The organism is Clostridium sp. DL1XJH146 (assembly GCF_054819755.1).
In genome coordinates this window covers 1-90046 of sequence record NZ_JBTVVN010000013.1, presented here as the reverse complement: position 1 = coordinate 90046, position 90046 = coordinate 1, and the positions used below count along the sequence as shown (strand labels likewise).

Genomic DNA, 90046 nt, shown 5'->3' with positions numbered 1-90046 from the left:
GTTAGAATTTTCTGAAATTTAAAACGATAAATTTAAGCTTACTACAGCTATAAAATAAATTTGCTCGTTAGAGCTGTGGTAAATGGGTTAGTATTGACACTAATTCAGTTGTAATCTATACTTGATTATGAAGAAAAATGGGAATAAAGAATTGCTATAATAAGTATCTAAGGGAGGTATTTGGATGGTAAATACATTAATTAAAGCTCTATATAGAGAAACAGATAAATACATTGACACAAACATTAAAATCTCTGGATGGGTAAGAACTTTAAGAGCATCAAATAAGTTTGGATTTATTGAAATTAATGATGGTTCTTTCTTTAAAAATATTCAAGTTGTAATTGATGGAGAATTAGATAATTTCAAAGAAATCTCTAAGTTACCAATAAACTCTTCAGTAGAGATAGAAGGTAAACTTGTAAAAACTGAATCAGCAAAACAACCTTTTGAAATTCAAGCAGCAAAAGTTATAGTGGTGGGAACTTCAGATTCATCTTATCCACTTCAAAAGAAAAGACATAGTTTAGAATATTTAAGAGAGATTGCTCACTTAAGACCTAGAAGTAATACTTTTTCAGCTGTATTTAGAGTTCGTTCTGTAGCTGCCTATGCAATACATAAATTTTTCCAAGAACAAGGATTTGTTTATGTAAATACTCCGATTATTACTGGAAGTGACTGTGAAGGTGCAGGAGAAATGTTTAGAGTTACTACTTTGGATTTGAATGATGTTCCTAAAAATGAAGAAGGTAAAATAGATACTGAGAAAGATTTCTTTGGAAAAGAATCAAATCTTACAGTAAGTGGTCAGCTTGAGGCAGAAATTTTTGCCCTGTCACATAGGAATGTATATACATTTGGACCGACTTTCAGAGCAGAGAATTCAAATACAACTAGACACGCTTCAGAATTTTGGATGATAGAACCTGAAATGGCATTTGCTGAATTATCAGATTACCTTGATAATGCAGAAGATATGATTAAATTTGTAATAAAATATGTGTTAGAAAACGCAAAAGAGGAAATGGAATTTTTTAATAAATTTATTGATAAAGGATTATTTGATAGATTAGACAATGTTGTTAACTCTGAATTTGGAAGAGTAACTTATACAGAAGCAGTAGAAATATTAGAAAAATGTGGCGAGAAGTTTGATTACCCTGTTAAATGGGGAATAGACCTTCAAACAGAGCATGAAAGATATCTAACAGAAAAAGTATATAAAAGACCATTATTTGTTACTGATTATCCAAAAGAAATTAAGGCTTTTTATATGAGGCTTAATGAAGAGGAAAAAACAGTAGCTGCTGCTGATTTACTAGTGCCAGGTGTTGGAGAACTTATTGGTGGAAGCCAAAGAGAAGAAAGATTGGACGTTTTAGAAAGAAGAATAGAAGAAGTAGGACTTAATAAAGAAGATTACTGGTGGTATCTAGAACTAAGAAAATTTGGGGGTACAAAACACGCAGGCTATGGTCTTGGCTTTGAAAGATTGATAATGTACTTAACAGGAATGGCTAATATTAGAGACGTAATTCCTTTCCCAAGAACTCCAGGAAACGCTGAATTTTAAAACTAAACAAATTTGCAATTAGCAATGTTCAATTAGCAATTAAAGATTAAAAGATTAAAAGATTAAAAGATTAAAAGATTAAAAGATTAAAAGATTAAAACATTAAAAGATTAAAAGATTAAAACATAAAAGAATAATGAACAGTGCATAAATAAGAAAGATTCTTGACCAATGGTTGAGAATCTTTTGTTTTTTATTGAACAGTAAATGATTTTTTTCTATCCAATAAAAAATGATGGGGTATAGGGGAAGTATTCGCCACTTCGTTAATTGCAAATTGAACATTGCACATTTAAAATAAAAAGGTGTTAGTATATAATAGAAATAAATAACAATTTGGGTTAGAGGTGTTTTTAGAGAAGTGTTTGTAAATTAGATAGTTGATTTTGCGAAGCAAAATTTTCATTATTTTAAAATAAAACAATATAGAGGGTTGGTGATAGTTTGAGTTTAAGATTTATATACGGAAGAGCAGGTTACGGAAAGACTTATTTTACAATTGAAAGCATTAAAAAAAGAATTGAAAAAGGAGAGGAAGCAGATCAATTACTTCTTGTGCCAGAACAATTTTCATATACAGCAGAAAAAACTTTAGTTAGAGAATTAAAAGGAACAGGTATTATAAATGCGGATGTTATAACCTTTAGACGTTTATTTCATAAGGTTGTAGATGAAGTAGGGGGGGATTTTCGGGGACACTTAAACGCTGCAGGTAAGAATATGCTTATTTTTAGTATTATGGATAGAATGAAAGAGGAATTTAATGTTTTTGAGCTTGCAGCTAAGCAAGAGGGATTTGTAGATTCAATTTCAGCAATAATTTCTGAAATGAAAAAGTATAACATAACTCCTTTAGAACTAGTGGAAAAGGCTGAAAGATTTAAAGATGAGGATATGATAAAAAACAAGCTTATAGATATTAGTAAAATATACGAAGAATTTGAGAATAAATTACATGAAAACTATTTAGACGATGATGATGACTTAACATTATTAGCAGATATTTTGGATAAATCAACTATATTTAATAATAGTGAAGTATGGATTGATGAGTTTAATTCTTTTACTCCACAACAATACATAATAATTGAAAAGATTATAAAAAAGGCAAAAAGAGTTAATATTTCTTTATGCACTGATTATAACAATAAAATTAATAATAGTATGTTGTTTGATATGACTAAAAGAACAGAGAATAAGCTGTTAGAAATTGTAGCTGAAAATAATGTTTCAATAGATAAACCAATAGTATTAGAAAATTCTAATAAAAGTAGATTTTCTAAAAGTAAGGATTTATTATTTCTAGAAGAGAATTTTCATAAGTATCCTGCAATAAAATTTGAATACGATGTAGACAATATTTCGATTTATCGAGGGGATAATCCCTATAGTGAAATAGAAGAAGTAACTAAGGATATTTTAAGGCTCTGCAGAGATGAGAATTTTAGATTTAGAGATATTGCTGTAGTTTCAAGAGATTTGAATTCATATGAGCGAATAATAAAAACTACCTTTGAAGAGTATGGAATACCTGTTTTTATTGATAAGAAAAAAGAGATTGATGACAATCCACTTATAGTAATAATACTTTCAGTTATAGAGATATTTATAAAGAATTGGTCTTATGATTCTGTTTTTAGATATTTAAAAAGTGGGCTTGTAGATATTGAGATTGAAGAAATAGATATGCTTGAAAACTATGTATTGGAAAAAGGAATTAGAGGGAAAAATAGATGGTCAAAAGAATGGGATGTCATTATCGAAGATAGTCAATATTCACATGAAGGAAATATCTCTCAAGAGGTAGTATCTGATAAAGATATATTAACAAAAGAAGATATGGAATCAGAACATGGAAATATAAATAGCACAAGAAAATTGGTAGTAGAGCCACTTTTAATTCTTCATGAAAAGATTAAAGGCAAAAATGTATCTAAGGATATTTGTAGGGCTTTATACGAGTTTCTAATAGATATAAAAGCATATGAAAAAATAGAATTACTTATTGAAGAATTTGAGGCCCTTGGAGAAGAAGAGCTAGCTATAGAATATAGTCAGATTTGGAATTTAGTTATGGAATTATTAGATCAAGTCGTAGATATATTTGGAGAAGAAAAAACAAATCTTAAGGATTTTGTAAAAAAATTAAAAATAGGATTTAATAAACACAAAATGGGGGTAATACCACCTGCTTTAGATGTTGTTCTTGCAAGTTCAGTTGATAGAATAAAAAATCATCAAATCAAAGCCTTGTATATAGTAGGAGTAAATGATGGTGTGTTTCCTGCTTCGGTAAAAGAAGATAGCATACTAACGGATGGAGATAGAGAAAAACTTAGAGAGCTGGAAATAAATCTTGCAGAGGATTCTAAAATAAAGACTTTTGGAGAACAATTTTTAGTATATACAACGTTATCTCTTCCTTCGGAATATTTGAGCATAAGTTATTCAGCGTCAGATTTTGAAGGTAAATCTATGAGAGCTTCAGCAATAATAGGTAGATTAAAATCTCTTTTTCCTAAAATTAATGAAAAGAAAATTGGCGATAAAGATAATTTTGATGAACTTATGCATAATGTTTGCGCACCTATTCCTACATTTAATCAAATGGTAAGTACTTTAAATAAAGAGGATGAAGAAAAACAAAATAAATATTTTTGGGAAATTGTTTATAAGTGGTTTTGTAGTGATGAATTATGGAATACTAAATGCAGTGAAATCGAATCAATTGCAGCCCAAAAAAATACAGCACTAAATATAGATTATGAGAGAACAAAAAAAATTTACGGTAATGAACCTTATTTAAGTGTATCGAGACTTGAAAAATATGTGCAGTGTCCTTATGCATATTTTGTAGAGTATGCACTTAAAGCTAAGGATAGAAAAATATTTAAATTAAATCCACCAGACATAGGAAGCTTTATGCATGGAATAATTGATGATTTTTCTAATTTAGTGAGAGAGAAGGAATTGGATTGGGCAGATTTAGAAGAAAATTGGTGTAGAGAAAAAATTCATCTTCTTGTAGAAAGGAAAATAAACGAGATTTCAGGTAGTATATTTAATAGTTCTTCTAGGTATAGGTATTTTACAGAAAGATTAGAAAAAATTATAATAAGAACTATTTTAGTGGTTATTAATCATATGAAGCAAAGTGGCTTTAGACCTGTTGGATATGAGATATCTTTTGGCGGAGAAAACGGATATTCTGCTATTCAAGTTACTTTACAGAGTGGAGAAAAAGTAAAACTTAGAGGAAGAATTGATAGAGTTGATAAAGCGACTTTAGAAGAAGGGGATTATTATAGAATAATTGATTATAAATCGGGAACTAAAGATTTTAGTTTAAATGATTTATATTATGGCCTTCAAATTCAGCTATTAACCTATTTAGATGCTATATTATCACAGGATAATAATAATGGGAATAATATAATGCCTGCAGGGATGTTTTATTTTAAAATGGATGACCCTATTATTGCAGGCAATAGAGAAATGAATGATGAAAAAATAGAAAAAGAGATATTAAAAAGCTTAAAAATGAAGGGATTATTATTAAATGATGAAAAAGTTGTAAGAGAGATGGATAAAAATATAGAGGGGTATTCTTTGATTATTCCAGCTAGGATGAATAAAGATGGTAAACTAGGTAAATCCTCTGCTATATCTCTCCAGCAATTTGATTTGCTTAGAGAATTTGTTAGAGATAAAATTGAAAAAACTTGTGAATTAATGATGCGGGGTGAAATAGAAATAGCTCCTTATAAAAATAAAGATGGATTTGCATGTAAGTATTGTTTATACTCATCTGTATGTAAATTTGATAGTTCATTGGAGGAAAACAAATTTAATATATTAAGAGAGAAAAAGGAAGAAGAAATTTGGAATGAAATCAAAGGGGAGGTTGAGGAATAATGGCTGAAGTAAAATGGACTGAAGATCAAGAAGCAGCCATTAATACTAGAGGATGCAATTTGCTAGTGGCAGCAGCTGCTGGGTCTGGTAAAACCGCTGTTCTTGTTGAGAGAATTATTACAATGATTACAGATGAAAAAAATCCAGTTGATATCGATAAATTATTAATTGTTACATTTACTAATGCAGCAGCTTCAGAAATGAAAGAGAGAATAGGAAGAGCTATAAATAAAAAATTAGTAGAAAATCCTAAGTTGACTAGACTACAGAGACAATTGACTTTGATAAATAAAGCTAGTATTACTACAATACATTCCTTTTGCCTGCAAGTGATAAGAAACAATTTTCACTTGATAGAAATAGACCCTAATTTTAGAATTGGAGATAGTACAGAAACTCTTTTGCTTCAATGGGAGGCTTTGGATGAATTATTTGAAGAGTTATATACTGAAGAAAATATAACAGAAGAATTTAAAGGATTGATTGAGGCCTATAGTAGAGGAAAAGATGATGCTAGTTTGAAAAATATTGTAATGGATTTATATAAATTTGCAATAGCATCACCTGACCCAGAGGAAAAATTAATTTCTATGGCAGAGCAATTTAATGTGGATGAAAATTATGATTTTGGAGAAACTGATTGGGCTAAAGTTATTTTACAGGATGCATATTTTGAGCTTTGCAATATGGAAAATAATTATATAAAAAGTGTTAATTTATTAAATACATGTGAAGATTTACAAGGATATTATGAGCAGTATTGTAATGAGCTAAATATTATTCAAGATGTTAAAAAGGCATCAGAAATTTCCTGGGAAAAATTAATTAATTATTATAAAGAAGATATTTTTGAACGATTAAAACCAGTACGTAATGTAGAAAATAAAGATATTCAAGAAAAAGTTAAGAAGTTGAGGAATAAAGTTAAGGACCAATATAAAGCTATAGGGAAAATAATTTCTTTATATCAAGTTAATAGTGATGGAAAAGAGTTTAGAAAAATTTATCCTTTAATGAATGAACTTTCAGAAATAGTTATTAAGTTTATGTTAAAGTATAAAGAAAAGAAAAAAGATAGAGGTATAATTGATTTTAGTGATTTTGAGCATTACTGTCTTCAAATTTTGAGAGATAAAAACGAAGATGGTGAAATAAGACCATCTCAGGCGGCTATTGCTTTAAGAGAAAGGTATGAAGAAATATTAGTTGATGAATACCAAGATAGTAATGATGTTCAAGAGCAAATTGTAAATATGATAGGAAGAAAAGATGTGGAAACTGGTGTTTCTAATAATATATTTATGGTTGGAGACGTAAAGCAAAGTATATATAGATTTAGAGAAGCAAAACCAGAATTATTTTTAGATAAGTATAGTAAATATCCTCATTATAAAGAAAATAAAGATGATTCTCCTCAAAAGAAAATAACTTTATATAAAAATTTCAGAAGCAGAAAAGAAATTTTACAAGGGATTAATTTTATTTTTGAGCAAATTATGTCTCAAAAGGTAGGAGAACTTCAGTATACAGATGAAGAGGCATTAAATTTGGGAGCGAGTTTTCCAGAATTTAATGATGATAATGGGTATGTAGGTGGAGAAATAGAGCTTCATTTGATTGATAGAAAAGATGAAGAGGATATAATTTCAGAAGAGGTTATTGAAGCAGAAGATAGTATACTTGATGATGAAGAAAGAGAAGAGTTAGATAATATACAATTAGAAGCTAGATTAGTGGCCCATAGAATTAAACAACTTATACATGGGGATGAAGGAAAGAAATTTAAAGTATATGATAAACATATAAATTTATATAGAGATGTTGAATATAAAGATATAGTTATTCTAATGAGAAGTGTTTCAAGATTTGCTCCTGTTTTTGTAGAGGAGTTTAGAAATCTAGATATACCAGCTTATAGTGATACTGATGCAGGATATTTTGAAACAACTGAAATAAAGACAATGTTAGCCTTGTTAAAGGTAATAGATAACCCAAGACAAGATATTCCACTTATAGCACTCTTAAGGTCTCCAATTGGTTTATTTAATGAAGAGGAACTTGTAGATATACGCTATCAGGATGATAATGGAGTTTTTTATGATGCATTAATAAAGGCAGCGTCACATGCAGAGGAAATGAATGATAAAAAGAAATTATGGGTTAAATGCCATGATATTGTGCAAAGAATTAAGAACTGGAGAAAAAAAGCTAAACATATGTCAGTAGATGAATTTATATGGTATCTTTATAAGCAAACTGGTTATTATGGATATGTTGGTTCCATGGCAGGTGGAAATCAGAGGCAAGCAAATTTGAAAATTTTATTTCAAAGAGCAAGTCAATATGAAAAAACTAGTTATAAAGGTTTATTTAATTTTATTAGTTTTATAAATAAGCTTATAGACAACAAAGGTGATATGGGGAAGGCAAAGGTACTTGGAGAAAATGATAATGTTGTTAGGATAATGACAATACATAAAAGTAAAGGACTTGAATTTCCTATAGTTATTTTATCCTCTTTAGGAAAACAGTTTAATTTGATGGATTTAAATAAAAAAATTCTTTTCCACAACGAATATGGATATGGACCAGAATTTGTTGATATTGAAAGGAGACTTTCTTATTCAACTATTATAAAAGATGCTGTTAAGAAGAAAATTAAAATTGAAACATTATCTGAAGAAATGAGAATACTTTATGTTGCGTTAACAAGAGCCAAAGAAAAATTAATATTGACAGGGTCTTTGAAGGATTTAGATAAGGCTATAGAAAAATGGGCTTATGCTGTTGAAATAGAAGAAGATAAATTACCGGAATATGAAATGTTAAAAAGCATGAATTATTTAGATTGGATTTGTCCATCACTTATGAGAAAAAAAGAATGTGAATTACATAAATTACTGGATAATGAAAATATGAAATTATTTCATAATATTGAGGATACTTCACATTGGGATATTAAAATGTGGAAAAGAAATGATATAATAGAAAATGACTATATAATTCAAGAAGTAAAAATTGAAGAAAAAAATAGTCTATTAGAAGTAGACACCAAAATACAAACAGAAGTGGATAGAAGACTTTCCTGGAAGTATAAATATATTAAAGCTTCGAAAATGCCTACAAATATTACAGTAACAGAACTGAAGAAAATGCAAAATAGGGAGGATTTTATTGAGTATTCCCAAAATTTATTTAAAGCACCTTTAATTTCTAAACCTAAGTTTTTGAAAGAAGAGGAAGAATTAACTCCAGCTGAAAAAGGAACATTAATGCATCTCGTTATGCAAAAAATTGATTTTCTGAGAGGAAATAATTTAGAAGAGATCAAAGAGCAAATAAATGAGCTTAAAGAAAAAGGTTTTATTTCTGAAAAAGAAGCACAAATTATTAGCCCTAATAGAATACTAAGGTTTTTTAATTCAAATATTGGTACTAGACTAGTCAATAGCAATGAAATATATAGAGAAGTACCGTTTTTAACAGACTTAGAAGTAAGCGAAATTTATAGTGATTTATCATTGGAAGAATATAAGGATGAAAAAATTCTTCTGCAAGGGGTTATAGATTGTTATTTCATTGAAGATAATAAAATAGTTATATTGGATTATAAAACAGATTATGTATTAGAAAATAATACTCAATTAATTGTAGACAGGTATAAAGAACAACTCAATTATTATGCAAAAGCAGTCGAAAAAATAACAGGCATTGAGGTTAAAGAAAAATACTTATATTTGTTTTCTATAGACAAAGAAGTACTTATTTGAAGAGATAATTAGCAATTTGCAATTTGCAATTTTTTAAAACATAGGCGCAGTTTGCAGAGTGCTTGAAGGATGAATATTTTTTAGTGGGGGAGAATTTATTAATTAAAGATTTTCTGACCAAAGGGAAGAAAATCATCCATAATTGTGCATTGTGCATTGTATTTTAGATCTATATTTTGTATTAAGTTTTTGACTTTTTATTTAAATTTAATTGTGCATCGTGCATTGTGCATTGTGCATTGTAATTAATATGGAGGTATTAGATGGACGTAAATATTAAAAAAATTGGTGAGTTTGAATTAAATGAGAGAGTTGATGGTTATTTTGTTATAAAGCAAGCAGAGTGTAGAACATCAACTAATAATAAGAAATATTTAGATTTTACTATCGGTGATAAAACAGGTGAAGTTAATGCTAAATACTGGAATTATCAAGAGGGCGATGAATTATTATACAAGTCTAATATACTAGTCAAAGTTAGAGGGTTAGTTACCAGTTGGCAAAATAATATGCAATTTAAAATAGAGAAATTAAGAATTGTAAACGAGGGAGATGAAGTCAATATAGAAGATTATGTTGCAAGTGCTCCTATTCCTGCCGATGAAATGTATCTTAAAATTTTAGAATATTTATCAAAAATTAATAATAATGATATAAGAAACATTGTGGAACTTATACTAGATGGATATTCAGATAAAATAATGCATTATCCTGCTGCCAAAAAGAATCATCATGCTATAAGATCAGGATTGCTTTATCATACATTAACAATGCTACAAGGAGGAGAAAAGTTATCAGAAATTTATACTTTTTTGAATAAAGATTTGCTATACGCGGGCATAATTCTTCATGACCTTGCTAAAATTGAAGAAATGAATTCATCAGAAATGGGTATTGTATCAGAGTATACAGTTGAAGGACAATTATTGGGTCACATAGTGCAAGGAATTAAAAATATTGAAGTTGCTGCAAAAAAAGTAGAAGCAGATGATGAAATAAAAATGCTTCTTCAGCACATGGTATTATCACATCATTATGAGGCTGAATATGGAAGTCCTAAGAAACCAATGATTCCAGAAGCACAGATGCTTCATTTTTTAGATATAATAGATGCAAGTATGTATGACATGAAAAAAGCTTTATTAGAAACTAAGCAGGGGGAATTATCAGAGAGTATTTTTTCTTTAGATAGAAGAAGAGTTTATAATGCAAAATTAGATTAATTTTATAAGGAGGCAGTGGATTATGAAAATTTTATTTGCGTCAGGAGAATCACATCCATTTTTGAAGACAGGAGGATTAGGTGATGTAGCATATGCATTACCAAAGGCATTAAGAAAATTAGGGGTAGATGCAAGGGTGATTATGCCTAAATATAGTAAGATTAATTCTAAATATAAAGATCAAATGACAAAATTATATGAGTTTTATGTACCTGTTGGATGGAGATATGAATATTGTGGCATATATAAGTTAGTTTATGATGATGTACCTTTTTATTTTTTAGATAATGAATATTATTTTGATAGAGCACAAGCATATGGAGAGTTTGATGATGGAGAAAGATTTGCATATTTTTCGAAAGCCATTTTAGATGCTATAGTACACTTGGATGATTTTATTCCTGATATACTTCATTGTAATGATTGGCATACTGCAATGGCAATACCGTTATTACAAGAGCATTTTCAAAAAAATGGTGTTTATGAAGACATGAGAACTATATTTACAATACATAATTTGAAATTTCAAGGTGTATTTGGTCCAGAAATGCTTACTGAACTTTTGGATCTTGATGAAAGTTGGTATGCTGAAGAGAAAATTAAATTCTATGATGGCATTTCCTATATGAAAGGTGGGATTATGTTTGCTAACGCAGTATCTACAGTAAGTCCTACATACGCTCAAGAAATACAAAGTGAATATTTTGGCGAAGGTCTCCAAGGATTATTACAAAGTAAAAAGGATAACTTGTTTGGTATTACAAACGGTATAGATGTAGATTTGTTCAATCCTAGTCAAGATGAAAGTATTTTTTATAAATTTGATGTAAATTCTATCGATAGAAAAGCTCTTAATAAAGAAGAATTGCAGAGAGTGCTCGGATTACCGGTTAATAAAGATATACCAATAATAACTATGGTTACAAGGTTAACTGAGCAAAAAGGTTTAGATTTAGTAGCTTATATGTTAGAAGAGTTATTACAAGAAAACATACAAATTGTTATATTAGGAACAGGAGATAAGGAGTATGAAGATGTGTTTAAGTATTTTGCATGGAAATATCCCAATAAGATGTCTTCTAATATATACTTTGATGCAAATTTAGCAAACAAGATATATGCATCATCAGACATGTTTTTAATGCCATCAAGGTTTGAACCTTGTGGATTAGGTCAATTAATATCACTAAGATATGGCACTATACCAGTGGTAAGAGAGACAGGAGGATTAAATGATACAGTTCAAGCATATAATGAATTCATAGATGAAGGAAATGGATTTTCATTTACTAGTTATAATGCACATGATTTATTGTATTCAATTAGAAGAGCTATAGGATTTTATTGGAATAAGAATATTTGGGATAACTTAGTTAAAAGAGCTATGGAGGGAGATTATAGCTGGGAAAAATCAGCAAAAGAATATATTGATATGTACCATTGGGTACAAACACATTAATAACTATTTTAAAGGAGGAACTTATGAAGTTTAATAAAAATTCGTTTAAAAATGATTTTAAGAAAAAATTGATTAATTTATTTTCCGTAGAAATTGATAAGGCATCAAATTTACAAAAATATTTAGCATTAGGTAGTTTAATAAAAGATTACAGTGCTGAGAATTGGATGAAGACAAATAAGACTTATAGAGAAAAAGGCGATAAACAAGTTTATTATTTCTCTATGGAATTTTTAATAGGACGTCTACTAAAAAGTAATTTAATTAACTTAGGTATTGAAAAAGAATGTAGAGAAGCACTAGAAGAAATAGGTATAAATTTTAATGAATTAGAAGAAGCAGAGTCAGATGCAGGACTAGGCAATGGTGGACTTGGTAGACTAGCAGCTTGTTTTTTAGATTCAATGGCGTCTATTGGTATACCTGGACATGGTTGTGGTATAAGATATAGATATGGGTTATTTGAACAGAAAATTGTAAATGGATATCAAGCTGAAATTCCAGATAATTGGCTAAGAGAAGGTAATGTTTGGGAGACTAGGAAAGATGGTAAAGCAGTAATAGTAAAATTGGGAGGAAATATTACATCTTCTATGGTCAATGGGAGATTAAATTTTATTCATGAGAATTATACTGCGGTTAAAGCTGTTCCTTATGATACACCTGTCATTGGATTTGAAAATAATACGGTAAATACATTGAGACTTTGGAGTGCGGAGCTTCCTGATGATAATGAGCAAATTGATTTATGCGAGTTTAGTAAGGGGGATTACACTCAGGCTCAGAAAAGTAGAAGTGCAATTGAATCAATTTCTTCAGTTTTATATCCAAATGATTCACATACTGATGGAAAGATATTGAGATTAAAACAACAGTATTTTATGGTAAGTGCTGGAATACAAAGTATTATTAGAAGTTATAAAGATGGGGATAGAAGAATCAATGATTTTGATAAACATATAAGCATTCATGTAAATGATACACATCCTTCAATGGCAGTTCCAGAACTTATGAGAATATTAGTTGATGATGAGGAATTAACATGGGATGAAGCATGGAGAATTACCACAAATACTATTTCATATACTAATCATACAATATTATCAGAAGCTTTAGAAAAATGGGATGAAAATATCTTCAAAAAGCTTTTACCAAGGATATATACAATTATAAAAGAAATTGATAATAGATTTAAAGGTGAGATATTAGCTCAACATGATAATGACTATGGAAAAGTAGATAATATGGCTATTATACATGGCGGTAAAATTAGAATGGCAAATTTAGCTATAGTTGGAGGTCACTCTGTAAATGGAGTTGCTAAACTTCATACTGAAATACTTAAAAATAGAGAATTAGTGGATTTTAATAGATTCTATCCTAATAAATTTAACAATAAGACTAATGGAATAACTCATAGAAGATGGCTTATTCAGTCTAATCCAGAGTTAGAAAAATTGATAAACAAAACTATAGGTAATAGTTGGATAAATGATCCTAAAAAACTAATTTCTCTTTTGAAGTTTTCTAAAGATCCTTCTTTTAAAGACAAAATATATGAAATCAAACAAGAGAATAAGAAACAATTTGCTGATCATGTTTTCAATAAATATGGTGTAAAAATAAATCCAAATTCAATTTATGATGTTCAAGTAAAAAGATTGCATGCTTATAAAAGACAAGTTTTAAATGTGTTAAACATTATGAATTTATATAATAGGCTTAAAGAAGACCCCAATTTAGATATTGAGCCAAGAACATTTTTCTTTGGAGCCAAAGCTTCTCCTAGTTACTATTTAGCAAAAGAAACTATAAAACTTATAAATACTGTTGCAAATAAAATAAATAATGATAAAACAATAAATGATAAAATTAAGATAGTTTTTCTTGAAAATTACAGAGTTTCCTTGGCAGAAAAAATTATTCCATGTGCAGATGTTAGTGAGCAAATATCAACGGCTTCAAAAGAAGCATCAGGAACAGGTAATATGAAATTCATGATGAATGGAGCAATAACACTAGCTACATTAGATGGCGCGAATATTGAGATTAGAGATGCTGTGGGAGACGATAATATTGTAACCTTTGGTATGTTAGCCGATGAAGTTATGAATTATGAGAAACATGGTGGATATTGTTCAAGAGATTATTACAACAATGATAATCGAGTAAAGAGAGTAATTGATCAAATGATGGATGGATATTATGGAGTTTCCCATGAAGAGTTTAAATCAATATATAATGCTTTACTTAATTCAAATGATGAATACTTTGTTTTAAAAGATTTTGATTCTTATGTTAAAGCACAAGATACAATAGATCAATTATATAGGAATAGAGATAAATGGTTAGAAATGTCTATAACTAATATTGCACATTCAGGTATTTTTTCCTCAGATAATACAATTAGAGCTTATGCAAATGAGATTTGGAATACTAAACCTGTTTTTATTAAATAGTATTATCAATTCACAATTAAGGATGATTTTGCTACTCAAAATCAACAATAATTGCAAATTGATTATAAATAAAACTATTAATAGAAACAAGGCTTTATAAACCAACAATTCTTTAAAATAGAGCCCAATTATTATAAAGTGGATATAAGTTAGTAAAAAAAAGAGATGTTTTAGCAAAGCTAAAACATCTCTTTTTTTAATCGATAGTATCAGTAACATTATTAGTAGTGGAATTAGCTGTGCAAGCAGTGTCGCTAGTATTAGATGAAGCTACTTCACTAGCATCTGGAAGGAAAATTTGTCTACCAGCTGTTAGCTCTTTTGGGTCGTAAATATTGTTTTTATCCATTAGAGATTGAACACTATATTCAGGTTCTATATTTGAATAAAAATCCGAAGCTATACCGTATAAGGTGTCGCCTTCTTTTATAGTATAAGAAGTACAATTTGAAGTATCAATATCATTTATTGGAATAATAAGGACTTCTCCAATGTGAAGTGAATCTGTTTCAATTAAATTATTCATCTCAGTTATCATTTTTAAAGCATTGGAATATGAAGTCCATGATATTTGTTGAGTTGAGATAGAATAAAGACTATCTCCTTCTTTTACAGTATAATTGTAATACTCATCTTCAACAGTAGTTTCTTTAATATTTTCTTCTTTTGTTAAATCACTACTACTAGGTGTATTTTCAATTTCATTCTGAGAAGTATTTTCTACTTGAACAGCTTCGTTTGAATGAACCTTATTATTTGTATTAGTGAGAGTAATAATTAATATTAGACTGCCAGCTATTACTACAATGGTAGTGATTAAAAACAATGGTTTTTTGAGAAATTTCATCCATACCACCTCCTCTTTCTGTAATTATTTCCATATTAAAAAAAAGTAAACATAAAATTTGAAATTTTATTACATAAATTTTGATTGATTAGCAATACTAATAGCATAGTAAGTGGAAGTGGGTATAAAATATCTAAGGGGGCGTTAAATATGCAACTTAATAAATTAGAAGAAATTATTCAATCAAATCAAAAGCATAATATTCTTTATAATGGTCATCCAGTATGGATAGAAGGATACGATAAAATAGCTAGGATAGCTCAAATAAGATTACTAGATACTCAAGCAATTGAATGTGCATATGTTAAAGAATTGGTTGATCCAGGAGAAATTAGATAATAGGAGATTTATAGAGTTATAGGAGGGAGAAGATGTTTGTTAATAGAGAGGTATATGAATATAGAATAGGAAATTTGATTTTTAAATCGAATTCCACAAAAGGGATTACAGAGGTTTATGATGAAAGTGGTAGAATAATTAAATTTATAAAAAAAACACCTCAAAGTTATAGTGATTTTCAAACTATGGCTTTTAGTATTTCTAGTAATATGGAAGAAGATAAATAAAATAAACTAAAATTCTGGTAAAGAGAGAAATAAATAGTTAGAATTTTTATAATAAAAAATGAATAATTATAAATGAGGGAAAGCTTATGGGAATGTAATTTTTAGTAAGTTTTTCCTTTTTGGTATATAAATTTACTATTTAACAACCAAAGAATGCTATAAATATAGTAATTTCACAAAGATTACATTATTAATTTTAAGTATATTAATTATTAATGTTGAAAAAAAGTATGAATAAATATATAATATTTAGTAATCTAATTTTTGTTTTTATAGTAGGGGGCACAATTTATATGAGGCATAATTCATATTTTGTATAGGAGGAATTATAATGGATGTTAAAAGGGGATTTCCTGTAAAGCAGGGATTATATGACCCACAATTTGAAAAAGATAATTGTGGAGTTGGGTTTATCGCCAATATCAAAGGGGAAAAAACTCACGGTATAGTTAAGGATGGCTTGAAAATATTATGGAAATTAGAACATAGAGGTGCAGTAGGATCTGACCCTAAAACTGGTGATGGAGCTGGAATAATGGTTCAAATACCAGACGAATTTTTCCGTATTACTTGTGATAATATTGGAATAGAATTGTCAGCTTATGGAGATTACGCAGTAGGGATGACATTTTTACCTAAAGAACCGGCGCTTAGATATCAATGTGAAGGTATTTTTGAAAGGGCAGTAGAAGAAGAAGGTTTAAAATTATTAGGTTGGAGAACTGTTCCTGTTGATAATAGAGGGATAGGAGAGTCAGCAAAAGGAACTCAGCCAATTATTAGACAACTATTTATTGATAAAAACAATAAAAGTTATGAAGAATTTGAAAAGAAACTATATATTATAAGAAAAAGAACAGAGAAAGAAGTTAACAGACTTTTAGAAAGAGGAACTGAGTATTTTTATATTTGTAGTTTATCAAATAAAAATATTGTATATAAAGGTTTGCTTTTAGCAGATCAAATAAGTGGATTTTATCTAGATTTAAATGATATAAATTTTAAGAGTGCTTTGGCATTGGTACATCAAAGATTTAGTACTAATACATTTCCAACTTGGGATTTAGCACAACCTTTTAGATATTTAGCTCATAATGGTGAAATAAATACAATTAGAGGAAACAGAAACTGGATGAATGCCCGTGAGGGAGTTTTGAATACTAAAAAATTCGGGAAAGATTTGAAAAAATTATTTCCAATTATAACTCCGAATTGCAGTGATTCTGCTTCTTTAGACAATGCATTTGAATTATTAGTAAAAGATGATAGACAAATAGAGCATGCTATGATGATGTTAATCCCAGAAGCTTGGGAAAATGATGAAAAAATGTCTCCACATAAAAAGGCTTTTTATGAATACCATGGCTCTTTTATTGAACCTTGGGATGGACCAGCTGCTGTATTTTTTACAGATGGTGATAGAATAGGAGCTACCTTAGATAGAAATGGTCTTAGACCAGCAAAGTATGTAATTACAGACAGTGGTCAGATTGTTATGGCTTCAGAATATGGTGTTATTAATTTTAATCCAGAAGAAATTATTGCAAAAGGCAAACTAGATCCGGGTAAGATGATGATTGTTGATACTATAAAGGGACAAGTTTTTTATGATGAAGAAATAAAAACAAACATTATATTAAAGAAACCTTATGAAGAAATAATTAAACAATCTAAGTATTCATTAAATGATATTAAAATAGAAGAAAGAATTTCAGATGTAAGAAAAGAAAGTTTAAAGGAAAGACAACAAGCCTTTGGATATACATTAGAGGATTTAACTAAAGTAGTTAAGTATATGGCAGAAGAAAGTAAAGAGCCTTTAGGCTCTATGGGAAATGATACACCTTTAGCGGTTTTATCAAATAGACCACAATTATTATTTAATTATTTTAGACAACTCTTTGCACAGGTTACAAATCCTGCTATAGATCCAATAAGAGAAGGCGTAGTTATGTCTCTTCAAAATTATATTGGTGCTCAGGATAATATATTGTATAAGGAAGTTGACTATCATCCGTATTATTTACTTGAAACTCCAGTTTTATCTGATTTAGATATGAAGAAAATAAAATCACTTCGGAATGAAGAATTTAAAACAACAACAATACCAACTACATTTAAAACTGATAGTGGAATAGATGGATTTAAGAATGCACTTGATTTAATTTGTAGTAGAGCATCTAGAAGAGTTAAAGAAGGGTATAATATTTTAGTTTTATCAGATAAAAAAGTAGATGGGTATGAAGCTGCTATACCTAGTTTGCTTGCAGTTTCTGCTATACAACATCATTTGATAAAAGAAAAAACAAGAACAAAAATATCATTGATTGTTGAGACTGGGGAAGCAAGGGAAACTACTCATTTTGCTCAGTTAATAGCATATGGAGCAACAGCAGTAAATCCATATTTAGCATATGAAACTATAAAAGATTTATATCGTGGAAATAAATTAAAAGTAGATTCAGAAGAAAAAGCAGTAGAAAATTATATTGAAGCTATAAACAAGGGTTTGATGAAAATATTATCCAAAATGGGTATTTGTACAATACAAAGTTATCATGGTGCACAAATATTTGAAGCATTAGGGCTATCTGATGAGTTTGTTGATAAATATTTTTGTGGAACTCCTACTAGAATTGGTGGTATTGGACTTGACACAGTAGGTGAAGAAGTCCTTATCAGACATGAAAAAGCTTTTGATAGACTTAGAAAACCTAATGATGAATTAGAAGTTGGTGGATTATATTCTTGGAGAAAAAATGGTGAATTCCATTTATTTAATCCAGATTCAATTTATAAATTACAACTTTCATCTAGAAGAAATGATTATGACTTATATAAAGAATATGCAAGTTTAATTAATAATCAAAGTAAAAATTTATGCACTCTTAGAGGATTATTAGATATAAAAAAAGGAAATTCAATACCAATAAATGAAGTAGAGCCAGTTAGTGAAATACTTAAAAGATTTTGTACAGGAGCTATGTCAATGGGTTCTTTAAGTAAAGAAGCCCATGAAACTATAGCTATGGCAATGAATAAAATTGGAGCAAGGTCAAACTCGGGCGAAGGTGGAGAAGACGAAGCAAGATTTAAAGTAGACAAGTATGGAAATGATAAAAGAAGTGCGGTTAAGCAGGTTGCCTCAGGGAGATTTGGAGTTACAGCGAATTACTTAGTAAATGCTGATGAACTACAAATTAAAGTATCGCAAGGAGCAAAACCTGGTGAAGGTGGACATCTTCCTGGTAAAAAAGTAGACAAATTTATTGCTAAAATTAGACATGCTACACCTGGTATTGATTTGATTTCACCACCACCTCATCATGATATTTACTCAATAGAAGACTTGTCTCAATTAATATATGATTTGAAATGTGTAAATCCAGATGCGAGAATTAGTGTGAAGCTTGTATCAGAAGTTGGGGTTGGAACTGTTGCAGCAGGAGTTGCAAAGGCTCACGCAGATATGATACTAATTAGTGGACATGATGGTGGAACAGGAGCAGCACCACTTTCTTCAATAAGATATGCAGGTGTTCCTTGGGAAATTGGTTTATCAGAAGCTCATCAAGTACTTCTCTTAAATAATTTAAGAAGTAGAGTTAGACTTCAAACTGATGGACAATTAAAAACAGGAAGAGATGTTGTTGTAGCTGCTTTATTAGGAGCGGAAGAATATGGTTTTGCAACAGCTCCATTAGTTATAATGGGTTGTGTCTTATTAAGGGATTGCCATAGTAATAATTGTAGTATGGGCATTGCGACTCAAGACCCTGATTTGAGAAAATGTTTTAAAGGTAAGCCAGAATATTTAATCAATTATTTTAAATTTGTAGCTCAAGAAGTAAGAGAATACATGGCCTTATTAGGATTTAGAACTATGAATGAGATGATAGGAAGAGTAGATAAGCTTGAGTCAAAAAAAGCAATAAATCACTACAAGGCTAAAGGACTTGATTTAGCAAGTATACTTTATAAGCCAGATATGCCAATGAGAATAAAGCCATACTGCGTAATAGCACAAGATCATGGAATAAGTAAATCTATGGATTATGATTTAATTCAAGTAGCTCAGCCAGCGTTGAATGACAATAAGCAAGTAAGAGGAAGTTTTGAGATTAATAATGTAGATAGAACTGTTGGTGCTATGCTTAGTGGAAAAATTGCTAAATTATATGGTTCAGAAGGACTTCCAGAAGATACTATAAAATTGAATTTCTATGGCTCAGCAGGTCAAAGTTTCGGTGCTTTTGGTATGAAAGGTTTAACTATGATCCTTGAAGGTGATGCAAATGATTATGTTTGCAAATCATTATCAGGTGCAAAAGTTGCATTAAAAACGCCTAAAAATGCAGGATTTAAAGCAGAAGAAAATTATATAGCTGGTAATACAATACTCTATGGTGCAACTTCAGGTAAACTATTTGTAAATGGCATGGTTGGAGAAAGATTTGCTGTTAGAAATAGTGGAGCATCAGCAGTAGTTGAGGGTGTAGGAGAGCATTGTTGTGAATATATGACAGGTGGAACAGTAGTTGTATTGGGCAAGACTAATAGAAACTTTGGTGCTGGTATGAGTGGTGGAATAGCATATGTTCTTAATGAAGATGATAGTATAAAAGAGAATTGTAAGCAGGATAATTTAGAGCTTTATGAAAAGATTGATAAACAAGAAGCGGAAATAGTTTATGATTTAATTAAAGAGCATTTTGAATATACAGAAAGTAAAAAGGCAGAGAGAATATTGAATGATTGGGAACAATATGTTGATAAATTTGTGAAAATTATTCCAAGTGCTTTCAGAAAGATTCTTGAGAAAAATAAAAATGAAGAAAAAGCTTCATAAGGAGGTGTGAATGATGGGTAAAAAAGGTGCATTTAAAGAAATTGATAGGAAAAATTTTAATAAAAGAATAGTAGAAGAAAGAGTAAAAGATTATAAAGAAATTTATGTCCCATTAGAAGAAGAAGAAATAAAGGATCAAGCTGCTAGGTGTATGAATTGTGGTACTCCATTTTGTAACTGGGGATGTCCACTTGGGAATTTAGCTCCTGATTTTAATGATATGGCATATAAAGGAGAATGGGAAGCTGCTTATAAAAGATTAATAATGACAAATAATTTTCCGGAATTCACAGGTAGGATATGTCCTGCTTTATGTGAAGCTTCATGCACACTTGGGTATAATTCTAAAGCAGTATCTATCAGAGAACTGGAATATACAATTGTTGAAAAAGCCTTTGAAGAAGGATTAGTTAAACCAAATCCACCAAAAGTAAGAACAGGTAAGAAAGTTGCGATAATAGGTTCAGGTCCAGCAGGCTTAGCTACTGCAGCAGAATTGAATTTAGTAGGTCATGAAGTAACAGTTTTCGAAAGAGAGGATGAAGTTGGCGGATTATTAAGATATGGAATTCCTGATTTTAAACTCGACAAAAAGGTTGTAGATAGACGAATTGACCTTATGGCAAAAGAAGGCATAATATTTAAAGTTAATGTAAATGTAGGAGTAGATGTAGGGGTAGAGGAATTAGAAGAAGAGTTTGATGCTGTTGTATTGACTGGCGGCTCAACTGTACCTAGAGATTTAGCTGTAGAAGGAAGAGAATTTGAAGGAACATATTTTGCCGTTGATTTCCTTAAACAACAAAACAAAAGAGTTTCTAAAGTGAAATTTGAGGATAAAGATATTTCAGCAAAGAATAAAGTTGTACTAGTTATTGGGGGGGGAGATACAGGTTCAGATTGTGTTGGTACTTCAATAAGGCAAGGTGCAAAACAAGTTTATCAATTTGAAATATTACCTAAGCCACCAGAAGAAAGAGATGAAACAATGCCTTGGCCATTATTCCCCAAAACATTAAAGACTACAACATCTCATGAAGAGGGTTGTGAAAGAAGATGGAATGTTTCTACAAAAGAAATTGTTGGAGAAAAAGGTAAGGTTAAGGCTATTAAAGGTGTACAAGTAGAATGGTCCAAAGATGATAATGGAAGATGGAATATGAATGAAAAAGAAAATAGTGACTTTGAATTAAAAGTAGATTTAATTTTGATTTCTATGGGATTTATTCATCCAGAGCATAATGGATTACTTGATGAATTAGGAGTTAATTATGATAAAAGAGGAAACATATTGACAGATGAAAATAATATGACTAATGTTAAAGGGGTTTTCTCAGCAGGAGATATGAAAAATGGACAGTCACTTGTTGTAAGAGCTATAGCAGATGGAAGAGCAACTGCTAAATCTGTAGATGAATTTTTAATGGGATATAGTTATTTAAATGGATAAAAAAGTTCGCCGTGATGGCGAACTTTTTTTATCCATAGAGTGCAGTACTTTTTAAATAAAGAGTGCAAATTGCAATTAGCAATTAACGATGATTTTGCTACGAAAAATCTTTGAATTAATTTAATAATTAAAGATTTTCTGACCATAGGGCAGAAAACCAACAACAATTACAAATTGAACATTGCAAATTTTTCATAAAGAAAAGTTATAAATAGGAACAAAACTTTATAAAACAATAATTCTTTAAAAAAGACATTAAATTAAAGGGAGCATTTGTCATTGAGCATATTAAAAATTTTTTCAACGCTAATATACCAATTTTGATCTTCAGCATATTTTTTGTTTATCCATTGAAATGCGTTATAACCATCGGGCCTTCCTTTACTTAATTTTAATATAACACCTGCAGCTATTTCAGAAGAATCTCTTATATCTGTATTATATTTTACCCAACTGCCATGGACGTTAAATGGATTGTTTGCTATGGTTCTGGAATAATTTTTGTCGTCGGGAACAAAAGATTGTTCTTGTCCTGTTATAGCAAACATAAGTAAAGGATTAATATTATATTCCATTGAAACATCTACTATAGTTTCAAAATATGGTGATTGAGAAAGTATTGAATTCCTCCCTTCAAGATAAGATTGTAATTTGTCTACATTAATTTCTTGATATCTTAAGTATATTGGCAATGAATTTATTATAATTTGTTTATTTTCAGATTTTAGGTCAGAGCTCATAAGTTTGGACAAATTATTTGTGTTAAGTGTATTATTATTTAGTTTATATAGATCATTTGTAAAATTAGCATCATCATAAATTTTTTCTTCTATTGCGGCTTCTACTTCTTTTTTAGATAAAAGAGGATTGTAACTTAAATACAGTAGAGAAGAGAGTAAAGTTATATATAAAGCGGCATATCTCTTATTAAAGTATTTTTTATCTTTATTGTTTTTCTCGTAATTTATCTTATTTGGTAATATTCTGATGCATTCTTTTTCTTGATAGCAATACATATGAACGCTCCTTCCAAATTTATACAATTAATTATACCAAATTATGGAATAAGTGTCACTTGTTTTATTTATATTAATAAAAAAATAATAATAATTTAATGGAGGATAGGTATATAACCAGTGGAAATTGACAAAAACCTAGTAAAGGAATATAATTATATTGTTGTGTTTATGAATGAATTTGCATCTAGTATTTTTAAATGGATTGAATAAGATGATATTTCCTATATACCAAGTAGTTACAATTCTGATTTACATTTCTTATTATCATTCTACAATATATAATTCAATAAAACTTTGGGTTAATATAATTTTACTACTGTAGTGAATAAAAATAATATATTTGAAGAAATATGCCAATACAAAAATAGTAAGATTTTATAAGTTTTAATGTTATGATTATAATTATATGTGTTACGTATTCAGTAAAAACTACTGTATAAATTCGTTCGTTGATATTTTGATAAAATATACGTAGAATATCCAGTAAATGCGTATATAAATATCATTAAACATGATATTTTAATAAAACATTATAATGGAGGAGAAAAATATGAATTTTAATACTACGGTCATTGCTATGTTTGTTATTTATTTAGCAATCATGATGGCGATTGGACTAATTTTTTATTTTAGAACTAAAAGTTTATCAGATTACGTTTTAGGTGGAAGGTCTTTAAATGGGTGGGTAGCTTCACTTAGTGCTCAAGCTTCAGATATGAGTGGATGGCTGCTTATGGGATTGCCAGGGTATGCATATTTAGCTGGATTAGAAGCTATTTGGATTGCATTAGGTTTAGCAATAGGTACATATTTTAATTGGAAGATAGTAGCTAAAAGGTTAAGAGTTTATACTGAAGTTGCAGGAGATTCATTAACTTTACCTGATTTCTTTCAAAATAGATTTAAAGATGGATCTAATATATTAAGAATTATTTCAGCTATATTAATTTTAGTGTTCTTCTCAATTTACACAGCATCAGGTTTTGTAGCTGGTGGGACATTGTTTAGCACAGTATTTGATATATCTTATATCAATGCACTTATAATAGGCGTTTTGGTTATTGTTTCATATACATTTTTAGGCGGATTTATGGCAGTATGCTGGACAGACTTTTTCCAAGGGGCAATGATGTTTCTTGCAGTTTTAGTTGTTCCTATCATTGGATTTTTTAAATTAGGTGGTGTTGGAGAAACATTTTCAGCAATAAGTAATTTTAATCCTGAATTAATGAATCCGTTTACATCAGTTGATGGATCAGCAATGTCATTTATTGCAATTATATCATTAGCAGCTTGGGGGCTTGGATATTTTGGTCAACCTCATATATTAGTAAGATTTATGGCAATAAAATCAAAAGAAGAAATTAAGAAAGCTAGATGGGTAGCTATGGTATGGGTTGCTATTTCATTAGCAGCAGCTGTTATTATAGGAATGGTTGGGGTACCTTATCTTACTCAAACATTAGTACTAAATGAATCAGAAACTGTATTTATGTTATTGGTAAGTGATATGTTTCCACCAGTTATTGCAGGATTTTTATTAGCAGCAGTTTTAGCAGCAGTTATGAGTACAGCAGACTCACAATTATTAGTTACAGCTTCATCTATAACAGAAGACTTTTACAAGGTTTTAATTAAGAAGGATGCATCAGAGAAAGAACTTGTTTGGGTAAGTAGAATAGCTGTTGTTGTAGTTGCTACAATTGCATTTATTATAGCATACAACCCTAATAGTTCAATATTAGGTATGGTTGGATACGCTTGGGCAGGATTTGGGGCAACATTTGGACCTGCGATTATTCTTTCTCTTTTCTGGGATAGAATGACAAGAAATGGTGCGTTAGCTGGATTTATAAGTGGAGCGATAACAGTTATAGTATGGAAAAATTTAAGTGGTGGAATTTTTGATTTATATGAAATAGTTCCAGGCTTTATTGTTTCAATGCTCTTTATTGTAGTATTTACATTGATAGATAAAGAACCTTCAGAGGAAATTAAGAAGGAATTTGCAAAAGTTAATGAAGAGGTTAGTAGAATTTAAAATAAATAAATGAAACCTCTGTTTTATAATAAACAGAGGTTTTAATTTTTCTAGGAAAAGATAAGTCATAATGAACAGTTAGCAATTGGGATATAATTATTCAGGTGGATGAACTTAAAATAGATCTATGGGTGAGTAAGTTTATTATTTTGTTCAATATTAGTATAAGATAGTCTCGGTTAAAATTATAAATTTAAAAATTCAATTACTTTATTTTTAGAAAACTTTTCTCGCACTGCTTTAAGAATTTTTGTTGAGTTAGCTATATTGCCTAAAAGGTAGCCACCAATTATACTATTTTTTTCAAAGAATAACTTTCCGTAATTAAAATCTTCTAATTGCCCAAATGAAAAACTTTCAAACTTTTCATTGATTATGCCACAAGAGAAAACTCTTATATTAGCAGCATTGAATATAGTTGAACCAACAAAACCAGTGAATTCTGAGGTGCCTCCAGCTGCGTTTATTCCTGCTATTTTACCCATTTCAATTGAAGCAGGCCAATTACCATAAACTATACCACTAAATTCTGCTACATCGCCACAAGCGTATATATTAGGATGAGATGTTTCCATTTTAGAATTAACGATAATTCCCCTATCTGTTTTAATAGAGCAATCATCAGCGATTTTTTTATTAGTCCGTATTCCTATAGAAAATATTACAGCATCTGTTTCGATGATTTCACCGTTTTTTAATTTGATAGCTGTGACTCTATCTTCGCCAATAATCTCTTCACAAACTGTATTTAGATATATATTTAATCCAGAGTTCTTTAATTTAGGTTCTATTACTAAGCTTGCTTCATTATCAATTTGTTTACATAACACTTTAGTATCAAACTCTACAATAGAAATATCTTTATTTAATTGTTTTAGTTCAAAAGCCGCTTCTAATCCCAGCAGGCCTCCACCAATTACTACAGCTTTGTTTAAGTCTTTTATATAAGATTTAAGGTTTTCGGCGTCTGTAATATCTCTAAGAGTAAATATACCTTTTTTTGTAATACCTTTAGTAGGTGGCATAAAGTTTTTAGCTCCACTTGCAATTATTAATTTATCATAGTGTAGTTCTTCACCAGTAATAAGGATAATCTTATTATTTTCTGGGCATATTTTTTCTACAGAAGTTGATAATTTTAGTTGAATATTGTTTTCTTCATACCATTCCTTTGGTGCTAAATAAAATCTTTTATCTGGAACTTTTTTGACCATAGATTTAGAAACTAGAGGCCTAAAATATGGTAAGTGTTCTTCTTTAGAAAACATAATTATTTCGGCAGTTTTATCTAAGTTTCTAATTTCTTTAGCAGCATTAAAACCCGCGGCGCTTCCGCCAATTATTAAGTATTTCATATTGTTCCTCCTTTAAATATAGGTTATTAATTAATAATCTATATGGTAAGTATTATACATTAAATTTCCGGTGTTATCAATCTTGAGGATTTTGCATTAGCTATTATTTTATAAATATTTGAATGTTGGCATATTTGGATAGGTTTTTATTTAATCCATAATAAATGGGCTATAGTTGGCCACATTATCTTTCATATGATATAATTTCTAATTAGATAATAAAGTTTTTTATTGGATTTTTGAGTAGTATTTAAAGAGGAGGCTGTTATGTTAAAAAGATTTATTAGTTATTATAAACCACATATGAAATTATTCACATTAGATTTATTGTGTGCTTCTTTAATAGCAATTATTGATTTGTTTTATCCTATGATCACAAGAAAAATAATTAATGAGGTTATTCCAGCACGAGAATTGAATATACTTATTTTATTAGTGGTAGGTATGCTTTTCTTATATATAGTAAAATTATCGTGTGATTATTTTGTTAATTATTGGGGACACATAATAGGGGTAAGAATGCAGTATGATATGAGAAAGGACGTATTTGGACATCTTCAAACCCTTCCTTTTAAATATTTTGATGACAATAAGACCGGAAGTATTATGTCTAGAATAGTTAATGATTTGATGGAGATTTCTGAATTAGCACATCACGGACCGGAAGATTTATTAATTTCTATTGTTATGTTTATTGGATCTTTTATTGTTCTATCGTTTGTAAATTTACCATTAACTTTGATACTTTTTGCTTTTATTCCAGTAGTAATTTGGTTTGCTATATCCAGGAGAAAAAAGATGTCGCTAGCTTTTAAAGAAGTTAGGAAGAAGATTTCTACTGTAAATGCTCAATTAGAAAATAGTATATCTGGTGTAAGGGTAGCAAAATCTTTTACAAATGAGGAATATGAAATAGAAAAATTTAATGAAGGCAATAACCAATTCAAAGTAGCTAGAACTGATGCATATAAATATATGGCGCAGTTTCTATCAGGCATTCATTTTATGTTGAATTTTTTAAATGTAGTTATGATGCTAGCAGGTGGACTGTTTTTCTATTATGGAAAAATTAATGCAGGAGATTTATTTGCTTTTTTCTTGTATATATCATTATTTATGAATCCAGTAAGGAGATTAAGTCAGTTTATTGAAATATATCAATCTGGTATGGCTGGGTTTGAGAGATTCTGCGAATTGATGGATATTGAACCAGAAGTAAAAGATGAAGAGGACGCAATTAATTTAGAGAAGGTAGATGGAAATATATATTTTGAGAATGTTACATTTAAATACGATGAGAATAAAACTATATTATCCAATATTGACTTGAATTTAGATGCAGGGAAAACTCTTGCTTTAGTGGGACCAAGTGGTGGAGGTAAAACAACACTTTGTCATTTATTGCCAAGATTCTATGAGATAACAGAAGGTAATATTAAAATAGATGGGAATAATATTAATAACATTAAAATAAAATCATTAAGAAAAAATATTGGAATCGTACAGCAAGAGGTTTTCTTATTTACAGGGACAATAAAAGAAAATATTTTATATGGAGATCCTGAAGCAAATGAAGATCAAATCATTCAAGCTGCTAAAAACGCTAATATTCATGAATTTATAAGTACTTTACCTGAAGGGTATGATACTTTTATAGGTGAAAGAGGAGTTAAGCTTTCAGGAGGACAAAAACAAAGGATTTCTATAGCAAGGGTGTTTTTGAAGAATCCACCTATTTTGATTCTTGATGAAGCAACATCAGCACTAGATAATGCTAGTGAATTAATTATTCAGAAATCACTTCAAAAATTGTCGGAGGGAAGGACAACTATAGTGGTTGCTCATAGATTATCTACAATTAAAAATGCTGACGAAATTGTTGTACTTACTGAAAAAGGGGTACAAGAAAAAGGGACACACGAAGAATTACTCCAACAGGATGGAATTTATGAGAAACTATATAATGCTCAATTTAGAGGATATATACCGGACTCTATTTAAAAGGAAATGTGCAATTTGCAATGTGCAATGTGCAATGTAAAATTTGCAATTTGCAATTTGCAATTGTGGATGATTTTGCTGGTGCAAAATTTTTGAATGAAATCAAAACTAGAATAAAAAGATTCTCGGCATAAGCTGAGAATCTTTGATTTTACTGTAAAATTATATTATGTTTGCTGTTTAACGTAGAGGTTTTTAATTTTGTATTTTAGTCTTTTAATTGCAAATTGAAAATTGAACATTGCAAATTAAGTGTTAAAGGTTGTTCTTTTCAATATTAATGGTTTGATTAGGAGCTAAAGTATATTCTTCTTCATAAATTTTGATATTTGCTTTTAGAGCACTCTCATTACTTATAGATGTATTTTCTTTAGATACTGAAATTTTTAAAAGTGAGCCTCTAAACATAATTTTGAAGGAAAATTCATCCCAATGCTTAGGGATAAAGGGATTTAAAACTAATCTATCATTTTTAACTCTAAGACCGCCGAATCCGTGAACTATTGACATCCAAGTTCCAGCCATACTTGTAGTATGACATCCATCTTCGGTGTCATTATTGTAGTTATCTAAATCTAATCTAGAAGTCCTTAGATACATTTCATAAGCTTTATCATAATCCCCTATTGATGATGCTAAAATAGCATGTATACACGGAGATAATGATGATTCATGAACAGTTCTTGGTTCATAGAAATAGAAATTTCGCTTTATAGTTTCGATATCATATTTATCTTCTAGTAGGTAAATACCTTGAAGTACATCTGCTTGTTTTATAAAGCAAGATCTTAGAATTCTATCCCATGACCAGTTTTGATTGATTGGTAGATGTTTTTTATCCAAGTCTTTTACTAATATTTGTTCTTTATCAAGATAATTGTCTTGTTGAAGGAAAATATTTAATTCATTATCCATTGGGTAGTACATATTATTGATTATAATATTCCATTTAACAAATTCATCTTCACTTATGTTTAATTTAGTATATAGATTATTATATTCTTCAGGATAATTTTCTATTAAGTAGTTCTTAACTTCCAAGGTATATTCAAGAGTCCATACAGCAATTCTGTTTGTATACCAATTATTATTTACATTGTTGTCATACTCATTTGGGCCAGTAACCCCAAGCATAACAAATTTATTTTTCTTAGTTGAATAATTAATTCTTTGAGCCCAAAATCTTGATATACCTACTAGAACATCAAATCCATATTCTGCAAGATAATTTTTTTCACCGGTATAATTAACATAATTATAGATAGCATGTGCGATAGCACCATTCCTGTGGATTTCTTCAAAAGTTATTTCCCATTCGTTGTGGCATTCTTCACCATTCATAGTTACCATAGGGTATAAAGCAGCACCATTATTAAAGCCTAATTTTTTGGCGTTTTCTATAGCTTTATCTAAATGCTTGTGCCTATATAACAATAAGTTTTTTGCTACTGATTCTTCAGAAGTACTTAAATAAAAAGGTAGGCAATAAGCTTCAGTGTCCCAGTAAGTACTTCCACCATATTTCTCACCAGTAAAACCTTTTGGACCTATATTAAGTCTAGAATCTTCACCGTTATAGGTTTGATTTAGTTGGAATATATTAAATCTAATTCCTTGTTGAGCTTTTTTATCTCCTTTTATGATAATATCGCTTTCCTGCCAATTAAGTGCCCAGGCTTTAGATTGCTCAAGAAGAAGTTTATTAAAACCTATTTCTTTTGCTTCTAATGAAAGATTTTCAGTTATTGTAACTAATTCATCATTTTTATAGTATCTATTTGAGGTGGTTGAAACATATTTTATAAGGGTTACTTCATCACCGGCAATAGCATCGACATCAATTGTATTAGATACATATTTTTCTTTTTCAAAAAAAGAAGGTTTTGAGTTGAAATTTTCATTGTTTTTTAAAATTTCGTACTGCATATATGAGCAAATATGAAAATCAAGTTTTTTTGTTTTTAGCATTAAAAAGCCACAATGTGAAGCAGAGCTTTTATTTACTTCATCCCAAAATTTTTCATCATAATTAGAGTCTTCATTTTTCACATCGCCGTCAAGATAGGGTGTTAACTGGATTTTAGCTTTGAAATTAATTGGTTTTATAGTATATTTTATAGCTCCTAGTTCTTTTCTTTTTAAGCTAATGAAACGAATAACTTCACCCTGAAGCTCTTTTCCATCCTCAATTTCAACAGTAAAAGATCTTTTTAAGTAGCCCTCTTTCATGTTTAATTCTCTACAAAAATTTTTTATCTTGCATTTTGCAAAATCTAAATCTATTCCATTTATCTTTATATTAATACCAATCCAATTAGTTGAATTAAGTACCTTAGCAAAATATTCAGGATAACCATTTTTCCACCAACCAACCCTTGTTTTATCAGGATAATATACACCAGCAATGTAACTTCCTTGAAGCGATTTACCACTATATTTTTCTTCAAAGTTTGCTCTTTGGCCAATATAGCCATTTCCAATACTGAAAATGCTTTCTGATAGTTCTTGGTTAGCGGGGTTAAAATTATCTTCAATTATGCTCCATTCATTTATTTTCAAAAATTCTTTCATAAATAATTAACCCTCCAATCCATATCTAAATACAAACGTTTGCGCAAATAGCCAAATATTAAAGGTCAGAATTAACTAACCCCAAATAAATACAAAGCTATAATTACATTATATTATAAAATATAGAATTTATCTAGTGTCATTTTATGAAGACCGTCAATTATTATGTCTGCTTTTGACAATAAGTCTTTTGATCCAATACCAACGCAGTACATTTTTGCGTTTTTAGCAGCCTCTACACCAGCTTGTGCATCTTCAAAAACTAAACAAAATTCTGGTTTTGTATCTAATTCTTTGGCACCCTTTAAGAAAACTTCTGGGTCTGGTTTTGCATTAGAGACTTTGGTTCCATCAATAATAGCATCAAAATAATCTACTAAGTTTAATTTTTTTAGTATTAACATAGAATTTTTACTTGCTGACCCTAAGGCGGTTTTTATACCATTATCTTTACATACCTGCAAAAATTCTTTTGCACCTGGTAAGATTTCATTAGGTGTCATTTTTGTAATATATTCTTTATACCATTCGTTTTTTTTAGCAGCGTATTTTAACATATCTTCTTTGCTTAAATATTTCTTTCCAATCTCTAAAATAATCTCTAGTGACCTCATTCTGCTGACGCCCTTTAATCTTTCATTATCTTCAAGAGTAAAGTTTATACCTAATTCATCTGATAATTTTTCCCAAGCAAGAAAATGATATTTTGCGGTATCTACAATAACTCCATCTAAATCAAAAATACATGCTTTTATATTAGCCATGACAGCCTCCTTTTGTTGTTTTGCTATGTTTGAGAATGTTGTTGATATTTAAGATGCTTAGTTTGCATAATGGACAGTTCACAGTTCACAGTTCACAGTTCAATGAGGCAATTATTCAAAACTGTTTGTGACCTTGTGAGCTGTAAACTTTCAAGCTGGTTAAATGTAAATCTACAGCAACATTTTTTTAAAACATAACTTATTATTTAAATTTGATAATAAGTATAACATAGAAAAATATTATTATGGGTATAAAAAAACATTTTTTTGAATTTTGTAAGAAAATCCAAAAATAAATTAAAGTTATATATATAATTTATTTTTGTAATATATAAAAAATAAAAAAATCTTAACTATTAATAAATTTAATGATAATATAGATAGTGTATAATACGCACAAATAATGGAGGGCTTTTTATGCATAATTTTACATATAATATCTTGAAGGTAATGGTAATGTCAGTTACACCTTTAATAGAACAAAGAGGTGCTATTCCCTTTGGAATTATTGTTTATGGAATTAATCCATATCTAGTTTTTGTTATTAGTTTTCTTTCTAGTTTAATACCTGTTCCGTTTATATTATTACTATTTAATAAGATATTTGACTGGATGAAACAATACAGAGTGTTCTATTCTTTTAGTAATTTCATACAAAGAAAAATTGATAAGAATAAAGGTAAAATGGAGAAATATGAAGAGATTGGATTAACTGCATTTATTGCGGTACCATTACCGACTACAGGTATTTGGACAGGTACAGTTGTAGCTGCTTTTTTAAAATTAGATTTTAAAAAATCAGTTCTATGTGCTGCTATCGGAGGATTAATTTCTGCTACTATTATTACAATGTTGTCAGTAATGATTCCATCTTTCTTTGGATACTAGAAGGACAATGAACAATGCACAATGCACAATCAAAAGACTATTAAGTAATTGCAATTTGCAATTAAAAGATAAAAGATAAAAGATAAAAGATAAAATAAAGAAAAATATAAAGGCAATACGTAAAGCATAATGAAAGAATAGAGAATAATAAAGAGTAAATACATAATAAAAAGTAAACAACAATAGGGAGAAAATGAAAAGTATATGTTTTATTATTTTTCTCTGAAAGATTTTTATCAAATAAAGATTTTCAGAAGCACGATGAAAATCATCCGCAATTGTACATTAGGTTTTAAACAGATGGAGTGATAGATTTGATAGAATTATTGAGGACTCTGATTAATAACTTAGGGTATGTTATTCTAATAGTTTTTATATTGACAAGGCTTAATAGATTTAAAAAAATTATACAGTCAGATAAATTTACTAAAAAAGACACTATCATCCTTTCACTTTTGTTTGGTGGTTTTGGTATTATTTCTACGCATATAGGAACTGATGTCAATGGTGCTATTGCTAATACTAGATTAATTGGGGTTATGGCAGGAGGAATTCTATGTGGTCCTTTTGTAGGCATTGTATCAGGGATAATAGCTGGCATTTATAGGTTGTTATATGATATTCATGGTATTACATCAATTCCTTGTTCTATTGCAACAATAATAGCGGGTATTCTTTCGGGTATGATTTTTAAATTTACTAAGGACGATAGAAAATCTATTTATGGGTTTGTAGCTGGTATAACAATGGAGAGTATAGAAATGCTTTTAATACTAATTATTTCTAGGCCTTTTAATCAAGCCGTTGAAATAGTTAAAAGCATATATTTCCCTATGAGTTTTACTAATGCAATAGGAATTTGGATTATGATTAAATTAATTCAAATGACTTTTTACGAGAAAGAATCAATAGCTGCCAATCAAGCACAATTGGCTCTTGAAATTGCAAATAAAACACTTCCTTATTTTAGAAATGTAAATGATGAATCATATGAAAAAGTTTGTGAAATTATTAAAGATTCTGTTGGAGCTGATGCTGTAGCTATTACAGACAAAGAAAAAGTATTGGCGCATGTTGGTATAGGTGATGACCACCACAGAAAGGGAAAATATATTCAAACTAAATCTACATTTAAAGCATTAGAAAGTGGAAAAATACTTAAACTGACAGACAAAAAAGAAATAAATTGTCCTAATAGAAGCTGCCCTATTAAATCAGGTATCATTGCACCACTAAGAGATGGAAATGAGGTTGTTGGGGCTTTAAAAATATACTATGGCAAAAAAGGGGTTGTATCTTTTAGAGATTTGAATTTGGCGGTGGGTTTGTCTCAATTGATTTCTACTCAACTTGAAATAAGTAAAGTAGGGGAACTAGAAAAAATGGCTACTAGGGCAGAGATTAAAGCACTTCAAAATCAAATAAATCCTCATTTTTTATTTAATGCATTAAATACAATTGCTTCGTTTGTAAGAAACAAGCCTTATAAAGCAAGGGAATTAATAATAAACCTATCAACTTATTTGAGGTATAATCTTGAATTAGGCAATAGGCTAGTATCTGTTTATAAGGAACTAGAACAAGTAAAGGCATATATTGAAATTGAGAAAGCTAGATTTGGTGATAAAATTAATCTTATTACTATCGTAGATGAAAATATTGATATACAAATTCCTAGTTTAATTATTCAACCACTTGTAGAGAATTCAGTTAAACATGGATTTAAAGATAAAAATGTAAAGGACGCAATTATATTAGAAGTTTTAAAAATAGATAGTGATCATTTAAGAATTACTATAGAAGATAATGGTATTGGAATAGACGAAGATATTATAAAAAAAGTACATGAAGGAAAAATGAAGGAATCAAATATTGGTTTATCGAATGTTAATAATCGGCTTAAACATTTATATAGTAAAGGGCTTAATATTGTAAGAATAGATAGAGGAACAAAAATAAGTTTTGTTGTAGAAAGGTTAAGAGGTGATGATAATGAATTGTATAATAGTAGATGATGAGTATCCAGCTAGAGAAGAGTTAAAATACTTTATCAATAATTTTTCATCAATTAAAAAAATAGGGGAATTTGATAATTCAGTAAAAGCTTTGGCTTTTATTGAAAAAGAAAAACCTGATATTGTTTTCCTAGATATAAATATGCCATCAATGGATGGAATAACATTAGGAAGAATACTGAATAGTTTTGAAAAGGATATAAAAATAATTTTTATAACAGCATATAAAGAACATGCTGTTGATGCTTTTGAAATAAAAGCTTTTGATTATATTTTAAAACCTTACTCGGAAGATAGAATAATAAAAACATTAAAAAGACTAGAGACAAATTCAAAGAAAATTGGGTCGGCCAATAATTATAACTACAATTATAGTAATGACAAAATAACTCTTTGGAAAGACAATAAAATGATTGTAATTAATGTTCAAAATATTCTTTATTGTGAAGTGCATGATAGAGAAACATATATTTACACTAAAGAAGGCAGATATTCTGAGAATTGTAGTATATCAGAGTTTTATAATAAATTACCTCAAAATATATTTTTCAGGAATCATAGATCTTATATAATTAATATTGATAGAATAAAAGAAATCATACCTTGGTTTAATAATACATATATGATCAAATTTGAAGGTATAGAAGAAGATATACCTGTAAGTAGAAGTAATATATGTGATTTTAAGAGAATAATGGGGATATAAAAGCAACTTTGTTGCTTTTTTTATTTTGTATAAATTTTAAATAATTTGGCATAATTATATATATGAACGGTTTATATTTGGCAATAAATAAAATTTATATAAAAAGGAGATATTTATGGACAATACGGGTAGTGCAATATTGAAAGAAGCGAATTTTATAGACTATTATTCACAAATTTGTTCTAATGAGATTAAATATTTTGTTACGGAAGCTAAGTATACAACATTTTTTAATAATAGTATTTTAAAATTAATTAATGAATTGAAAAAAGAAGACAAAAAAGATATTGACTTGTTTATAAATTTTAATAATGAAAAAGAAGTAGTAGCACTGGATACTGATATAATAGGAGAGTTTATAGGAGATTTGTTTTTAGCTAAATTTTGTAAGTCTTGTTCTAAAACTGAAATGGGAAAATTAATACAAAATGTTAAAGATGGGGATCATGAAACAAAAAAACAATTTTGTGATAAAACCTTTCTAATAACATATTCTGCATTAAGAGAGATATATGAGTATGTTGTTTTTAAGAAAGAGGTTTTTCAAAACAAGTGCAATGAATTCAATATAAAAAATTATAATAAATCGGATAAAGCTATATATATATTAGCTATATCAATTGTCAATAGCGTAATGAGTTATTTGAAAATAAAAAAGGATGAAATGGCATGCATAAATGCTAAATTACAGAAGGGCTATAAGTTTTTAACTACAATATAGGATATGATATTACAGTAGTTTACCAAATCAGCACAAAAATGTGTATTAGATAAGTTGAAATTTGTAGAAAATAATTATTTTATATATTTTCATAGAGTATTATAGGGATAAAAAAAATTAATGATAATTATAAAATGACAAAATATTTGATTAAAAAGTGATAATATTCTTTATAAGAAGATTAAACGGGGGGATATTATGTTGATTGTAGATAATAAAGAGAAGTTATTGATACTGGACAATAAAGAAATTAAATACATATACAGAGTAATAAAGAGTAACTTTTATATTGAGGACCAAGAGGAGATAATTCAATCTTATGGTATTGAAATTGAGAGACAAGATATAGTGGATGGGAGTATAAAAAATATTGAAAGAGAAAATATTAAGCATATAAGTCCTCAAAGGCATAAAGTTGGTTTGCTAATGGAGCAATTTTATAACAGCGCATTATCACCTCTACATTTAATTGAGGCGGTTGATGAAAAAATTGAATTTTACATATGTGATTATGATAATATTGAAAAAAATAAGTTATCGTGTTAGGAGGTGGATACCTCCTTTTTTTATTCTGTGGAAAATGTACCCACTATATTAAAGAAATTTAATGTATATGGTACTTTTCTATTGTTATATACTTGTAATATAATTAAAATATACATAGTTTTAGAATAAATGTTCATGGGGGACGAAATTTATGAGAGTGGCAGATGCAAAAACAATTAAAACTATAGATAATTATTGCATTGATAATATTGGGATTCCTGGTATAGTATTGATGGAAAATGCAGCAATTAAAATTTTAGAGAATATTGATAAAGAAAAGTTTCATAAATTTGTAATAGTATGTGGAGTAGGTAATAATGGAGGTGATGGATTAGTTTTAGCGAGACATTTAGAATTATTAAATAAAAAAATAGATGTTTTTATAGTTGGAAATTTGGTGAAAATGAGTGATGATTGCAATATTAATTACCAGATTATAAGGAATTTAAACGTGGAAATTCAGTATTTAAATAATAATACTGATTTAGATATATTTAGGGAAGCTATAAAAGATTCTCAGTGTGTTATTGATTCGATATTTGGGACTGGACTATCTAGAGAACTACAAGGAATTTATGATAAGATTGTTTCCGTTATAAATATAAATAGTAAGTATACAATTTCTGTAGATATTCCAAGTGGTCTAGACAGTGATACTGGGGAAGTGCAAGGAAATTGTATAGAAGCAGATAAGACTATAACATTTCAATTATATAAAAAAGGATTTTTGAAATATGGTGTGGAGAAATATACAGGTAAAGTCATAGTGGAAAATATAGGTATACCTGATTTTGTTTTTGATAAATTTCATAAAGATGAATTTTTAGTGGATACTGGATATATAAAAGATAAAATCAAAGTAAGAAAAAAATATTATCATAAAGGTAAATTTGGTAAGGTGGCTATCTTTGCAGGAATGCAAGGGTATACAGGAGCCGCTTATATTTGTACTCATGCAGCAGTTAGAACAGGGTCAGGACTAGTAACATTATGCTGCCCATCAAACATTAGAGATATTTTAAGCAGTAAATTTTTAGAAGCAATGACGTTATCATATGAGCAAAAAAATGAAATTGAAAATTTATTAAATGGTATAGATGCAGTAGCAATAGGACCAGGAATGGGCAATAGTGACTTTACTAAGCAATTGCTTTCAAAAATAGTAAAAAAATTAAATTGTCCTCTTGTTATTGATGCTGATGCTTTGAATGTACTTGAAAATGATACAGACTTGCTTAGAAATAATAAAAGTCAGATGATTATAACACCTCATCCAGGAGAAATGGCAAGATTAACTGGAAAAACAATTAATGATATAAATAATAATAGGATAGAAATAGCTAAAGATTTTTCCAAAGAATATGGCACAATTGTAGTATTGAAAGGATACAATACAATAATTACTGATGGCAATAAGGTATTTGTAAATACAACAGGCAATAGCTCTATGGCTTCAGGAGGAATGGGAGATTGCTTGACAGGTATAATAACATCTTTAGTTGGTCAAGGGTATGAGCCATTTCAGGCTGCAATTATTGCAGTTTATTTACATGGATATTGTGGAGAGAAGCTCTCAAAAACGATGCATAGTGTAAATGCTAAGCATATTTTAGAGGAAATTCCTTTTGCTATGAAAGATTTAGAAAAATAAATTAGAGGCAAGAATAAATATAAGAGTAAAAGAATAGTATTAATAATGAGTTAGCAGTAGAGAATTTATTTGGAGGAAGTTATGTTAAAGAAATTATTATTACTATTGATAATTGTTACTAGTTTATTTACAATAAGCTCATGCCAAAAAATTGAAGAAAATCCAGAAAAAACTATAGAAAATTTAAAAAAAATTGATAAATATATTTGTGACGTGATTATAACTACTAGTAATGATTGTGCTGATACTACATATGATTGCAGACAATATTATGACAGGGAATATGGTCAAAGACTTGATTTAAATGATGAAAGAATTATTGTTTACGGGCTAAATGATATCAGGATTGGTGACCTAAATAATGGAGTGGTTTATTCAGGGAATCCTGACTATGATCAAGTGTTTAAACTAAGTTTTTTAGAGGAGTATATTGGACTTTTATATACAAATGAAGAAATAGAATATTCGTTTATTGAGGAAAATGATACGAAATACCAATTGATAAAAATGGACTTGCCTGGAAACAATAGAAACTTAGCTAGTGCAGTAATGTATGTCAATCTTGATGATACGATTCCAGCAAAAATTATAGTATATGATTATAAAGGTAATAAAAGAATATTATATACTTTCTTAAAGTTTGATACTGAAGTGGAATTAGAAGAGGAAATATTCAAGGTGGAATCTACAATGCAATAAGGCTAAGGGGATTGGGAAAATAGGTATATTAAAACAACAATAAGATGATTAGGAGGAGGAACATGTTTAAGCATATTAGACCAGTATGGGAAGAAATAAATTTGGATAATTTGGCTCACAACATGAGAGAAATTAGAAGAATTTCCAATGCACAAGAGATTTTTCCAGCTATAAAAGCAGATGCATATGGACATGGGGCTATAGAATCAGCTAATATTTTACTGGAAAATGGAGCAGATGGTTTTTCGGTAGCAGTGATAAGTGAAGCTGTTGAATTGAGAAAAGCAGGAATAGGAGCTCCGATTTTGATTTTGGGTTTTACCTCACCTACTTTAATAAATGAGGTTATAAAGTATGATATTCAGCAAACTGTATATTCATTAGATTATGCAAAAATTTTAGCGGAAGTTGCTAAAGAAAAAGATAAAATAGTGAAAATCCACATTTGTATTGATACGGGAATGGGTAGGATAGGCTTTCTTCCTGATGATAAAAGCATAGAAGATGTATATAAAATAAGTAAATTGCCCAATATAAGTATTGAAGGCATATTTTCTCATTTTTCTTCTGCAGATGAATTTGATAAGGAATATACATATAATCAATTAAATGAATTTAATGAATTCTATGATAAGCTTGTTAAAAAAGGCTTAGTTATCAGTAGAAGACATATTAGTAATAGTGCAAGTATTATAGATTTATCTAACCTTAATTTTGAAGTTGTAAGGCCGGGTATAATTTTATATGGATATTATCCTTCCTTTGAGGTTAATAAAGATAAAATAGATATAAAACCTGTAATGGAGTTAAAAACGAATGTAGTTCATATAAAAGAAGTTCAAAAGGATAGTTATATCGGGTATGGTAGAAAATACAAAACTAAAAAAAGGAGTTTGATTGCAACTTTACCAGTTGGGTATGCAGATGGGTACACTAGAATGTTATTTAACAAGGGGAAAGTGATATTGAAGGAAGAGTATGCCCCTGTAGTTGGTAACATATGTATGGATCAGTGTATGATAGATGTTACGCATATAAATAATGTGAAAGTTGGAGATGAAGTAGTATTAATAGGAAGAAAGAATGATAAAAAGATTGATGCAGATGATATTGCGGAATGGATAGGTACAATAAACTATGAAGTTTTATGTATGATAAGTAAGAGAGTTCCTAGAATATACTATAGAAATAGTGAAATTATAAAGGTTAGGAATTACATATAAATCCTTAATTTACATTTTAGAATATGTACAAAAATGGAGTAATACTTTGACAAAACGACAAATTTTGAATTATAATAAGATATATGTACAGATTCGCTTTCATTATTAGGAGGTATAGTAATAAATGTCTAACTATAAAAAAGTGAAATTAAAATTTCCCTATAGTATCAAGAGTGTTTTTTATAAAAAAACAGAAAAAAGTAGTAAATATATTAGACAGACTTTAGTATTATATATAGAGAAGAATAAAGATGTAGTAAAAATTGAAGAATTAAAGCAAGGCTACTTAGAAATGGCTAAAATTAATTTAGACTTTTGCGAAGAAGGTTTTGCAGAAGAAATAGGTGAATTTATGAAGTATGAAGCTGAGCTTGCGGAGAGTGATAAACCTGATGACTATGATGGTGAAAAGAGGAGATATATTTTATGCTGATTTAAGTCCCGTTGTTGGCTCAGAACAAGGGGGGATTAGGCCTGTACTTATTATTCAGAATGATGTAGGGAATAAATATAGTCCAACGGCAATAGTTGCGGCTATAACATCTCAGATTAATAAAGCGAAACTACCAACTCATGTTGAAATATCATCTGAAGAGTATGGTCTTAATAAAGATTCGGTGGTATTATTAGAACAAATAAGAACTTTGGATAAAAGAAGGATGAAAGAAAAAATTGGGCATATGCTAGAGTCAGATATGAGAAAAGTTGATGAAGCACTTTTAATAAGCGTAGGATTATAGAAATAATAATATTTAAAAGCACACTAGGTGTGCTTTTGTTAATGCATTTAGTAAATAATGATATACAAATGTGTTATTTGAGCTTATTTAATAATTAAACCTTTACATATTCAAAAAAATGTAAAAGATACAAATAAAGCACTGTTATTCTTTAAGATTATTGATATAATAATTATGGTGTGTAAATTTGATATTAAACTAAAAAACTTAGGAGGGGCTACAATGAAGTACGATATTTCTCAAATGGGAAAAGTAGCAAAAGAAATCAGAAAAGATATCGTAAGAATGTTAACAGAATCAGCATCGGGACATCCGGGTGGTTCACTATCAGCAGTTGAAATTTTGACAACGTTGTATTTTAATGAAATGAATATAGACCCAGAAAACCCAAAAGACCCAAATAGAGATAGATTTGTTTTATCTAAAGGGCATGCAGCCCCAGTTTTATACAGTACATTAGCTAGAAGAGGATATTTTTCTGTTGATGAACTAATGACATTAAGAAAACTAGGTTCTATATTACAAGGACATCCAAATATGAATTATGTACCTGGTATAGATATGTCAACAGGATCATTAGGTCAAGGGATATCAACAGCTGTAGGGATGGCTTTAGCTGGCAAAATAGATAATAAAGATTATAGAGTATATTCGCTACTTGGTGACGGTGAGTTAGAAGAAGGTCAAGTATGGGAAGCAGCAATGGCTGCAGCTCATTATAAGTTAAATAATTTAACTGCTTTCATTGATTTTAATGGATTACAAATTGATGGTGATACATGTAAAGTAATGAATCCGAATCCAATAGATGAAAAATTCAAAGCTTTTGGATGGAATGTGGTTACAATAGATGGGCATGATTATGATGCTATAATGGAGGCTATTGCTGAAGCTAAGTCTGTAGAAGATAAACCAACTGCTATTGTTTGTAAAACAGTTAAAGGTAAAGGTGTTTCTTTTATGGAAAATCAGGCAGGATGGCATGGATCAGCTCCTAATAAAGAACAATGTGAGCAAGCGATAAAGGAAATTGGAGGGGAAGAATAATGGCGAAAAAAATAGCTACAAGACAAGCATATGGTGAAACATTAGCTGAATTAGTTAAAGAAAATGATAGAGTTATTGTTTTAGATGCTGACCTTTCAAAATCTACAAAAACTGTTGATGCAAAAAAAGCATGTCCAGAAAAGCATTTTAATATGGGTATTGCAGAATCAAATATGATGTGCGTAGCTGGTGGATTGGCATCTTGTGGTAAAATACCATTTGCAAGTACTTTTGCAATGTTTGCTGCAGGAAGGGCATTTGAGCAGGTTAGAAATACAATATGTTATCCGAAATTAAATGTAAAGATATGTGCTACTCATGCAGGATTAACTGTTGGAGAAGATGGTGCATCTCATCAAGCAATAGAAGATATTTCATTAATGAGAAGTATACCTAATATGACAGTAATTAACCCAAGTGATGCAGTAGAAGCAGCGGCGGTAATAAGAGCTGTTGCTGAATATGAAGGTCCTTGTTATGTAAGATTAGGTAGAGCTGCGGTACCAGTTATTAATGACAATGAAGAATATAAATTTGAAATTGGTAAGGCTGTAACTTTGAGAGAAGGAACAGAAGCAGTAATATTTGCTACAGGAATAATGGTTGATGCTGCACTTCAAGCATATAATATCCTAGCAGAAGAAGGAATAAAAGTTAAAGTTGTTAATATACACACAATTAAACCTATTGATGTGGAAGCTATTGTTAATGCAGCAAGAGAAACTGGTGTAGCTATAACAGCTGAAGAGCATAGTATAATTGGTGGCTTAGGATCTGCTGTTTGTGAGGTATTAAGTGAAAATCATCCTGTTCCAGTAATACGAATAGGAGTTAAAGATAAATTTGGTGAGAGTGGAAAACCGGATGAATTATTAAAGGCTTATGGATTAACAGCGGAAGATATAGTTGAAGGGGTAAAAAAGGGTTTACAGTTAAAGTAAAAGAATATAACATATAGTTATAGGATAAAAGGAGGACTAATAGTCCTCCTTTTATTATGCAATAAATTCGATTAAGGTTGGTGAACAAAATGAATCAAAGAGTTAAAGAATATTTTTTTATTACTATAGGAACTATAATAGCTGCGTTAGGAATTAAATTTTTTATTGCGCCAAATAATATAGCTGGTGGCGGAGTTACGGGGATTTCTATTATTCTTTTTAGATTTGTACCAAGTATATCAGTAGCAATATGGATGTTAATATTAAATGTATTTTTATTTATAATAGCTTTTATATTCATAGGCGGTAAATTTGGAGGAAAGACTTTATATGCTACAATAGCTTTATCAGGTGTCCTTTATATATTAGACTTGATTTTTCCAGTAGGAGTTGCATATACAAATGATTTGTTTTTAGCAACGGTATTTGGATCTCTTTTATCTGGAATTGGATTAGGAATGGTGTTTAATCAGAATGCTTCAACTGGTGGAACTGATATACTTGCTAAAATATTAAATAAATTTTTCCACATAAATATCGGTAAGGCACTCCTGATGGTTGATCTTATTGTTGCTTTAACAGCAGGAGTTACGTTTAGTAAAGAAGTAGGAATGTACGCTGTATTGGCAGCTATTACAAATGGAATGATAATAGATAATTTTATAGAAGGCTTAAATGTAAGAAAATCAATTTTTATAATTAGCAAGGAAAATAAGAAGGTAAAGAATTTTATTATACAAGAACTTGATAGAGGATGTACTGTTTTCGAAGGAAAGGGAGCTTATAGTGATAAAGTAAGTGAAGTTATATATACTGTTCTTGATAGAAAGCAGTTTATAAAATTGAGAAACTATATAAAAGAAATAGATAATAAAGCATTTATTACAGTAAGTGAAGCCCATGAGGTTTTAGGAGAAGGTTTTAAAAATATAGTTGATATTTAGAGAATTATTTATGAGAATTATTACCATAATCTATGAATAAATTGAGAATTATTTTTGAAATCTCCTTTAATTTCAGATATTACTTGTTAAAACAAATTAATAATATGGTATAATAAATTTGAGTGTATTTAAGATGATGAGTTAAATAATGTCGAATTTATTGAGATATTAATTGAATATATAGGACGATATATTGGGTAAAAGGAGAAAAAATATGATTATATTTAGAGGTGTTTCTAAAGTCTACGATAATAATGTATTTGCATTAAAAAATATTAACTTAGAAATTGAAAGAGGAGAGTTTGTTTTCTTGGTGGGGACTAGTGGTGCCGGAAAGTCAACTTTTATAAGATTGTTATTGAGAGAAATTGAATTATCAAAAGGTAAAATTATTGTTAACGGAACTGATATTACTGAACTAAAAAGAAAACAAATACCTTATTATAGAAGAAGAATAGGAATGGTATTTCAAGATTTTAGATTGATTTCTTCTTTAAATGTATATGAAAATGTAGAGTTTGCAATGAGAGTTGTAGAAGCAAACAAGAAAGATATTAAGAAAAGAGTACCTTTGGTCCTTTCGATGGTAGGATTATCTTCAAAAGTTAAATGTTTTCCTAATGAATTATCTGGAGGAGAGCAACAAAGAGTTGCTATTGCTAGAGCTATAGTAAATAACCCAACGATGTTAATTGCTGATGAACCAACAGGGAATCTTGATCCAGATACATCTATTGAAATAATGGAAGTTCTTCAAGACATTAATAGAGCTGGAACTACTGTAATTATGGCAACACATGCTAAAGATATAGTTGATAGTATGAAAAAAAGAGTAATAGCTATTGAAAAGGGTGTTATTGTTAGGGACGAATTGAAAGGAAGGTATGGATATGAAGAGTAGTTCTGTAAAGCATTTTGTAAAAAGTGCATGGAAAAGTATAGTAAGAAACAGTACGCTTAGTATTGCATCTATAGTGACAGTATCTTTAACTTTGTTTTTGTTTAGTATGTTGCTATTAACGCTACTAAATACAAATAATATAGTAAAAGATGTAGAATCAAAGGTAGAACTTGAAATATTTTTAGAAGATGATGCGACTAGTGAGCAAAAGGTTAATATAGATAAAATATTAAAAGAGGATATTCATATAGTATCTATTGAATTTATTGATAAGAGTAAGGCTCTTGAAAAATTTCAAGAACAGTTAGGTGAAGATAATGATGCATTAGTTCAAGGATTTGAAGAAGAAAATCCATTACCTGAATCTTACATAATAAGAGTTGATGATATAAATTCTATTGAATTGGTAGCAGAGGAATTTAATGAAGTTGATGGAGTGAAAAAAATTGACGATAATATTGAAATTGTAAGTAAAATTAGTTCGTTTACTTCTGGAATCAAATGGATTGGTGCTGGAATACTAATAATTTTAATTCCTGTTTCTATATTTTTAATTATGAATACAATAAGATTAGCTGTCTTTTCAAGAAAGAAAGAAATTGGTATCATGAAATTTGTAGGCGCAACTGATGTATTTATAAGATGGCCATTTATATTAGAAGGTATGTTTATAGGATTTGTTGGGGCATTAGTATCTGTTTTGTTTATGAACTATGCTTATGTTTTCGTATTTAATAGATTTGATAATATTATTGAGGGTGTAAACCTGATAAATCCAAATTATGTACATTTTAATTTAACTATATTGTTTTTGTTAAGTGGTACATTAATTGGAGTTATTGGAAGCGTATTTTCTATAAGAAAGTTTTTAAAGGTATAATAGTAATAAAATGGGTTGGTAATTTTAATTACCAACCTTAAGCTTTATTATACTTTTATTTGGTATAAATATATAAAATAATACGTAATAATAAAGAGAGTAATAATGATATGGGGTGAAAGTATTGTTGATGAAAAATAAAGATGGGAAATCAAGATTTAAGAAAATTAATATAATCATATTAGTTTTAATAATTGTTTTGAGTAATATGGTTACATATGTTGTATCTAGCCAGGTTAGTTTTGGGGGAAGTGTTAAAATTAGTAAGGCTACTTACGATGAATTGATGAAATTTGAGAAGCTTTTTATAGTTAAAGCTAATATAGAGAATAAATATGATGGAGAAATTGATGAAGACGCTTTAGTTGATGGAGCTATAAAAGGAATGACTAATGCATTAGGCGATCCATATACTGTTTACTATAATGAGGAAGACTACAAGAAATTTAATGAAACTGTTACAGGTAGTTATGAAGGAGTAGGACTTCAAGTAGGTGTTAAGGATAATAAAATAGTTGTAATTACTACCTTTGAGGATTCACCAGCACAAAAGGCAGGAATAAGAGCTGGAGATGTTATTGTAAAAGTAGAGGATGTGGCTGTATCGGGAACAGAGCTTGATAATGCCGTGTCTATGATGAAGGGGGAAAAAGGCACAGCAGTTTCTATGACGTTATATAGAGAAAGCACTGGAGAATATACTGTTTCAGTAGAAAGAGATGAAATTAAACTTACTACTGTTACGGGTCAAATGTTAGATGATGAGATTGGTTATATTAGTATTAGTATTTTTGAAAATAAAACTAGTGATGAATTTAAATCTAAATTAAAAGAATTAGAAGATCAAGGAATGAAGGGTCTAGTTTTAGACATAAGACAAAATCCGGGTGGTTGGCTAACGGAGTGTGTAGATATTTCATCTCAGTTTGTACCTAAAGGTGATACTATAGTATCTACAATAGATAAATATGATAATGAGAAAGTAGAGACATCAAAAGGTGGTATTGCTATAGGAATGCCTTTAGTAGTATTGATTGATGGAAACTCAGCTAGTGCATCTGAGATATTTTCAGGGGTTGTTAGAGATTATGAATTAGGTACATTAATTGGAGAAAATACGTTTGGAAAAGGTATTGTTCAAACAGTTTTGGATAAGTCAACATATGGATTTGGAGATGGAACTGCTTTAAAAGTAACTACTTCAAAATATTATACTCCTAATGGTGAAAATATTCATAAAATTGGTATTGCTCCTGATATAGAAGTAAAATATCCTGATGAATTAAGAGAAGAAGAGTATAGTAGAGAAACAGATCCACAGTTCCAAAAGGCTTTGGAGGAAATGAATAATAAACTTAATTAGAGAGCCTTGATTTGAGAGGAGATTTTAATTTATGATGAGCTTCGTAGAAATTTTAAGAACTATTTCAATAGGTATCATTAGGGTACCTTTTGTTTTGATATTGATAATATTAGGCTACAATTTTTACAAAAGAAATAAAAGAATAACAGTTATGCAAAAATTAATAATAGGCAAAAGGCTTAATTCACCTATTGAATTAACAATATCGGAGATAGTTCTTGGGATTTTTGCGGGGGTTATTGGTAGTGTGCTTATTAGTTTGTTAGGAGTTGGATTTAGTGAAAGTTCAATGATTGATCTGTTGTTTTTGTTGACTATTTTAAATATTAGCTTTAATTCAAAGTACATGGAATTTGCATATACAGCTTCAATGTTAGGTTTTTTGTCGCTTTTAGTAGAGATAATGGAGAAAATGTATGGTATTCAAAATGGAATTCTGGATATGATAAAGATGGATATTGCATCTTTGATGACTTTAGTAGCAGTGTTCTATTTAATGAAAGGGTTTTTAATTTTAATAGATGGAAGTAGAGGTACAGTACCTATATTTACAAAAAGGGATGATAAAATAATAGGTGGTTTTGCACTTAAAAGGTATTGGGCTATTCCTTTTGCAGTTATAATTTTTGTGAATTCTATTGATTATTCACTGAGCGATGTAATTAGTGTTAGCATATGGCAGAATATTATTAATTTCACAAATCCAATGGCATTATTAGAGACTGTAGCAATTTTACTATTGCCTCTATATGGATTAACACAATTTGATGCCGTTACATTTACTAAAACCAAACGGGAGAAGACTTTTATTTATGGAACAACTTTAATTATATACAGCTTAATTTTGTTTATTTTAGCTAGATTATGTGTTTTGAATATTTTTTTCCAGATGGCTGCAATTATTTTTGCACCTGTGGCATATGAATTTTTTGAATTAGTGCATAAGAATAGTGAGATTAAAAATAAACCTAAATTTATATCTGATGAAAATGGTATTATGGTTTTAGAGGTGGCTCCTGATTCTCCGGCATGGGAAAGTGGAATTAAAAGCGGAGATATTCTAATTGAGATTAACAATAAAAAAATAGTTAAAGAGGATGACGTTTTTGATGCAATAAAGCAAACATCAAATTTTATTTGGTTGAAAATAAAAAAGGCTACAGGAAAGTTTGAGGAAGTTCAATTGCATAGTATAAAAAGTACAAAAGTATTAGGAGTAGTATTGGTACCGACTAAAGTTCCTGAGGAAGATAAATTTATAAAAGCAGATGATTTTAATATTAACGATATATTAGAAAAAATCAAGAATAGAAAAAAATAAAGCATTGGATAATCCGGTGCTTTATTTTTAGTTAAATGTAGATTGACAAAAAAAAATTTAAAGTATAAAATTGAAATAATCGAACAAACGTTCACGGAGGTACAATAATATATGGATAATTTTATATTGCATTCTGATTTTAAACCTACTGGTGATCAACCTAGAGCTATTAAGAGTTTGGTGGATGGCATAAATAAAAGTGAAAAATTTCAAACGTTACTAGGGGTTACAGGCTCTGGTAAAACATTTACTATGGCAAATATTATTAAGGAAGTACAAAAACCGACTATAGTACTTGCGCATAATAAAACACTAGCTGGTCAATTATGTTCAGAATTTAAGGCATTTTTCCCTGAAAATGCAGTTGAATATTTTGTGTCATATTATGATTATTATCAACCAGAAGCTTATTTGCCACAAACAGATACTTTTATAGAGAAAGATGCTTCAATTAACGATGAAATTGATAAATTAAGACATTCGGCAACATCATCTCTTCTTGAAAGGAGAGATGTAATAGTAGTTGCTTCTGTATCCTGTATATATGGTCTAGGTAATCCTGATGAATATAAGAATTTAACAATTTCTTTAAGGCCAGGTATGATTATAGAAAGAGATGTAATAATTAGGAAATTGGTTGAAATTCAATATGAGAGAAATGAAATTAATTTTATAAGAGGAACATTTAGAGCAAAAGGAGATACTATAGATATTTTCCAAGCTTCGTCAAGTTCTAAAGCTATTAGGGTGGAGTTTTTTGGAGATGAAGTAGATAGAATTAGAGAATTTGATGTATTAACAGGTAATACAATATGTATGAGAAATCATGTTCAAATATTTCCGGCATCTCACTTTGCTACTTCAAAAGAAAAATTAGAAGTTGCAATAAAAATAATTGAAGAAGAATTAGAGGAACGACTAAAAATATTAAAAGAAGAAGATAAACTTTTAGAAGCACAAAGGATAAAACAAAGAACTAATTTTGATATCGAAATGATAAGAGAAATGGGATATTGCAGTGGTATTGAAAATTATTCGAGAATTTTAGATGGAAGATTGCCTGGGACACCACCTAAAACTCTTTTGGACTACTTTCCAGATGATTATTTGCTTTTTATTGATGAAAGCCATGTGAGTCTGCCACAAGTAAAAGCAATGTATGGTGGTGATAGGTCAAGAAAAGATAGTTTAGTAGAGTATGGATTTAGACTACCATCAGCTTATGATAATAGACCACTTAAATTCCCGGAATTTGAAAAAAAATTAAATCAGACTATATTTGTAAGTGCAACACCTGCAGCCTATGAATTTGAACATTCTACGAATATTGCAGAGCAAATTATTAGGCCAACAGGACTTCTTGACCCTGAGATAGTAGTGAATAAAATTGAAGGGCAAATAGATAATTTATATGAAAATATACAGAAAACAATAGCAGAAGGCTTTAGAGTTCTAGTAACTACTTTGACAAAAAAAATGTCCGAGGATTTAACTCAATATTTAAAAGAAATGGATATAAAAACAACATATTTACATTCAGATGTAAAAACAATTGAGAGAATGGAAATAATAAGAGATCTGCGAAAAGGTAAATATGATGTGCTTGTAGGTATCAATTTATTAAGAGAAGGTTTGGATCTTCCTGAGGTTGCTTTGGTGGCTATTTTAGATGCAGATAAACAAGGATTTCTTAGGTCTGAAACGGCTTTAGTTCAAACAATAGGTAGAGCAGCTAGAAATTCTGAGAGTAAGGTAATTATGTATGCAGATAATATGACTCCAGCAATGGATAAAGCAATTAAAGAAACTAACAGAAGAAGAAATATTCAAATTGAATATAATAATAAGCATAATATGATCCCAACAACAGTCATAAAAAGAATAAGAGATGTAATACAAACTACAGTAGCTTCAGAAGAAAAAGAAGATTATATTGTTAATGATATGGATAAAATAGAAAATAAAGAAAAAATGATTATTAAATTAGAGAAAGAAATGAAGAAAGCTGCTAAAGAACTCGATTTTGAGAAAGCAGCAGAACTAAGAGACAGGATAAAGGAACTAACATAAAATCAATGCACAATTTACAATGCACGATGCACAATTAAGGATGATTTCCTCATTCTTCGGAAATCTTTAATTAGGTAGTCGATTTTGCTTTGCAAAATCATACTTAAACTGTGCACTATGTTCTGTGAACTGCACGGTTTAAACTGAATTTAAACTAAAGGAGAGATAGAGTTTGAAAGATAAGATAGTTATAAAAGGAGCAAAGGTTCATAACTTAAAAAACATTGATTTAGAGATACCAAGAGATAAATTTATTGTATTTACAGGTCTTTCAGGCTCAGGTAAGTCTTCTTTGGCTTTTGATACTATATATGCAGAAGGACAAAGACGATATGTAGAGTCACTTTCTGCATATGCAAGACAGTTCTTAGGACAAATGGATAAACCTGATGTAGAGTACATAGAAGGACTATCACCAGCTATTTCAATTGACCAAAAGACAACAAGTAGGAATCCTAGATCAACAGTGGGAACCGTTACAGAAATATATGATTATTTGAGATTGTTGTACGCAAAGATTGGAAAACCCCATTGTCCTAAATGTGGTAAAGAAATAACACAGCAAACCATCGACCAGATGATAGATAAAATAATGGAATTGCCTGAAAGAACTAAAATTCAGATTTTGGCACCTGTTATTAGAGGTAAAAAAGGCCAACATGTAAAACTAATACAAAATATAATAAAAGATGGATATATAAGAGCGCGTATTGATGGTGAAGTTTATGATTTGCAAGATGATGAAGTAAATTTAGAGAAAACAAAAAAACATAATATAGATATTGTTGTTGATAGAATAGTAGTAAAAGAAGGTATTGCATCTAGGCTTGCAGAATCATTAGAAGCATCTTTGAAGCTTGCTGACGGTTTAGTTGTGATAAATGTTATGGGAGAAAGAGACATATTATTTAGTGAAAAATTTTCATGTGCAGATTGTGGAATATCTATAAGTGAATTGGAGCCACGATTATTTTCTTTTAATTCTCCTTTTGGAAGATGTGAAATGTGCGATGGTATAGGAACTTTGATGGAAATAGATGAAGAACTATTGATACCGGATAAGAGTAAGAGTATTTTGCAAGGGGCTATAGTATCTTTTGGAGAGGGATCTTTAAAACCAGATTCTTGGACATATTCGATTTTTAAGTCTTTATCAGAAAGATTGGATTTTGATTTAAATACATCTATAGAGAAATTAAGTAGAGAAGTTTTAGATATAATACTTTATGGTTTGAATGGAGAAAAGCTAAAGGTTAATTTTGAAAGGCATGATAGACAAGGGGTATATAACCATGAATACGAGGGAGTTATACCAAATTTAAAGAGAAGATATATAGAAACTAATTCAGATTATATTAAAAGACAAGTAGAACAATTCATGAGTAATACACCGTGCCCTAAATGTAAGGGAACTAGATTGAATAATGATGCTCTAGCAGTAACGGTTGGTGATAAGAATATATATGAATTTTCCATACTTTCGATAAAGGATGAACTCAACTTTGTAAATTCATTAAAATTATCGGAAAAGGATACAATTATTGCAACTCAGATTGTAAAAGAAATTAATAATCGATTAACTTTTTTATGTAATGTTGGCTTAGAATATTTAAATTTATCTAGAATGGCTGGTACATTATCTGGTGGTGAAGCACAAAGAATTAGACTCGCAACGCAGATAGGTTCTAGTTTAGTAGGAGTTTTATATATTTTAGATGAACCGAGTATTGGATTACATCAAAGAGATAATGATAGATTGATAGGAACCTTAAAGCAATTAAAAGATATAGGTAATACTTTGATTGTAGTAGAGCACGATGAAGATACTATTAAAGAAGCTGATTTTGTTGTTGATATAGGTCCTAGAGCAGGGGAGCATGGGGGAGAAGTAATAGCAGCTGGAGACATTAATACGATTATGAATACTGAAAGATCTATAACAGGACAATATTTAAGAGGTACAAAGCGCATCGAAGTTCCTAAAGAAAGACGTAAAGGGAACGGCAAAATTATTACTGTTTTAGGCGCTGAAGAGAACAACCTAAAAAATGTAGATGTTAAATTTCCTTTAGGAAAATTTATATGCATTACTGGAGTTTCAGGATCAGGTAAAAGTACTTTAGTAAATGAAATTTTATTTAAGGGATTGAATAGAAAAATAAACAAATCTAAATATTTACCAGGAAAACATAAAGAAATAACAGGTTATGAAAATATTGATAAAATTATTAATATTGATCAAAGTCCTATAGGAAGAACTCCGAGGTCTAATCCAGCTACTTATACAGGATTGTTTGATGTTATAAGAAGTTTATTTGCAAACACACCAGAATCACGTATGAGAGGATATAAACCTGGCAGATTTAGCTTTAATGTTAAAGGTGGAAGATGTGAGGCTTGTTCTGGTGATGGAATTATAAAGATAGAAATGCAATTTTTATCAGACGTTTATGTGCCTTGTGAGATATGTAAAGGCAAGAGATATAATAGAGAAACTTTAGAAGTTAGGTATAAAGGTAAAAATATTAGTGAAGTATTAGAAATGACTGTAGAAGAAGCATTGGAGTTTTTTGAGAATATACCGAGGGCAAAAAATAAACTTCAAACATTAATAGATGTTGGTTTAGGGTATGTTAGGTTAGGGCAACCAAGCACTCAGCTTTCAGGTGGAGAGGCTCAAAGAATAAAGTTAGCCTCAGAATTATCTAAAAGAAGTACAGGGAAAACTTTTTATATATTAGATGAACCAACAACTGGTCTTCATATGGATGATGTAAAGAGATTGATAGAAATATTGCAAAGACTTGCGGATAATGGAAATACAGTTCTCGTAATAGAGCATAATTTGGATGTAATTAAAAGTTCTGACCATATTATTGATTTAGGTCCTGAGGGTGGAGATAAAGGTGGAGAAATTATTTGCACTGGAACTCCAGAAAAAGTGAAGGAAAATCAAAATTCATATACGGGATATTATTTGAAAAATATGTTATAATAGAGTAAATTTAAAATACTTTATTAGAGCAGGTGATGATGTGCCTATTTTAAGTAAGTTGGGTTTGGTATTTAGATTTTTCATAGTAGTAGTTATATATTTAATAATATTTTATTCATTAAAAATTATGAAAAATGACCTCTCTCAGAGTTCAAAAAGGAAACAAGATGATGAAAGTATAAAACAAAAAGATGTAGATGTTGATATTGTAAAGAGTAAGCAAAAACAGCTTAAAATGGGGCTTGAGATATTGGATGTTTATAAGATGGATAATGATTTGAAAATAGGAAGTATTATACCTGTTCATAACAATTTGACAATAGGAAGACATAAGAAAAATAATATTTCACTACCAGATCCATATGTTTCTAATTATCATGCCAGGCTTTATAAAAAGGATGATAAAGTATTGATAAAAGATAATAAAAGTACTAATGGTATTGAAGTTAATGATGATTTAATTAACAAAGAACAAGAAGTTGAATATGGTGACATTATAAGAATAGGTAATTATTCTTTTAGAGTGATAGGATAAAATGAGGGGTTTTTTATGTTACAGAAAATAGAAGAAAAAAAATTACTCAGGCTAACGTATATATTAGCCTGTTTATGTTTTGTTAATCTAAGTATACTTAAATGGCCTATCGATTATAAGGCTATAGTATATGGAGTAGTTATTATTTTTATTGTTACATGGGGAAATTTTCTCTTAAAAAGATTTTTTCCTAACGGGGATAAATTTATTTATACATATGCATCGATACTTTCAATAATAGGAATTACTATGGTGTACCGAATAAATTCATCCTTAGCCTTTAGACAAATAATTATATTTATAATAGGACAATTTACTTTTTTAGGAATTGTGATAATATTACCGGGAATAAGGCGATATTGCAGATTGAAATATTTCTATTTAGCAGGTACTTTTATATTTATGTCTATGAGTCTTTTTTTTGGAGTAGAGAAGAATGGTGCTCAAAATTGGGTGGAATTTGGGAATATAAATCTTAGTTCTTTTTCAGTGTTAAATCCTATTTTTGCGAAATTAGGTTTAAATGGAGAGATTATTTTACCAGGTTTTAGTTTCCAACCATCTGAGTTAGGGAAAATTTTTCTAGTGGCATATTTAGCATCTTCTTTAAGAAAATATAAAGAGAGAAAAGATCTATATTTGCCAGCGATGGCTGTAGCATTAAGCTTAGGTTTCATGGTTATTCAAAAAGATTTAGGAAGTGCCCTTATAATTTTTGCTATTTCAATAACTATGCTGTATATTGCTACATCTAACATAAAGTATATTTTAGCATGCATAATTTTATCGTGTATAGGCTCCGTTAGTGGATACTATTTATTTTCTCATGTTAGAGTAAGAGTGAGCATTTGGTTAAATCCTTGGGTGGACCCATATGGGACGGGATATCAAGTAGTTCAATCATTAATTTCAATTGCTTCAGGTGGCCTATTTGGAACGGGATTGGGTTTGGGATATCCAAATACGGTACCATATAGTTATTCAGATTTTATTTTTTCTGTTATATGTGAAGAAATGGGTATGTTAACAGGAATTGCAGTGATAATAATTTATTTTCTATTATTTTATAGAAGTATTAGAGCTTCAATAGGTGCCGGTGATAACTTTACGAAATTATTATCTGTTGGATATAGTTCAATGATTGCTGCGCAGACTTTAGTTATAATTGGAGGAGTTATGAAGTTTATACCACTTACAGGAATTACCCTTCCACTAGTAAGTTATGGAGGAAGTTCTATGGTAACAACATACATTGCTTTAGGATTATTACAGAAGATATCAGAGGAGGAATATTCCCTTGAACAATCTTTCGAATAATATAAAAAAAGTAATTATCTTATATTTATTGCTATTTTTAGCGACTATATCTGGAATGGTATATTTTTTAATTGTGCAAGCTGGAGAATTAGAAGAAAGCTCATATAATAAAAGAATTTGGATTGAAAGAGAAAAGGTTTCTAGGGGGACTATTTACGATAGCGATAATGAAGTGTTGGCAATAACAGATGATAATGGACAAAGAAGCTATCCGTATGGAGCTGTATTTTCACATATAGTAGGATATTATAGAGTTAACGAGTCAATTGCAGGCTTAGAAAAGGAATATGATAAGTATTTAAGGGGAGATACATTTTTAGGATTATCAGAACTATTTGATAAGATTGATGAAGCTTTAAAGGGAAAGAATAGTGACGAAGAATTTATAGTTGATGAAGGATATAATATAGTAACAACACTAGATGCATCTATTCAAAAGAGGGCATATGAGGAACTTTCAGGTGAAAATGGTGGTAATGGTGCAATAGTTGCTATTGAGCCACAAACAGGAAAAATTTTAGCTAGTGTATCATATCCGTCATTTAATCCCTTAGCAGACACTGTAAGGTGGCAAGAATATAATAATGATGATAATAATCCCTTATTTAACAGAGCATTTTCAGGGTTGTATCCACCTGGTTCTACGTTTAAAATAGTTACACTTCTTTCAGCACTTGAAAATATAGACGGAGTAGAACAAAAGATTTTTGAAGATGATGGTGGAATAACTTTTAATGATAATGAGTCCATTTCGAATTTTGGTGGAGAAGTTATGGGAGAAATAAGTTTACAAAAAGCCTTTACTGAATCTAGTAATGATGTGTTTGGTGAATTAGGTATAGAATTAGGCAATGAAAACTTAAAAAATACTGCGGAACAATTATTCTTTAATAAAGAGTTGAATATTGATGGCTTTAGTATAAATGAAAGTAATTTCCCGACTTTAAGTAGTTGGGAAAAAGGTGATATTGCACAAAGTGCAATAGGGCAGGGCCAAGTGATTGTTTCACCAGCTCAAATGGCAATTATTACTTCGGTAATTGCTAATGATGGTATATATAAAGAACCTTATATTGTTGAAAAAATAGTTAATGATGATGGGTATGTAATAAAAGATAATACACCATCTATAAGTGGAGATAGAATTTTTTCAGAAAAAGAGGTTGAAACAACTAAAGAATATATGAAAAAAGTTGTGGATGAGGGAACAGGTACAAATGCAAAAATAAGTGGCGTTGAGGTTTGTGGTAAAACAGGGACGGCAGAATATGGGGATAAGAGTTCAAGTCATTCTTGGTTTGTTGCATTTGCTCCAGCAGAAAACCCACAGATAGCTGTTGCTGTTATTGTAGAAGATGGAGGTTTAGGAGGAAACAGGGCAGCTAAAATTGCAAAAGAGGTAATTATTGAGGCATTAAAATAAGGTTATATTTCAAACGGTTTTTATCTATATTGATAAATATGGTAGCTTTTTAGAAAAGTTGCCATATTATTTTTTTTGTCTGATTTATGTGTGTGAAATAAAAATCGGACTATTTAGTAAGAAATACTTTAAGGATATGTTGTTTATAGAATTTGTTTAATATTATTTTATTAAGTATGTCTTGTTTTAGATAATCTAAGGAAGAAAAGCTACAAATCATGAACACATGTTCCTTTTATGATATAATATTAAAATAACAAGTTATTTTAACAAAAACTATAAAGTAGGAGAGTTATTATAAGCTAAGTAGCTTATATATCATTAATATAATGAAATATACCAAAAAATATCAGACATACGAGAAGGAGACAGAATGAGGGGGAAAACACACGCAGGAGCAGGAGCTGTAGCTTATATTGCTTTGTGTAATAAGCTTGGAGGGTTTTCATATTTAGGATTATTGACTGTGATAGTAGCGTCTTTGTTACCGGATATAGATCATCCTAAAAGCACATTTAATAAGTTCATTTTACCTATTAGAAACAAGAAAACTAAAATTACTTTTTATTTATCTTTATCATTAATAATATTTTGGTATGATACAATAGTGGTAGGAGGAGTACCGGTTTTAAAGGCACTTTCTCTTGTTAGTATAATGGCTGCATTTTCAACGCATAGAAATGGGTTTAGTCATAGTATATTCGGTATGTTATTATATTCATTAATAGTGGGATATGTTTCTTTGAATTATAAAATAGATAGAATTGTAGATTTTTTTATGATAGGTTATGCATCACACTTGCTATTAGATTCTATGACTAAAATGGGTATTCCACTTTTCTATCCATTCAGAAAAAAGAAATTTAAGTTTTTCTTCACTATATCCACTAATTCAAGAAAAGGAAAACTAATAGAAGAATTAATTATGATTGTTGGTTTATTGTATTTGATATATAAAGTTCCACATTTATTTAATTAATGGTATCATATATAGGGAGTGTTAAAATGTTTGATTTTGAATTTCAAATAAAAAATCTTCCACTAGAACCTGGAGTTTATATTATGAAAAATTCCATGGGTGGAGTTATCTATGTAGGAAAGGCTAAAAACCTTAAAAATAGAGTTACACAATATTTTAGAAGTGGTAAAAATTCGTCAACAAAGGTTAGGGCAATGGTAAGCAATATTGCTGAATTTGAATATATTATAACTGATTCTGAAATGGAAGCACTAATACTTGAGTGTAATTTGATCAAAAAATATAGACCGAGATACAATATTCTGCTGAAGGATGATAAACATTATCCTTTTATAAAGATAACAATAAATGAAGATTTCCCAAGGTTATTTGTTACTAGAAGAAAGCTAAAGGATGGGGCTAAATATTTTGGGCCATACCCTGCAGTAGCTGACGTATATGAAACTATAGAATTGTTAAAAAAGATTTTCCCTATTAGAACTTGTAGAAAATCAATTAAAGAGAATATAACCAATGATAGACCTTGTTTAAATTTTCATATTAAACTTTGCAGTGGACCTTGTGCAGGGAAAATATCTAAAGAAGAATATGGATTAATGATACAAAAAATAATTAATCTTTTGAATGGAAAAGACATTGGATTAAAAGTAGAATTAAAAAGGAAGATGATAGAAGCGTCGGGTAAGTTAGACTTTGAGAAAGCGGCGGAGTTTAGGGATAAAATAAAATCAATTGATAAAATAACACAGAGACAAATAATTATTTTAAAGAATTTTGAAAATGAAGATTTCATAAATATATATATAGAAGAAGGATCAAGCTGTGTTCAGATATTTTTTGTAAGGGATGGCAAAGTAATTGGTAATGAACATTATATTTTTGAAGAAATATTAGAGGATAACAAAGAGAGATTAATTGATAATTTTATAAAAGAGTTCTATGGAGGAACTGCATATATTCCAAAGAATATATTTGTTCCATTTATAGAGGATGGGTCTCTTTTGGAAGAATGGTTAACAGCGAAAAAAGGAACAAAAGTAAATATAAAAATACCAGAAAAAGGTGAAAAAAAGAAAATTTTGGATTTAGTTAAGATAAATGCAAAAAATGCTTATCAAAATTTTAGATTAGAATTATTAAAGCAGAAACAGGCGGGTATATCAGTAGTAGAAGCGCTTAGAGATTTATTAGATTTAGAATACATACCTGAGAGGATAGAAGCCTATGATATTTCAAATATTCAGGGAGTGGATTCTGTGGGAACTATGGTAGTATTTGAAAATGGGAAACCTAAAAACAGTGATTATAGAAGATTTAAAATTAAAACTATTGTAGGTGCTGATGATTATGGGAGTATGAGGGAAATTTTAACTAGGAGATTTAAAAGAGGGCTACAAGAAGTAGAAAATATAAAAGAAAAGCATATAGATATTTCTCTGGCGAAGTTTTGTTATTTTCCAGATTTGATTATGATGGATGGAGGTAAAGGCCAAGTTAATATCGCTTTATCAGTTTTAGAAGAATTAAATATTACAATACCGGTAGTTGGAATGGTAAAAGATGATAAACATAGAACTAGAGCTCTGATTTATAAAAATGAAGAGATTGAAATAAAAAGCAGAAGTACAATAAATAAATTTGTAACAAGAGTACAAGATGAAGTGCATAGATTTGCAATTAGTTATCATAGAAGTTTGAGAGATAAGAAAAGTCTTAAATCGGTTTTAGAGTATATTCCTAACATAGGAAAATCAAGGAGACAAGAATTGTTAAAGAAATTTGGTAGTGTTGAGAAAATTAAGAAAGCTAAGTATGCAGAATTAATAGAAACAAAATCGATAAATGATAAAGCAGCAAAAAGTATTTTAGAATATTTCGGGGAAAAACAAATTTAAGAGGAGGATTTTAGAATGAAATTAGTAGTAGATTTGCATACACACACAATGGCAAGCGGCCATGCATATAGTACTTTAATGGAGAATGCAAAATACGCATCATCTGTTGGAATAGAGGTATTAGGAACTACAGAGCATGGACCTCTTATGCATAGTGCTCCACATATATGGCATTTTCATAATTATAAAGTTTTGCCAAGAGAATTATTTGGAGTAACGATGTTATATGGTTGTGAAGCAGACATAATAAATGAATATGGAGAGATTGACATACCTAAACAAACCCAAAAGGCGCTAGATATTATGATAGTTAGTATGCATGATCTTTGTTATAGATCTATGGGTATTGAATTAAATACAGAAGCCTTTTTAAAAGCCATGGATAATCCATATGTTGATATTTTAGGTCATATAGGTAATCCTCAATTTCCTATAAATGAAGAAGAGGTAGTGAAAAAAGCAAAGGAAAAAGACATTATTATTGAAATTAATAATAGTTCTCTTGGTAAATCAAGACCGGGCAGTAGACCCATATGTAAAAGAATAGCAGAATTGTGCAAAAAATATGGTAATAAGGTAATACTTAATACTGACTCCCATTTTTGTATGTCTATAGGAAGTTTTCCGTATTCCATAGAAATTGTAGAAGAAGTAGGACTAACAGAAGAGCAAATTATGAATACAAGTAAAGATAAAATAATCAGATATTTAAAGAATAAAGGTAAATTGCAGGATATCAATCTTGATTAGTGGCACACATTTAAGTATACTAGAAATGTTATATTTATTATAATCTTAAGGAGAGCATGAATGATTAATAAAGATGAAATAGCAAAAAAAATGACTGAATTTATAAATATGTCAAATGTTTTAGTTGATGAACCTATGAAAAATCACACTTCTTTTAAAGTTGGTGGACCTGCAGATGTCTTAGTTATACCTAGTGATTATAAGCAGGTAGAAAAAGCTATAAAGTTATGTAAGGCAACTAATACAGAATTTATTGTTATTGGGAATGGATCCAATTTATTGGTTAAAGATGGTGGGGTTAGAGGTGTAGTTATTAAGTTAACAAATTTAGATAAAATTGAAGTAAAAGAGAACTTTATGACAGTACAAGGTGGAGCGCCATTAACTAAAGTAAGTAAAAAAGCTTCAGAATTTGGATTGTCTGGATTAGAATTTGCGTGTGGTATCCCAGGAAGCATGGGTGGTGCAGTTACAATGAATGCTGGCGCTTATGGTGGAGAGATAAGTTATATTATAAAAGAAGTTATAGTTTTAGATGATAATGGCAATATACTTAAGTTGAATAAAGAAGAATTAGATTTGGGTTATAGAACTTCTGTTATATTGAGAAAAAAATATATAATGTTAGAAACTACACTTACTTTAGAAAAAAAGAACAAATATGAGATTGCACTTAGGATGCAAGAATTAATGAAAATGCGAAAAGAAAAACAGCCTTTAGAATTTCCATCAGCGGGGAGTACATTTAAAAGACCTACAGGATATTACGCAGGTAAGCTAGTACAAGATTCTGGCTTGAAGGGAGTATCAGTAGGTGGTGCTGAAGTCTCTATGAAACACTCTGGATTTATTATAAATAAAGACAATGCAACAGCAAATGATATTTTAGAACTTATAAAATTAGTTCAAAACAAGGTAAAGGAAAATTTTGGTGTTGATTTATGTACTGAGGTTAGAATTATAGGAGAAGAAATAAAATAAGCTTATTATTTTATTTCTTATGTTAATACTAAGTAAAAGACTGCTAATATTTTTTATGGCAGTCTTTTATATTAAGCTATAATTTATAGTAATTTGGTTATAGTTATTAAATTGGTTATTTTAGAAATGACTAATTAAAACAACGAATGAACAATTAGCAATTAATGAATCAACAATTTTTTTAAAACATAGTCATATATTAATACGAATTATAAATAATAACATGATATAATAAATTAGAGAAAAAGTTAATTTTACTTGGATAGATAAACTGAAAAATAGGAGGTCTATTATGAAATTTGTAATTGTGACAGGGCTATCAGGAGCAGGTAAAACAGAAGCTATTAGATGTTTAGAAGATTTAGGTTATTTTTGTATAGATAATTTACCACCGACCTTAATACAGAAATTCGCAGAAGCAAGTTATCAAACGAGTGGTAAAATAAGTAAAATTGCATTGGTTATAGATATAAGAGGTGGGGATTTCTTTGATGCTTTATTTGAAAGCTTAAAATATCTAAAAGATAATGAATACTATTATGAAATTCTATTTTTAGATGCTAGCGATGAAGTATTGGTAAAAAGATATAAAGAGACAAGGAGAAAGCATCCTTTAGCACCTGATGGTAGAATACTTACAGGAATAAAACTTGAGAGAGAAAAACTCAATGAAGTAAAGTATAGGGCAAATAATATTATCGATACATCTCAAATTAAACCTCGTCAATTAAGGGAGAAAATTAGTAGAATTTATGCAGAAGAAGGACAAATTGAAAATCAATTAATTGTGACAATATTATCCTTTGGATTTAAATATGGAATTCCTGTGGATTCCGATTTAGTATTTGACGTTCGCTTTTTACCAAATCCTTTTTATATACCAGAATTGAAAGAACATTCAGGAAATGATAAAGAAGTTTTTAATTATGTTTTAGGATTTAATGAAACAAAAGAGTTTACTAATAAATTAAATGATTTGCTTGAATTTTTAATTCCTAACTATTTAAAGGAGGGTAAACGGCAACTAATTGTTTCCATTGGATGTACAGGAGGAAGGCATCGATCAGTAGCTATTGCAAATGAAATCTATAAAAATCTAAAGGGAAAAGGACATAATGTTAATATAGAGCATAGAGATATACATGAGGACGTTAAAAAGGGTGGAATAAAATTATGAATGATTCAAGTTATGGGCCCGATAGTTTTCTAAAAAAAGATAAGGACTCATTAAAAAATAAAGCCTTATGTAAGGGACCTAAAATAGTTGCAATCGGTGGTGGAACAGGATTATCTACAATACTAAGAGGTATCAAGGAATATACCTCTAATATAACAGCAATTGTTACAATGGGCGATGATGGTGGAGGTTCGGGTATGCTAAGGCAAGATCTGAAAATGCTTCCACCAGGAGATATAAGAAATTGTATAGTGGCATTAGCAGAAACTGAACCTGTAATGAAAGAGCTTTTACAGTATAGATTTAAAGATGGAAAACTAAAAGATCAGAGTTTTGGCAATTTATTTTTAGCAGCTATGGATGGTATATCAGATAATTTTCAGGAAGCAGTACAGAAAATGAGTTCAGTATTAGCTGTTACAGGTAAGGTACTTCCTGTAACTTTAGAAGATATGATTTTGAAAGCAGAATTGGAAAATGGGAATATTATTATAGGGGAATCAATGATTCCAAAGGAAGTAATTAAACAAAAGAGTAAAATTAAGAAACTTTACATTGAGCCTAAGGAAGCTAAAGCATTAGAAGAAGCAATTCAAGCTATATTGGAAGCCGATGCAATAATTTTAGGGCCGGGAAGTCTTTTTACAAGTTTAATACCTAATCTTTTAGTAAAAGATATTTTAGAGTCTGTATCTATTTGTAAAGGAGTTAAAATATATATATCAAATGTGATGACCCAACCAGGAGAAACAGATGACTATACATTAGAAGACCATTTAAGGGCATTGTATAATCATGCTAATTCGAATATAATTGATTATGTTTTAGTAAATACTAATCAAGTAGGACAAGATATAAGAAATAAGTATTCAAAAGAAAGAGCAATACCTGTTGAATATGATAAAAAATCATGTGAAGAGTTTGATGTTAAATATATTGAAGAAGATATAGCATCTGTTGAAAATAACTTCATAAGGCATGATTCATATAAATTAGCAAGTTTAATAATAAATATTATTGATAACAAGAAAAGATGAATATTAAAGTTTTCACTGTGAAATTTTATAGCAAGGAGTAGAGTATTATGTCTTTTTCTTCAAAAGTTAAAAATGAAATTTGTAGACAACAAAAACTATCCAAAAATGAATCTATATCACTTTTATCAGGGATAATGAAAGTAAGTGGTACACTTGGACTTACATCGGAAAGAAAAATCAGTTTTAGAATAGCTACTGAAAATCCATCAATAGCACGTTTAGTATTTAAACAGTTGAAAGAACACTTTAATATACATGCTAAATTGATGGTTAAAAAAAGTAATTCACTTAAGAAAAATAATATTTATATTGTTTTAATAACAGATGAATCAGATATTAAAGGGTTCCTGCAAGAAATAGGGATATTAGAAGATGATAAAAATATGTTTCTACTGGATTATAGCATACCTAAAAGACTTATAGAAGATGGAGACTGTAGAAGAAAATTTATAAGGGGTGCATTTTTAGGTGGAGGTAGTATAAGTAATCCAGAGAAAACATATCATTTAGAATTTGTTATACACAATGAAGAAATAGCAAATGAACTTAAAGATATTATTAATTTTTATGGATTAAATTCAAAAGTAATTAGAAGAAAGAGTAGTTACGTTGTTTATCTTAAAGAGGGAGAACAAATTGTAGATATTTTAAATATTATAGAAGCTCATGATTCTCTTCTACAATTTGAAAATGTTAGAATTATGAAGGAAATGAGGAATAATGTAAATAGGTTAGTTAATTGTGAAACGGCAAATTTAAGTAAGACTGTAAATGCTGCAGTAAGACAGATTGAAAGCATAAAATTAATACAATTACAGATAGGACTTGAAAGATTACCTAAAAATTTAAGGGAAATAGCGCAACTTAGAATTCAATATCCAAATGAAACATTTAAAGAACTTGGTGAAATGTTAGATCCTCCTGTTGGCAAATCAGGGGTTAATCATAGACTTAGAAGAATTGAAAAAATAGCCTCTGAGATAAATAAAGATGAATAAGGTGAAAATATGAAGGATGCAAAAAAAAATAATGGGTTTGTTCATTTACATGTGCATACAGAATATAGCCTTTTAGATGGGTCAGGGAAAATTAGTAAAATGCTAAAAAAGGCAAAAGATATGGGAATGAAGAGTTTAGCAATAACAGACCATGGTGCTATGTATGGATGTGTTGAGTTTTATAAAAGAGCAAAGGAAATCGGGATAAAACCAATTATAGGTTGTGAAGTTTATGTAGCTTCAAAATCTATGTATATTAAAGATAATAGTAAAAATAATAAAACCCATCACTTAGTTTTGCTTGTGAAAAATAACATCGGATATCAAAATCTTATGAAAATAGTATCCAAAGCTTCAATAGATGGATTTTATTACAAACCAAGAGTTGATTTAAGTTACTTAAAAGATTATAGTGAAGGATTAATAGCTCTTAGTGCATGTTTAGCTGGAGAAGTGCAAAATTTACTTTTAAATGGAGAGTATGATAAAGCTGAGCAAAAAGCAATTGAATATAGAGAAGCTTTCAATGGAGATTTTTATTTAGAGGTACAAAATCATGGAATTCAAGAGCAATTAAAAGTTAATAAATTTCTTTTTCAGATGTCTAAGAAATTAAATATGCCTCTAGTACCTACAAATGATGTGCATTATATTAATAAAGAAGATTCAAAGGCACATGAAGTTCTTTTATGCATTCAAACTGGTAAAAATCTTCAAGATGAAGACAGGATGAAATTCCCATCTGATGAATTTTATTTAAAGTCAGAAGATGAAATGAGAGAAATCTTCCCTGATATTCCAGAAGCTTTTGATAATACACTTCAAATTGCAGATCAATGTAATTTTGAATATGAATTTGGAGTATCTAAATTACCTAATTTCCCACTTCCTAAGGATACAAGTCATTATAAATATTTGAGGCAACAGTGCCAAGAAGGCCTAGAGCAACGTTATGAAGATATTACTGAGGAAATACAAGAAAGACTAAATTTTGAATTAGAAATAATTAAGGAAATGGGATATGTAGATTATTTTTTAATTGTTTGGGATTTTATGAGATTTTGCGAAGAAAAAAATATAATGACAGGTCCGGGAAGAGGAAGTGCAGCTGGTTCTATTGTAGCCTATACATTGGGTATTACTAAAATTGACCCTATTAAATATAATCTTATTTTTGAAAGATTTCTTAATCCAGAGAGGGTTTCTATGCCTGATATTGACTCGGATTTTTGCTATGAAAGAAGAGGAGAAGTTATTGACTATGTAGTTGATAAATATGGAGAAAATAATGTATCTCAAATAATAACCTTTGGAACTATGGCAGCGAGAGCCTGTATACGTGACGTAGGAAGAGCAATGAACTATCCATATTCAGATGTAGATAAAATTGCAAAGATGATACCTACTATGATAGGTATTACTATAGATAAAGCTTTAGAATTAAACAAAGACCTAGCAAATGAATACGAAGATGATGATAGGATAAGGGAACTAATTGATATTGCAAAATCTCTTGAAGGGTTACCAAGACATACATCAACACATGCAGCAGGAGTAGTTATATCGTCAAAAGAATTAGTTGAGTATGTTCCTTTATTAAAAAATGATGAATCTGTAGTAACTCAATTTACAATGACAGAGCTTGAAGAACTTGGACTTTTAAAGATGGACTTTTTAGGATTAAGAACTTTAACGGTCCTTAGAGATACTATTGCCCTTGTTAAAAAGAATAAAGGGATAGAAATAGATTTGGACGCTCTTGAATTTGATGATAAAGAAGTCTATAAGATGATTGGAAAAGGTAAAACTATGGGGGTTTTTCAGCTAGAGTCGCAAGGCATGACTTCTTTTATGAAGGATTTAAAACCAGAAAGTTTAGAGGATATTATAGCAGGTATAAGTTTATATAGACCAGGTCCAATGGCAGAAATACCAAGATACATAAAGAATAAACATAACCCTGAAAATATAGATTACGAAATAAAACAACTAGAACCTATTTTGAATGTAACATATGGCTGCATTGTTTATCAAGAGCAAGTAATGCAAATAGTAAGGGAGTTAGCTGGGTATTCAATGGGGCGTAGTGACTTAGTTAGACGTGCTATGTCTAAGAAAAAACACAAAGTAATGGAAGAGGAAAGAAAAAACTTTATAAATGGAATAGTAGATGAAAAAGGCAATATTATAGTTACCGGATGCAGGCGAAATGGAATAAGTGAAAAAGATGCAAATAAAATTTATGATTCAATGATGGATTTTGCTTCTTATGCTTTTAATAAGTCACATGCTGCAGCATATGCAGTTGTAGCTTACTATACAGCATATTGTGTTCACTATTATCCAGCAGAATTTATTGCAGCAATGCTAAATAGTTTTAAAGGAAATAGTGATAAAGTAGCCTTTTATATAAGAGCTGCCAAGGAGATGGGAATTGAAGTTTTACCTCCTGATATTAATGAGAGTGAAGCTAAGTTTATAGTTAAAAATGGTAAAATACGATATGGACTTTCAGCAATAAAAAATGTAGGGGAAAATATTATAGATAGTATAGTTAAGGTTAGAATAGAGAAAAATAATTTTATATCTTTTGAAGATTTTTGCACAAAGATAAGTACTGAAAGTATGAATAAACGTGTAGTTGAGAGCTTAATTAAAGCAGGTGCCTTTGACAGTTTGAAAATTTATAGGTCTAGGCTTCTTGCGGTATTTGAAAAAGTAATAGACTCTATTTCTAATAATAGGAAGCGCAATATAGATGGGCAAATAAGTTTATTTGGTTCCCTAAATGCAGATATGGGAGCAATAAGAATTAAATATCCTAGTAATTCAGAGTTTGATAAAAAACAATTATTAGCTATGGAAAAAGAGATGACTGGACTTTATCTTTCAGGGCATCCATTGGATCAGCATGAAGATGTACTAGACAATTTAATTTCAATTAAAATATCGGACATAACTTTAGATGAGTCACTAGAAGAAGAAATTATTGATAATCAAATAGCTCCAGAACTAAAAGTTAATGATGGGGACTTGGTAATAATTGGTGGAATAATTAGTGATGTAAATAAAAAGGTAACGAGAAACAATAACATAATGGCATTCATGAAAATGGAAGATTTATACAGTTCTGTTGAAGTGATTGTTTTCCCTAATACATTAGAGAAATTTGAAAAACTTGTAAGAGAAGATGAAATAGTTTTATTAAAAGGAAGAATTACAATTAGAGAAGAAGAGCAGCCAAAGATAATTTGTGAAGATATAAGAAGTATTTCTGAACCTTTTGCATTTAAAAAGAACAATAAAGGGAATCACAATAGGAGTAAAAAGAGGATTAGTATTGACCTAAGTAAAGAAAAGAAAAAATTGTATATTTTAATTGCGGAAGATAAAAACATAAATATTGAAAATAAAATCTTGCTAGAAAAAGCAAGTAAACACAAGGGAGATATACCGGTTATTGTTTGCCAAAAAATAGATGGGAAAAATAAGAAGTATTTGTTAAATCGAGAAAATTGGGTTGCAGAAGATAATGACTTCATTATGGAATTGGAGCAATTTTACGGAAGGGATAACATTAAATTCATAATAGATTCTTGAAAAAACTTATAAAAGATTGACTAAAGTTTTGTATTTTCAAACAAAATAATAGAAAGGATATATTAATCCTTTCTATTTTATGCTTTTTTAGTGTTAAGTGGGTTGAATTATATTGAGATTTCTTATAAAATTACCATAAGGATATAAATAGAATTTGAGTTTAAACAAAGTACAAGTATTTAATGTTTTTTTAAATAGATAACTATAAAACTGATGGGACGCTTAATGGCCCAGCGGTCGAGGGAGGAAATGTAATGAGAACTATAGCTGTTTTAACTTCTGGGGGAGATGCACCAGGAATGAATGCTGCTGTTAGGGCAGTGGTTAGATATGGGTTAGATAAAGGTCTAAAAGTAATGGGAATCAACAGAGGGTATAGTGGACTGATTAATGGTGAAATCTACGATTTAGAAAGACATCACGTTTCAGATATAATACAAAGAGGTGGGACAATACTTAGAACTGCTAGATGTGAAGAATTTAGAACGGAAGAAGGAAGAAAGAAAGCTGCCAATATTTTAAAAGCATTTGGAGTGGATGGCTTAGTAGTAATAGGAGGAGATGGTTCGTTTCAAGGAGCTAGATTGCTGTCTAAGTTAGGTATTAAGACAGTAGGAATACCAGGTACTATTGATAATGATTTAGCATATACAGATTTTACAATAGGATTTGATACTGCTTTAAATACTATATTGGATGCAATAAAAAAATTAAGAGACACATCATCTTCTCACGAAAGAGTTAGTATAATAGAAGTTATGGGCAGAAATTGCGGAGACCTTGCTTTATATGCAGGTATTGCGGGTGGGGCAGAATCTGTAATTGTACCAGAAAAAGAATTTAATATAGATGAGCTTTGTAGAACTATTCTTCAAGGAAAACTACAAGGGAAAAGACATAACTTGATTATTTTAGCAGAGGGTGTTGGTGGAGCAGGAGAAGTTACGAAAACTGTTCAAGAAATAACGGGCATTGGAACAAGGGCTACTGTACTTGGACATATTCAAAGAGGTGGCAGCCCTTCAGCAAGTGATACTATTTTAGCATCTAGAATGGGAGCAAAAGCTGTTCAAGTATTATTAGAAGGAGAATCATCAAAGGTAGTAGGAATTAAAGGTGGAGATATATTCTCTATGGATATAGAAGAAGCGTTATCAATGGAAAGCAAATTTGATGATGAGTTATACGAAATTGAAAAGATATTGAATAAGTAAACAAAATATAAGGTCATACAAATAAAGCCTAAATAAAGATAGGGCTATATACAAATTTAGTATAAATAATTATTTAAATCATATTGTTAAGGAGAGTATATAATGCAAAAAACTAAAATGATATTTACTATTGGACCAACTAGTGAATCAGAGGAAATGTTAGCAAAATTAATGGAAGTAGGAATGAATGCAGCAAGACTTAATTTTTCACATGGTGACCATGAAGAACATGGTGCAAGAATTGCAAGAATAAAAAAAATAAGACAACAATTAAATAAAAATGTTGCTATAGTTCTAGATACAAAAGGACCTGAAATTAGAACAGGCGTATTTAAAAATAATAATGTGGATTTAATTGAAGGTAATGAATTTACAATTGTTTGTGATAAAGAAATAGAAGGTGATGAAACTAAATGTTCTGTTACTTATTTAGATTTATATAAAGATGTAAAAACTGGAGACACAATACTAATAGATGACGGTCTTGTAGGACTTAAAGTTGTAGAGGTTGAAGGAAAGAGTGTTAAATGTACTGTATCAAATACAGGTGTAGTAGGTAGTAGAAAGGGTGTAAATTTACCTGGAATAAAAACTAATTTACCTGCTCTTACTGAAAAAGATAAGCAAGATTTAATATTTGGTGCACAAAATGACATAGATATGGTTGCAGCATCATTTGTTAGAAAAGCATCAGATGTACTCGCTATTAAAAAAATATTAGAGCAAAATGGTGCCCCTGATGTTTTAGTAGTAGCAAAAATTGAAAACCAAGAAGGCGTAGATAATATAGATAAAATATTAAAATTTGCTGATGGTGTTATGGTTGCTAGAGGAGACATGGGTGTTGAAATTGATTTTGATAAAGTTCCTCTTATTCAAAAAGATATTATCAAAAAGTGTAATAAAGCTGGTAAATTAGTAATTACAGCTACACAAATGCTAGATTCCATGATTAGAAACCCAAGACCAACTAGAGCAGAAGCTACAGATGTTGCTAATGCTATTATTGACGGAACTGATGCAATAATGTTGTCAGGAGAAACTGCAAAGGGTAAATATCCAATAGAAGCAGCAATGACAATGGCAAGCATAGCTAAATCCGTTGAAGAAAGCAAAAATTATCAAGAAAAAATGGAAAGAAGAAAAGAAGTTCAATCAGTAAATGTTGCTGGAGCTATCAGTTTAGCTACATGCACAACTGCACAAAGTTTGAATGCTTCAGGTATAATTACAGCTACTCAAACAGGGAGCACTGCAAGAAGAGTTTCTATGTTTAGACCAAAAGCGCCTGTAATTGCAGTAACTCCAAGTGAAAGAGTTGCTAGAAGATTAGCATTAACTTGGGGAGTATTCCCAATACTTTCTAAAATGGTATATACTACAGATGAATTGATTATTGAATCAGTAAATAAATCTGTTGAAGCAGGGATAATTAAAAACGGAGACTTGGTAGTAGTTGCTGCAGGTATACCAGTACATTACTCAGGAACAACAAATATGTTGAAAGTGCATATTGTAGGAGATGTATTAGTGCAAGGTAAAGGTGCTGGTAGTCATCCTGGATATGGTAATGCAAGAATTTTGAAAAGCTCAGATCATGCAGAAGATGTAGTAGAAAAAGGAGATATTCTTGTTGTTAAGAATTTAGATAAGAAATTATTAACAGTTGTTGATAGAATAGCAGGTGTTATTGCTGAAGAAGGTGGATTAACTTCACATGTAGCGATAGAGTGCTTATCTAATGATATTCCAGTAGTTTGTGGTGCTGAACATGCTACTGAAACTATTAAACACGGTACTTACATTACATTAGATGCTTCAAGAGGTGTTGTTTATAGCGGAAGAGCAAGTGTTGTATAAATATTGAATTTAAGTAAAAAAAACTACAATAAATATGTATATTTATTGTAGTTTAAGATATAATTATAATATGCCGAAAGGTAGCGTTTCTATCCTATCGCCCCGATTTGGGGCTTTTTTGCGTATAAGTTGAATAAAACTACCTATTATACAAACAATAATCCTATAGTGTTTCTAGTTAACCATATATTTATATATACCGAAACTAGTTGCTACAGCTAGCTTTTGGTATGAGTATAAATAAAGGTTCATAGCAGAAACCTTGTAAAAGATTGATTTGACTATATATTTTCGTAAAATTAGGAGGTTAATTTAATGGAAAATAAGTTGACATGTACAGCTACAGATTGTGTGCATAATTTAAATGGGCTATGTTCTGCAAAAAGAATTCATGTAGGAGGAATAACTGCTGCTTCTCATTCAGATACTCAATGTGATACTTTTTCCCCTAAGGGTGTAAAGAATGCATTTTATAATTTAGGTAATATGAATGTGACTGGAGAAATTAAACAATTATTTAATAGAGATTCTGTTGAAATGAGTCCGGAAATAAAGTGTAGTGCGGAAAAATGTAAGTATAATTCAAATAAAACTTGTAATGCAGTAAATCTTAGCATTGATGGATATGGAGCAAAAGAATCTGATGGAACGAAGTGTAGTACCTTTGAAATTTAGAGCTTTTTAAAGGATAAAGTGGTTCATTTTGAACATAAAGTGAAGTTTGAAGAGTGCAGTTAAAAGATTAAAAGATTAAAAGATTAAAGATTAAAAGATTAAAAGATTTTTTATGGTAGGTAAAATAAATATGAAAGTAAAACATATTTGTAAAAGTTATTGCAAATATGTTTTTTTAGTTTACAATAGAGAAGTGTTGATTTATAGATTTTTTAGATTGATAGGAGGATTATAATGGAGAAAGAAAAGATTTTTGTTAAGAATGAAGAATATATATTAGATATAATAGATCAAGGTTATGAAGGTGAAGGAATTGCTAAGGTAGATAGATATCCTATGTTTATAAAAGGTGCTATTGAAGGAGAAAAGGTAAAGGTTAAATGTATTAAGGTAAATAAGAATTTTGCTTTCGGAAAGTTGTTGGAAGTAATTGAAGCATCAAAAAAGAGAGAAGAACCTGTTTGTCCTATTTATAATAAGTGTGGTGGATGTAATTTGCAGCATATGAATTATGAAGGGCAGTTAGAGTTCAAGAAGAATAGAGTAAAAGATTGCTTAGTTAAAATAGGCAAAATAGATGAGAAAGCATTAAACGAGGGAATTCTTAAAGATACAATAGGGATGGAAACCCCATATAGATACAGAAATAAAGTTCAATTACCTATTCGGTTAAATGCTACTGGGAATACTGATATTGGTTTTTACTTAGAGAGAAGTCATGATCTTATAAATGTTGAGGAATGCTTTATTCAGCATGAAGATGCAGATAAAATAATAAATATTACAAGATTGTGGATTAATAAATATTTAATAAAACCTTATAATGAACAAAGACATTCAGGACTTTTGAGACATTTAGTTATACGAAGAGGTTTTAAGACAGGCGAAATAATGATCGTACTTGTGACAAAGATGAAAAAATTACCTTATGTTGAAGAGTATATATCTATGATTAATGAAGAACTTGATAATGTGGTTAGTGTAATACATAATATTAATCCTAATAAAGGAAATAAAATCCTTGGGGATGATTATAAAACATTGTGGGGTAAAGATAGTATAGTAGATTATATAGGACAATTTAAATTTAATATATCGGCAGTAGCATTTTTCCAAGTTAATCCTATTCAAACAGAAAAGCTATATAATAAGGCTATAGAATTCGCTGGGTTAACTGGAAATGAAGTTGTGTTTGATGCTTATTGTGGTACTGGTACTATTACATTATTTTTAGCACAAAAAGCTAAAAAAGTATACGGGGTAGAAATAATTGCAGATGCTATAGAGAAGGCAAAAATAAATGCTGAGGAAAACTCTGTGGATAATTGTGAATTTATTGTGGGTAAATCAGAAGAAATAATTCCTGCATTATTAGAAGAAGGGATTAAACCTGATGTAATTGTTGTAGACCCACCAAGAAAAGGCTGTGATAAAGAGTTATTAGTTGCAATTGGCGAAAGTTTACCTCAGAAAATAGTATATGTGTCTTGCGACCCTTCAACTTTAGCTAGAGATGTTAATATGTTACATGAATATGGGTATGCTGTAGAAGAAGTACAACCAGTTGATATGTTTTCACAATCTAGTCATGTGGAGACGGTTGTTCGTCTAGTTAAGCATTAAAAACATTCTACAAGAAAATAACATACTAAAAAATAGTTGTTTTGACCCCTTTTTCCTCCATAAAATTTTTATGGAGGAAAATTATTTTAACTAAGGGTTAACAAATTGAGGCATTTTTTTCTTAGAATCTCAATACTAACAAAATTGATAGTAACTATTAAAAAAAATTGTATTTACAAAAACAGTTGATAGTGTAATTATATATATAATAGAATATTTATAAACTGTTTATAAAGAAAAGAAGGTATAAAAGAAACAAAGTGAATCTGGTTAAATGAGGTCAATATTTATTGGCTATATTTAACCAGATTCGCGTTGGTTTTTAATAAAATTTGATAGTTGACTGTGATAAAGGAGGAAATATTATTGGCTACAATTAATGATAAAAATATTAGTAAAGATGTAAAATTAAATAATGAATTGAATACAAAATTAATACATTTGGGTCTAGATGTGGGTTCAACTACTGTAAAGCTAGTAGTTATAGATGAAGAACAGAAAATATTATATGGTAGATATGAAAGACATTATTCAGATATCAAGGATACTGTTTTAACACTTATAATAGATGCATACAAACAATTTGAAGATAGCGAAGTTACAATAATGGTTACAGGTTCTGGCGGACTTTCTATTTCTAAATGGCTAGATGCCCCATTTATTCAAGAGGTAGTTGCTTGTGCTACAACAGTAGAAAAAATAATACCTAGAACAGATGTAGCAATTGAACTTGGTGGTGAAGATGCCAAGATAACATATTTTGAAGGAAGCTCTATTGATCAAAGAATGAATGGTATTTGTGCAGGTGGTACAGGCGCATTTATTGACCAAATGGCATCCTTGTTAAAAACAGATGCAATGGGGTTAAACGAATTAGCTAAGGGATATAATGCTATTTACCCAATTGCTGCAAGGTGTGGAGTGTATGCTAAAACAGATATACAGCCACTTATTAATGACGGTGCTCCAAGAGAAGATATAGCAGCATCAATTTTTCAAGCAGTTGTAAATCAAACAATAGCTGGTCTTGCTTGTGGAAAACCTATAAGAGGGAATATTGCATTCCTAGGAGGTCCACTGTACTTTTTACCAGAACTGAGAAATAGATTTATTGAAACCTTAGAATTATCTGATGATGCAGCAATAATTCCAGAAAACTCCCAGTTGTTTGTTGCCCTAGGAGCGGCAATAGAATCTGAATTTATGGAATACATTACTTTTAGAGAATTACTTCAAAAGGCAGAGAATTTAAAGAATTCTTTTGTAAATGAGGTTCCTAGACTAAATTCATTATTTAAAGATAAAGAAGAACTTGATGCATTTAAGTTAAGACATGGAAAAAACATTGCTAAGCGTGCAGCGATTTGTAGTTATGAAGGCAATTGTTATTTAGGTATAGATGCAGGTTCTACAACTACGAAGGTAGTACTTATAAATGAACAGGGTGAATTATTATATTCATATTATGGAAGTAATAATGGAGAGCCTCTCGCGTTAGTTATTAAAATATTGAGAGAAATATATGATATGCTGCCTAAAAAAGCAACTATTGTAAAATCTACTGTTACTGGGTATGGTGAGGCACTTATTAAAGAGGCGCTTCAAGTAGATATTGGTGAAATTGAAACAATTGCACACTATAAAGCAGCAGAGTTCTTTTTACCTGGAGTTGATTTTATACTAGATATTGGTGGACAAGATATGAAATGTCTACGTATAAAAAATGGTGTTGTAGATGATATATTACTTAATGAATCTTGCTCATCAGGTTGTGGTTCTTTTATTGAAACTTTTGCAACTTCACTTAATTATAAAGTTAAGGATTTTGCTGAGGAAGCATTATTGTCAAATGGACCAGCAGACCTTGGCTCTAAATGTACAGTTTTTATGAATTCACGTGTTAAACAAGCTCAAAAAGAAGGAGCATCTGTAGGAGAGATATCAGCAGGATTATCCTACTCAGTTATTAAAAATGCATTACAGAAAGTAATCAAGATTAGAGACCCAAAACAAATGGGAGAAAAAATTATTGTCCAAGGGGGAACTTTCTATAATAACGCAGTTCTTAGAGCTTTTGAGATTATTTCTGAGAGAGAAGTCATTAGACCAGATATTGCCGGACTTATGGGAGCTTTTGGAGCAGCTTTGATTGCAAAAGAGAGATTTGCTCAAGGAGATAATACAACATTGCTTGAAAAGGATGAATTAACAGAATTTAAATTTAGTCCAGTAATTGATCGCTGTAAGTTATGTGCCAATCATTGCTTGCTAACTACTACAAATTTTAGTAATGGTAGAAAATATGTGTCAGGTAATAGATGTGAAAGAGGCGCAGGAAAAGAGCTTACAAACAAAGAAATTCCTAATTTGTATGACTATAAGATGCGCAGATTATTTGCATACAAGCCTTTAAAAAAAGAGGAAGCAAAAAGAGGGGTTGTTGGAATACCTCGTGTCTTAAATTTATATGAAAATTATCCATATTGGTTTACGTTTTTTACGGAGTTAGGATTTAGGGTAGAGTTATCCCCAAAATCAAGTAAAAAAATATATGAAGAAGGAATGGAGACAATACCATCTGAGTCAGTATGTTATCCAGCTAAGCTTGTACATGGACATATTATTAATCTGATTAAAAAAGGAGTGCCATTTATATTCTATCCATGTATTCCATATGAAGTAAAAGAAAGAACTGAGGCAAATAATAATTATAATTGTCCAATTGTAACTTCATATCCCGAAACTATTAAAAATAATGTTGGTATGTTGAAAGAGAAAAATGTAACCTTAATGAATTCATTTTTACCAATGGATGATGAAACGAGGTTAGCGGAGCGATTAAATGAAGAGTTCATAGAGTACGGATTTGATATATCATATGAAGAGATAAAAGAAGCTGCTAAAAAAGCTTGGGATGAAAAACACAAGGTTAGAAATGAGATTGCCCAAAAAGGTGAAGAAGTTATTAAATATCTAGAAGACAACAATAAAAGAGGAATTGTTTTGGCTGGAAGACCATATCATGTTGATGAAGAAATAAATCATGGATTAACGAATATTATTACAAACCTTGGTATGGCTGTCTTAACAGAGGATTCTATATTCCATCTAAAAGAAAAGGACCCTAAATTAAGAGTTCTTGACCAATGGAGTTATCACAGTAGAATGTATTCAGCAGCAGAGGTTGTAGGAAAAAATGATAGATTAGAGCTTGTTCAATTAACATCATTTGGTTGTGGAATTGATGCAGTAACAAGTGATCAGGTAAGTGAGATATTAGAAAGCTATGGAAAGATTTTTACACTTATTAAAATTGATGAAGGGAATAATCTTGGAGCCATTAAGATTAGAATGCGTTCATTAAAAGCTGCTATTGATGAGCGTGAAAGAAAAAATGTAATTCCAAAGAAAGTTGATATGTATAAGAATAAAGCTTTCTTTACAAAGGAAAACAAAAAAAACTATACTATATTAGCACCAAATATGTCTCCTATTCATTTTGATTTTATAAAACCGGTGTTTCAAAGTGAAGGATATAACTTAGTCATATTGCCAGGTGTTGATCCGGGTTCTGTAGAAGAAGGAGTCAAACATGTGAATAATGACGCTTGTTATCCTGCTATTATAACTATTGGTCAAATTATGAAAGCTCTTAAATCAGGAGAATATGATTTGGATAATACTGCTGTTATTATGAGTCAAACTGGTGGTGGATGTAGAGCATCTAGTTATGTCAGTTTAATTAGAAAAGCATTAAAAGATACACATATGGAACATATTCCTGTAATCTCACTTAATGCGTATGGTATAGAAGAAAATCCTGGATTTAATATTAATCCATCAATGCTTAATAAAGCAGTAATGGCACTAGTATATGGGGATATTTTCTTGCGTGCTACACAAGCTACAAGGCCTTATGAGAAAGTAAAAGGAGCTACAGATGCTTTGCATAGCAAATGGAGAGAAATTGCAATAAAAAATATTCAAACTGGAAATGTTATTACTTACAAAAATAATGTTAAAAAAATTATAGCTGAATTTGATACATTAGAAAGACAGAATATCATTAAACCCAAAGTGGGGATTGTTGGTGAGATATTAATAAAATATCATCCAACAGGAAATAACCAAATAGTTAAAGTATTAGAAGAAGAAGGTGCAGAAGTTAGTGTTCCAGACTTGTTAGATTTCTTCTTATATTCAGCCTATACAGCTAAGTTTAAATATGAAAAGTTAAATGGCACTAAAAAAGCTTGGAAGCGTTCTAATATGTTTATTAAAATCTGTGATATGTACAAAAGACCTGCTAGAAAGGCTTTTGAAAAAAGCACCAATTTTATGCCGCCTTCAAGTATAGAAGAAAAAGCAAAACATGCGAAGGAACTAATTTCTCTTGGAAATCAAACAGGAGAAGGCTGGTTTTTAACAGGTGAAATGGTTGAGTTGGTAAAACATGGATATGAAAATATTGTTTGTGTACAACCTTTTGGATGTTTACCGAATCATGTTATTGGTAAAGCTATGATTAAACCAATTAAAGAAAAGCACCCAAAAGCTAATATTGTTGCAATAGACTATGACCCAGGTGCTAGTGAAGTAAACCAATTAAATAGAATAAAATTAATGTTATCTGTAGCTAATAAAAATCTATCAAATTGCGTAGAGTGTGATGAAGAAATAATATAAAATGGAGTGTTAAAAATTAGTTATATTTATAAAAAATGTAAATTTGAACATATTGATATAATGGTGTAAAATTTAAACATATAAATGTTTAAAGGAGATTGATAATAAAATGAAAATTGCAGTTATTTATCACAGTGAATCAGGTAATACAGAAAAAGCAGCAGCACTTGTTGCTAAAGGCGCAGAGAAAGTTGAAGATGTTGAAACAAAATGTATGTCAATTAATGATATTGACGAAGAGTTTGTTAATGAAGCAAAGGTTGTATTTTTTGGAACACCTACTTATGCAGGAACGTATTCTTGGCAAATGAAAAAATGGCTTGATACTTGTAAAATTAAATTAGCTGGAAAAGTAGGTTGTGTATTTGCAACAGAAAACTTTATAGGTGGCGGAGCTGATAATGGTGAATTAGCTATTATAAGTGAACTATTAGTTAAAGGAATGTTTACTTACTCAGTTGGTGCAAGTGAAGGACAACCATATACACACTTTGGTTCTGTACTTATAAAAGATGGAACTGAAGACCAAAAGGAAAGAGTAGAAATATTTGCTGAAAGAGTTGCTAGAAAAGTTAAAGAATTATTTAAATAAGTAAAGAGAATTAATCGGATAACTTCTTATATAATAATAGATTAACATTTTAGAAACATTTTCAACACTTACTTGTCACATAACGGGCGTATTATATAATTAATAAATAGATAACAAGTAAATAAATAGAAATAACTTATCCCCCCCTAGAATAAGTTTATGCGTTAAACCCACACTATTTGAAGTGTGGGTTTATTTTTGTGTGAAATAGATATTAGTTTTGTGTATAATTGCTGATATACCAATCGATTAATGTTCTTGCTATACTCTGTTTATGAGGTATGATTGGAAGATTATCTGCAGTGAACCAATCAGCATGAGCAATTTCAACTCCATCTGTTTTTATTTCTCCTGAGTCATAGTCAGCAACAAATCCAAGCATTAATGAATTAGGAAATGGCCAAGGTTGGCTACTAAAATATCTTATATTTTTAACTTTTAATCCTACTTCTTCCATAACTTCACGGCGAACAGTTTCTTCTAATGATTCGCCTAGTTCAACAAATCCAGCGATAATACTATATAAACCTTCTGGGAAGTTATTGTTATGTGCTAAAAGAAGTTTATTATCTTTAATAATTGCAACTATGATTGCGGGGGAAGTTTGTGGAAATAATAAATTATTACATTTTGGACAACTTTTTGATCTATCTGAATTCATTGACTTAAATTGTGTTCCACATACACCACAGTATTGATGTTTTCTACTCCAATTTAATAATTGGTAAGCCTGTCCTGCTATAGAAAATATTTTTTGTTTGCAGAAATCTCTACAATCGTAGTATCTTTTGAAAATATAATTTTCAGGTAAAACTAAATCTTGTTGAAGATCAATTACATAATATTTTATATTGTTATACTCGCAGATAAAAAAGCCATCAAGTTCACTTAAGATATCAGTTTTGAAAGTATTTTCATCAGGAAGGATTAATAGTGTTTCATCTTTTTTAATTAATAATTCATCTTTATTAAAGATTAAAAAAGAATAAGAGTTAATTTTATTATTTGACATATAATTTTCTAGTTCCATTTTTTCACTCCTAAGTTTATAGAGTTTTTAATCAGATAGTTATAATGAATTAAAACTCTGTATTGATAAAAGTAATAAATACTGTATCAATTTATTTTTAATTTTAGCACAATAGGTGTTAATATAATAGGTGAAAAGGCAATAATTTCATTTGATATGCTAATTATTATTTATTTAATTTTAGATAAAGTTATTTAGATGTTTTAAGTTTATAATATTAATTAGAGAGTATTCATTATAAAACTCTCTTTAAAATAGATAGTATAAGATTTTAAATAATAAAATCAAAGAAAGGGGTGATTAAATGGCAAGTATTCAAAGTAAAGTCCTGCATAGCATACTTAAATGTTCTAATATCAAAAATTCCATTGATAAATCTCTTGATAATGGTTGCTTTGAGAATAATAATGTTAATAAGCCACCAAAAAGATTATACTCAAAATTGGATATAGAAAAAATAAGTATATTTACTGGAACTAACGATATATTAGAGCCTGATGCACTAAGATTTAAATCAATTGATGAAGAAAAGGGGGGCAATATCAATTATTTTGAATATAAAGATATTATTCATGTTTGGCCTTTTTTAAATTTGCCAGAATCTAAAAAAGCTATAGGTCAAATAATTAGTTTAGTAGGGTCTAATTAGAGAAACTTATCTTTATGTTAAATTGGATATAGTATCATTTCACAATATATACATATTACTTAAACTAGTGTATAATATATAGCATGTAGTATTGAAAACTATAAAAAGATATAATTATATTTTTAAATATAGTAATGGTGAATTAAGTATACTTTAAAAAGGTGGTGAATTCATATGCTGTTTTTAGTATAATGATGGATTACTAAAAAAGCATATGTAGGTGAATGAAATATAGAATAGTTGCAGATACATCATGTGATTTAGAAATTGGTAGTAATAAGCTAAAAGATGTTAAGTTTATACCATTTACTATCCAAATAGATGAGCACTCATTTAAAGATATTGAAAAAACGCAAATTGAAATGATAGAGTTAATGGCGGATAGTCCTCATCCTGCAAAAACATCTTGTCCTTCTCCTAATGATTTTATAGAGGCATTTGAAGGGGATGATGATGAAGTAATATTTGTTGTGACAATATCTTCAAATCTAAGTGGTACCTATAATAGTGCTGTACTAGCAAAAAAAATGTATTTGGAAGAACATAATGAAAAAGAAATATATTTAATAGATTCAAAAAGTGCGGCATCAGCAGAAACTTGTATAACGTATTATTTAATGGAATTATTGCAAAATCAGCAGGAAATGACTGCAGCAGAAATTTATAGAAAAGCTATTTCTTTTGTAAAAGAAATGAGAACTTTGTTTATTTTAGAGGATTTAAATAATCTTATGAAGAATGGACGTTTAAATAAAGTAAAGGGAATAATTGCTAATCTACTACATATTAAGCTTATTTTAGGTGAAGATGGAAATGGTGAGATAACTTTATATAAAAAAGCAAGAGGAACTAAGAGAGCGTATAAAGCCTTGTTAGATTCAATTGAAGAAAGAAGCATAGGACTTAATATAGAAGAAAAAGAAATTTTTATTTCACACTGCAATGCACTGCAAAAGGCTTTAGATATTAAAGAAATGATTAAGGAGCGTTATAATTTTAAAAACATCCATATTTTAGAGACTAATGGGTTAAGCACTATATATACTTCCGATGGTGGAGTAGTTTTAACGTTTTAAAATATAAACATTTATCGGTGACATATTATTGAAATTTTATATTTAGAAAAAGAAATTATTTGTAAATCAATAATTTCTTTTTTTATTTGGCGAGGTATATTTTTTATTGTGATTTTAATAGATATAAATGTGTACTATATTATAAATTGAATAATGTGATAAAATAGTAGTATAATAGTTCTTGTCGGAAAAAAATATTATAATTTATGATTAATTTAGCTTTTATAGAATTATGCAAAACTTGAAAATTAGGAGAGATATAATGAAGAAAAAGAGTTTTTTTACTGAATGGGTTATACCAGTTATATCAGCATTGTTAATTGCATACATAATTAATAAATTTGTTTTTTTTAATGTTACTGTTCCAACTAGTTCAATGTACCCTACTATTACACCAGGGGACAGAATGGTTGTAACAAGAATTTATAATTTAGAGAAATTAGTTAGAGGAGATATTGTTGTTTTTGATTCCGATGAACTTGATGAAACTTTGATTAAAAGATTAATAGGTTTACCAGGTGATAATATTTTAATTGAAGATTCAGGTAAAGTATTTATTAATGGACAATTATTAGAGGAACCTTATGTTTTAAATTCAGGGGATGCAGCAGGAAGTTTTAAAGTACCTGAGAATTCATATTTTTTCTTAGGAGATAACAGAGGAAACTCAAAAGATGCTAGGTATTGGAAAGAACCATATATCGATGGTTCCAAAATAAGAGGTAAAGCAAGATTTATAATTTATCCATTTGATAGATTTGGTAAATTTAAAATTGGAGAAGAAGCCTTGTAAAAAATAGGGGGATTTTACTATGGAAATAAGGGATATAAAAATAGGGAAAATTAATGTTCCTTTAAAAAGAAGTTTCAAATCTATTATAGGACCTGCGACTAGTGTAGAAGAAATAGTTATTAAAATTATAACTGATACACAAGAAGAAGGAATTGGCAGTGCAGCTCCAACTCCATTAATTACAGGTGAAACAAATGCTTCTATAGTTGCAGCAATAAAAAAAATTAAACCTAAACTAATTGGAAAAGATATAGATGATGTAGAAGGAATTATGTTTATAATTGACAATGAAATAGTTAGAAATACTAGTGCAAAGGCGGCATTAGATATGGCTGTATATGATTTGCTTGGTAAAAAATACAAAATACCATTATATAAATATTTTGGTGGAAATAAACAAAAAATTAGTACTGATATAACTATTGGAATAGGTACTATAGAAGAAATGGTTCAAGAGTCTTTAGAAGCTATAAGAGATGGGTTTAAGTATCTGAAAGTTAAAGTAGGCACAAAACCTTGTATGGATTTGAACAGAGTCAAAGCTATAAGACAAGCAGTTAGAAAAGACACTAAGATTATAGTTGATGCAAATCAAGGATGGAGTCCTAAAGAAGCGATAAAATTAATTACTAAGTTTGAAGATTTAGATTTAAATATTGAACTAATTGAGCAACCAGTAAATGCTTGGGATTTAGAAGGATTAAAACAAGTTACAAATAATGTACTTACACCTATTTTAGCGGATGAATCTGTTCATACTTTTGAAGATGCTTTTAATATTATAAATAATAGAGCTGCAAATTCTATAAATATTAAATTGATGAAGTGTGGTGGCTTCCATAATGCTGTGAAAATAATTAATTTAGCAGAAATGGCAGGCATAGAATGTATGATGGGGTGTATGGTAGAAAGTAAGATAGGTCTTTCTGCTGCAGCAAGTTTAGCTTTTGCAAAAAAGAATATAACAAAAACAGATTTAGATATGCTTATGATTTATGAAAAGGATACAATAAAAGGTGGAGTTACAATTAAAGATAATATGATTTTAGCAAATGATGCTCCTGGATTAGGTATATTAGAAGTGGAAAATTGGGAAGAATTAGAAGTATAAAGTATTTTTAATTTAAGGGTGATGAAAATTATGAACAATGGATTTGAAAATGAAATTATGATAGAGTTAGAGAAAGAAAGACAAAAAGAATTAGAAGAAGACTATCTTAATAAAACTATAAATCTTATTAGAGAGGAAATAATAAGGTTTATAGAAAAAAGAAAAAAAGCAGCAAATTATATTCGTGATTATAGAAAAGAAGCTATGGATGAATATAAGGATGATGAAGATGAAGTAACAAAATATTTTGATCACGAGAGATTTTATAAAGAAGAGAGCTTTAGTTATATTGATAGAAAATTAAAAGAATTGTCAATATTAAAAGATTCGCCTTATTATGGGAAAGTAGAATTTGTAGACGAAGAATACGATGAATTAGAAAATATTTATATTGGAAGATTTGGAGTAACTATTGAAGAATCAAATGAGCCTATTGTTGTGGATTGGAGAGCACCCATAGCATCATTGTTTTATGCAGGAAAGCTTGGTAATATAGAGTACAAAGCACCAGTGGGATCAATACCTGTAAAAGTAACTCAAAAGAGACAGTTTATAATTAAAGCTGGAAAGTTATTAGGAATGTTCGATTCTGATATAGAAGTAAAAGATGATATTCTTCAAATGATGTTAGCTAAGAATACAGGTGATAAGCTTAAGGATATTATTATGACTATCCAAGGTGAGCAAGATGATATTATAAGAAAAGACAGAAAAAAAACAATAGTAGTGAATGGTGTTGCTGGAAGTGGGAAAACAACTATAGCATTACATAGAATAGCATATTTACTTTATAATTATAGAGAAATTTTGCAGGATAAGTTGATGATACTTGGGCCAAATAGGATATTTATGGAATACATATCAGAGGTACTTCCTAGTTTAGGTGAAATAGGAGTAAATCAAGCTACATTTCAAGAATTTGCTTTGGAAATTTTAGACTTAGATAAAATAATGGAAACAAACAAATATATGGAAAAAGTTTTTGCAAAAGATGAAGAATTTTTAAACACTATAAAAACTAAAACATCCAAGGAATTTATAGTGCAATTAGATAGATTTGTTAGTGTGCTAAATGATAGATACTTTATTTTTAGGGATTTGAATTTTGGTAATAGTATATTTATAAATAAAGAAGTAATTCAAGAATTATTCTTATATTATAAAAATATGCCTTTATTTAGAAGAAACAAAAAAATAAAGAGAATATTATATTCAAAGATATTAGAAGAAAGAGATAATCAAATAAGAAAAATTAAAACTTGGTATGAAAATGAAATGGAAAAAATAAAGAGAGAAGATAAAGAAGAAGAAGCACCGGAAATTGAGTATAAAAGAAAATTGAAGATTAGAGATGTTATTAGAAATGTAATAAATGCAAAGAAATCTTTAGATTGGTTAGAGAATGAATCAGTAGTCCATTTATATTCAAAGCTAATGAATGCTGATGAATTTACAATTGATGATTTAGCTCCAATGCTTTATCTGAAAAATAAGCTAGAAGGTTTTGTTTTAGATGAAGAATTAAAATATGTAGTTATCGATGAAGCGCAAGATTATAGTGAATTACAATTTATAGTGATTAAAGAAATTACAGGGTGCAAATCTTACACAATAGTAGGAGATTCTAATCAAAGGCTTTTAACTCTTAATGAAGAAATTCCATTTTTAGAATTGAATAATTTTTATGATAATGTAGAGTTATATAATTTAGATAAGAGCTATAGGTCAACGCAAGAAATTATGGAATATGCAAATAAATTTTTAGATAATAAAATTGTTCCTCTTGTAAGAAATGGGGATAGTGTTCTAGAAAAAGAATTTGCAGGTTATGATGTTATGGCACAAGAAATAATAGATAGGATAAATAGCATAGATTATAAAGACTATGGTAGTATAGCAATTATATGCAGAGATTTAAAAACTAGTGAAAGGATTTCTCTTTTAATAAAACAAAAGATGCCTATTTTATTATTAGATAAAGAAGATATTTTGTTTAAAAAAGGAGTTGTAATTCTTCCTGCATATTATGCGAAAGGCTTAGAATTTGATGCTGTAATTTTAGTTGAAGAAGACAGTCTAGAGTTTCAAAATAATAAAATAAAGTATATTATGGCAACAAGGGCACTTCATAAACTAGAGGTATATAATTTAAAAAAAGAAGACTGAAATTAATCAGTTTTCTTTTTCTTTTGAATTTGGTAATTTGTATTTCCACCAGAAAGGTTATATACTTTTTTGAAGCCTTTGTTTAATAGTATATTTTGAGCGGCATTTCCTGTTACCCCTTTGTTGCAATAAGTTACAGTGGTTTTGTCTTTATCTAATTTTTGGCAAGCACAACGCATTTCAGCATGAGGTATATTTATTGATTGGGTAACGTTGTTTTTTATATACTGGTCTTCTATTCTGGCATCTATTATTTGAACGTCTTCATTTGAATTAATTATTATATCAAGCTTTTCAGGAGTAATTAGCTTTCGTCCTTTGTTTATTGCATTATCTAAAATCATGCCTGTATACATGACAGGATCTTTTGTTATTGAAAATGGAGGGGCATAAGCTAAATCGAGATGAAATAAATCTTCAACTTTTGCACCATATGTTATGGCAGTTACAAAGATATCTATTCTTTTATCTATTCCTTGAGGACCGATAATTTGAGCTCCCAGTAATTTCCCTGTATTTTTATCAGCGATTGCTTTTATGGTCATTTGTTTACCACCCATATAAGCAGGTTTATCTGGCTTTATATTGTGGCATACTTCTATTTCAAAACCATCTTTTATAGCTTGTTTTTCTGTTAAACCAGTCATAGCTACGGATAAGTCAAATACTTTAAATATACCAGTTCCGAGTATTCCTCTGAATTCCAAAGAACCACCAGTTAAACTATCACCGGCTATCCTACCCATTTTATTGGCAGTTGATCCAAGTGGTACATAGATGCTTTTTTTTGTAATTAAAGAATAACTTTCAGCGCAATCTCCACAAGAGTAAATAGAATCAATATTAGTTTGCATTTTATTATTAACTTTTATCGCTCTTGTTTCCCCTAGTTCAACTCCTGATTTTACAGCTAAATTTACATTAGGTCTTATTCCTACAGACATTATAATTAATTCTGTATCTATGGTATCACCACTTTTTAATATTACTTTACGACCTAAAGTATCGCCTCTTATTTCTGTAACAGCATCCCCTAATAATAATTTAATCCCTTTTTCTTTTAAATGTCTTTCGATATAAACTGCCATATCTTTATCAAGTGGAGGCATTACTTGATTTGCAAGTTCTACAATAGTAACATCTATTCCTATTTCTTTGAGATTTTCAGCGACTTCTAAGCCAATAAATCCAGCACCTACAATGGTAGCTTTTGTTGGATTATATTCTTCTATAAAATTATGTATATCTACAGCATTAGTTGGATTTCGTAGAGGGAAAACATTCTTTTTATCAATATCAATAATTTTAGGAATAAATGGGGTAGCACCCGTTGAAATTACTAATTTATCATAAGTATCTTCAAAAATATCTTTTGTCTGCAGATTTATTATTTTAAGTTTTTTGTTTTTAGAATCAATTTGAAGAACTTCATGCCTTGTTTTGATATCAATATTATATTTTTTCTTAAAAAAAGCTGCATTACGTGGGATTAACTTTTCAATAGTATCAACTTTTTTACCTATGAAATAAGGTAGACCACATCCCGAATAAGAGATATCCTTATCTTTTTCATAAATAATTATTTCAGCGTCCTCCATATTTCTTCTTGCTTTTGCAGCAGCTGATGTTCCGGCTGCTACTGATCCAATTACTACAATCTTCATTTGATTACCTCCGTATTATATTTTGAATAAAGTATTAACTTTTTAATATATAATAATAAATTAATTATGAATAATCTCTATCTAAAGTAATAATTGCTTCATAAAAAGGATGTGTTTTTTTAATAGACCTATTTATTTTTGCCATAAGTATTTTTTCATCTTTGAAATTAAAATTTGAGTTTCTGTCAATTACTATATCAAATATTAAATTTTTATTTTCTCTTTCACCTACTATTCTTAAATCATGAAATGATTTAACTTCAGGATATTTATAAAGAATTTCAGCCAGTTCTTCCATTGCTTTCTTTAAATCATTATCATCAATATTTAAAGGGTCCATATGTATAACAAGGAAAATATTATGCTCTTCAAATATTTTTCTTTCAATTTCATCAATTACTTCGTGTATAGCCATAATATTTTCAGTAGATGATACTTCTGCATGAATAGTTGCCATTGTTCTACTAGGTCCATAATTGTGGACAACTAAATCATGAGTACCTAAAATATAATCATTTTTTAGAACTTGCCTTTCAATTAAAGTTATTAATTCGTTATCTGGAGCTTCTCCAAGTAATGGGTTAATAGTATCTTTTATAAGAGTATACCCTGAATATAAAATAAATAATGAAATAAAGGTGCCTATGTATCCATCAATGGGGAAAGATACATATTTACTTGCAAGGAGGGATAAAGCAACTACAGATGAAGAGAAAACATCACTTAATGCATCTACAGAAGAAGCTTTTAAGGCAGATGAATTAATTTTAGTACCCATAAATTTATTAAATTTACTAAGCCATACTTTTATGCTGATAGAAATTAAAATTAAAATGAAGGGTATTAATTTAAATTTAATTTCTGCAGGAGTTATTATTCTACTGATGGAAGTTTTTAAAAACTCTATACCAACATAAAGAACCATAAATGATACTATAAGTCCAGAAATATATTCGATTCTTCCATGACCGTAGGGATGTTCATGGTCTGCTGGTTTAGCAGCTAACTTAAAACCTACTATAGTTATTAATGATGATACTGTATCAGAAAGGTTATTAAAAGCATCAGCAGTGACTGCGATACTATTTAATATAACCCCAACTGATAATTTCACTGAAAATAAAATAAGGTTTGCAATGATTCCAATAATACCACCTAGATATCCATATTGTTCTCTTACTTTTTTATTTTCTACATTCTCATAATTTTTTATGAATTTTTTTACTAGTTGCTCAGAAATCAAAATAGTGCCTCCTTTTATCTAAATAATAGATATGTTTTAGAAAATTATTGCGAACTGTAAAGTATAGCATCTAATACTATTTTATTACTATATATAAACTACTTCAACATAAATTCATACAAATACATAATACTTTGGAATTTGTATGTGTATAAAAAAAAGGCTGTCTCAGAATAGAAAACTGATACAGTCCCTTTGTGTATTATAATAAATTTATTAGTCTTGAGGTACAGGCGCATCTACTGGACAAACACTTGCACAAGCTCCGCAATCAATACATACATTAGGATCAATTACATAGTTTTCATCGCCTTCAGTTATGCAGTTAACAGGGCATTCAGGTTCACAAGCACCACATTTTATACAACTATCTTTAATAATATATGCCATAGTTAAACCTCCTTGATTTAATATACTTATCTTTTGCAATAAATCTCTTTATATTCACAAAAAGTAATTATTGTATTACAATTAATGAAGAAAGTTAATACTTTATGTAGATGGAGTGTGAAATTATGAATTTTGAAGGCAAAATTGCTGTAGTAACAGGTTCAAGTAGAGGAATTGGAAAGGCAATAGCTATTGAGCTTGCAGCGAGTGGTGCCACTGTGGTCTTGAACTATCAAAAAAACGATGACGCCGCTAAAAATGTTTTAGAGTATATAAAAGAAAATAGAGGGTACGCAATACTCAAAAAAAATAATGTGAGTATATATGAAGAAGCTAAAGAACTTATAGATTTTACAATAAGTAAATTGGGTAAAATAGATATTTTAGTCAATAATGCAGGTATTTCTAATATAGATTTATTTATGGATATGACAAAGGAAGGTATTGATGAAATTTTTAATGTAAACTTAAAGGGAACAATTAATGTATCACATAATGTAGTTAAACATATGGTGGAAAGAAAATCTGGTGTTATACTTAATATATCCTCTATTTGGGGTGAAGTTGGTGCATCTTGTGAAGTGTTATATTCTACTACTAAAGGTGGAATTAATTCTTTCACTAAAGCTTTAGCTAAAGAACTTGGACCGTCTAATATAAGAGTTAATGCTATCTTACCAGGAGTTATAAATACAGAGATGAATGATTGTTTTGATGAACAAGAAAAACAATCTTTAGAAGAGGAGATACCATTAAATAGATTTGGAGAACCAAATGAAATAGGAAAGGCAGCATGCTTCTTATGTTCTGATGATGCATCTTATATTACTGGGAGTATACTTAAGATAGATGGGGGAATGATTTGAAAAACAATTAACAATGCACAATGCACAATGCACAATTGCGGATGATTTTGCTACGCAAAATCTTTGAATTAATTTAAAACCTTTTGATAAAGAGAGAAATAACTATTATAATGGATTGAAGTCATTGAAGTCATTGAAGTCATTGAAGTCATTGAAGTCATTGAAGTCATTGAAGTCATTGAAGTCATTGAAGTCATTGA

General features: G+C 29.6%; 63 protein-coding genes. 54 read left to right on the top strand and 9 right to left on the bottom strand.

Annotated features, from left to right (window positions below):
• Positions 1 to 184: 184 nt before the first annotated feature.
• The 6 genes from asnS to ACVHXK_RS08480 all read left to right on the top strand — a co-directional run bounded on the left by asnS (position 185) and on the right by ACVHXK_RS08480 (position 14402).
• Positions 185 to 1576: an asparagine--tRNA ligase gene (asnS, locus tag ACVHXK_RS08505; protein ID WP_461205954.1), complete on the top strand. Its 1392-nt coding sequence runs from the start codon at positions 185 to 187 to the stop codon at positions 1574 to 1576.
• A gap of 444 nt (positions 1577 to 2020) precedes the next feature.
• Complete coding sequence (gene addB, locus ACVHXK_RS08500) at positions 2021 to 5491, top strand: helicase-exonuclease AddAB subunit AddB (protein ID WP_461205953.1); 3471 nt, start codon at positions 2021 to 2023, stop codon at positions 5489 to 5491.
• Positions 5491 to 9261: a helicase-exonuclease AddAB subunit AddA gene (gene addA / locus ACVHXK_RS08495; RefSeq protein ID WP_461205952.1), complete on the top strand. Its 3771-nt coding sequence runs from the start codon at positions 5491 to 5493 to the stop codon at positions 9259 to 9261. The genes addB and addA overlap by 1 nt, the downstream gene beginning before the upstream one ends.
• A 263-nt stretch (positions 9262 to 9524) precedes the next feature.
• The gene (locus ACVHXK_RS08490) at positions 9525 to 10484 is read left to right on the top strand and encodes a 3'-5' exoribonuclease YhaM family protein (RefSeq protein WP_461205951.1); all 960 of its coding nucleotides are present in this window, start codon (positions 9525 to 9527) and stop codon (positions 10482 to 10484) included.
• A gap of 22 nt (positions 10485 to 10506) precedes the next feature.
• Positions 10507 to 11943, top strand: a complete 1437-nt coding sequence (glgA, locus tag ACVHXK_RS08485) for a glycogen synthase GlgA (RefSeq protein ID WP_461205950.1) — start codon at positions 10507 to 10509, stop codon at positions 11941 to 11943.
• 23 nt (positions 11944 to 11966) lie between these two features.
• Positions 11967 to 14402, top strand: a complete 2436-nt coding sequence (locus ACVHXK_RS08480) for a glycogen/starch/alpha-glucan phosphorylase (protein ID WP_461205949.1) — start codon at positions 11967 to 11969, stop codon at positions 14400 to 14402.
• 196 nt (positions 14403 to 14598) lie between these two features.
• On the opposite strand, the gene ACVHXK_RS08475 is transcribed toward ACVHXK_RS08480, so the two are convergent.
• Positions 14599 to 15249 (bottom strand): LysM peptidoglycan-binding domain-containing protein, encoded by a 651-nt coding sequence (locus tag ACVHXK_RS08475; RefSeq protein ID WP_461205948.1) that lies wholly within the window; start codon positions 15247 to 15249, stop codon positions 14599 to 14601.
• Positions 15250 to 15399: 150 nt separating this feature from the next.
• Between ACVHXK_RS08475 and ACVHXK_RS08470 the strand changes: the two genes are divergently transcribed.
• From ACVHXK_RS08470 to ACVHXK_RS08455, 4 genes are all read left to right on the top strand, one after another.
• Entirely contained in the window at positions 15400 to 15588 is a 189-nt protein-coding gene (locus ACVHXK_RS08470) for a small, acid-soluble spore protein, H family (RefSeq protein WP_461205947.1), read from the top strand.
• Between the two features lie 32 nt (positions 15589 to 15620).
• Positions 15621 to 15815 carry a hypothetical protein gene (locus ACVHXK_RS08465; RefSeq protein WP_461205946.1) on the top strand — a complete coding sequence of 65 codons (195 nt, stop codon included), beginning with the start codon at positions 15621 to 15623 and terminating at the stop codon, positions 15813 to 15815.
• Positions 15816 to 16146: 331 nt separating this feature from the next.
• Positions 16147 to 20664 (top strand): glutamate synthase large subunit, encoded by a 4518-nt coding sequence (gltB, locus tag ACVHXK_RS08460; protein WP_461205945.1) that lies wholly within the window; start codon positions 16147 to 16149, stop codon positions 20662 to 20664.
• Between the two features lie 13 nt (positions 20665 to 20677).
• Positions 20678 to 22114: a glutamate synthase subunit beta gene (locus ACVHXK_RS08455; protein WP_461205957.1), complete on the top strand. Its 1437-nt coding sequence runs from the start codon at positions 20678 to 20680 to the stop codon at positions 22112 to 22114.
• A gap of 260 nt (positions 22115 to 22374) precedes the next feature.
• On the opposite strand, the gene ACVHXK_RS08450 is transcribed toward ACVHXK_RS08455, so the two are convergent.
• Positions 22375 to 23130, bottom strand: a complete 756-nt coding sequence (locus ACVHXK_RS08450; RefSeq protein ID WP_461205944.1) for a hypothetical protein — start codon at positions 23128 to 23130, stop codon at positions 22375 to 22377.
• A 553-nt stretch (positions 23131 to 23683) separates the two neighbouring features.
• Here ACVHXK_RS08450 and putP point away from each other — a divergent pair.
• Positions 23684 to 25174: a sodium/proline symporter PutP gene (gene putP / locus ACVHXK_RS08445; protein WP_461205943.1), complete on the top strand. Its 1491-nt coding sequence runs from the start codon at positions 23684 to 23686 to the stop codon at positions 25172 to 25174.
• Positions 25175 to 25359: 185 nt separating this feature from the next.
• Here the strand turns inward: putP and ACVHXK_RS08440 are convergent, their stop codons facing one another.
• The gene (locus ACVHXK_RS08440) at positions 25360 to 26529 is read right to left on the bottom strand and encodes an NAD(P)/FAD-dependent oxidoreductase (protein WP_461205942.1); all 1170 of its coding nucleotides are present in this window, start codon (positions 26527 to 26529) and stop codon (positions 25360 to 25362) included.
• 267 nt (positions 26530 to 26796) lie between these two features.
• Between ACVHXK_RS08440 and ACVHXK_RS08435 the strand changes: the two genes are divergently transcribed.
• Positions 26797 to 28530: an ABC transporter ATP-binding protein gene (locus tag ACVHXK_RS08435; protein WP_461205941.1), complete on the top strand. Its 1734-nt coding sequence runs from the start codon at positions 26797 to 26799 to the stop codon at positions 28528 to 28530.
• Between the two features lie 255 nt (positions 28531 to 28785).
• On the opposite strand, the gene ACVHXK_RS08430 is transcribed toward ACVHXK_RS08435, so the two are convergent.
• Together ACVHXK_RS08430 and pgmB are read right to left on the bottom strand one after the other, a co-directional pair.
• The gene (locus ACVHXK_RS08430; RefSeq protein WP_461205940.1) at positions 28786 to 31101 is read right to left on the bottom strand and encodes a glycoside hydrolase family 65 protein; all 2316 of its coding nucleotides are present in this window, start codon (positions 31099 to 31101) and stop codon (positions 28786 to 28788) included.
• A 113-nt stretch (positions 31102 to 31214) separates the two neighbouring features.
• Entirely contained in the window at positions 31215 to 31865 is a 651-nt protein-coding gene (pgmB, locus tag ACVHXK_RS08425; protein ID WP_461205939.1) for a beta-phosphoglucomutase, read from the bottom strand.
• 417 nt (positions 31866 to 32282) lie between these two features.
• Between pgmB and ACVHXK_RS08420 the strand changes: the two genes are divergently transcribed.
• The 36 genes from ACVHXK_RS08420 (at position 32283) to ACVHXK_RS08245 (ending at position 78858) form a co-directional block, all read left to right on the top strand.
• Complete coding sequence (locus tag ACVHXK_RS08420) at positions 32283 to 32753, top strand: COG2426 family protein (protein WP_461205938.1); 471 nt, start codon at positions 32283 to 32285, stop codon at positions 32751 to 32753.
• A gap of 314 nt (positions 32754 to 33067) precedes the next feature.
• Positions 33068 to 34768, top strand: coding sequence for a LytS/YhcK type 5TM receptor domain-containing protein (locus ACVHXK_RS08415; protein WP_461205937.1), 1701 nt, complete (start codon positions 33068 to 33070; stop codon positions 34766 to 34768).
• Positions 34746 to 35474 carry a LytR/AlgR family response regulator transcription factor gene (locus tag ACVHXK_RS08410; protein WP_461205936.1) on the top strand — a complete coding sequence of 243 codons (729 nt, stop codon included), beginning with the start codon at positions 34746 to 34748 and terminating at the stop codon, positions 35472 to 35474. Before ACVHXK_RS08415 ends, ACVHXK_RS08410 begins: the two co-directional genes overlap by 23 nt.
• Before the next feature lie 115 nt (positions 35475 to 35589).
• The gene (locus ACVHXK_RS08405) at positions 35590 to 36195 is read left to right on the top strand and encodes a hypothetical protein (protein ID WP_461205935.1); all 606 of its coding nucleotides are present in this window, start codon (positions 35590 to 35592) and stop codon (positions 36193 to 36195) included.
• Between the two features lie 198 nt (positions 36196 to 36393).
• Positions 36394 to 36741: a DUF6514 family protein gene (locus ACVHXK_RS08400; protein WP_461205934.1), complete on the top strand. Its 348-nt coding sequence runs from the start codon at positions 36394 to 36396 to the stop codon at positions 36739 to 36741.
• 151 nt (positions 36742 to 36892) lie between these two features.
• On the top strand, positions 36893 to 38392 hold the full coding sequence (locus ACVHXK_RS08395) for an NAD(P)H-hydrate dehydratase (RefSeq protein ID WP_461205933.1): 1500 nt from the start codon (positions 36893 to 36895) through the stop codon (positions 38390 to 38392).
• 81 nt (positions 38393 to 38473) lie between these two features.
• Entirely contained in the window at positions 38474 to 39091 is a 618-nt protein-coding gene (locus ACVHXK_RS08390; protein ID WP_461205932.1) for a germination lipoprotein GerS-related protein, read from the top strand.
• A gap of 62 nt (positions 39092 to 39153) precedes the next feature.
• Positions 39154 to 40314: an alanine racemase gene (gene alr / locus ACVHXK_RS08385; RefSeq protein WP_461205931.1), complete on the top strand. Its 1161-nt coding sequence runs from the start codon at positions 39154 to 39156 to the stop codon at positions 40312 to 40314.
• Positions 40315 to 40438: 124 nt separating this feature from the next.
• Positions 40439 to 40747 (top strand): CopG family transcriptional regulator, encoded by a 309-nt coding sequence (locus ACVHXK_RS08380; RefSeq protein WP_461205930.1) that lies wholly within the window; start codon positions 40439 to 40441, stop codon positions 40745 to 40747.
• A complete protein-coding gene (locus ACVHXK_RS08375) occupies positions 40707 to 41054 on the top strand; it encodes a type II toxin-antitoxin system PemK/MazF family toxin (protein WP_461205929.1) in 348 nt (115 codons plus the stop codon). The genes ACVHXK_RS08380 and ACVHXK_RS08375 overlap by 41 nt, the downstream gene beginning before the upstream one ends.
• A 222-nt stretch (positions 41055 to 41276) precedes the next feature.
• The gene (locus ACVHXK_RS08370; RefSeq protein WP_461205928.1) at positions 41277 to 42101 is read left to right on the top strand and encodes a transketolase; all 825 of its coding nucleotides are present in this window, start codon (positions 41277 to 41279) and stop codon (positions 42099 to 42101) included.
• Positions 42101 to 43042 (top strand): transketolase family protein, encoded by a 942-nt coding sequence (locus ACVHXK_RS08365; RefSeq protein WP_461205927.1) that lies wholly within the window; start codon positions 42101 to 42103, stop codon positions 43040 to 43042. Before ACVHXK_RS08370 ends, ACVHXK_RS08365 begins: the two co-directional genes overlap by 1 nt.
• 89 nt (positions 43043 to 43131) lie before the next feature.
• Entirely contained in the window at positions 43132 to 43986 is an 855-nt protein-coding gene (locus ACVHXK_RS08360; protein WP_461205926.1) for a YitT family protein, read from the top strand.
• A gap of 214 nt (positions 43987 to 44200) precedes the next feature.
• The gene (gene ftsE / locus ACVHXK_RS08355) at positions 44201 to 44887 is read left to right on the top strand and encodes a cell division ATP-binding protein FtsE (RefSeq protein WP_461205925.1); all 687 of its coding nucleotides are present in this window, start codon (positions 44201 to 44203) and stop codon (positions 44885 to 44887) included.
• On the top strand, positions 44877 to 45767 hold the full coding sequence (ftsX, locus tag ACVHXK_RS08350; RefSeq protein WP_461205924.1) for a permease-like cell division protein FtsX: 891 nt from the start codon (positions 44877 to 44879) through the stop codon (positions 45765 to 45767). The genes ftsE and ftsX overlap by 11 nt, the downstream gene beginning before the upstream one ends.
• A 130-nt stretch (positions 45768 to 45897) precedes the next feature.
• Positions 45898 to 47130: a S41 family peptidase gene (locus tag ACVHXK_RS08345; RefSeq protein ID WP_461205956.1), complete on the top strand. Its 1233-nt coding sequence runs from the start codon at positions 45898 to 45900 to the stop codon at positions 47128 to 47130.
• Between the two features lie 31 nt (positions 47131 to 47161).
• Positions 47162 to 48451 (top strand): PDZ domain-containing protein, encoded by a 1290-nt coding sequence (locus tag ACVHXK_RS08340; RefSeq protein ID WP_461205923.1) that lies wholly within the window; start codon positions 47162 to 47164, stop codon positions 48449 to 48451.
• Between the two features lie 111 nt (positions 48452 to 48562).
• Positions 48563 to 50521, top strand: a complete 1959-nt coding sequence (gene uvrB / locus ACVHXK_RS08335; protein WP_461205922.1) for an excinuclease ABC subunit UvrB — start codon at positions 48563 to 48565, stop codon at positions 50519 to 50521.
• A 172-nt stretch (positions 50522 to 50693) separates the two neighbouring features.
• Positions 50694 to 53516 (top strand): excinuclease ABC subunit UvrA, encoded by a 2823-nt coding sequence (uvrA, locus tag ACVHXK_RS08330; RefSeq protein ID WP_461205921.1) that lies wholly within the window; start codon positions 50694 to 50696, stop codon positions 53514 to 53516.
• A gap of 40 nt (positions 53517 to 53556) precedes the next feature.
• A complete protein-coding gene (locus ACVHXK_RS08325) occupies positions 53557 to 54051 on the top strand; it encodes an FHA domain-containing protein (protein ID WP_461205920.1) in 495 nt (164 codons plus the stop codon).
• Between the two features lie 15 nt (positions 54052 to 54066).
• Complete coding sequence (locus tag ACVHXK_RS08320) at positions 54067 to 55368, top strand: FtsW/RodA/SpoVE family cell cycle protein (RefSeq protein ID WP_461205919.1); 1302 nt, start codon at positions 54067 to 54069, stop codon at positions 55366 to 55368.
• On the top strand, positions 55349 to 56791 hold the full coding sequence (locus ACVHXK_RS08315) for a peptidoglycan D,D-transpeptidase FtsI family protein (protein WP_461205918.1): 1443 nt from the start codon (positions 55349 to 55351) through the stop codon (positions 56789 to 56791). The genes ACVHXK_RS08320 and ACVHXK_RS08315 overlap by 20 nt, the downstream gene beginning before the upstream one ends.
• A gap of 373 nt (positions 56792 to 57164) precedes the next feature.
• A complete protein-coding gene (locus ACVHXK_RS08310) occupies positions 57165 to 57770 on the top strand; it encodes a metal-dependent hydrolase (protein WP_461205917.1) in 606 nt (201 codons plus the stop codon).
• Between the two features lie 26 nt (positions 57771 to 57796).
• Positions 57797 to 59665, top strand: a complete 1869-nt coding sequence (uvrC, locus tag ACVHXK_RS08305; RefSeq protein ID WP_461205916.1) for an excinuclease ABC subunit UvrC — start codon at positions 57797 to 57799, stop codon at positions 59663 to 59665.
• 15 nt (positions 59666 to 59680) lie between these two features.
• Complete coding sequence (locus ACVHXK_RS08300; protein ID WP_461205915.1) at positions 59681 to 60415, top strand: phosphatase; 735 nt, start codon at positions 59681 to 59683, stop codon at positions 60413 to 60415.
• Between the two features lie 60 nt (positions 60416 to 60475).
• Positions 60476 to 61396 carry a UDP-N-acetylmuramate dehydrogenase gene (murB, locus tag ACVHXK_RS08295; RefSeq protein WP_461205914.1) on the top strand — a complete coding sequence of 307 codons (921 nt, stop codon included), beginning with the start codon at positions 60476 to 60478 and terminating at the stop codon, positions 61394 to 61396.
• Between the two features lie 292 nt (positions 61397 to 61688).
• The gene (gene rapZ / locus ACVHXK_RS08290; protein ID WP_461205913.1) at positions 61689 to 62573 is read left to right on the top strand and encodes an RNase adapter RapZ; all 885 of its coding nucleotides are present in this window, start codon (positions 61689 to 61691) and stop codon (positions 62571 to 62573) included.
• The gene (locus tag ACVHXK_RS08285) at positions 62570 to 63610 is read left to right on the top strand and encodes a gluconeogenesis factor YvcK family protein (protein WP_461205912.1); all 1041 of its coding nucleotides are present in this window, start codon (positions 62570 to 62572) and stop codon (positions 63608 to 63610) included. The genes rapZ and ACVHXK_RS08285 overlap by 4 nt, the downstream gene beginning before the upstream one ends.
• Before the next feature lie 47 nt (positions 63611 to 63657).
• Positions 63658 to 64608, top strand: a complete 951-nt coding sequence (gene whiA, locus ACVHXK_RS08280; RefSeq protein ID WP_461205911.1) for a DNA-binding protein WhiA — start codon at positions 63658 to 63660, stop codon at positions 64606 to 64608.
• Between the two features lie 9 nt (positions 64609 to 64617).
• On the top strand, positions 64618 to 68208 hold the full coding sequence (locus ACVHXK_RS08275; protein WP_461205910.1) for a DNA polymerase III subunit alpha: 3591 nt from the start codon (positions 64618 to 64620) through the stop codon (positions 68206 to 68208).
• Positions 68209 to 68462: 254 nt separating this feature from the next.
• A complete protein-coding gene (gene pfkA, locus ACVHXK_RS08270) occupies positions 68463 to 69422 on the top strand; it encodes a 6-phosphofructokinase (protein WP_461205909.1) in 960 nt (319 codons plus the stop codon).
• A gap of 102 nt (positions 69423 to 69524) precedes the next feature.
• On the top strand, positions 69525 to 71282 hold the full coding sequence (pyk, locus tag ACVHXK_RS08265) for a pyruvate kinase (RefSeq protein ID WP_461205908.1): 1758 nt from the start codon (positions 69525 to 69527) through the stop codon (positions 71280 to 71282).
• 315 nt (positions 71283 to 71597) lie between these two features.
• Entirely contained in the window at positions 71598 to 71957 is a 360-nt protein-coding gene (locus tag ACVHXK_RS08260) for a DUF1540 domain-containing protein (RefSeq protein WP_461205907.1), read from the top strand.
• Between the two features lie 234 nt (positions 71958 to 72191).
• The gene (gene rlmD, locus ACVHXK_RS08255; RefSeq protein ID WP_461205906.1) at positions 72192 to 73580 is read left to right on the top strand and encodes a 23S rRNA (uracil(1939)-C(5))-methyltransferase RlmD; all 1389 of its coding nucleotides are present in this window, start codon (positions 72192 to 72194) and stop codon (positions 73578 to 73580) included.
• 375 nt (positions 73581 to 73955) lie between these two features.
• The gene (locus ACVHXK_RS08250) at positions 73956 to 78266 is read left to right on the top strand and encodes an acyl-CoA dehydratase activase-related protein (protein WP_461205955.1); all 4311 of its coding nucleotides are present in this window, start codon (positions 73956 to 73958) and stop codon (positions 78264 to 78266) included.
• Positions 78267 to 78375: 109 nt separating this feature from the next.
• Entirely contained in the window at positions 78376 to 78858 is a 483-nt protein-coding gene (locus ACVHXK_RS08245) for a flavodoxin family protein (protein ID WP_461205905.1), read from the top strand.
• A gap of 214 nt (positions 78859 to 79072) precedes the next feature.
• On the opposite strand, the gene nudC is transcribed toward ACVHXK_RS08245, so the two are convergent.
• Complete coding sequence (gene nudC / locus ACVHXK_RS08240) at positions 79073 to 79888, bottom strand: NAD(+) diphosphatase (protein WP_461205904.1); 816 nt, start codon at positions 79886 to 79888, stop codon at positions 79073 to 79075.
• Between the two features lie 304 nt (positions 79889 to 80192).
• Here nudC and ACVHXK_RS08235 point away from each other — a divergent pair, with 304 nt between their 5' ends.
• The 5 genes from ACVHXK_RS08235 to ACVHXK_RS08215 all read left to right on the top strand — a co-directional run bounded on the left by ACVHXK_RS08235 (position 80193) and on the right by ACVHXK_RS08215 (position 85683).
• Positions 80193 to 80537: a hypothetical protein gene (locus tag ACVHXK_RS08235; RefSeq protein ID WP_461205903.1), complete on the top strand. Its 345-nt coding sequence runs from the start codon at positions 80193 to 80195 to the stop codon at positions 80535 to 80537.
• 224 nt (positions 80538 to 80761) lie between these two features.
• The gene (locus ACVHXK_RS08230; RefSeq protein WP_461205902.1) at positions 80762 to 81613 is read left to right on the top strand and encodes a DegV family protein; all 852 of its coding nucleotides are present in this window, start codon (positions 80762 to 80764) and stop codon (positions 81611 to 81613) included.
• A gap of 262 nt (positions 81614 to 81875) precedes the next feature.
• Entirely contained in the window at positions 81876 to 82406 is a 531-nt protein-coding gene (gene lepB, locus ACVHXK_RS08225) for a signal peptidase I (protein WP_461205901.1), read from the top strand.
• Between the two features lie 19 nt (positions 82407 to 82425).
• Positions 82426 to 83517 (top strand): dipeptide epimerase, encoded by a 1092-nt coding sequence (locus ACVHXK_RS08220; protein WP_461205900.1) that lies wholly within the window; start codon positions 82426 to 82428, stop codon positions 83515 to 83517.
• Positions 83518 to 83547: 30 nt separating this feature from the next.
• Positions 83548 to 85683, top strand: coding sequence for a HelD family protein (locus ACVHXK_RS08215; RefSeq protein ID WP_461205899.1), 2136 nt, complete (start codon positions 83548 to 83550; stop codon positions 85681 to 85683).
• Between the two features lie 2 nt (positions 85684 to 85685).
• Here the strand turns inward: ACVHXK_RS08215 and ACVHXK_RS08210 are convergent, their stop codons facing one another.
• The 3 genes from ACVHXK_RS08210 to ACVHXK_RS08200 form a co-directional block, all read right to left on the bottom strand.
• Positions 85686 to 87347 carry an FAD-dependent oxidoreductase gene (locus ACVHXK_RS08210; protein WP_461205898.1) on the bottom strand — a complete coding sequence of 554 codons (1662 nt, stop codon included), beginning with the start codon at positions 87345 to 87347 and terminating at the stop codon, positions 85686 to 85688.
• A gap of 64 nt (positions 87348 to 87411) precedes the next feature.
• Positions 87412 to 88590, bottom strand: a complete 1179-nt coding sequence (locus tag ACVHXK_RS08205) for a cation diffusion facilitator family transporter (protein ID WP_461205897.1) — start codon at positions 88588 to 88590, stop codon at positions 87412 to 87414.
• 216 nt (positions 88591 to 88806) lie between these two features.
• On the bottom strand, positions 88807 to 88980 hold the full coding sequence (locus tag ACVHXK_RS08200; RefSeq protein WP_461205896.1) for a DUF362 domain-containing protein: 174 nt from the start codon (positions 88978 to 88980) through the stop codon (positions 88807 to 88809).
• A 125-nt stretch (positions 88981 to 89105) separates the two neighbouring features.
• Here ACVHXK_RS08200 and ymfI point away from each other — a divergent pair, with 125 nt between their 5' ends.
• Entirely contained in the window at positions 89106 to 89846 is a 741-nt protein-coding gene (ymfI, locus tag ACVHXK_RS08195; RefSeq protein ID WP_461205895.1) for an elongation factor P 5-aminopentanone reductase, read from the top strand.
• Positions 89847 to 90046 lie beyond the last annotated feature (200 nt).

Bases quoted from the DNA above. Each gene is read 5' to 3' on its own strand.
- asnS (WP_461205954.1), top strand. From the start codon at position 185: ATGGTAAATACATTAATTAAAGCTCTATATAGAGAAACAGATAAATAC.
- addA (WP_461205952.1), top strand. From the start codon at position 5,491: ATGGCTGAAGTAAAATGGACTGAAGATCAAGAAGCAGCCATTAATACT.
- ACVHXK_RS08490 (WP_461205951.1), top strand. From the start codon at position 9,525: ATGGACGTAAATATTAAAAAAATTGGTGAGTTTGAATTAAATGAGAGA.
- glgA (WP_461205950.1), top strand. From the start codon at position 10,507: ATGAAAATTTTATTTGCGTCAGGAGAATCACATCCATTTTTGAAGACA.
- ACVHXK_RS08480 (WP_461205949.1), top strand. From the start codon at position 11,967: ATGAAGTTTAATAAAAATTCGTTTAAAAATGATTTTAAGAAAAAATTG.
- ACVHXK_RS08475 (WP_461205948.1), bottom strand. From the start codon at position 15,249: ATGAAATTTCTCAAAAAACCATTGTTTTTAATCACTACCATTGTAGTA.
- ACVHXK_RS08470 (WP_461205947.1), top strand. From the start codon at position 15,400: ATGCAACTTAATAAATTAGAAGAAATTATTCAATCAAATCAAAAGCAT.
- ACVHXK_RS08465 (WP_461205946.1), top strand. From the start codon at position 15,621: ATGTTTGTTAATAGAGAGGTATATGAATATAGAATAGGAAATTTGATT.
- gltB (WP_461205945.1), top strand. From the start codon at position 16,147: ATGGATGTTAAAAGGGGATTTCCTGTAAAGCAGGGATTATATGACCCA.
- ACVHXK_RS08455 (WP_461205957.1), top strand. From the start codon at position 20,678: ATGGGTAAAAAAGGTGCATTTAAAGAAATTGATAGGAAAAATTTTAAT.
- ACVHXK_RS08450 (WP_461205944.1), bottom strand. From the start codon at position 23,130: ATGTATTGCTATCAAGAAAAAGAATGCATCAGAATATTACCAAATAAG.
- putP (WP_461205943.1), top strand. From the start codon at position 23,684: ATGAATTTTAATACTACGGTCATTGCTATGTTTGTTATTTATTTAGCA.
- ACVHXK_RS08440 (WP_461205942.1), bottom strand. From the start codon at position 26,529: ATGAAATACTTAATAATTGGCGGAAGCGCCGCGGGTTTTAATGCTGCT.
- ACVHXK_RS08435 (WP_461205941.1), top strand. From the start codon at position 26,797: ATGTTAAAAAGATTTATTAGTTATTATAAACCACATATGAAATTATTC.
- ACVHXK_RS08430 (WP_461205940.1), bottom strand. From the start codon at position 31,101: ATGAAAGAATTTTTGAAAATAAATGAATGGAGCATAATTGAAGATAAT.
- pgmB (WP_461205939.1), bottom strand. From the start codon at position 31,865: ATGGCTAATATAAAAGCATGTATTTTTGATTTAGATGGAGTTATTGTA.
- ACVHXK_RS08420 (WP_461205938.1), top strand. From the start codon at position 32,283: ATGCATAATTTTACATATAATATCTTGAAGGTAATGGTAATGTCAGTT.
- ACVHXK_RS08410 (WP_461205936.1), top strand. From the start codon at position 34,746: ATGAATTGTATAATAGTAGATGATGAGTATCCAGCTAGAGAAGAGTTA.
- ACVHXK_RS08405 (WP_461205935.1), top strand. From the start codon at position 35,590: ATGGACAATACGGGTAGTGCAATATTGAAAGAAGCGAATTTTATAGAC.
- ACVHXK_RS08400 (WP_461205934.1), top strand. From the start codon at position 36,394: ATGTTGATTGTAGATAATAAAGAGAAGTTATTGATACTGGACAATAAA.
- ACVHXK_RS08395 (WP_461205933.1), top strand. From the start codon at position 36,893: ATGAGAGTGGCAGATGCAAAAACAATTAAAACTATAGATAATTATTGC.
- ACVHXK_RS08390 (WP_461205932.1), top strand. From the start codon at position 38,474: ATGTTAAAGAAATTATTATTACTATTGATAATTGTTACTAGTTTATTT.
- alr (WP_461205931.1), top strand. From the start codon at position 39,154: ATGTTTAAGCATATTAGACCAGTATGGGAAGAAATAAATTTGGATAAT.
- ACVHXK_RS08380 (WP_461205930.1), top strand. From the start codon at position 40,439: ATGTCTAACTATAAAAAAGTGAAATTAAAATTTCCCTATAGTATCAAG.
- ACVHXK_RS08375 (WP_461205929.1), top strand. From the start codon at position 40,707: ATGACTATGATGGTGAAAAGAGGAGATATATTTTATGCTGATTTAAGT.
- ACVHXK_RS08370 (WP_461205928.1), top strand. From the start codon at position 41,277: ATGAAGTACGATATTTCTCAAATGGGAAAAGTAGCAAAAGAAATCAGA.
- ACVHXK_RS08365 (WP_461205927.1), top strand. From the start codon at position 42,101: ATGGCGAAAAAAATAGCTACAAGACAAGCATATGGTGAAACATTAGCT.
- ACVHXK_RS08360 (WP_461205926.1), top strand. From the start codon at position 43,132: ATGAATCAAAGAGTTAAAGAATATTTTTTTATTACTATAGGAACTATA.
- ftsE (WP_461205925.1), top strand. From the start codon at position 44,201: ATGATTATATTTAGAGGTGTTTCTAAAGTCTACGATAATAATGTATTT.
- ftsX (WP_461205924.1), top strand. From the start codon at position 44,877: ATGAAGAGTAGTTCTGTAAAGCATTTTGTAAAAAGTGCATGGAAAAGT.
- ACVHXK_RS08345 (WP_461205956.1), top strand. From the start codon at position 45,898: ATGAAAAATAAAGATGGGAAATCAAGATTTAAGAAAATTAATATAATC.
- ACVHXK_RS08340 (WP_461205923.1), top strand. From the start codon at position 47,162: ATGATGAGCTTCGTAGAAATTTTAAGAACTATTTCAATAGGTATCATT.
- uvrB (WP_461205922.1), top strand. From the start codon at position 48,563: ATGGATAATTTTATATTGCATTCTGATTTTAAACCTACTGGTGATCAA.
- ACVHXK_RS08320 (WP_461205919.1), top strand. From the start codon at position 54,067: ATGTTACAGAAAATAGAAGAAAAAAAATTACTCAGGCTAACGTATATA.
- ACVHXK_RS08310 (WP_461205917.1), top strand. From the start codon at position 57,165: ATGAGGGGGAAAACACACGCAGGAGCAGGAGCTGTAGCTTATATTGCT.
- uvrC (WP_461205916.1), top strand. From the start codon at position 57,797: ATGTTTGATTTTGAATTTCAAATAAAAAATCTTCCACTAGAACCTGGA.
- ACVHXK_RS08300 (WP_461205915.1), top strand. From the start codon at position 59,681: ATGAAATTAGTAGTAGATTTGCATACACACACAATGGCAAGCGGCCAT.
- murB (WP_461205914.1), top strand. From the start codon at position 60,476: ATGATTAATAAAGATGAAATAGCAAAAAAAATGACTGAATTTATAAAT.
- rapZ (WP_461205913.1), top strand. From the start codon at position 61,689: ATGAAATTTGTAATTGTGACAGGGCTATCAGGAGCAGGTAAAACAGAA.
- ACVHXK_RS08285 (WP_461205912.1), top strand. From the start codon at position 62,570: ATGAATGATTCAAGTTATGGGCCCGATAGTTTTCTAAAAAAAGATAAG.
- whiA (WP_461205911.1), top strand. From the start codon at position 63,658: ATGTCTTTTTCTTCAAAAGTTAAAAATGAAATTTGTAGACAACAAAAA.
- ACVHXK_RS08275 (WP_461205910.1), top strand. From the start codon at position 64,618: ATGAAGGATGCAAAAAAAAATAATGGGTTTGTTCATTTACATGTGCAT.
- pfkA (WP_461205909.1), top strand. From the start codon at position 68,463: ATGAGAACTATAGCTGTTTTAACTTCTGGGGGAGATGCACCAGGAATG.
- pyk (WP_461205908.1), top strand. From the start codon at position 69,525: ATGCAAAAAACTAAAATGATATTTACTATTGGACCAACTAGTGAATCA.
- ACVHXK_RS08260 (WP_461205907.1), top strand. From the start codon at position 71,598: ATGGAAAATAAGTTGACATGTACAGCTACAGATTGTGTGCATAATTTA.
- rlmD (WP_461205906.1), top strand. From the start codon at position 72,192: ATGGAGAAAGAAAAGATTTTTGTTAAGAATGAAGAATATATATTAGAT.
- ACVHXK_RS08245 (WP_461205905.1), top strand. From the start codon at position 78,376: ATGAAAATTGCAGTTATTTATCACAGTGAATCAGGTAATACAGAAAAA.
- nudC (WP_461205904.1), bottom strand. From the start codon at position 79,888: ATGGAACTAGAAAATTATATGTCAAATAATAAAATTAACTCTTATTCT.
- ACVHXK_RS08235 (WP_461205903.1), top strand. From the start codon at position 80,193: ATGGCAAGTATTCAAAGTAAAGTCCTGCATAGCATACTTAAATGTTCT.
- ACVHXK_RS08230 (WP_461205902.1), top strand. From the start codon at position 80,762: ATGAAATATAGAATAGTTGCAGATACATCATGTGATTTAGAAATTGGT.
- lepB (WP_461205901.1), top strand. From the start codon at position 81,876: ATGAAGAAAAAGAGTTTTTTTACTGAATGGGTTATACCAGTTATATCA.
- ACVHXK_RS08220 (WP_461205900.1), top strand. From the start codon at position 82,426: ATGGAAATAAGGGATATAAAAATAGGGAAAATTAATGTTCCTTTAAAA.
- ACVHXK_RS08215 (WP_461205899.1), top strand. From the start codon at position 83,548: ATGAACAATGGATTTGAAAATGAAATTATGATAGAGTTAGAGAAAGAA.
- ACVHXK_RS08210 (WP_461205898.1), bottom strand. From the start codon at position 87,347: ATGAAGATTGTAGTAATTGGATCAGTAGCAGCCGGAACATCAGCTGCT.
- ACVHXK_RS08200 (WP_461205896.1), bottom strand. From the start codon at position 88,980: ATGGCATATATTATTAAAGATAGTTGTATAAAATGTGGTGCTTGTGAA.
- ymfI (WP_461205895.1), top strand. From the start codon at position 89,106: ATGAATTTTGAAGGCAAAATTGCTGTAGTAACAGGTTCAAGTAGAGGA.